This is a genomic window from Mesorhizobium salmacidum (SeqCode) (assembly GCF_037179605.1).
GTDB lineage: Bacteria > Pseudomonadota > Alphaproteobacteria > Rhizobiales > Rhizobiaceae > Mesorhizobium > Mesorhizobium salmacidum.
The window spans coordinates 1-110739 of record NZ_JAPYKS010000003.1; the positions used below are offsets into that span (position 1 = coordinate 1).

Sequence of the window (110739 nt, forward strand, 5' to 3'; positions counted from 1 at the left end):
GCCTCGTTCATATCGTCGATCTTGGCCGAGATGGAGGTCGATACGGTCGCATTTCTGCCGATCCGCAACCCACTTGAGGTCGCGCTGTCGTTGAAGCGGCGAGATGGCTTGCCGATGGCGAAATCACTTCTGCTTTGGCTGAGGCACGTGCTCGAAGCGGAGCACCAGTCACGAGACATGCCACGTCATTTTTTGCGTCACGAAGATTTCCGCACTGACTGCCGGCGGCAATTGAACCATGCGGCTGACGAAACCGGGGTCATCTGGCCGGCTCCTTCTAGCCAGTCCGATATCGAGATTGAAAAGTTCCTGAACGAGGACCTGCATCACGAGAGAGCCTCGATCGAAGAGCTGCGAAACCATCCGGACATCACACCTCTGATCCGGACCGCGTATGAGATTTTGCGTTCCATGGCGGTCGACGGCGAAAGCCGTGAACTGCGCGCTCAACTGGATCTGGTACGTACGATATTCAACGAGAGCTGTGATGTTCTGGCGATAGCGACGGCGGAGGCTGAACATCTCCGTGGAGAGCTTCGAGGGCGGATTTTAGATCATGAGGCGGTCGTTCGTGCTCACCACGAGCTCAGCCTCGAATGTGACGTGATTGTCCGCGATCGGGACGCTTTCCTCGCAGAACGCAACGCGCTTCTCGCGTCCCGCAGCTGGCGTTGGACCGCACCCTTGCGATGGGTACGCGGTCCCTTCGTGCGCCGAACTTGATGACGGCAAGATAGAACGCAGCCCGCGCGATGCGGTGCTCGACACGAACTGTGGTTGGTTTGTCGAGGAACAGTCATACGCCTCCCCAAATTCACCCTCCCCGCAGCACGCGCCAGATATCCGACCAATACGCCGTGACGAGGGAGGCCAGGGCCGCGGCTGCCATGCCGGTTACGCCAAGTGCCCCCAGCCCCATGAGTTTCCAGCGCGTCACCTCGGCCGTGCGGCATGGTCCGGGCCTATTCTCGGGTCTTTTCCGATCCTTCGCAATGGGCGGCGCTGTCGCCGGCGAGCTATGTGAGGGTCGCAAGCATCCGCCGACGTTCATCGCCTATTCTCGCGCCGATGGTCGCGGCGAGCAGTCCACGGCCTTTGCCGAGCGCCTGCGCGCCAGCGGCACTGATGTGACGCTGTTCGACGGTAGCGCCTATACGCACATGTCGATCGACCGCGACTTCGGCGAGGGTGATGATGCGCTGACCGTAGCGGCGCTGGCGTTCCTGAAATCGACGGTCGGCTGAGTGCACCCAGCGTGCCCGCGGAGCATGTTCCACTCGTTCCGCTCGACAGCCTGCGATGCCGCCCGAAGCCGAAACTCAGCAGTCATTGCTGGAGCGTTCGTTGAGTGTCGCACCGGTTTCGGCGTCGACCGAAGCCAGGCTGACTTCGTAACCCCAGAGGCTCCGGATATGGCGCAGGGTGGCGTCGCGGCTGCCATTGTCGAGCAGTACGCCCTCCTTGACCTTGTGCTGCAGCCGCAAATGCCGGTTACCGAGCAGGTCGACGTCCACTACCTGGATATCCGGCCGGCTTGCCCCGATGTCGTAGCTCTGGGCCAGCGCGGCACGTATCTTTTGGTAGCCGCGCTCATTGTGGATCGAGGCGACCTCGTAATGCGAGTCGTCGGCTTGGTCGGCCAGGACAAACATCCGCCATTTCCGTATCAGGGCTGGGCTGAGGTGCTGGCGGACGAAGGATTCATCGCGGTGATTGGCCCATGCGTCCAGCAGCACGTCGCGCCAGTCACCGCGGCCCGCAATGTCGGGAAACCAGTCGCGGTCCTCCGCCGTCGGCTCGATCGAAATGCGCTGGATGTCCTGCATCATGTCGAGGCCGAGCGCGTATGGGTTGATACCGGAGAACCGGGGGTCGTCGAAGGCCGGCTGGAAGATCACATTGGAATGGTTGCGCAGGACCTCGAGCATGGCGCCCTCGCTGATCTGGCCGCGGTCGAACAATGCGTTCATGAGGGTGTAGTGCACGAAGGTGGCGCAGCCTTCATTCATCACCTGCGTTTGCCGCTGCGGATAGAAATACTGCGCAACGACACGCACGATGCGGATGATCTCGCGTTGCCACGGCTCCAGGACAAGGCTGTTCTTTTCGAGGAAATAGAGCAGATTTTCCTCGGGCAGGTTGAGCGATTTCTTCCGCTCCGTCAGGCCCTCATCCTTTTTCTCGGACTTGCTGGTGTCCTGTGAAGGAGGCAGCGTGCGCCATAAATCGTTGTAGGAGCGCTCTTCGTATTCCAGGCGCTCGCGCAGCCCTTCACGCCGCCGCTCGGACGACAGCTTTGGCGGCCTGTGATATCGGAACACGCCTTGCTCCATGAGCGCGTGGGCGCTATCGAGAATGCTTTCCACGGCTGACAATCCGTGCCGCTCCTCGCATCGGGCAATGTAGCCCTTGGCGAACTCCAGGTAGCTCAGGATTCCCCCGGCGTCGGTCCACTGCTGGAAAAGATGATTGTTCTTGAAGAAATGATTGTGTCCGAGCGCCGCATGCGCCGTCACCAGGGCCTGCAGGGCCATGGTGTTTTCCTCCATCAGGTAGACGATGCAGGGATTGGAATTGATGACCAGTTCATAGGCCAGCCCCCGTCCGCCCTTGCGGTAGAGAAAGTCCTGGTACAGGAAATGCTTGCCGAACGACCAATGACGATACATCAGCGGCATGCCGACCGATGAATAAGCGTCGAGCATCTGTTGCGAAGAAATGATTTCCATCTGCACCGGATAGGTGTCCAGCTTGAGCTCCTCGACGGCGATTGCCGCGATCGCCTCGTAAGCCTGCGACAATTTCTGGAAATCCCAGTCGGATCCGGAAAAGAGCAAACCCGGTTTGCTGGCTGTCCTGGCCATGGTTTCCCCTCAGGCACTCTTCCGGAGCGCGGGCTGTTTGGCAAAGAGCTGACGAAAGACAGGATAAATATCGGCGGCCGTGGCTATTCGGCTCATCTGGAAGTTCGGCCAGTTTGACTCAATGGCGCTGTAGGCCCGCCAGAGCGACGTCCCGTTTTCGGTCGCGCCGAAGATGTGGCTCTCGCGTTCGTCGATGATCTCGACATAGGCGAAATACTGGCACAGGCGCATGAGCTTGCGGTTCAGAAGGGCGATGCAGCGCTCGGAATCGGTGGCGAAATTGTCGCCATCCGAGGCCTGGGCGGCGTAGATGTTCCACTCGCTCGCGGGATAGCGCTGCTCGATGACGCGATGCATTTCCTCGAGCGCGGTGGAAACGACGGTGCCGCCGCTTTGCGTGCAGTAGAAGAAGGTTTCCTCATCCACCTCCTGCGCTTCGTGCGTGTGGCGGATGAAGACGATTTCGGTGCGCTCATAACGTCTTTTCAGGAACAGGTGCAGCAGCACGAAGAAGCGCTTGGCAAGGTCCTTCTCGCGCTCGCCCATCGAGCCCGACACATCCATCAGGCAGAACATGACCGCTTTCGCATTCGGCACCGGGCGCGGGTCGAAGCGGTTGAACCGGATGTCGACCGGGTCGACGAAGGCAATCCGCCGGCGTCGGCGTTCCAGCCGCTCGATCTCTTCTTTGAGGGCCGCGACGCGCTCGCGCGTCTGAGCATTGGGCCCTGCGGCCTCCAGCGAGGCGAGATCCTGCATGATCGCGTCTACCGCCGCTTGCTTGGGGCGCCTGAGCGCAATGCGGCGGCCGTGGCTGTTGCGCATCGTGCGGCCGACATTGATGTTGGTCGGCGAACCGGTGGCCGCGAAACCCGCCCGGCGCGGCTTGAAGGCAAGGATCTCCTTGAGATTGAGCTTCACCAGGTCGGGCAGTTCGAGATCCTCGAAGAAAAGATCGAGCACCTCCTCGCGCGACAGGACGAAACGAAAGTCGTCCTCGGATGCGGTGTTTCCCGGTGACGAACCGCCCTTGCCTCCGCCCTGGCCAGGTTTGGGGATCAGATCCCCCTGGGCGAATTGCCTGTTGCCCGGCAGGATGTGCCGGCGCCGGCCGGTGTCCCTGGCGTCGTTGAATGTCGGCTCGCCGGTGCCTCTCTCGGGCATCGGCACGACATGCTCCGCGTCCACGTCGGCGATCCGCCCAGCGCGGATCTGGTCGCGAATGCTGCGCTTGAGTTCCTCGCGGGCACGCCTGAGGAAGCGCTGGCGATTGCCAAGGCTTTTGTCCTTCGGATTCAGGCGGCGGTCGATAAAGATCGGCATGCAACCATTCGGGCTGCTCTCAGCCCGCCTTGTTCACCCGCATGTACCAATCGACCAGCCGGCGGACCTGCCGTTCCGTATAACCGCGCTCCACCATCCGCTGGACGAATTCACTGTGCCGTTTTTCGGTGACGCTATCCTGCTTGGAGCCGAAGCTGATCACCGGCAGGAGGTCCTCGACCTGGCCGAACATGCGCTTTTCGATCACCTCGCGCAGCTTTTCGTAGCTCGTCCATGACGGGTTGCGGCCGTGGTTGCGCGCCCGGGCACGCAGCGTGAACTTCACCACCTCGTTGCGGAAATCCTTCGGATTGGCGATGCCTGCCGGCTTTTCGACCTGCGACAATTCGCTGTCCAGCACCTCGCGGTTGAGGATCTGGCCGGTATCGGGGTCCTTGTAGTCCTGGTCCTCGATCCAGGCATCGGCATAGGCGATGTAGCGGTCGAACAGGTTCTGGCCATACTCGCTATAGGACTCCAGATAGGCCTTCTGGATTTCGTGGCCGATGAACTCGGCGTAACGGGCGGCCAGTTCCGACTTGATGAATTCGAGATAGGCCGCTTCCATCTCCTTCGGAAACTGCTCCCGCTTGATCGCCTCTTCCAGTATGTACATCAAATGCACCGGATCGGCGGCCACTTCCGCAGTGTCATAGTTGAACGTCTGCGACAGGATCTTGAAGGCAAAGCGCGTGCTGACGCCGGTCATGCCTTCGTCGACGCCGGCGGCGTCGCGATATTCCTGGACTGACTTCGCCTTCGGGTCGACTTCCTTCAGGTTCTCACCGTCATAGGCGCGCATTTTGGTGTGCAGCGGCGAATTGTCGTGCTCGGCAAGGCGCGTCGAGACGCTGAACCGGCTGAGGATGTCCAACACCTCGGGCGCGCAGGGGCTGGCGGCCAATTCACTCTCGCGCAGCAGTTTTTCGTAGATTTGCCTTTCTTCGGTGATGCGCAGGCAATACGGCACCTTGACCACGAGAATGCGATCGAGAAATGCCTCGTTGTTCTTGTTGTTCTTGAACTGTTGCCACTCGGATTCGTTGGAATGGGCAACGATGATGCCCTGGTAGGGAAAGGCACCGAAATTCTCGGTGCCATTGTAACTGCCTTCCTGGGTCGCCGTCAGCAATGGATGCAGCACCTTGATCGGCGCCTTGAACATCTCGACGAATTCGAGCAGACCCTGCGTCGTCCGGTTCAGTCCACCGCTGTAGGAATAGGCGTCGGGGTCGGACTGGCTGAAATTTTCCAATTGCCTGATGTCGACCTTGCCAACCAGGGCTGAGACATCCTGATTGTTCTCGTCGCCAGGCTCTGTCTTGGCAATGCCGATCTGGCGCAGCCGCGACGGCATCAGTCTGACGACGCTGAATTTGGAAATGTCGCCGGACAATTCGTCGAGGCGCTTGGCCGCCCATGGCGAGATAAGCCCGTTCAGGCGGCGCCGGGCTATTCCGTATTTGTCCTCCAGGAGATCGCCCATGCGATCTGGATGGAACAGGCCAAGCGGCGATTCGAAAACCGGACTGATCTGGTTGCCGACCTTCAGCGTGTAGATCGGGCGCTCCTCCATCAATTTCTTCAACCGTTCGGCCAAGGAGGACTTACCGCCGCCGACCGGGCCCAAGAGGTAAAGGATCTGCTTGCGCTCCTCGAGGCCCTGAGAGGCATAGCGGAAATATCCGGCGATGCGCTCGATCGTATCCTCCATTCCGTAGAAATCGGAAAAGGAGGGATATATCTTGACGGTCCGGTTCGAGAAAATGCGGCCGAGCCGCTCGTCCTTGCTGGTGTCGACCAGATCAGGCTCGCCGATCGCCTCGACCATTCGTTCCGGCGCCGAGGCATACATCGATTTGTCCTCGCGGCAGGCAAGCAGATATTGCTGGAGACTTATCTCCTCCTGGGCGGCGTTTGCATAAATTTCCGAAAAGAGGTGGAAGACGTCGGATGGGTTCTCACGCATGATCGTTGCCTTCAGAGCCATTCTGGCGGGGCCCACACATTCAACTGCGGGAAGGCATTGTTTGTTCCGTCGGCGCGCATGCATCTGGCATCAAAATCCTGGCATCGCTCCGGCCCGAATGGCCGCCTATCCTGATTGAACGCTCGCGGCGTCCGAGGAAACTCTTGCGATCTGGAGATCGACCAAGATTTTCGGCAGGGATGGCGACACGCTGACCGCCCCGGTGCCTGTGGCTGGATCATGCCAAAAGCGGCGGCGGGATATTGCCGTGCGGACATCCGCGGGTGCAACTGCTCTTCGTGAATGGGAGAAATTTTGCATGAATGGCGCCGATGTCCTGTGCGACGTGCTGCTGGCCAATGATGTGAAGGTGTGCTTCGCCAATCCCGGCACATCCGAAATGCATTTTGTCGCCGCGCTCGACCGTAAGCCCGTGATGCGTTGTGTGCTTGGCCTGTTCGAGGGCGTGGTGACCGGTGCGGCCGACGGCTATGCGCGCATGACCGGCCGTCCCGCCGCGACGCTGCTTCACACAGGGCCGGGGCTGGCCAATGGTCTTGCCAACATGCACAACGCCCGGCGCGCCAGGAGCCCGATGATCAACATCGTCGGCGACCACGCCTCATACCATTTGCCACTCGACGCGCCGCTGACCAGCGATATCGAAGGCCTCGCGGCGCCGATGTCCAACTGGGTTCGACGCATCGAAGGGCCCGCCGATGTCCAGCCGGCCACGGAGGCTGCCTTTCGCGCCTCGCTGACGCCGCCTGGTGTCACGACGCTGATCCTGCCGGCTGATGCCGCCTGGGGCGACGCCAACGCGGATTCGCCCGGCAAGGTGGAACTCACACCGCCGCCAGCCGTCGGCATGGAGGCCGTGCGAACGATCGCTGCCGCGATCCGCGCGGCTCCGGGCCGTGTTGGCATGATCGTTCGGGGGCGGGCGGCACGGGCCGATGCTCTTGAAATCGCCGGCCAGATTTCGACGGCCTGCGATGTCAGGCTGTTCAGCGAGGTCCTGATCGCCCGCATGCAGCGCGGGCGCGGGCGTGTCGCGCCGACGCGCATCCCCTATCCGGTCGACGCGGCGACGGCGATGCTCAGGGATATCGATGTCCTTGTGCTGGTCGGCGGAAAGGAGCCGGTCGCCTTCTTTGCCTATCCGGGAAAACCGGGACGGCTTGTCCGTGATGACTGCCAGGTGCTGACGCTCGCCGCCCATGGGCAGGACCTGCATGCGGCGCTGGAAGCGCTTCGCGACGAACTGGGCATCAAGCCGTCACAGCTAACCGTGGTTGCCCGCGCCTTTCCTGACGAGGCAACGCCGAACGGCCGGCTGACGGAAGATGCCATTGCGCTGTCCGTCGCGAGAAAGCTGCCGGCCGAAGCGATCGTCTGCGACGAGGCCGTCACCTCGGCGCGGCGTTTCTTCGCGCTATCGGCCTTTGCGGCGCCGCATGACTACATGATGGGCACGGGCGGATCGATCGGCGGCGGCATTCCGCTGGCGACAGGTGCGGCGATCGCCTGTCCCGGCCGCAAGGTGATCAATCTCGAGGCAGATGGCAGCGGCATGTACACGGTGCAGGGGCTATGGACGCAGGCGCGGGAACATCTCGACGTGGTGACGATCGTCTTTTCCAACCGCACCTATGCGATCCTGCATGGCGAGATGCGTAATGTCGGGGTGAACGCGATCGGCGAGAATGCTAAGCGCATGCTCGATCTCGACCATCCGGCGCTGGACTGGGTTTCGCTGGCCAAAGGCATGGGCGTGGAGGCGGCGCGTGCGGATAGCTGCGAACGTTTCGACGCGCTGCTCGACGCTGCCTTGTCTCGACCGGGGCCGTTTCTGATCGAAGCGGTCATTTGAACGCAGCGTGGGAGGCGCAGGGCTGGCTCGCAGCTTGGCCTACCAGCGCGTCTGTTCACCGGGCGCCGCGGGCTCGATCGCCAGCGCGTGCACGCCCGCGCTCAACTCGTCGGCCAGAAGCTGGTTGACGGCGCGATGACGGTCGATGCGGCTCATGCCCGTAAAACTCCGAGAGACGATGCGGACCCGGAAATGCGTCTCGCCGGCGCCGTCGAATTCTGTGTGGTGACCGGATTCCACGTGATGATGGCCGGCGTGGAGATGGCTTTCGTTGAGGATGACGAGCCGCTCGGGCGAAAATGCCTTGTTGAGCTTGTCTTCCATGGTCGCCTGTATGGACATCGTCTTTTCCCTTCACCACATATGGCTGGCTCGCCGCCATGAAAACCGAAAATCGGTTTCACCAGGCCGCCGGCGTACAACAAAATCGGTCATTCGCCCGCTTTAAGCCGCGATTCAGCGGTTAGGGCGATGATCGCGAAAATGTCAATTCTTGTTTCGCATCTGCGAACGCCCCATAAATGGGTGAGATGAAGCCGTATCCCAAATATTTCGAGAAGATTCGCGTCCGTCCAGACAAGGACGCGGAGGTGAAGGCGCACGCGCCGATCTGCCAGTGGGATGGCTGCAAGGAGGCGGGCACGCATCGCGCGCCTGTCGGGCGCATGAAGGAGGGCGAGTATTTCCGCTTCTGCTTCGACCATGTGCGCGAGTACAACAAGGGCTTCAACTACTTCTCCGGCGTGCCGGACACCGAGGTCGCCCGCTTCCAGAAGGAAGCGATGACCGGCCATCGACCGACCTGGAAGATGGGCGTCAACGGCGCCTCGACACGCTCCTCGCCCGATATGGCGCAGATGCGCTCTGGCCGCGCCGGCTACTACAACCGCATGCGCGACCCGTTCGACCTGTTCAAGGGGCCGAAGGATCCGCGCGAGGCGCGCGAGCGCAAGGCCAAGCCCCTTGAGGCCAAAGCGCTGGAAACGCTTGGCCTTGATACAAAGGCGACTGGCAAGGACATCAAGGCGCGCTATAAGGAACTGGTGAAGCGTCACCATCCGGATGCGAATGGCGGCGACAGAGGTTCGGAAGACCGGTTCCGCGATGTGCTTCAGGCCTATCGCGTGCTCAAACAGGCAGGCCTGTGCTGAGCGACCCTATGGTTTGTGTCGTTTTCCAACTTTCATAAGGTTGGAAAAGGCTCTAAGACCGCCCCCGAACAAAATGGATTGCCGGCGCAACGCGACGTTTCGCCCGTGGAGACGTTGAGAGATATGAACAAGGTCGATCGCGACATCGCCAATCTGCCCGACACGACGGTGTCGGTGAAGGAGAAATTCGGCTTCGAGTCCAAGATGGTGGTGCCGGCCTATTCGGTGACATCAGAGCATGTGCCCGACATCGATCCCGACTATCTGTTCGACAAGGCGACGACCTTGGCGATCCTCGCCGGCTTCGCCTACAACCGCCGCGTCATGGTCTCGGGCTATCACGGCACCGGAAAATCGACCCATATCGAACAGGTCGCCGCCCGCCTCAACTGGCCGTGCGTGCGCGTCAACCTCGACAGCCATGTCAGTCGTATCGATCTTGTCGGCAAGGACGCGATCGTCGTCAAGGACGGCCTGCAGATCACCGAATTCCGCGACGGCATCCTGCCCTGGGCCTACCAGCACAATGTCGCGCTGTGTTTCGATGAGTATGACGCCGGCCGTCCGGATGTGATGTTCGTCATCCAGCGCGTGCTGGAATCGTCCGGCCGCCTGACGCTGCTCGACCAGAGCCGGGTTATCCGCCCGCATCCGGCGTTCCGCCTGTTTTCGACCGCCAACACGGTCGGGCTGGGCGACACGACCGGCCTTTATCACGGCACCCAGCAGATCAATCAGGCGCAGATGGACCGGTGGTCGATCGTCACCACGCTGAATTATCTGCCGCACGACAATGAAGTGAACATCGTGCTCGCCAAGGCCAAGCACTATCGCGACACCAAGGGCAAGGACATCGTCAACAAGATGGTGCGCGTCGCCGACATGACGCGCTCGGCCTTCATCAATGGCGATCTGTCGACGGTGATGAGCCCGCGTACCGTCATCACCTGGGCCGAGAATGCCGAAATATTCGGCGATGTCGGCATGGCGTTCCGGCTGACCTTCCTCAACAAGTGCGACGAGCTGGAACGTTCGGTGGTCGCCGAGTTCTACCAGCGCGCCTTCGGCCAGGATCTGCCAGAGAGCGCGGCCAACGTGGTGCTGGGCTAAGCAGAGCCTCGATGGCGGGTCCAGGCGACAACACGCGCAACAAGTCGAAGACGGGGTCTGAAGCCGACAGCTTCAAGCGCGCCGTCACCGTCTGCATGCGCGCCATCGCCGGCGACAAGGAGATGGAAGTCGGCTTCGCCAAGGACAGGCCGGCGCTGGCGGGCAGCCGCGCGCGGCTGCCCGAACTGCCCAAGAAGGCATCGAAAGCCGACATCGCGATCACCCGCGGACTCGGCGATTCCATGGCGTTGAAGCGCGCTTGCCATGATGTTCGCATCCACAGCAAGCTGGCGCCCGAAGGCAAGGCCGCCCGCGCCATCTACGATGCGGTCGAGCAGGCTCGCGTCGAGGCGATCGGCAGCCGCGCCATGCAGGGCGTCGCCGACAATATCGGCTCGATGCTTGAGGATAAATACACCAAGGCCAACCTCGTCGACGTCAAGGACAAGGCCGACGCGCCCATCGAGGAGGCGCTCGCGCTGATGGTGCGCGAAAAGCTGACCGGCCGGCCGGTGCCGAAGAGCGGCGAGCGGCTGGTCGAACTCTGGCGGCCCTGGGTCGAGGAGAAAGCCAGAGCCGACCTCGACGGCCTGTCGGAAAAGCTCGAGGATCAGCAGGCCTTCGCCCGCGTCGTGCGCGAGATGCTCGCCTCCATGGAAATGGCCGAGGAACTCGGCGACGACCAGGAGACCGAAGACTCCGAGGACAATGACGACAACCAGCCGCAAGGCGAGGAACAGAGCGAGGAGGGCGGCGAAGACGATTCCGGCTCCGAGCAGTCGCAGTCCGAGGATGCCAAGGCGTCGGCAGACGACGAGCAATCGGCGGAGACCGAAGCCTCCGACGCAACGGCCGACGATCTGTCCGACGATGACGATGCCGACGCCGAGACACCCGGCGAGGCACGCCGCAACGACAATCCCTTCACCAATCTGCCGAAGGAAATCGACTACAAGATCTACACGTCAGCTTTCGACGAGACGGTTGGCGCCGAGGAGCTTTGCGAAGAGGAAGAGCTCGACCGGCTGCGCGCCTTCCTCGACAAGCAGCTCGCCAATCTGTCGGGCGTCGTCGGTCGGCTCGCCAACCGGCTGCAGCGCCGCCTGATGGCGCAGCAGAACCGGTCCTGGGATTTCGACCTGGAAGAGGGCTATCTCGACCCGGCGCGGCTGGTGCGCGTGGTCATCGACCCGATGCAGCCGCTGTCGTTCAAGCAGGAGCGCGACACAAAATTCCGCGACACGGTGGTGACGCTGGTGCTCGACAATTCCGGTTCGATGCGCGGCCGGCCGATCACCGTCGCCGCCACCTGCGCCGATATCCTGGCGCGCACGCTGGAGCGCTGCGGCGTCTCGGTCGAGATCCTCGGCTTCACCACGCGGGCATGGAAGGGCGGGCAGGCGCGCGAGAAATGGCTGAAGGACGGCAAGCCGCCGAACCCCGGCCGGCTCAACGATCTGCGCCACATCATCTACAAGTCGGCCGACCATCCTTGGCGGCGGGCGCGGCGCAATCTCGGCCTGATGATGCGCGAAGGCCTGCTCAAGGAAAACATCGACGGCGAGGCGCTGCTGTGGGCGCACAACCGGCTGATCGCCCGGCCCGAACAGCGCAAGATCCTGATGATGATCTCGGACGGCGCGCCGGTCGACGATTCGACGCTGTCGGTCAATCCGGGCAATTATCTCGAACGCCATCTGCGCGCCGTCATCGAGCTGATCGAGACGCGTTCGCCGGTCGAACTGCTGGCCATCGGCATCGGCCATGACGTGACCCGCTATTACAGGCGCGCCGTCACCATCGTCGATGCCGAGGAACTGGCCGGCGCCATGACCGAGCAACTGGCTTCGCTGTTTGCCGAGGAAAGCGCGAAGCATACGCGGCGCGGCGGCACGCGACGCGCCGGATGATCCTTTCGCGGCGCGGGCTTCGGGACACGCTTTTCGCCGCCATCGCCTTGCTTGCCGGCATGGCTTGGGCGCCAGCCGGTTCGGCCGGCTCGGCCGCAGTTGAGCCTGTCGCAATCTCGGCCCGCCCGATCACCGAATTCCATATTGGCGGTACCGACAAGCAGTTTGGCCAACTCGAATTCGTCGGCGGGCTGGAGATGACCTCGCTATCACACGATTTCGGCGCGCTGTCGGCCTTCCGGTTTCTGAAAGCCGGCAGCGATTTCATCGGTGTGGCCGATACCGGTTACTGGTTCTTCGGCTCGGTGGCCCGCGACGCCGATGGGCGACCCGTCGGCATCCAGAATTTTCGCATGCAGCAAATGGTCGACCAGAGCGGCCAGCCGATCGACGAAAAACGGGAAGTCGATGCCGAGGGCCTCGCGGTCAAGGACGGCATCGCCACCGTCGGTTTCGAACGCAACCACCGCGTCGTCCAGTTCAGGATCGACCCGGACAACATGAAGGCGCCGTTCAGGCAGCTGGATTTCCTGGCGCCGGCGCGGGAACTGCGGAAGAACCGCGGCTTCGAGACAGTCACCCATTCAAATGCCAACGGCCAGCATCAGGGCGGCCTTGTCGTGGTCTCGGAAAAGAGCCTCGACAAGGCCGGCAACATCTACGCCGCCATCATCGAAGGGCCGCACAAGGGCGTCTTCACCGTCAAGCGCAACGGCGATTTCGACATCACCGACGGCGCCTTTCTGCCCGATGGCGACCTTTTGCTGCTGGAGCGCAGTTTCACCATGACGGGCGGCCTCAAGATGCGGCTGCGGCGCATTTATGGAGAGAGCGTCGAGAAGGGCGCTGTTGCCGACGGGCCGGTGCTGCTGCAAGCCGACATGGGCTACCAGATCGACAATATGGAAGGGCTAGACGTCTGGACCCGCGATGACGGCGCGCTGATGGTTTCGCTGATCTCCGACGACAACCAGTCGATCCTGCAGCGCAATCTCTACCTGGAATTCATTCTGCACCAGGATTGAGTGGCAGCTCCGCCGCGACGCCTATTGGCGATTTTGTCCATGCGTCGGCCATCCCAGCGTTCTCCCTGACAGGCCACTAAATCTGAATGAGTTTATCGACCATGATCGTGTTTGCGAAAAAACTTTAGTCTGGACTTGACAATTGAGATGGTGCCAACGATACTTAAGTCCATGCTTAACCGTTCAGAGATCGACGGCATCCTTCGCGCTCTTGTCGAGCCCACCCGTCGGCAGATCCTGGAACGGTTGAGCAGTGGACCGGCCACCGTCAGCCAACTGGCGGAGCCGTTCGGCATGACCTTCGCCGCCGTGCTGCAGCATCTCCAGGTACTGGAGGCCTGCGGTCTGATCCGCAGCGAAAAGATCGGGCGGGTGCGCACCTGCCGGATCGAACCGGGCGGGCTCGCTCCGCTCGCCGACTGGATTGCCGAACGCCGCCTACCGGCGGAACGCCATCTCGACCGTCTTGGCCAGATCCTGGCCGAGACGGATCAATCCCCCGAGAAAAATCAGAACCAGAAAAAGGACGAACCGCAATGAACCAGATTGCCCCCGTCAAGGATGAGCATTCCGTCATCCACTCCACCTTCACCATCGAGCGGACCTATCCGCAATCGCCGTCACGTGTCTTCCATGCCTTCGCCGACGAAGCGACGGTGCGGCGCTGGCGCATCGAAGGCGATGGTTTTGCCGTTGCCGAGTTCAGCTTCGACTTTCGCATCGGCGGCGGCGAGGTGTCTCGCTTCAGCTATGGCGGCGGCCCGGAGATCAGGCTCGACGCGCAATTCCAGGACATCGTCGCCGACCGGCGCATCGTGTTTTCCTACAGGATGGCGGTCGGGCCGCAGCCCATGTCGGCATCGCTGACCACCGTGGAGCTGACGCCTTCAGGCGATGGCACAAGGCTGACCTACACCGAGCAGGGCGCTTTCTTCGACGGCATCAATTCCGCCAAGGGACGGGAGGAGGGGACTCGCGGGCTGCTGGAGGCCCTTGCCGCCGAACTTCAGCGGTCAAACTAGCCCCGGCTGCCGACGATCTTGGTCAAGATCATGAGGCTTTGGTGGCTATCCAGATGACATGACGCGCGCCGCGCTTGCCGTTGGCGCGCGTGTTGACTTCCTCGACGGCGAAAGCTGCCTGTTTCAGCCGCCGCGTGAAGCCGGCATCAGGTCCCTGCGACCACACCGCCAGCACGCCGCCCGGCTTGAGGGCGGTACGCGCGGCGGAGAGGCCAGCCACGCTGTAGAGGGCGTCATTGCCTTTGTGGACGATGCCCTCGGGGCCATTGTCGACGTCGAGCAGGATGGCGTCCCAGGCTCCGGCCCCGGACCGTATCAACTGGCCGACATCGGTTTCGCGGATGGTGACGCGGGAATCATCGAGCGACCCGGCGAAAATCTCGGCCATTGGGCCGCGCGCCCAGGCGACGACGGCCGGCACCAGTTCCGCGACAACGATCTCGGCATTGTCGCCCAGGTCGGCGAGAGCAGCGCGCAGCGTGAAACCCATGCCAAGCCCGCCGATCAGGATCTTCGGCTGCCGATGGCCCGCAATCCTTTGGCAGGACAGTTCCGCCAGCGCTTCCTCGGAGCCGTTCAGCCGGCTGTTCATCAGCTCGTTGGTGCCGAGCATGATCGAGAATTCGGAACCGCGCCGTTTCAGCCGCAATTCCTGCTGGCCGTCGGGCGTTTTCGCGGAGTCCAGCTGGATCCAGGGAATCACGGCTTAGGCTGCGGCAAAGGCCGGCTGGCTCCAGCGGGCGGCGAGCAGCCGGTAGGGGATCAGTGCCACGACAGCGATGATCAGTTTCACGCTGAGGTCGCCGAGCGCCCAGGATACCCAGCGCATGGCATCGACATGAAACACGCCCATCAAGGGGGCGCTTTCGAGCGCGAAACTATCGCTTGGACCGACAAAGGCAAAGGCGGCCGAAAAAGCCACACCGAAGAACACGACGGTGTCGAACACCGATCCGACCAGCGTGCCGATGATCGGTGCCCGCCACCAGCTCTGCCGACGCAGCCGGTTGAACACGGTGACATCGAGCAACTGCGCGGTCAGGAAGGCAGCGCCCGAAGCGGCCGCGATGCGCACCAGCCGGTCGGCTGATGTCTCGAACTCGATCAGGCCATGACGGAACAGGAAGGGCGGGACGAGGATCGAGCACACCACCGCCGTCATGAAGCCGACAAAGACGATCCGGCGCGCCACGGCAGGTCCGTAGCGGCGGTTGGCAAGATCGGTGACCAGGAAGGAAAAGGGATAGGTGAAGGCGCCCCAGGTCAAAACGTCGGCGAGCGACAGGCCGCCGATCTGGCCCTGCATGGGGAACTGCACGAGGACATTCGATGCCACGACGACAACCGCCATGGCGGCCACAAAGGGCAGGTATCGCGAAAAGGAAGACATTTTTTTATCCTGGGTAATGGAACCAGCGGAGCGTTTTGCCGAAAACCGGATCACGCTCGCTTCGTAGTCGAGCATCGGATTGTCGAACCTTGCGGATCTATCCGATGCTCAGTGGCCAACAAGAGGTTGGCCAGGGCGGTTGTCCCCCGCCTGAGAGACGAATTAAGCGGCAGCCTGTTCGGCGTTCTTCTTGGCGATCTGCTTCTTCAAGAGACGCGCGCGCTGCGACAGCTCCTTGACGTCGGCCTTGGCCAGGAAGGCATCGAGGCCGCCGCGATGTTCGACCGAACGCAGCGCGTTGGCAGAAATGCGCAGGCGCACATTCTGGTTCAGCGCTTCCGAAATCAGCGTCACATTGACGAGGTTCGGCAGGAAACGACGCTTGGTCTTGTTGTTCGCGTGGCTCACATTGTTGCCGGTCTGGACTGCCTTGGCAGTGAGTTCGCAGGTGCGGGACATGGTTTTAACCTTCAGTTCTCTCGTGGCCTGCCAAACTTTTGTGCCCACGCCGGGTGGCGCGCGGTTCTGGTCAGGCGGCCTTATGGAAAAGTTGGCGTTCCTTAGTTGCATTTCACCGGGGCGTCAAGCTCCGGCTTCCCCACGGAAGCGCCCGGCATTTCATATTAAGGCCGGATTTCACCCTATAAGCGGTCTCACAGGGACATGCCAGACCGGAGTCGCCGCCTCCGGCCGAAAATCAAGGATCCGATCCCGCCATGCCTCGTTCGTCTCACGCGCTTGTTGCCGCGCTTGCCGTCGCCTTGCCGTCCGCCGCGTCCGCTGCCTCGCCGCAGTCGTTCAAGGGCGAGTACACGGTGTCGTTTCTGGGTCTCTCGATCGCGAGGTCGACTTTCTCCAGCCACTATGAGAATGGCGCCTACACGATCGAAGGCAGTGTCTCCGCGGCGGGTCTCGCCAAGCTGTTCGACGACACGCGGGGCACGATCTCGTCCAAGGGTACGATCTCCGGGCAGAAGATGGTGCCGGAGGCATTCCGTGCCGACTACACTTCCGGCAAGAAGGCATCCTCGATCGACATTCGCTTTACCAACGGCAACGTGACCTCGACGCAGGTCATCCCCGCCCCCGGCAAGCGCGACCCCGAGGCCTGGGTGCCGATCGGCGCCGGCGACCTGGCATCGGTGCTCGATCCGATGGCCGCCACCGTCATCCATGCCGACAGCCTCGACCAGGTCTGCGGCCGCAAGGTCAAGTTCTATGATGGCGAGATGCGCGCGGACCTGACACTGACCTACGCCTCGAAAGGAACGATCTCGGTGCCGGGCTACAAGGGCGACACCGTTACCTGCCAGATGGGTTTCGAGCCGGTGGCGGGCTATCGCAAGGGCCGCAAGGCGCTCAACTACCTCAAGAATAAAAGCCGCATGATGGTGACGTTTGCACCGCTTGGCCAAACCGGCGTATATGCGCCGATCCACGCCACGGTCGGAACGCAGATCGGTACCTTGACCATCAGCGCTAGGCGGTTCGAAGCAGTACAATAAGGCACGCCACCGGGGACAGGATGGGGCGCGCCACTGGAGACAAAATGGGGCGCGCAACACTGATCGGCTTTTCGGCGGTCGCCATGTGGGCGTTGCTTGCGTTGCTGACGGATGCGTCCGGCAAGGTGCCGCCATTCCTGTTGTCGGCGATCACTTTCTCGATCGGCACGGGCGTAGGGCTTGTCGCGCGACTGTTCATGCCGGCCAGCGACAGGAGCCAGAAAATCCCGCCCCAGGTCTGGGTGATCGGTATTGCTGGCCTGTTCGGCTACCATTTCTTCTATTTCACCGCGCTGCGCAACGCGCCGGCGGTGGAGGCGAGCCTGATTGCTTATCTCTGGCCACTGCTGATCGTGCTGGGCTCGGCGCTGATGCCGGGCGAAAAACTGGCTTGGAATCATGTCGTCGGCGCGCTGCTCGGCCTTGCCGGCACCGTGCTGATCGTCACCAAGGGCGGCGGCCTGGCCTTCGACGCGCGCTACACCTTCGGCTATGCCATGGCCGCCGTCTGCGCCCTGCTATGGTCGTCCTATTCACTGCTGTCGCGACGTTTCCCGTCGGTGCCGACCAGCATCGTCACCTGGTTCTGCGCGGCAACCGCCGTGCTGTCGCTCGCCTGCCACCTGGCGCTCGAGGAAACAGTGCTGCCTGACGGCGCCGGCCAGTGGTTGGCCGTGTTCGGGCTCGGCCTGATGCCGGTGGGCGCCGCCTTCTATGCCTGGGACATCGGCGTCAAGCGCGGCAACATCCAGGTGCTGGGTGCCGCAAGCTACGCGGCACCGCTTTTGTCGACGCTGGTGCTGATCGCGGCCGGTGTGGCCGAGCCTTCGTTGCGCATTCTGGCCGCCTGCGTGCTCATCACGGGCGGCGCGGCGCTGGCGGCAAAGTCGCTCTTCTTGCGCAAGCCAGCGGCGACCGGGAGCGGAGCCAAGGCATCCGAAAGCGGAGCCGGGGCACCCGAAAGCGGAGCCGGGGCACCCGAAGGCGGAGCCAGGGCATCCGAAGGCGGAGCCAGGGCATGACGATGCCGTTTGCCGGCGGCATCGACGCCAATGCCAATGCAACGCTGATCTTTTCGCTGGTGGCGGCGGTGATCTATGCCTTCACGCTTGGCATGCGGCCGACGCTGGCCCGCTCGGCGGCAAAGACGCTCGCCGTGGCCATGCTCGCCGTACTCGCCGCAATCCAGGGCGGCCCGCTGCTGCTGGTCGCCGCCCTTGCGCTGAGCGCGGCTGGTGACGCCTTCCTGTCGCGCGACGGGGAAAAGGCATTTCTCGGCGGGCTGGCGAGCTTTCTAGTCGCCCATATCATCTATGCCGCGCTGTTCCTGCGTAGCGGTGGCGGATTGGAGTTGCTTGCCGCCGAATCCTGGCTGGGCGCGATTGCACTGGCCATGGCGGTGTTCGCGATTGTCATGCTGGCGGCGCTCTGGCGCCGTGTCGGTCCCGGCCTGCGTATTCCGATCGCCGCCTATATCCTTGCGATTCTGGCCATGGGCATGTCGGCGCTGACGACAAACAGTAGCTGGGTGATCGGCGGCGTGGTGCTGTTCATGGCATCGGACGGGCTGCTCGCCACGGAGAAATTCCTGGTCGCCGCCATATCACCGCAGCGCGCCTTGATGCGCCTCGCCGTCTGGGTACTGTACTACGCCGCCCAGCTCGCGATTACCCTGGGTTTCCTGCTGGGTTAGGGCTGTCAGCCCGGCTCGGCGAGTTCGAAGGCGGCGAAATCGAAACCTGGCGCGACGGTGCAGCCGACCAGCGTCCACTCGCCCAGGCTGCGCGCAGATTGCCACCAGCCTGCCGGCACGACGATTTGCGGCCGTTCGCCCGCCGCGAGGTCGATGCCGAGAACCTGCTCGATAATGGCGCCGCCTTCTTCCCACATCGACAGCGCCAGCGGCGCACCGGCATAAAAATGCCAGACCTCGGCGGCGTCCCTGACCCGATGCCAGGCCGAAAGCTGATGCCGTTCCAGCAGGAAATAGATGGCGGTCGAATGGCCCCGCGCACCGCCGGCTTCGTCGCGAGAAGTTTCCGCGTACCAGCCTCCTTCCGGATGCGGCTTCAGTGCGAGCGTTGCTATGATTTCCGCGGAACTGGTCATCGGCAGAAAGCCAACACGGCGCTCAGAAATTGTCCTTGCGCTTGCGGATCTCGGCGAAGACCTCGGCATCTCCAGCCTTCTCCATGCCCAGATGCTTGCGGATTGCCGGATCGTGCCAGCGCAGGAAGGGATTGGTCGACAGTTCCTCGCCGATCGTCGTCGGCAGCGTCGGCTTGTTGTCGACCCGCAGCGCCTCGATCCGCGCGGCACGCTCCTTCAATGCCGAATTGGTGGGGTCGACGCTCAGCGCGAAACGGGCATTGGCGAGCGTATATTCGTGGCCGCAATAGACTGTCGTCTCGGCGGGAAGGGCCGCGAGCTTCTTCAGCGATTCGTACATCACCGGCGGCTTGCATTCGAACAGCCGCCCGCAACCCAGCGCGAACAGCGTATCCGCGGTGAACGCCACTTTCGATGCCGGCAGATGGTAGGAGACATGGCCGGCGGTATGTCCGGGCGTGGCGACCACCTCGATGCGCTCATCGCCGAGATGAAGGATAGAGCCTTCTTCGACGGTTTCGTCGATGCCGGGAATCTTGGCCTTTTCCGCCTCCGGGCCGACGATGCGCAGCTTGAAGCGCTCCTTGAGCGCCAGATTGGCCTCGACATGGTCGACATGGTGATGCGTGGTCAGGATCATCGTCGGCGTCCAGCAGGTGCGCTTGATCGCGGCGAGGATCGGCGCCTCCTCGGGCGCGTCGATGATTGCGGTCTGGCCGCTTTCGGGATCATGCACCAGCACACCGAAATTGTCGGTGCGGCACATGAACTGTTCGATTTCGACCGGCATCGCATCTCTCCATTTACCGCTGCAGACATAGGGTGCCGCCGCGTGAATGTCATCCCGGATGTCAAAGCGAATGACATCCCGAATGTCATCCTGGGATGTCAAATTGACATCCGCCGTGCCGCCGCTTTGGACCTTTTGTTGAATCCGCCCGACATCACGGCTACATCCCTGACATGCATTCCGACATCGTCGACCTTCGCTCCTTCTATTCGACAACGCTCGGCCGGTTCGCCGAGCGTTCGATCACCATGGCGCTATCGTCGATATGGGCCGCGGTGCCCAATGAGCGGCTGGTCGGTCTCGGCTATACCTTGCCCTGGCTGGAGCGCTTCGGCTCCGACGCCGAGCGGGTCTTCGCCTTCATGCCGGCGACCCAGGGCGCCGTGGTTTGGCCGGCGACGGGGCCGACGGCAACGGCACTGGTCTTCGACGAGGAGCTGCCGCTGGTCGATTCCTGCATCGACCGCATGCTGCTCGTCCATTCGCTCGAACATGTCGAGAACCCGCGCGAGACGCTGAACGAGATCTGGCGGGTGCTGTCGCCGGCGGGGCGCGTCGTCATCGTCGTGCCCAACCGGCGCGGCGTCTGGGCACGCTTCGAACATACGCCGTTCGGCAACGGGCGGCCTTTCTCACGCGGGCAGCTCACCGAACTGCTGCGCGAGGCGAATTTCACGCCCGCCGCGTGGTCCGATGCCTTGTTTTTCCCGCCATCGCGACGGCGCTTCATGATGCGCTTCCACAATGTGCTGGAGCGCGCCGGCCGGCGGCTGTGGCCGATCTTCTCCGGCGTCATTGTCGTGGAAGCGCAGAAGCGACTTTATCAAGGCGTGCCGGTGGCCCAGCGTGCGTCTCGCCGCGTCTTCGTGCCGGTGCTGTCGCCACATGGCGCGACACGGCTCGGCCGGCGGGCCGAGGGAAGCGGTGCGGCATCGTCGGCTCGGCAAGTGACACCGTCGTGATCGCGATGGAAACTTGCATCGCGCGGCATCTTTCCGACCTATCTGTCGTGCTGGGCTCGCAAAGTGGTTGAGGGACTGCCGCCGTCGGCTCTCTTAATCTCATCCGGTTTCAGCTTCGCTACTTAACGCAAGGACCTCGGCTATGGCTGATCAACTGGACAATCAGGCCACCGTTCAGCCGGTCGCCGTGGTCAGCAGCCTGCGCGATCAGGTGGCGGCGATCAAGCGGGCGCTGATAGAATCGCCGGTTCGCAAATGGTTGCTGTGGACGTCGGCCGGCATCATGGCCGTCATCGTCGCGACGTCGATTGGCCAGGTTCTGCTCAATCGCTGGAACCAACCCTTTTACGACGCGCTCGCGCGCCGCGACATGGCCGCCTTCCTGCATCAGCTTCTCGTCTTTGCCATGATCGCCAGTGGGCTGCTGGTGCTCAACATCGGCCAGACCTGGCTCAACCAGATGATCCGGCTGAAGTTGCGCGAGGCGCTGACGCTGGACTTGATCGACCAGTGGATGCGGCCGGCGCGTGCTTTCCGGCTGGCCAATGCCGGCGCCATCGGCGTCAATCCCGATCAGCGCATGCAGCAGGATGCCGCGCATCTGTCGGACCTGTCGACCGATCTTGGTGTCGGCCTGCTGCAGTCCTTCATCCTGCTCGTCTCCTTCGTCGGCGTGCTGTGGGAACTGTCCTCCGGCTTCGTTTTCCATTTTGGAGGAACCTCGCTGGCGATACCGGGCTACATGGTCTGGGCGGCGTTCCTCTATGCCGGCACCGCCTCCTGGCTGAGCTGGCTGGTCGGGCGGCCGCTCATCCGCCTCAACAGCGACCGCTACACGCGCGAAGCGGAGCTGCGCTCCTCGATGGTGCGCGTCAACGAGAATGTCGATGCCATCGCGCTGTACCGTGGCGAGAATGATGCCAAGAGACGGCTCGAACTCGACCTCGGCACGGTGCTGGGTGCCATGCGCCGCATCTACACCGCCCAGATCAACCTGTCTTGGGTAACCGACACCTATGGCTGGATCACCGTCGTGGCGCCGATCCTGGTCGCCTCGCCGGTCTATTTCTCGGGCGATATCAGCTTTGGCGGCCTGATGATGGCGGTCGGCGCCTTCAACCAGGTGCATTCGTCGTTGCGCTGGTTCATCAACAACATCGGCAGCATCGCCGACTGGCGTGCCACGCTGATGCGTGTCGCCGACTTCCGCATCGCGCTCGATGAAACCGATGTGCTGCACGACAAGGAGAAGCGTATCTCCTTCGATCAGAACGCCAATGGCAGCCTGACGTTGGAGAAACTCCAGGTGGCCTCGCCGGAGGGCTGTACGACGCTCTCCGACCAGCATGTCGAAATCCATGCCGGCGAGCGCGTGATGATCACCGGCGAGCCCGGCGCCGGCAAGACGCTGTTCTTCCGCGCCATTGCCGGCCTGTGGCCGTGGGGGAGCGGAAAGATCGGCATGCCGGCGGGAGAAGCCCCCATCTTCGTGCCTCGTGTCCCGTATTTCCCGGCTGGCACGCTGCGCGAGGTTCTTGACCATCCCTATGGTGTTGCTCCGGCAAGCGATGCCGAGATCTCGGCGGTGCTTGGCGAAGTCGGCCTCGGGCGGCTGTCATCCTCGCTCGACCGGTCGGCCCGCTGGGAGCGGGAGTTGGGCGATGACGAACAGCGATCGCTCGCCTTCGCCAGGCTCGCCTTGCGCAAGCCGAAATGGGTGGTTATCGATGAAGCGATGGATGCATTCGACGGCCCGTCGCTAAGGCGCGTGCTGTCGCTGCTGGATAAGCATCTGAAGGACGCCGCGATCATCAATATCGGGCGCGGCCTGCACAACAATCAGTTCTTCCCGCGGTCCCTGACGATCGTGAAGGATACCGGCGCGCCCGCCCTGAAACCCGCCCCCGTCCGGGCAGGTGCGATCGAACCGCCGCCAGTCGCCGTACGGCGCAAGGCATAGAACAGCCGGCATTCGGACCGGCCGGGCGCGCGCCTGCCACAAGCTTTATTTCGCCGTGATCGCGAGCGATGTTGCGATCGAAACATCGCTGTGCTGGCCATGCTTGATACGATGAGCCTGCTTGCCTGCCTGGCTTGCGCCGAGGCCGCTCCGGTTCCTTCGGCGCCGGATACGCTGACCGTCGACGTCGAACTGGTGCTGGCGGTCGATATCTCCCTGTCGATGGACGAGACCGAGTTCGCCCTTCAACGCGCCGGCTACGTCGAGGCGCTGCGGCATGCCGATTTCATCGAGGCGGTCCGTTCCGGCCATACGGGCCGCATTGCGCTCGCCTATTTCGAGTGGGCCGGCACGGTGCGCGACGACGCGGTCATCGGCTGGCAAATCATCGACGGCGCCGAGAGCGCCAACAGCTTTGCCGACAAGCTTGCGGCCCGCCCCTTCCGGAGTTTCCGCGGCACCTCGATTTCAAACGCGCTTGCTTTCGGCACCGAGCTTTTCGACGGCACCAATTTCGCGGGCGAACGCAGCGTCATCGACATATCTGGCGACGGCCCCAACAATATCGGGCCGCCGGTCACCGTGACGCGTGATGCGGCCATTGCCAAGGGCATAGTCGTCAACGGCCTGCCGATCCTGATCAAGCCATCGCCGACCTTCAGCCATCTCGATCAGTATTATGCGCAGTGCGTGACCGGCGGACCTGGTTCCTTCGTGCTGCCGATCCATGCGGCCGCCGAATTCTCGACGGCGATCCGGCGCAAGCTGATTCTGGAAGTCAGCGGCATTCAGGACAAGCCCAAAATCACGCCTGTCGAGATGGACGCCCCGATCGACTGCCTTCTGGGGGAACGGGACAGGCGGTTCCTGTCGGATCCCTATTTCCCGGAACTGGACCGATAGGCCTGGCCGTGGGTCAGGCAGGCCGGGCGCCAAACTCGTTGCGGAACGTGTTGAAGAGATCGCGGCGCCAGCGCCGGCCCTGGACATAACCGTTGACCAGTTCCGGCAAGGAGTAGCCGAGCGCCTTCGACGACCGATTGGCCATATAGCCCTCGAACGCCTCCGGTATCCGGCCCCTGAGAATATCGGCGATGATCTGCCGTGAGATCATGTAGGGCGGAATGTGCGGGTAGGAGCGGGCGATATGCGGGTGCTTGCCCATCAGATTGGCATAGGCTTCGACATAGCCTGTCCTGCGGCCCGAAATCGAATTCTCCGAATTGTATTTCGTCCAGTCGATATCTCCCGACAATTGCGCGCCGAACCGCTGCGCGAGGCGCAGCAGCAACTCCCGGTCCTGCATCCGGGTGATGTCGCTGTCATAGCCGCCAACCGCCAGCAGGGCCTCGCGGCGGGCCGATATCGCCGAGCCGGCGATGAAGATCGTCTGCGCCACAAGCGTGCGCTCCAGTACCATGGAACTCACGAATGCCTCGGGATTGATGCAGTTGGTGGCGCGGCCGCTCTTCAGCGAGACGTATGAGCTCAGCAATACTTCGAGCGACGGATCGTCATCGAACCGGGCCAGCGTGCGCTCAAGCCGGTGCGGCAGGTAGACGTCGTCGGAATCGAGAAATGTCACCACGGGGGTCCGCGCACGTTCGATGCCGGCGTTCCTGGCGGCGTTGGCGCCGCGCCATTTCGCGCCGACATAGATCAGCCGCGGATCGCTGACGCGGGCGAGCGCCGCCTCGGTTCCGTCGGTCGAGCCATCGTCGACGACGATATGCTCGAACCGCGGCATGCTCTGGGAAAGCACGCTTTCGACGGCGCGGAGCACCGTTTCGCGCCGGTTGTGGGTCGGTGTGATGACCGTGATGAGGGGCGCCTGCTCCGTCTTACCGGTCATATCGCGTCAGCCGTCTTCAGCGCAAAAACACACTTCGCGCCAGGTCCTTTGATCTTCAGGATGGTTGAACGGATCGGACTTCCCCCTGGATGGCCCTCATCGGATTCGGCACGACGCTACAAAGAACAACCTGTAGGTCATCCTATTCTGCTGTCGTTCGACCGACAAGGCGTGATGAATTCCGGCTCCTGGAGCCTTAACTGCAACACCATCGCTGTCCATGCTTGCGCAGTGGCGTTGACGATCAATTTTCGCAAGGGCGATCGAATCCACCGCTAAAATCAGCTAGCTGTGCCCGACATAGCCGGGCACGATCTCGATGTCGTCGCTGACCAGGCCTGTAGCGAGACTGAACTGGCCCCAAAACGCCAAACTGTAGAATGCAAGGCCGACAAGAAGGGAAAACGGAATCTGCCAAAGCGGCATCCCGGTGCCCCCTGCATGGCCGATAATCCGTCTTGTGGTGCGCCATAACATGGTGAACCAACGGCTGAAGGACTTGACGATCCGTTGCGTGCGGCCAGGCGATTTGAGCTCCACGAACTTTCGGTCGGCGTCTCTGCCCGTGACCAGGGCGCGCCAGAAAAAAAATCGCCAGCCCCGCGGTGAGTAATGGTAGACGCGGGCGTTGACATTACGAATTGTGCGGCCTTCGCGTTGCAGTTCGCGCATCAGCAATGTGCACGAGACCTTGAAGCCATTGTGTCTTGGAAAAGGATGATCGACGATCCAGTCGCGCCGAAACCCTACATTGTTGGCGTTCATCGCTCGTTTCGAGGCAAACCGCTTGTCCCCGTGAGCCATTGGGAAAAACCAGATCAGTGCAAACGTCCTCGAAAAGAAATCATCGTATGAAAGATAAGTATATCCATTCACGCACATAACTTCGGGATCGCTAAAGGGCTCAAGCAAACCTGATAGCCAGCCTGGTTCGGCCACTACATCGGAATCGGTGAAAATGACGATATCCCCCTCCGTTGCCAACATGCCGTTGTTTTTTAGATCGTAGTATCGGCCCCCGGGAAAAGCGGTAAAGATCAGATCGGCAACTTGTTCCAGCTGTGGCGCTACCGCCCTGACGTCGATACGAAGCGATCCAGCGTCGGCGTCCGTGCCGCCGTGAGAGATAACAACCTTGGGTCTGTGCAAGCCGGCTGAAGAAACCGTGGTGATTTCACGTGCCAAGGCCTTCAGGCCAACGCCGACTTCGTCCCAATCGATGGACTTGGCGTTCTCCATCTCCACCACGAGGGAATATGTTGTGTGTGGTTCAACCATTTCCGCATGGACCATATCGCTGCATCGCACTGGCGATAGTCCCTGCAAGTCGGCCTAAAGGCAACCCTTTCAAGATCACGCGGGGATGTTTCCCAACAATACTGACGATCAGCCACCGCCACCAAATCGGGACCAAAGGGAACCGCGAGTGCGGTCAACAGGGAATCTTGAAGTGTCTGAATATTGCGCCAAGAAACGCTGCCGCCATTCTACATTGACGGTGTCTCGTTGAATTGCGAGGCCGGACGCAAAGCCAAATCCGACGTCAGGGGAAAGCTTGGCGTCAACGAGACCAGCGATTTTCTTGAGACTGGTCTGTGGGTCTTGCAAAAGATCCTCATATGTCAACGACAGGAAAGGCACACCGTTTTTTGTAAACCAGAGGTCCCAAACCAGATTTTCCAGCACAAGTTTATCAAGCGACTGTGCGATCGCCGCGCCGTCGTAACGTGGCGCGTTGTTGGCGGTCTCAGTAGAACGGAATCGGCCGGTCTGACGGGCGCGCGCCCAGGAGATTGCCTGGCCAAGGAGATCGCGGCGCGTCAAACGGACATAGCGCAATTCTGGGAGGGTGGCTGGTAGGTCGATGGTTCTAGCCACTTGTGAAAATTGGCTGGCAAACAGTTTGACTGCGTAAATTCCGGAAGGGGATCGCCCATCCCTCAATGCCCGCAAGACTTGAGCGCGGGGATCGCGAGGATAGTTCGGCAATTCAAGAAGACGGCGGCCGCCGAACCACTCCAACGGGTTGCCAAGCCCGGCGGCTGCCATCAATCCAGCGAGATGATTGCTGCCGCTGCGCGGTGACGTGCAGACCAGAATTCCAGCTTTTATGCCAGACAGGATGTCAGGTGGTATTTCAACCGGAAGAGGCCGTCTGCGAAAGAGATGCATGGCAACCACTACCGCTTCAGCAGGAACACAGCCTGTTGGCCAAAGAAATTCCAGAACCACCATGGCATCGACAGGCCGATCTTCTGGCCGTTGGCGTCGAGCGCGGTCGCCTTTTCCACCGTCGCGCCAAGCTCTTCGCACAGATTGACGAAGTCGCGGATGGTGCAGAAGTGGATGTTGGGCGTGTCGTACCAGGAATAGGGCAGATCCTTGGTCACCGGCATTCGGCCCTTGACGAACAGCGACAGGCGCACCCGCCAATGGCCGAAATTGGGGAAGGAGACGATCGCCCGATTGCCGATCCTGAGCAGTTCGTCGAGCACCAGTTTTGGATTGCGGGTGGCCTGCAGGGTCTGCGACAGGACGACGAAGTCAAAACCCTTGTCGGGATAGAATTCGAGATCCTTGTCAGCATCGCCCTGGATGACCGAGAGGCCGCGCGCCACGCATTCGTTGACGCCGCGCTGCGACAACTCGAGCCCGCGGCCGTCGACCTGCTTGCTTTCCTGCAGCAATTCGAGCAGCGAGCCGTCGCCGGAGCCGACGTCGAGCACGCGCGATTGCGGCGGGATGAGGTTGGCGACGACCTCGAGGTCGACACGCTGGCTGCCGTTGACGCTCATGGTTTCGCCTCCTGAGCGGCGCACCATGGTCCGGAAAGTCCGCAACTCTTCGGGGTCATGGCTTCGCCTTTCTGTTTGGCGCATGACCTTGGTCCGAAAAGTCTGCAACTTTTCGGGGTCATACGCCCAGCCCCCTGGCGCGCGCGGCCGAGCCGATGAAGCCGCTGATGGCGGCAAACAGTTCCGGTTCGTCGAGCAGGAAGGCGTCGTGGCCGCGATCGGTCTCGATCTCGACGAAGGATACCGAGGCGCCGGCGGCGTTGAGCGCATGGACGATGGAGCGGCTCTCTTCGGTCGGAAACAGCCAATCCGACGTGAAGGACACCAGGCAGAAGCGGGTTTTGGTGCCGGCAAAGGCGTCCGCCAGCCGGCCGCCATGGTCGGCGGCGAGGTCGAAATAATCCATCGACCGTGTCATGTAGAGGTAGGAGTTGGCGTCGAAACGGTCGACGAAGGTCATGCCCTGGTGGCGCAGATAGCTCTCGATCTGGAAATCGGCATCGAAGCCGAAGGTCAGCGCTTCGCGGTCCTGCAGGTTACGGCCGAATTTGCGGTGCAGGGCGGCTTCCGACAGATAGGTTATGTGGGCGGCCATGCGCGCCACCGCCAGCCCCTTTTCCGGGCGCTTGCCGTGCTCGAAATATTTGCCGCCATGCCAGTCCGGATCGGCCATCACGGCCTGCCGCCCGACCTCGTGGAAAGCGATGTTCTGTGACGAATGGCGCGCGCCGGTGGCGATCGGCAGTGCCGAAAAAACCCGTTCGGGATAGCTCGACGCCCATTGCAGCACCTGCATGCCCCCCATCGAACCGCCCAGCACGCAGAACAGCTTCTCGATGCCGAAATGGTCGACCAGCATCTGCTGCGCACGCACCATGTCACGGATGGTGATGACCGGAAGGTCGAGTCCATAGGGCTTTCCCGTGACGGGGTTGGTCGAGGCCGGCCCGGTGGAACCAAGACAGCCGCCGATGACGTTGGAGCAGATGACGAAGAAGCGGCTGGTGTCGATGATCTTGCCGGGGCCTATCAGCACTTCCCACCAGCCTGGCTTGCCGGTCACCGGATTGGTGCTGGCGACATGCTGGTCGCCGGTCAGCGCATGGCAGACGAGGATGGCATTGGAACGGGCGTCGTTCAGCGTGCCATAGGTCTGGTAGGCGATCTGGAATGGCGACAGCAGCGTGCCGGCGTCGAGCCTGAGCGGCTTGTCGGGCCCGAAACGCAACACCGGGCTCGACGGTTGGTCGGCCTCGTTGTTGGTCTTTCCTGCACGCAGAACAGCCATCACGTCTCTCTTGCTGCGCCATGCTTTTGCGGAAATCGCTGCCGATCTCCGCGCCGCCGATGCGTTCGTCCGGCCGGTCGCGGACAATAAAAAACCGGCATTGCTTTCGCAAAGCCGGTTACGTCACGCAAACGGCCCTTTAGCGAATTGTTTAACGTGGCTGCAAGCCGACCGGCCAAATCACCACGGAACTGTCCCTGCCCTTCTAGAACTCGCCCGCCTCGCCGTCAATGCCGGCGGCCGGCACCACTGCCGCCCCTCGACATTGCCTGCCATGGCTTGTATTTCCGCAGCGGCTTCCGGATGGAGGCATTCTCGACGGATTTTGCAAAAATGAACCAGACACCTGATCAGGCACGCCCGACCCCGCGCGCGGGCATCATGGACATAGACGCCTACGTGCCCGGCAAGAGCACGGCGCCGGCCGGTGTCGCCAAGGTCTACAAGCTGTCGTCGAACGAGAATCCGCTTGGGCCCTCGCCGAAGGCGATCGAGGCCGCGCGTGAGGTCGCCGGCAAACTCGACGTCTATCCCGACGGCACCGCCAGGCGGTTGCGCGAGGCGATCGCCGAGGTGCATGGCCTCAACGCGCAGAACATCATCTGCTCGAACGGTTCCGACGAGATCCTCGGCCTGCTGGCGCAGACCTATCTCGCGCCCGGCGACGAGGCCATGTTCACCGAACACGCCTTCATGGTCTACAAGATCTATATCCAGTCGGCGGGCGCCACCCCGGTGGTGGTCAAGGAGACCGACGAGCGCGCCGACATCGATGGGATGCTGGCGGCTGTCACACCGCGCACGAAAATCGTGTTCCTGGCCAATCCCAACAACCCGACCGGCACCTATGTGCCGTTCCAGGAGGTGCGCCGGCTGCATGCCGGACTGCCGAAAAACGTGCTTCTGGTGCTCGACGCGGCCTATGCCGAATATGTCCGCCGCAACGACTATGAAGCCGGCATCGAGTTGGTCGGCAGCGCCGAGAACGTGGTGATGACCCGCACCTTCTCCAAGATCGGCCTCGGCGGCGCACGGATCGGCTGGATGTACGGTCCAATGCACATCGTCGATGCCATCAACCGCGTGCGCGGCCCCTTCAACGTCAATGCGACGGCGATCGAAGCCGGCATCGCCGCGATCCGCGACCGCGCCCATGTCGAGCGCAGCGTGGCGCATAACGAGACCTGGCTCACCTGGCTGAGCGAAGAGATGACCGGGCTCGGACTGCGGGTGACGCCGAGCGTCGGCAATTTCCTGCTCATTCATTTTCCCGACGACCAGAAGCATTCGGCGGCGGCTGCTGATGAGTATCTGAGCGCGCGCGGCTATATATTGCGGCGCGTTTCAGGCTACGGCTTTCCCAACGCGCTGCGCATGACCGTCGGCACTGAAGAGGCCAATCGCGGCGTTGTCGCCGCGCTCACGACATTCCTGAAAAGCTAGAAACCATGGCATCTCCGATGTTTGAAAAAATCGCGCTGGTCGGCATTGGCCTGATCGGCTCGTCGCTCGCCCGCGTCATTCGCCGTGAGGATCTGGCTCGTCATGTCGCCATCTCGACCCGCAGCGCGGCAACGCTCACGCGGGCCGAAGAACTGGGCCTCGGCGATTCCTACACCACGGCTGCCAGGGAAGCGGTCCACGACGCCGACCTGATCATCGTCTCGGTGCCAGTCGGTTCGTCCGGCGCGGTGGCGCAGGAAATCGCGCCGGCGCTGAAAAAGGGGGCGATCCTCACCGATGTCGGCTCGACCAAGGCGTCGGTCATTGCACAGATGCAACCGCATGTGCCTGATGGCGTCCATTTCATTCCCGGCCACCCGCTGGCGGGCACCGAAAAATCCGGCCCGGATGCCGGGTTCGCCGACCTGTTCGACAATCGCTGGTGCATCTTCACGCCGGTACCGGGCACCGATCCGGACGCGCTGGAACGGCTGTCGGAATTCTGGCGCCGCTGCGGCGCCAACATCGACACGATGGACCCGCAGCATCACGACATGACGCTCGCCATCGTCTCGCATCTGCCGCACATCATCGCCTACAACATCGTCGGCACCGCCGACGATCTGGAATCGGTGACCAAGACGGAAGTGATCAAATATTCCGCCTCCGGTTTTCGCGATTTCACGCGTCTGGCCGCCTCCGATCCGACCATGTGGCGGGACGTGTGCCTGCACAACAAGGATGCCATCCTGGAAATGCTGGCGCGGTTCTCGGAAGACTTGGCCTTCCTGCAGCGTGCGATCCGCTGGGGGGACGGCGACAAGCTGTTCGACCTGTTCACCCGCACCCGCGCCGTGCGCCGCTCGATCATCGAAGCCGGCCAGGATATCGACGCGCCCGATTTCGGCCGCCAGGCGGTCGAGCACCCGGCAAAGAGCTAAGCTGTTTCAGGCCAGGTCGCTGCCATCATGGCGAGCGTCTCCGCCCGATCCGGCGCGCCCAGCCTGCCGCCAAAGCGCAGGCATTTGAGCGCGGCGGCCGCACTTGCGAAACGCAAGGCCTGTTCGACCGGCATGGCTTCCGCCAGCCCGACGGCAAAGGCGCCATGAAAGACATCGCCGGCGGCCAGCGTGTCGACCGCCTTGATCCTCGGTGCCTCGACATGGCGGGCTGATCCAGCGCTTCGATCGAGCCACCAGGTTCCCGCCGCACCGCCGGTGACCGCGACGAAGGCATCGGTGCGGGAGGCAAGGTCGGTGCAGGCGGTCTCCAGATCCAGCGCGTGGCCACATATGATGCGGACTGCCGGTTCGGAGGCGACGATGTGCGAGGCCAGCGGCAACAACTGCTCCAGCACCGCAAGCGGCGCGGTATCGGCATCGAGGATAGCCGGTCGGCCAGCGGCGCGCGCCGCCTTCAGGGCCAGGGCAGCGGCACCCGGCCAGCGCACGTCGGTCAGCACGGCATCGAATGTCGTGAAGTCGGTGAACGGCAAGGCCTCGGGATCGGCCTGAGCGCGTGTGTCGTAGAAAGGCACGATGATCCGCTCGCCATGCGCATCGACCAGGATGGAGGCCAGTGCCGAGCGCGCACCGCTGACGCGGCGCACATGGCTGCAATCGACGCCCTCGGCCTCTATTCCCGCAATCAGCTGATCGCCGACCGGATCGTCGCCGGCGCTCGCCCATAGCGATACCTCGGCGCCGAGACGATGCGCGGCGCAGGCCGCGCTCGTGGCCATGCCCGAGGCGATCTGGATGCCGTCGGAGGCGATGAACTTTCCCTGATGATGGGGCAATGTATCGACACGCAGGATCGTATCCAGCGTCAGCGCCCCGACACTCAGGAGCTTCACGGGTCTTGCCATGGCGGGACTATTGCACCGGCTTGATCTTGCCCAGCGGGATGAAGCCGAGCGAGGCCTTGCCCTTGACCACTTTCAGCGGCATCGACGGTTCGCTGCCAAGCAGCGCCAGGGCGCCAAAACCCTGCTCGATCACATTCTTCTGCTCGGGTATGGCGCCGGCAAGAATGGATGCCACGGCCTTGGGATCCTTGATCCTGATCATCAGATCGGCGTCGACCAGGCCCTCGGCATCGACCGAAAGCGGCCCGGAAACGGTGACACGCGCCGTTCCCGACGACAGATCGAGGGTGCGGATTTCGATCCTCTGGCCGCGCAGGCTTTTCACCTGCGTGCCGATCACCGCGACGCCGTTCTTCAGTGTCACGTCGCCGCTGGCATCGAGCGCCGGCAGCACGCGCCCGCCGATCGCATCGGGATCGATCTCGAGATCGCCAAAGCTGCCGACATAGTCGAGATCCCCGCCATTCGGCTGCAACTGGCCTGATGCTTTGCCGGCACTGAACAGTTCGACCGGATCGGTGTCGTCGGCCGGGTCGGTTTGGCCCGACAGGCCCTCGGCCTGCAGCGATATGCGCCGCGGCAGCGGGTACCACAGTTTGACGTTGGCCTGCAGATTGTCCCAGTCGATCCAGAGCGGCATCATGCCCGGGACGGAGGTCCGGAGCGGACCGCGCAGACTGGCAACCGGCGACAAGGGTTGGACGACCTGGGCGGTGGCATTGAAACTACCGGCCGAGGCGGCGATGTTCTTGGCATCGTCCTCGTAAGCGAGGTTGTCGCAAGAGACGGCAAAGCTCAGGGGATAGCCACCGACCTGGAGATTGGCGCAGCCGGCCTCGATGCCGCTTTTGTTGAGCGTGGCAACCGCCTTGTCGGCCTCGGACCTCACCCTGTCGGCCATATAGAACCAGCCGGCGCTGTAAACGGCGAACAGCACCAGGATGAACGCGGCAAGCCACCACAGGCGGCGACGGCTACCCGGTTGGCGTTCGTCACTTGACGTCATGCTTTGGCTCTCGTTAACGCATGGATGGTGTGGACGGATTCTCGATTCCGACAACACCAGGGGACAGAGACGAATAGGTAGACGGACACGGGCGGAAAAAACACCGGTTTCCGGTGCGGTGTTGCCATTCTTTTTGCAATCAGGCGCGTTGATATGGGCGATTTTTGGGTGTTCGGCTACGGTTCGCTAATCTGGCGGCCGGGTTTCGCGCATGTCGAGACACGACGCGCCCACCTGCATGGCTATCGCCGCTCGCTCTGCGTCTATTCTTTCGTGCACCGCGGCACGCGTCAGCGGCCTGGACTGGTGCTTGGCCTCGACCATGGCGGCTCCTGCGTCGGCCTTGCATTCCGCGTGCCTGGCGAATTGCGCGACGAGGTCATTGCGTATCTACGCGAACGCGAGCTCGTCACCAGCGTCTATCTCGAACGCACGCTCAAGGTGCGCCTCGACGGCGGCGGCGCGGTTGAAGCCGTGGCCTACATCGTCGACCGCAGGCATGAGCAATATGCCGGGGCGCTGGATGCGGCGGATGCGGCGGCCCTGGTGCGCGGCGCGGTCGGCCGATCCGGCAACAATGAGGATTATGTGCTGAGCACGCTCAAGCATCTGGAAGCGCTCGATATCCGCGACCACTGGCTGGAGGATGTGGCGCGCCGGATAGCGACTTCGTGAAGCGTTGGCTCTGCGGAAAAGGCGGCCAGGCCTTTGATCTCGATGCGGCAGGACCTAGGTTAAGCTCCGAACCCAGCCAGCGGGCGGCATCGCCCGGTCCCAATCATCACGGAGATCCGTCTTGCAGAAACGCCGTCTCGGTCGCACCGACCTTTCCATCGCGCCGCTGGTTCTGGGCGGCAATGTCTTCGGCTGGACCGCTGACGAGAAAACCTCCTTCGACCTGCTCGACCGCTTCGTCGGCGCGGGCCTCAATGCCATCGATACGGCCGACGCGTATTCGCGTTGGGTTCCCGGCAACAAGGGCGGCGAATCGGAAACCATCATCGGCAAATGGATGAAGGATCGTGGCAACCGCGACAAGGTCGTGGTGGTCACCAAGGTCGGCTCGGACATGGGGCAGGGCCACAAGGACCTGTCGGCCGCCTATATCGAAAAGGCCGTCGATGCATCGCTGAAGCGGCTGCGGACAGAATTCATCGACCTTTATCTATCGCACTGGCCGGATCCGACCACGCCCTATGAGGAAACCCTCGGCGCCTATGAGAAACTGCTCGCCAAGGGCAAGATCCGCTATGCCGGCTGTTCTAACCTCGATGCCGGCCAGTTGCGCGCGGCACTTGACGTGGCAAGCCTGCGCGGCTTGCCACGCTATGAGGTGCTGCAGCCGGAGTACAATCTCTACGACCGTTCCTCCTTCGATGGCCCGCTACGCGACCTCTGCGTGGCCGAGGATATCGGCGTCATCACCTATTTCAGTCTGGCCAAGGGTTTTCTCAGCGGCAAGTACCGCACGGAAGCCGATCTCGGCCAGAGCGAGCGCGGGGAGGATGTCGGCAGCTATCTCAATCCACGCGGCATGCGCATTCTGGCGGCGCTCGACGCCGTATCCGCCAGGCATTCGGCCAAGCAGGCGGAAGTGGCGCTTGCCTGGGTTATCGCACGGCCAGGCGTCACCGCGCCGATCGCCAGCGCCACCAGGCCGAGCCAGATGGACAGCCTGATCAAGGCGGTGTCGTTGAAGTTGAGCGCGGACGACATGGCCGAACTCGACAAAGCCAGCGTCTGAGGCGGCCGGCAGCGCGGGGCGCACGAACGTCCAAGACGATCCTCATGCCTTGCCATACCGTCCTTCGCGCGGGGTGCAGGGCGGAGGATCAGATGGCCGGATCGCTTGTTTCGCAGCCGGAGCTTTGGCGCCAATTGCTTGCGCTGTTGCTGGCCGCCACCGTGGTCATGGGTAGCCCGGGGCCGGCGACGATAAGCGTCACCGCCGTTGGCGCCGCCTTCGGCCTGCGCGATTCGCTGCACTACACCGGCGGCATCGTCCTGGGCACGATCGCCGTGCTGCTGGTCGTGGCGACCGGTGTCGCGGCGGTGCTTGGGTCGATGCCGAAGCTGGCGCCGTTGCTGGTTGGCGCGTCCGCGGCCTACATCTTCTATCTCGCCTTCAAGATCGCCACCGCCCCGCCATTGGCCGTACGCGCCGCCGACGCGTCGCGCCCGACATGGCTGGCCGGTTTTCTCCTCGCGGTGGCCAACCCGAAAGCGTATGTGGCGATCGCCGCCGTGTTCGCGGGTGCTTCGTCGAGCGCGGGCGATGCCGAGCTCCGGCTGTGGACGAAACTGACCGTTCTCGCGGTGATGATCGTTGTCATCCACGTCGTGTGGCTTCTTGCCGGTGCGGCGTTCTCGCGCTTCCTGCGCCGGCCTGTCGCCTCGCGGATCATCAATCTGGCTTTTGCCGCGACGCTGCTGCTGACCATGGCGCTGGCGGTGCACGGTTGACGGCTTGGCCGGCGAGCCTTCAGGCCTTCGTGCCCAGCTCCCGAAGCCGCTTGATCGCCGTTGGCGGCAGGGCCGGCGGATTGGGGGCGCGCGATGCCTCGACGAGAAGCTGGTCACAGGCAGCCTCGGTCTCGCCGATCAGCCGCGCCATGAACTCGTCCTTGCCCAGACCAGGCGGTATGGGCGGCAGGAAGCGCGCCTTGACGGTCCCGGGATAGCGCAGGAACTTGCGGCGCGGCCAATAGAGGCCGGCGACATGGGCGACCGGCACCACCGGAACGCCAAGCTGGGTGTAGATTTCAACGATGCCGTATTTGTAGGCCGGCTCGTCGCCCGGCGCCCGGCGCGTGCCCTCGGGATAGATGATCAATTGGCGCGGGTTGCGCGCCATCTCTTCCTTGGTCGCAGCGACCACGGCCTTCAGCGCCTTGGAGCGGCTGCCGCGATCAACCGGGATCATGCGCATCTTCAAGATATACCAGCCGAAGAACGGGATCCAGGTCAGCTCGCGCTTCAGGATGTAAAGCGGGTCCTGGAGGTAAGGAAAGAAGGCGATAGCGTCCCAGAACGATTGGTGCTTGGGCGCCAGGATGAAGGAGCCCTCGGGCAGGTTTTCCTGCCCGGTGATGTCGTTTGTCGTTCCGGCGATCTTGTCATAGAGCCACATCGAGGTGCGCGACCAGAATTTCGGCACGAACCAGGCGCGGTGGCGGGACGACAGAAAATAGTACGGGGTCCAGAGGATCATCTGGACGATCAGATTGACGTAGAAGACAAAATTGAACGCCAGCGATCTGACATAAAGCATGGGGGAGGTCCGGTGAGGAAGTGTGCGTTGGTTACACCAAGCGCGGGGAAAAAGGAAACGGTGCGATACTGCCCGTTCTACCAGGCCGCCTGCGCCAGCCGTTCCCTCAGGCGTGGGGCGGCGAAGTCGAGGAAGGCGCGCAATTTTACCGGCAGCCGGCCCTGGCCTGCATGCACCAGGTTTACCGGCCAAGGCTCGGGTTCGAAATCCGTGAGCACCGGGCGCAGTGTTCCTGATCGTACGGCGGCGACGATCTGGTAGGAAAGCACCCGGGTCAACCCGACCCCGGCGATCGCCGCATCGGTCGCCGCCTCAGCGGTGTTGACCCGAAGCCTTGAGCGGACCGGTACGACAAAATCAGCCTTGTCCACGGTGAAGGTCCAGGTGGCAAGCGAGCCAAGGCCCTCGAAGGTGATGCAGCTGTGCGTATCGAGCTCTCCCGGCGTCCCAGGAATGCCGTGTCCGGCCAGATAGGCCGGGCTTGCGCAGACAACATGACCGATCGAGCCGACCCTGATGGCGACCATCCGCGAATCCGGCAGCCTGCCGATGCGGACGGCGAGGTCGATATGGTCTTCGGCCAACTGGCTTATCCTGTCGCCGAGCGTGAGGCGGATATCCACCAGCGGATAGGCGGCGAGGAACTCGGTGACAACCGGCAACACGTGAAGGCGGCCGAAGACGATCGGCGCGGTGATGATCAGTTCCCCTGTCGGGGCGCTGTATTCGCCGCCGGCGGTGCGTTCGGCGTCGCCGACCTCGTCGAGAATGCGGCGGCAGGCAGCGAGATAGGCATGGCCCGCATCGGTCAGTGTCAGCCGCCGCGTCGAGCGGTTCAACAGGCGTGTCTTCAGGTGGCGCTCCAGATCGGAGACCTTGCGGCTGACCGTTGCCAGCGGAACGTCCGAACGGCGAGCAGCGGCGGAAAGGCTGCCGCCTTCCGCTGCCGCGACAAAAAGGGACATGGCTTCGAGACGATCCATCATTTCTTCCAGAAAATGGAAGGGTTGATTGCAAATATGGCATCTACATCCGTAAGATGGAAGGCTGCATATAGGCGGGGTACCTCAACAAGGCAATCTCCATGCCCCGCATTGCCACGCCTTCGTCCATCGCAAACGCTCCCGCCGCCGCGCTGCCCATGCTGCAGCCGGTGGGAAAACAGCTTGGTGTCATCCCGAACCTGTTTCGGATGGTCGCCAACAGTCCGGCCGCGCTGGAAGGCTATCTCGGCATGATGGGAGCCTTGGCCAAGGGCCGGCTGCCGGCGCCGACGCGCGAGCGCATCGCACTGGCGATCGCCGAGATCAATGGCTGCAACTACTGTCTGCCGCCCACACCTATCTCGGCAAGACACTCGCAAGGCTCGACGCCGCCGAGATGCTGGCCAACCGCCATGGCGGCTCCACGGATATCAAGGCAGCCGCGGCGGTGCGTTTTGCCGCCAGAGTAGCGCAAAGCCGCGGGCATGTCGGCCAGGAGGATCTCGCCGCTGTCAGGCTCGCGGGCTATGACGACGGAGATCATCGAGATCGTCCAGCATGTCGCCCTGAACGTCTGGACCAACTATATCAACGAGGTTGCCCAGACGGAGATCGATTTTCCGGTTGTTTCCGCCCGCGATGCTGCCTGAATCCGGAAAAGGGGCGGCGGTGCCCGCCGGCCTCAACCTTCATGCCGCAGAGGAAATCCCATGTCTGAGAGCCGCCCGCCGCTTCCGCCCTTCACCGCCGAGACGTCAGCACAGAAAGCGCGCATGGCCGAGGATGCCTGGAACTCGCGCGATCCTGCGCGGGTGGCGCTCGCCTATACGGCGGACAGCCGTTGGCGCAACCGGGCCGAGTTCCTGCAAGGCCGCGATGCGATCCAGGCGTTCCTGACGCGCAAATGGGTACGCGAACTCGACTACCGGCTGATCAAGGAGGTCTGGGCCTTCGACGGCAACCGCATCGCCGTGCGCTTCGCCTATGAATGGCACGACGACAGCGGCTCATGGTTCCGCAGCTACGGCAATGAGAACTGGGAATTCGACGAGCACGGGCTGATGCGGCTGCGCATCGCCAGCATCAACGACCTGCCGATCGCCGAGGCCGAGCGCAAATATCGCTGGCCTCTCGGCCGGCGGCCGGACGACCATCCGACGTTATCGGAGCTCGGCCTTTAGAAACGTTTCATGCAAGGAGGTTTCGATGAACGCACACGCTTTTACGAGCGATGTCGCCTTCACGCCGACGGTCAAGGCGATCCAGGCGCGTAAGGGCTCGCGTCAGTCCTACGCCCGCGTCGAGGAGCGCGGCGGCTGGCAGTCGGCGATTACACCGGACCTCGCCGCCTTCATCGAAATGCAGACCAGCGTGTTCCTGTCGACGGCCAATGGCGACGGTCAGCCCTACATCCAGCACCGCGGCGGCCCTGCCGGCTTTCTCAAGGTGCTCGACGAGAAGACGATCGGCTTCGCGGATTTTTCCGGCAATAAGCAGTTCATCACGCAGGGCAATCTGGCCGACAATCCGAGGGCCTTTCTGTTCCTGATCGATTACATGATGCGCCAGCGCATCAAGATCTGGGGCACGGCACGCGTTGTCGAAAACGACGCCGGGTTGACGGCGCGGCTGATGCCGCCGGACTACAAGGCGCGTCCCGAACAGGTCATCCTGTTCACCGTCTCGGCGTGGGATGCCAATTGCCCGCAACATATACCGCAGCGCTTCGAGGCGGCTGATGTGGCGGCGGCGCTTGGCGAGCGCGACCGGCGCATCCAGGACCTTGAGCAAGAGATCGCGCGCCTCAAGGGCGTTTCAGGGGCTGCCGCCAAGCAATGACGGGCTCAGCCGCCGGCGGCGGTCTCGGCCAGCGCGATGCCGTCGGGCGTCGGCTTCACCGGGATAATGCCGCGAGCCAGCGCTAGCAGGTATTTGGTGTATTCGGTGAAAAGCACGCGTACCGCCCGCGGCTTGGTCAGCCAATTGCCATTATCTAGGTTGGAATTGACCACAGGGTAGGGTTCGAGCTTGGCGCCATGCAGCAGCCGGCCCATCTCCAGCAGGCTGCGCGGCATGTGATAATTGTTGGTGACCAGGATCACAGTGCCATAGGCGTGGTTTTCCACCCATTTGGCGCTTTCCTCGGCATTGCCGATCGTGTCGAGCGCGGCGCGGTCGATGTCGACGCAGCAGGAAAACAGCTTCTTGTCGCCGCCGGTCGCCGCCTGGAGTTGGCGACGGCTGGCGGAGGGATGCACGCCACTGATCAGGAGTCGCTCGCCCTTGCCGGATGCCAGCAGCTCCATCGCCGCGTCGAGGCGCGACTGGCCGCCGGTCAGCACAATGATGGCGTCGGCCTTGGCCGGGTTGGCGGGCGTGGTCAGATGGCTGACCTTGCTGGCAAACCAGCCGAAGCCGCTAGCGAACACTGTTGTGAGCACGAGCAGGAAGACAGCGGAGAGACGCAGGGCGGTCCTTAAATGGCTAACCTTGCCATGGCCGCGCCAACGGGCAACCACCACTGGCAGCTGTCCAGCCGTCCCGGTCGAGTCCCGCACGTCCATAGCCATATGGTTAATCCCGAAATGCGGCCTTTGATAGGGAAAAGACGCACTTTGCGTTACGCGAATTCTCCATCCGTGATCGCGCTCTTTCCATCGACGCCAAGACGAGTTCCTTTCATGCGTCGGGTTGGCGAACGTCGATGTCGCTGAGATAGGCGACGACGGTGGCGTGCGAAGTTGCCGCCGTCAGCGCGCCAATCACCAGCACCATCAGGACGACACCTAGGTAGCCCGCGGAGCCGATGGCGAAGTTGCCGAACAAGGCCGTCGCCTGATCGGCCTGCGGCGTTGCCATATTGCGCGACGACCACCAGGAAAAAACGATGAAGACGAGCACCGCCGCGGCTCCGCCAGCGGCCGCGCCTTTCATGCCGGTGACCAGGAAATGCCGGCGGAATTCGCGCGCGATGAAGCGCGCTTCGGCGCCGACGAAATGCAGTACCTCGATGATGTGGCCGTTGCCGTCCATGGCGCCACGGGTTGCGAACACCACGGTCAGCACCGTTGCCGACAGCATCAGGGCCAGAACGGCGACGCCGATGGTCACCGTGGTGCGGGCCATGGCCACCAGCCGGTCGACCCAGGTGCGGTGGTCGTCAAGCGATGCACTCGGCAGCTTCGGCGTGATCGCGGCGCGCATGGCGGCGAAGTCCGGCGGACTGTTCTCGTCGATGGTTACGATGATCAGCCGCGGCACCGGCAGGTCGTCGATGTTGAGGCCCGATCCCAGCCAGGGCTCCAAGAGCCTGGCGGTCGCTTCGCGGTCGATGATCCGGGTCGATTTCACGCCGGGGAATTCGCCGGCGATCTGTGAGGCCTGGCTGAGCGCTGCCTCCATGTCGAGGCCGTCGGCCGGCTTGATCTGGATGGTCGCCTCGCGCGAGATCTGGTTTTCCCAAACCGAGGCCGTGTCGCGCACCAGCGTCACCGCGCCGAAGGTCAGGCAGCACAGGAAGGTCATGATAGCGATGACCAGCACCAGGGCGCGGCCGGCAATGTTCTGCGCGGGCACGATCGGCGCCATCTTGCGCTGGGCGCGCGGTCTTGCCTCGGCCGCCTCGGCATCCTGCTCCTCGAAATGGTCAGCCGGTAGCTCAGTCATAGATATCAAGCCTTCCGCCGGCCAGGATCATGCGGCGCGCGTCGACCTGTTCCATAAGGCCAAGATCGTGGGTCGCGATCACCACGGCGGTGCCGAGGCGATTGAGTTCGATGAACAGCCGCAGCAGCCGCCGCGCCAGCGGCGGATCGACATTGCCGGTCGGCTCGTCGGCCAGCAAGATCTCCGGCTGCTCGATCAGGGCGCGCGCGATCGCGGCGCGCTGCTTCTCGCCGCCTGACAGAACCGGCGGCAGCACATGCATGCGTTCGCCGAGCCCCACCCATTTCAACAGTTCGGTGACATCGGTGCGGTAGCTCGCTTCCTCGCGCCCGCGCACGCGCAGTGGCAAAGCAACATTCTCATAGGTGGTCATGTGGTCGAGCAGGCGAAAATCCTGGAACACCACGCCGATGCGGCGGCGCAGATGCGGCAGTTCGGTGCGTGAGATGCGCGAGCGGTCCTTGCCGAAGATGGTGATCAGTCCACGCGTCGGCTTCAGCGACATGAACAAAAGGCGCAGCAACGTCGTCTTGCCGGCACCCGAAGGCCCGCTCAGGAACTGGAAGGAGCGCTCCGGGATGTGCAGGGAAATGTCGCGGAGGATTTCCGGACCCATGCCATAGCGGAGGCCGACATTTTCGAAGCGAATCAATTTCGGCGACCTGAAATTCCTGCCGGCGGCGAGCCGGCCTGTTCTGCGAAAAGACCATCGGCCGGCATGGTTAACCGGCGGTTAATTCCTGGGTTGTTTCGGCTTGTCACGACAGCTCCGGTGGGGAAGCGTTAACCATTTGTGTTTACGCAAAAGAAACGAAAAGCGAACAGGTGCAATACTGGGCCATGATGGCTGACCAGCGAACCGCGCGCCCGGTTTCCGGCGAAATCATGACCGATCCACCGGCAATTGCCGTGGCGGACCGGATCGTGCGCGGTCCGGCGGCCGATATCATCGATGCCGACTATGAAGTGATGCCGCGCCTTGCTCCTGCGGTGGAAAGCGATTCACCACCGCCGCGTGCGATCGTCACCCCGCCCATCGCGGGCATGGACATGCTGCGCAAGCCGGAAGCGCCAGCGAAACGGCCGCCGGCGTCACGCGGAGGGCCGATCTTCTGGATCGCCGGCGTCGGTGCCGCTCTTGCCGCCTTCTGGGTGTCAGGCGGCCATGCGCTGGTGCGCCAGGCGCCGTTCCTCGCCGGCGCGCAAGCGTCGGCGCTGACCATTTCAGGCGTCACGTCACGTGTCGACGCCTCCGGCCCGAACCCGGTGCTGTTCGTCGATGGGGAGGCCGCGAACGACGGGACGAGCCCCGCGACCCTGCCGCCGCTCGATATCCGGGTGACGGGCAAAGACGGGCGCACAATCCGTTATACGTTGGGGACATCCGGCCGCTTGCTGGCATCCGGCGAAAGATTCGGCTTTGCCAGCCGGCTCGACGTGCCTAAGAACGGCGTAAGAACCGTTTTGGTTACTTTCGCCGAGTAGGCGATCACCGGGGAAGGCCATCTATGCCCATCGTACGCGGCAAGGACATCGAAGTCCTGTTTTCGGCATCGGCGATCGCGCGGCGCAATCTCGAACTCGCCAAGGAGATCGCCGGGCACGACTATCACGATCTGCTGGTGATTTCGGTGCTGAAGGGCTCGTTCATCTTCGCCGCCGACCTGATCCGGGCCATGCACGATGTCGGCCTGTCGCCGGAAGTCGAGTTCATCTTCATCTCCAGCTATGGCGCCGGCACCACCAGCGGCGAGGTGAGGGTGCTGCGCGACATCGACAACGAGGTTGCCGGCCGCGACGTGCTGTTGATCGACGATATTCTGGAATCGGGCAAGACGCTGAGCTTCACCCGCGACCTGATGCTGTCGCGTGGCGCGAAAAGCTGTTCCATCGCCGTGCTGCTCGACAAGCGCATGCGCCGCCAGACCGCGCTCAATGCCGACTATGTCGGCTTCGACTGCCCCGATTATTTCGTCGTCGGCTACGGCATGGATGTCTCGCATGCGTTTCGCGAACTGCCGTTCGTGGGTGTCGTTAAGGGCGACGTTTGAGCGACTTCCAAAAAGAGTTGCCGACCGGTTCCGCTTTCAGGAAAACTCAACTTTTGCCCGCCAAATATGCCGGCCATGGCAAAGCTTCTGATCGTCGAGGACGATGAGTCCGTCCGCACCCTCGCAGCCCGCGCACTCGAACGCGCCGGCCACGCAATCGATATCGCCGCCGACGGCGCGCAAGGTCTGGCGCTGATCAAGGCCGCGCATGGCGGTTACGATCTCGTCGTCTCCGACATCCGCATGCCGGAGATGGATGGCATCGAGATGGCGGTTGCGGCCGCGGCGCTTTTCCCGGCGATGAAGATCATGCTGATGACCGGCTATGCCGACCAGCGCGAGCGCGCCGAGGAATTGAACGGCATTATCCTCGATGTCGTGCAAAAGCCCTTCACGCTGGCCGAGATCCGTTCGCGCGTCGAACGGGCGCTGATCTGCTTCGCCTGATCAGGCCGGATCCCTGGCGACAAGCGCCGGCGCTGGGCTGGTCCGCCGGTCGGTGTTGAGCGCCAGCAGGCCGGCGCCGATGATGAGCGCCGCGCCGATCACGGTCGTCGAGCGTGGTACCTCGGCGAAGAACAGGAAACCCCACAGCGGCGACCACAGGATGCCGGTATATTCGAAGGTGGCGACGCGGTTGGCCGGAGCCAGCCGGTAACCCTGCGAGAGCAGGATCATGCCGGCCGAGGCAACGAAACCGCACGCCGCCATCTTGAGGAAGTCCGGCAGTGTCGGCCAGATCCACGGCCGTACCAGGAATTCGAGGCTCGGGTGGACGGCGTGGGTTATGCCGGCGAGGTGGAACGTGCCGGCGACCACGGCCGCGCCGGTCAGATAGGCGCCGTTCTGGTAGAAGGCCATCACGGTGGAGGATTCGGTGTCGCCGATCTTGCGGGCCATCAATTGCGAAAATCCGTAGAGCACGGCCGAGCCCAGCGACAGCAAGGCCGCCCAGTCGAACAGTCCGGCGCCGGGGCGCAGCATCACCAGGACGCCAAGCATGCCGATCAGCACGGTTGCCAGCGTCTGCCAGGAAACGCGCTCGCCAAGATAGGGGCCGGCCATCGCCATGATGCAGAGCGGCGCCATGAAATAGAGCGCCACGGCGTCGGCCAGCGGCAGGGCGGCGATGGCCAGGTAATAAACGGTGTAGGACGTGAACTGGATGAAGGCGCGCACGGTCAGCATGCCGAAGCGCCGCGACAGGATGGCGCGCAGCCCGACATCGGCATGGACGAGAAGGATCAGGATCGGCAGGGCGATGATCGAGCGGATCGCCATCACCTCGGTCACCGGGTAGCCGCTCGACACGGCTTTGACGAGCGGGTCCTGCAGCGAGAAGACCAGCACGCCCAGGCACAGGCTCAGGATGCCGCGCACCATCCTATTCTGCATCCGCGTCCAGGCTCCCGCGCATACGATCCGGTGACCCTCCAGATCAAAAAGAACCCGCCACCGTTTTCGGGCAGCGGGCACGAGTGAGGACTCTTTGATTGGTCCGCTGCCGATTTCGCGGCCGCATATCCAATGGGTGAGGCGACTATCGCCCGGTGTTTGACATGTTGCAAACGAATTGGAATGATGTCAGCAATCAACTTTGCTTATGACGGATGCGATGCGGCCAACCCTCGACAGCGATCTCCTGCGCACCTTTGTCGCCATCGCCGAGGCCGGCAACTTCACAAGGGCCGCCGAGCAGGCCGGCCGCACGCAGTCGGCCGTATCGATGCAGATGAAGAAGCTCGAAGAGCTGGTCGGCGACAGCCTGTTCGAGCGCGGTTCACGTGGCGTCGCGCTGACGCGGCGTGGCGGCGAACTTATCGTCAATGCCCGGCGCATCGTCGCGCTGCTCGACGAGACGGCGGCGTCGATGGCGGCGGCGCCGCTGGGCGGGCCGGTGCGCATCGGTATTCCGGAGGAATATGGCCATGCCATCCTGTCGCGTGCGCTCGGCGCATTCTCGAAGCGGCATCCAAAGGTTGAAGTCACGGTGCGCTACGCCCATTCGTGGGCGCAGGTTGCGGCGCTCGCCGCCGGTGAGCTCGATCTCGCCGTGGTCTTCGAATGGCAGGACCTTGCCGGTGGCGAGGTGCTGATGCACGACCCAACCGTGTGGGTGACGTCGAACCTGCATCACATGCATGAGGAACAGCCGCTGCCGATCGCGCTCTACAACCGTGCCGGCTGGTGTAAGGATTTCGCCATCAAGTCGCTGGAGCAGCGCGGCCTTGCCTATCGCGTCGCCTATACCAGCGACACCAATGGCGGCCTGAAGCTCGCCGTCACTTCAGGCTTGGCGATCGCGCCGATTTCGCGGAGCAACATTCCGGCGGACTGCCGCGAACTCACTGCAGCCGACGGGTTCGGCGACATCGATGCGTCCAATGTGGTGATGCATCGCAACCCGAATGCGTCAGGCGAGGCGATCGACGGCATGCAGGAGGCGATCCGCGAGGCGTTCGTCAACAGACAGGTCCAACCCGCCGCGTCATAGACGTCGCCAGTTGCTCCCGCCGCCTGCTACTTCAGCTCGAGCAACCGTTCCAGATAGCTACGCTCGATGTCCGGGCTGAGCGCGTTGCCGAGCCGCTTGCGGATCGCTTCCAGGATTTGGCGGGCGCGCTGCACGTCGATCTCGTCGGGCACTTTCACCGAATCGCCGAAATCAGGACCCTGGCTGGCGCGCGGCCGGCCGAGTGGGTCGCGGTCGGCGTCCTGCTGACGACCGCCTTGCTGGCTGCCGCCCTGGTCGCCCTGCATGGCCTGCATCTGCTTCATCATGTCCTTGGCGCCCTTGCGCAGCGCCTCGAGTGCCCGGCCCTGGTGGCCGACCGCCTCGTCGCCCTGGCCCTCGCCAAGCGCCTGCTCGGCGCTGCCCATGGACTTGCCGGCCTCGCCAAATCCTTCATTGGGCTCCATGCCCATGCCTTCGAGGCCCTTCTTCAGCTGCTCGAGATCGCTTTTCAGCTGGCCCTGGCCTTCCTGCAACTGCTTCAGCGCATCGGCGAATTCCTGCGGCGTCATCGGCTTTTGCCTGGCACGCGGATCGCGGTCCTGCCCAACGCCTGGCTTGTCCTGGTCCTCGCCACCGCCCTGGCCAAGCTGCTCGTCGCGGTTCTCGCCACGCTGGCGCTCGCCGCGCTGCATCTGGTCCATGCGGAACGTGTCGTTCATCATCTCCTGCTGGCGCCGCAGGATCTCGCCGAGCTTGTCCATCTGCTGGCGCATCTGGCTGTCCTGCTCACCGCCCTGCTGCTGGCGGCCGGCCTGGAGGTTGTTCATCATGTCCTGCAGCTGCGACAGCAATTGCTGCGCCTTGTCGCGATCGCCCGACTTGGCCAGGTTCTCGATCTGGTCCATCATGCGGTCGATATCGCTCTGCCGCAGTTCCTGGCCGTTCTGCTGCATTTGCGGCGCGTTCGGGTTCTGCTTGGCGCGTTCGGCGAATTCCTGCAGGAACTGGTTCATCGCCTCGCGCAGTTCCTTCATCGCCTTCTCGATCTCGGCGTCGCTGGCGCCGTTCTTGATGGCGTCCTGCAGCGCCTGCTGCGCTTGGCGCAGCCGCTTTTCGGCGGCCGAGAGGTTGCCCTCCTCGATGCCGAGCGCGATCTCCCAGAGATAAGCGACCTCGCTGCGCAGCTGATCGTCGTTGCCGGCCAGTTTCAGCCGGCTCATCGCGCTCATGATGGCGAGGTAGTGGGACATGTTGTCGAACGTGTCTTCGGGCCGCAGCGTGATGGCGTCCATCAGGTCGAGCACGCGCGGCTTGGCATTGGCGTCGAGTGCGAGCAGGCGGCGCTGTTCGATCACGGCGCGCGCCAGCGGGTTGGCGAACGGCCGCTCGGGCATCACCAGCGTCTTTGTCTCGCTGGACGCGGTGTGTCCGGCGTCGTCGGTGGCGACCAGCGTCAGCTTGATGCTGCCGCCGGCCCAGACATGCTCGGTCAGATCCTTCGTGGCGCGGGCGGCATTCGCCTTGCCGCCGCGGCGCGGCAGCGTCAGCGGCATGTCAGGCGGACCATAGAGCGGATGCGCATCTGGCGCCTGCGGATCGGCCAGCGCGAACACCGCCTTGGCCGTCGCCGCGCCGTAGTCGTCGTCGATCTGGTAATTGAGCTCGAAGGCGCCGTTGGCGGCGCGCTTGGGCTCGCCGACGAAGCGGATCTGCGGCGGCTTGTCCGGCAGCACGGCAAAGGCCCAGCGGGCAAGCTGGTCGTCGCCCGACTTCAGCGTCAGCGTGCCGTCGCCGGTCAGCTTGCCGATGAACTGGCGTATCTTCGAGGATGAGGCGGGGGCCGGCACCGCCGGGCTTGCCGCCGGCTTGGCGACGGCTTGCGGGTCGATGGCGCGCGCGTTGCCATCCTTGTCGGCATAGGCAAGCGTTTCCTCGCCCGATCCACCGGTCACACGCAGCGAGACATCGCTGCCTTCCGGAATGGTGAAGGTCGGCGTCGCCTGGTTGGCATCAGCGGTCAAGAAGATCGGCGGCTTGCCGGTATAGGCCGGCGGCGTCACCCAGGCGTCGATGCGCGGCGGCACGGTGTCGAGTGTGCCGTGTGCGCTGAAACCGTCTGCTATCCTGCCGCCGGTCGGCCCGAAGGAGAAGGCGAAGGCGGTGACCAGCAGGAGCGCCGCCACGGCGCGAAGTCCCCAGGGGTCGCGCTCCGGCACGCGCGCGCGCGGCAGGTCGGCGCCGAGACTGCCGAGCTTTCCAGCCATGCGCTTCTGATGCTCGCGCCAGAGCGCCTGCGAGAAACTGCTTTCCTGGCCGCTGGGCCGGTCGCTCTGCACCTGTACCGGACTGTGCAGCAATCTGTTGGCGGCCTCGATGCGGCGATCGACCTCGGTGGCGCCAGGCATGCGGAAAAAGCGCAGCGGATAAAGCGCGGCCAGCCCTGCCAGGCCGAAAACGGCGATAAGGCCGATGCGCGCCACATCCGGCAGCCGAGGGAAAATACCGAACCAGGAGACGCTGAGGAACAGGCTGGCAATAACCATGAGCGGGAGCAGCAGCGGCCAGCCGCGCTCGACGGTCATCGCGACACGCGTCGCCAGCCGGCTCAAGGCAAGGCGTCCGGCCAGGCCGCGATCGTTGCTGAAGATGGGTCGTTGCGTCATCGGCCCTTCCTAGAGCCTGTTCCGCCCGAAAGGACCGGAATGGGACTCTATCTCTTTGAGCATGATCTGTTCCGAAAACCGGACCCACTCTCGGGGATCATGCTGCGAGGCGGGGCGGGATAGCCCAAGCCTCACGACTCGAAGAATACCAGCAAACACGGCAAAGGCGAGGCAGTTTGAGAAAACGTGAAGCCGGCCGAAATGGTTGCAATCAGAAATTAGCGGGGTTCGCGTTGGCGCCACAGACCAGCACGGCGACCCGTTCGCCCGGCGCCGGCGCGTAGCGGCCGGACAGCATCGCGGCGAAGGCGGCGGCACCACCTGGTTCCGAGATGATGCGCACGCGGTTCCAGAGCGCCTTCTGGGCGGCGATGATGTCGTCGTCGCTGACCAGGATGGAGCGTTCGACGAAGGCTTCGGCGATCGGGAACATCATTTCGCCGACGCGCTTCGGCGCCAGCGAATCGGCGGCGATGCCTTCGGCCGGCGCGTCGACCGGATGGCCGGCCTCGAAGGCGCGATGAAGCGTCGGCGCGCCCTCGGGCTCGACGGCGACGATGCGGATGCGGCCGGCGTACCAGGCGGCGACGCCGCCGATCAGGCCACCACCACCGACGGCAACCAGCAGCGTGTCGACCTCAGGCAGATCGTTTTCGATCTCAAGCCCGAGAGTGCCCTGGCCGATCAGCGTTTCCTCCTGGTTGAAGGCGTGGATCCGCAAGGCGCCGGTTTCCTCAGCGAAACGTTCGCTGGCGGCCAGCGCCTCGGCATAACGGGCCGCCCACGACGAGGTCGGCGCCATAGCCGCGAATGCGGTCGAGCTTGGCCTGCGGGCTCACTTCGGGAACGAAGATGGTCGCCTTGTGGCCAAGCCGCATGGCGGCATAGGCGACAGCGGCGCCATGATTGCCGCCCGATGCGGCGACGACGCCGGCCTCGGGAACCGGCCGCTCCAGAAGGTTGGTGAAGGCACCGCGCGCCTTGAACGAGCCGGAATGCTGCAGGCACTCGAGCTTGAGGTCGACCGCCAATGGCGGCCGGTCGAAGTCGGCCATGTCGACGCGCAGCACTGGCGTGTGCCTGATATAGGGGCGGATGCGCGGTTCCATCGCGGCGATGCGTTCGCGTGTGATGGTGTTGTCCTGCGACATCAAGATCTCCTCGGGATTGACAGTAATTAGTAACTTGGCAAAATGGCTAAATGCAAGAGGTTGATGTCTTCAAGGCGATCGCCAACGGACGCAGGCTGCAGATTCTCGACTGGCTCAAGGATCCGCGTGCGCATTTCCGGGCACAGGCGGATGGCGATCTGGTCGAGGACGGCGTCTGCGCGCTGCTGATCGCCGAGAAGCTCGGTATCACGCAGGCGACGCTTTCCGAGCATATGCGTGTACTTACCCAAGCCGGCCTGCTCAGAACCAAGCGCATCAAGCAATGGACCTTCTACCGCCGCGACGAGGACAGGATCGCCGACGCAAGGGCGCTCATCCAGAACCGGCTATAGCGTCGCGGCCAGGCGGCTTTTATGCAAGCCAGTCTGGCACCGAATCCAGCCCGATCAGCTCCTCATAGGTCAGCCGCGGACGCACGACGTGGAAACGGTCGCCGTCGACCAGCACCTCCGGCACCAGCAGGCGGGTGTTGTAGGTGCCGGCCTGGACCGCGCCGTAGGCACCGGCGGTGGAAACGGCAACGAGATCGCCCGCCTTCAGCCGGGGCAGGTCGCGATCGAGCCCGAGATAGTCACCGGTCTCGCAGACCTGGCCGACCACGTCGACCATCATGCGCGGCGTGTCGGCCGGCGGCTGCACGACCGGCTTGATCTCGTGGAAGGCGTCGTAGAGCGTCGGCCGGATCAGGTCGTTCATGGCGGCGTCGACGACGAGGAAGTTCTTGGCGTCGCCTTCCTTCACGAAAATCACTTCCGACACCAGGATGCCGGCATTGCCGACGATCAATCGGCCTGGCTCGAACATCACCTTCAGCCCGAGCTTGGTGACATGCTTGCGGACGATCTGGGCATAGGCGTCGGGCAAGGGGGGCGGGTTGTTGTCGACGCGGTAGGGAATGCCGAGGCCGCCGCCGAGGTCGATATGCTCGATGGCGTGGCCATCGCCTCGCAGCGCGCCGACCAGGTCGACCAGCAGGGCGAAGGCGTCGTCGAAAGGCTGCAGTTCTGTGATCTGGCTGCCGATATGGGTATCGATGCCGGTGATCTTGATGCCGGGAAGCGTTGCCGCGCGGGCATAGACCTGGCGCGCACGCTGCCACGGAATGCCGAACTTGTTCTCGGCCTTGCCGGTTGAGATCTTCTTGTGGGTCCTGGCGTCGACATCGGGATTGATGCGCAGCGAGACCGGCGCCATCTTGCCGAGAGCCGATGCGCGGGCCGACAGGAGTTCGAGTTCCGGCTCGGATTCGACGTTGAAGCAGAGAATGCCGGCTTCGAGCGCAAAGTCCATTTCACGCGCCGTCTTGCCGACACCGGAGAACAGGATCTTGCTGGGCGGGACGCCGGCGGCCAGTGCCCGGCGCAATTCGCCTTCCGAGACCACGTCGGCGCCGGCGCCGAGCTTGGCCAGGGTCCGCAGCACCGCCTGGTTGGAATTGGCCTTCATGGCGTAGCAGACCAGCGTGTCGAGCCCGGCAAAGGCCTTGACGAAGACACGGTAGTGCCTGGTCAGGGTCGCCGTCGAATAACAGTAGAACGGCGTGCCGACTTGCGCGGCGATATCAGGGATTGCCACGTCCTCGGCATGCAGCACGCCGTCGCGGTAGTCGAAATGGTTCACGAGAGTGGTTCCGGAAGTTGGGGCACGATGCGATCGGGTTTGGAAAGACCAATCCCGCCTTCATCGGAGCTAGATCAGCGGGTCGAGGATGAACTTCTTGTCCACGACCGGTTTTTCCGGTTCCGGCGGCACGGGCTGGTGGGCCTTCTCGGCATCCTGGCGTGCCTGGACGGCCGCCTCGTAGGGCGTGTCGAGACCGGCCTTGCGGCCGCAGGCGGTCACGGAGGCAAGCGCCGCAAGCAGCGTCAGCGTTACCAAAATCCTGCTTCCGGTCATCGATCCATCCGTCCGAAACGTTTGCCAGCGCCGCTTTTAGCCGAGTTCTCAGCGCATTGCACCCCGGATATTGCTGATCGCAATATCGGGATATTTGTGGTCGCAATATCCGGCATCACGCCTTGGCGATGCGCTTTTTCCAGGCGCGTATCTGCTTCCGCACTTCCGATGGCGCGGTGCCGCCGAAGCTGGTGCGGCTCTTGACCGAGTTCTGCACCGCCAGCACCGAGAATATGTCCGCCGTGATGCCTGGATTGATCGATTGCAGATCCTCCAGCGAAAGCTTCTCCAGGCTAACCTTCTTGTCTTCGGCCAGCGCCACCGCGCGGCCGGTGACATGATGCGCCTCGCGGAACGGCAAGCCCAAAGTGCGCACCAGCCAGTCGGCGAGGTCGGTGGCGGTGGCGTGACCGGAGCCGGCAGCCTTCGTCATCGCGGCGGCATTGACCGTCATGTCCGAGACCATGCCGGTCATCGCGGCAAGCATCAGGTCGAGCGTCTCGGCGGCATCGAACACCGATTCCTTATCTTCCTGCATGTCCTTGCCATAGGTCAAAGGCATGCCCTTCATCACCGTCAGCAGGCCGACCAGATGGCCGTTGACGCGGCCGGTCTTGCCGCGCACGAGTTCGGCGGCGTCGGGGTTCTTTTTCTGCGGCATGATCGAGGAGCCGGTGGAAAAGCTGTCCGACAGCCTGATGAAGCCGAATTGCGACGTCGACCAGATGATGATCTCCTCCGCGAGCCGCGACAGGTGCGTGGCGCAGATCGCGGCCATGGCGAGGAATTCCAGCGCGAAATCGCGGTCGGAGACGCTGTCCAGCGAATTGCGCATCGGCTCGCGGAAACCGAGCGCCCTGGCGGTCTGATGGCGGTCGATCGGGAAGCTGGTGCCGGCAAGGGCCGCGGCACCGAGCGGGCTCTCGTCCATGCGTTCGATGGCGTCGCGCACGCGCGACAGGTCGCGCGCGAACATCTCGACATAGGCCATGCAGTGATGGCCGAAGGTTACCGGCTGCGCCGCCTGCATATGGGTGAAGCCCGGCATGACGGTCGCCGCATGTTCCTCGGCTCGCGCCAGGAGGGCCATGATCAAGCCTCTCAACGCCTCGGCGACACGAAAGCATTCGTCCTTGACCCAGAGCCGCAGATCGACAGCCACCTGGTCGTTGCGCGAGCGGGCAGTGTGCAGCCGGCCGGCCGCCGACCCGATAAGGTCCGCGAGGCGGGCCTCGACGTTCATGTGGATGTCTTCCAGCCGCGTCGAAAACTCAAAGCTGCCGGCTTCGATCTCTTTCAGGATCGTGTTCAGCCCGTGAGCGATTTTTTCTTGATCGGCCGCCGAAATAATGCCCGTTTGCGCCAGCATCTCGCTATGGGCGATCGAGCCTCTTATGTCCTGCGCATAGAGTTTGCGGTCGAACGAGATCGACGCGTTGATCGCTTCCATGATCGCGGCCGGACCCGAGGCAAATCGTCCGCCCCACATCTGGTTGCTGGTCTTCTTGTCGCTCATGGCTATAAAACCCGTGCTTCGGAGCAGTTTTGAGAAAATGGCAGACGGAAACAGATTTTTCCCGGCCCCGCGCCTGATCCTCGCCGCCCTGGTGGCGGGAGCGCTGGCCGGCGCGGTCGCGGTATATGTCAGCGAGAGCCGGTCTGGCAACAACGCCGCGCACCAAGTATCCGCAAGCGACAGCAAGGACGACGTCGCCTGCGCCGCCAAGAGCGACCGCGCCAAGAAGATCGCGGCCGCGGCCACCGGCGAGGTCGCGGCACTTTTGCCGGCCGATCCGCCGCAGTCGATGAGGAGCCTCGCCTTCAACGGCCCGGACGGCAAGCCGATGACGATCGCCGACCATGCCGGCAAGACGGTGCTGCTCAATCTGTGGGCCACATGGTGCGCGCCATGCCGTGCCGAAATGCCGGCGCTCGACGCGCTGCAAAAGGAGAAAGGCAGCGACGCCTTTCAGGTCGTCGCCGTCAACGTCGATGCCGGCGACGATGTGAAGCCGAAGAAGTTTCTCGCCGATACCGGTGTGCACACGCTCGGCTACTACCGGGATTCGACGATGACGCTGTTCAACGACCTCAAGGCGCGCGGTCTGGCGCTCGGCTTGCCCGTCACCATGCTGATCGATGGCGAAGGCTGCCTGATCGCCCATATGAACGGTCCGGCCGAATGGTCGGGGCCCGACGCCAAGCGGTTGGTCGAGACGGCGCTCGGGTCGTGAGCAATCAGGCCGAGTGAACGCTCGGCTTGAGCAATATGAGGCTGACATCCTGGCGGTCGGTGCGCATCGCAATGCGCTTGCCGTGGCCGGCGGTCAGGTCTCGTCAGTTGCTCCACCCGCGTTTCATCATCCCTTTAGCCGGATAACCATGACGACCTTTACGTCCTCGAGAGCCGCCCTAGCTACCTAAGGCGCCGGTATGACGTTTTCATGCCGGCGCCACCGCCGAGGGGGAGGAAAGACCAGCTGTCCACAGGCCCGGGAGGCCACAACAGAAATGTCACATACCTTCTCTAAAAGAGCGGGCAAGGACTTGCGCAAGACCCTTGTCAACAGTCATTCAAGAGGGAAGAAACCATGACGATCATCAAGCGGGGCCTCGCTGCCCTTGCCGCAGGCGCGCTCAGCACCGCGCTGGCGGTTCCTGCCTTTGCGGAGCCGGTAAAATTCGACTTCTGGTTCGGCCTGTCGGGCGACCTCGCCCGCGTCGTCGACACGCTGTGCAAGAACTTCAACGCCTCGCAGAAGGATTATGAAGTCGTCTGCACCAGCCAGGGCAATTACGATGCCACGCTGCAGAACACCATCGCCGCCTTCCGCGCCGGCAAACAGCCCGCCGTCGTGCAGGTCTACGACGTCGGCACCGCCACGATGATGCTGTCGGGCGCCTACAAGCCCGCCGACAAGCTGATGGAAGAAAACGGCTACAAGATCGACTACGCCGACTATTTCCCAGGCATCGCCCGCTACTACGCGACCTCGAAGGGCGAGATGCTGTCCTTCCCGTTCAATTCCTCGACCGCGCTGATGTACTGGAACAAGGACGCCTTCGCCAAGATCGGCAAGACCGAGGCGCCCAAGACCTGGGAAGACGTCGGCGCCGACCTGCAGGCGATGAAGGACGCCGGCTATGAATGCCCGATGGCGATCAACATCTCGGCCAATGAAAGCTGGCAGCTGATGGAGCAGTTCTCGGCCATCCACAACCAGCCGATCGCCACCAAGAACAACGGCTATGACGGTCTCGACGCGCGTCTGGAAGTCAACAAGACCAAGTTCGTCCAGTACGTCACCGATCTCAAGAAGTGGTATGACGCCGGCCTGATCAAGATCAAGTCCAAGGATCTCGGCCAGGATATGGTCCAGGCCTTCGCCTCGGGCACCTGCCAGGTGATCATGACCTCGGTCGGCGATCACGGCACGGTCGGCAAGACGCAGAAGGAAGGCATGAAGTGGGATGTCGCCGAACTGCCGGCCTATGCCGGTACCGAGCGCAAGAATTCGCTGGTCGGCGGCGCTTCGCTGTGGGTGCTCTCCGGCAAGTCGGACGCTGAGTACAAGGGCGCGGCCGCGTTCCTTAACTTCATCCACGACCCCAAGACCGCTTTGTTCTGGTCGACCAACACCGGCTACATCCCAGTGACCAAGTCGGGCTTCGACTACATGAAGTCCACCGGCTTCTACGACAAGGCGCCCTACAAGGGCCGTGAAGTCGCCATCGCCAGCCTGACCGCGTCGGAGCCGACCGAAATCACCCGTGGTATACGCCTGGGCAACTTCACCCAGATCCGCGCCGAGTTCGGCACGCAGATGCAGGCGATCTTCGCCAACAAGGTCAGCGTGCAGCAGGGCCTCGACACGCTGGTCAAGAATGGCGACGCCATCCTCGACCGCTTCCAGCAGACCTATCCGGGCAAGACCCTGCCCTGATTTCGAAGATTGCCGAGGCCGCCCGCCGAGATTCGACGGGCGGCCGTTTCGTATATAATCTTATCTTGCTTTGGGCTGGCCGTTCCGCGGCCACGGCGAACCGATGGAAAAACGCGTTACCTTCAGCAGTTGGACAATCGGCATCCTTTTCGCGGTGCCGCAGCTCCTCCTGATCTTCACGTTCTTCTACTGGCCTGCCGGCCAGGCCGTATACTGGTCGCTGACGCTGCAACAGCCCTGGGGCGGCGGCAACATCTGGGTCGGGCTCGACAATTTCCGCTCGATCCTGGCGAACGCCGATTACTGGAACTCGATCACCGCCAGCCTTGTCTTTGCCGGCATCAGCACCGGGCTTGCAATGTTCGTCGCGCTTGTGCTCGCCGCGCTCACCGACCGCCAGCTTGCCGGCTCGCGTCTCTATCGCGTGGTGCTGATCTGGCCTTACGGTATCGCCGCACCGGCTCTGGCGATGGCGTTCCGTTTCATCCTGGCGCCGGAGGCTGGCTTCATGGCCGTGATCAACCAAGTCTGGCCCGGCTTCTGGGATCCCGGGCTCGACGGCGCTGATGCCATGGCCTCGATCATCATCGCCTTCTCGTGGAAATATGTCGGCTACAACTTCATCTTCTTCCTCGCCGCGTTCCAGGCCATCCCGCGTTCCCTCATCGAAGCCGCCGCGATGGACGGCTCGGGCGTCATGAGGCGTTTCTGGGACATACAGTTCCCGCTGATCACGCCGACAATCTTCTTCCTGCTGGTCATCAACATCACGGAGAGCTTCCAGGATTCGTTCGGCATCGTCGACATCATGACGTCGGGCGGCCCGGCGAACGCCACCAATCTGATGGTCTACAAGATCTATTCCGATGGCTTCAAAGGCCTCGACTATTCGGGCGCCGCCGCGCAGAGCATCATTTTGATGCTGCTCATCGTGGTGCTGACCATTTTCCAGTTCCGCTTCATCGAGCGGCGCGTGCACTACAGGTGAGACTGAATGGTCGAGCGCACTCCGTTCCTCAACTTCTTCACCCATCTGATCCTGTTTGTCGGCTTTGTGCTTTGCATCGCGCCGTTCGTGGTCGTGGCCGTGGCCGCGTCGCATAATCTTAGGGATGTCAACGACGTGCCGATGTCGCTGCTGCCGGGAAGCGACTTTTGGACAAACATCAAGACGGCCTGGACGACGGCCGGCCTTGGCCCCAAGCTGCTCAACAGTTTCATCATGGCTGCCGGCGTCGCGGCCGGCAAAGTGATCATCTCGGCGCTGACCGCCTTCTCGATCGTCTATTTTCGCTATCCCGGCCGTACCTTCATCTTCTGGCTGATCTTCGTCACGCTGATGCTGCCGCTGGAAGTGCGCATCGTGCCGACCTACGCGGTCGTCGCCAATGTGCTGTCGCCCTACCAGACCATCCTCGACATCACCGGGCTGAGCTGGCTGATCGAGAAGGTCTCGGGTGTGCAGGTTTCGCTCAGCCTAGGGCTGCTCAATTCCTATACCGGACTGATCCTGCCGTTGATCGCCACCGCCACCGGCACCTTCCTCTACCGGCAGTTCTTCCTGACCGTGCCGGACGAGCTGACCGAGGCGGCGCGTATGGACGGTGCCGGCGCGCTGCGTTTCTTCATCGATATCCTGCTGCCCTTGTCGCGCAACAACATGGCGGCACTCGGCACCATCATGTTCCTGTGGGCCTGGAACCAGTATCTGTGGCCGCTGCTCATCACCACCGACCAGTCGCACGCGACGGCCGTCACCGAGCTCAAGCAGCTCATCCCCAATGTCGGCGGTATTCCGGAATGGAACATCGCCATGGCAGGAACGCTTATCGTCATGCTGCCGCCGCTGATCGTCGTGGTGCTCATGCAACGCTGGTTCGTGCGCGGCCTGATCGCCACCGAGAAGTAACAAGGAGACAAAAGATGGCCTCCATCACAATACGCGGCGTCAAGAAGAACTATGCCAAGACGCAGGTCGTGCATGGCGTCGATCTCGACTTCGCCTCTGGCGAATTCGTCGTCATTCTCGGGCCGTCCGGCTGCGGCAAGTCCACGCTGCTCAGGATGATCGCCGGGCTGGAAGAGATTTCCGACGGCACGATCGCCATCGACGGCATGGTGGTCAACAAGCTCGAGCCGCGCGAACGCGGCTGCGCCATGGTGTTCCAGAACTACGCGCTCTATCCGCATATGAGCGTGGCCCAGAACATCGGCTATTCGCTCAAGGTCTCCGGTGTTCCCTCGGCCGAGCGCAACCAGCGCATCCAGGCGGTGGCGCGCACGCTGGAGCTCGAGCAGCTGCTCGATCGCAAGCCGATGGCGCTTTCGGGTGGCCAGAGGCAGCGCGTCGCGATGGGCCGTGCGATGATCCGCGAGCCGAAAGTCTTCCTGTTCGACGAGCCGCTGTCCAATCTCGACGCCAAGCTGCGCGTCCAGATGCGCTCGGAGATCCGCAAGCTGCATCGCCGGCTGAATGCCACCTCCGTCTTCGTCACCCACGATCAGGTCGAGGCGATGACGCTGGCCGACCGGCTGGTGGTGATGAATGGCGGACGGGTCGAACAGGTCGGCACGCCAGGTGAAATCTACACCCGCCCGGCCAGCCGCTTCGTCGCCACCTTCGTCGGCGCGCCGGCCATGAACATCCTTGAAGGCACGATCGAACTCGACGGGCTGTCGCTGCTCGGCGGCAGCCGGCGCCTGGCCATGGCGCGCGCCGGCCTGCCGGTCGGCACGAAGGTCGCGATGGGCATCCGCCCGGAAGCGGTCCGGCTGGTCGCACCGGGAACGGCCGGCGCGCTCGATGCCACTGTCGATCTCGTCGAGGAACTGGGCGCGGGGCGGGTCATCTATGTCGACCTCGACGGCGCGCCGTTCTCGGTGATGACCTCGGAGGCCGTTCACCCCGAGCCCGGCAGCACCGTCGGCTTGAAGATCTCCCCGGACGACATGCATTTCTTCTCGTCGGAGACAGGCACCCGTCTCGATGTCTTCAAGGCTTCCGTGCCCGAACCGGCGCTTTGATTTCCGAAAACACGCGCAGCCAAAGAGACGCACATGAAAATCATCCAGGTCACCGATGTGCATCTTGGCCGGCAAGGTGAGCGCCGCTATGGGGCGGACCTGCATGAGCGGCTCGATCAGTGCATCGCGCACATCAATGCGCACCACGCCGACGCAGCACTTTGCGTCTTCACCGGCGACCTGACGGAGACCGGCGCGCCGCAGAGCTATGCCGATCTGCGCGTTGCCCTAAGCGCGCTATCGATGCCGTACAGGCTGCTGCCGGGCAACCATGACCGGCGGGCCAATCTCATCGCTGCGTTTCCCGAAGTTGCGGTCGACAAAAACGGCTTCGTGCAGTCGGTTCATGATACCGGCAACGAAGTGCTGTTGTTTCTCGACTGCCTGGCGGAAGGACGCATAGAGGGCGAACTGTGCGACAGCCGGCTTGCCTGGCTCGAAGCCCGGCTCGAACAATCAGGCGGCAGGCCCGCCTACGTTTTCCTGCATCATCCGCCGGTCGCGCTCGGCCTGCCGCAGCTCGATCCGCTGGCGCTCGAACGGCCCGAGCGGTTGCTCGGCCTGCTGCGGGATCATGGCAACGCTCGCCATATTTTCTTCGGCCACGTTCACCGCGATATCGCGGGAACCGTCGCCGGCATTCCGTTCTCGGCGCAGCGGGGCCTGCATGCCCGGTTCGAGCTTGCCCTCGACCGATCGAGCGAGATCGTCGAACAGGCGCCGCCGTCCTACGCCGTCATCCTCATCGACAGCGCCAACGAGTGCGTGGTGGTGCACGGTTGCGATTTTCTCGAGCAATGGCCGATCTATTCAGCGGAAACCGGCGAACGCGTCACGGCGTAAACCGGCCACTTCGCGTGGGTTCAGCGCCTTAAGGCCTCAAGCGAAGACGTGCGCCTTGCCCGATACGGTCAGCCGCACGATCTCGCCGACCGCCGGCGCGTCCATGCCGGATTTGCGCAGGATCAGCGGCGTGCCGCCGATCGCGGCGGCGTCCGGCGGATCGGAATTGTTCAGGAGCCGCACCGCGATCGTGCATGTCGAGCCGGCGAATTCCGATTCCGTCACCTCGCCGAAGGGCATGTCTGGTGTGCCCGACATGCCCTCGCGCGAGGTGCGTTTGAGCCCAATCTGCTCCGGCCGCAACATGATGCGGGCGACATCGCGGCTGTCCGGCGTGTCGACCGCGATGCGGCCCAGCGGCGAACTGGCGAAGCCGCCCGAAATGCTCGCGGGCAGGATGATGGCATCGCCGAGGAACTCGGCGATCATCCTGTCCTTCGGCTTGAGATAAAGCTCGCGCGGCGTGCCGACCTGGGAAAATTTCCCGTCGCGCATGACCGCCACCTGGCTGGCGAAGGACAGCGCCTCGGCTTGGTCGTGCGTCACCAATATGGTGGTGATGCCGGCCCCTTCCAGAAGCTCGGCCACCGCCTTGCGCATCGAGGCGCGCAGCCCGGTGTCGAGGGCCGAGAACGGCTCGTCGAGCAGCATCAGCCGCGGCTTCATCGCCATGGCGCGGGCTAGCGCCACGCGTTGCTGCTGGCCGCCGGAGAGCTCGTGCGGACGGCGTTTGAGGATCGCCTTGTCCAGTCCAACGATATAGGCAAGTTCGATAATGCGCTCGGCGCGCTTGTCGTCGTCCCGTGCCATGCCGAAGCCGATATTGTCCGAGATGGTCAGATGCGGGAACAGGGCGCCGTCCTGCGCCACCAGGCCAATGCCGCGGCGATGCGCCGGCACAGCGGCGCCGCCATTGGCCAGCACCTGCCCGTCGAGCACGATGCGGCCCTGATCGGGCGCCTCGAAACCGGCGATCAGCCGCAGCAAGGTTGTCTTGCCGCAGCCGGAAGGTCCTACGATCGCGGTGCGACTGCCGCTGGCGACGTTCAGGTCGACGCCGGCAAGTGCCGCGACCGGGCCGTAACGCTTGTGCAGATTGCCGAGTTCGAGAAAGCTCATCGTCCGGCCATCCGCTTCGACTGGACATAGAGCAGCCAAGTCAAGGGCAGCGACATCGCCACCATGATGAAGGCGTAAGGGGCCGCCGAGGCGTAGTCGATCTCGCCGCTATAGGACCAGAACGCCATGGCCAGCGTGCGGGTGCCGTTCGGCGCCAGCATCTGCGTCGCGGTCAATTCGTTCATGATGCCGAGCGCCACCAGCGCCATGCCGGCCGCGGCACCCGGCGCCGACAGGCGGATTGTCGTCGACCACAGCGCGTTGAGCGGCCGCCGGCCGAGGCTGGAGGCGGCGCGCTCGAGTTCGACCGGGGCCTGGGCGATCGACGCGCGCAGGCTGACCAGGGCACGCGGCAGGAACATCAGGGCATATGCGACCAGGATGGTGAACAGGGTCTGGTAGAGCGGCAGGGCGATGCGCACGGTGATGGTGACCAGCGCCAGCGCGATGACGACACCCGGCAGCGAGCCGACAATGTAATTGCATCCCTCCAGCAGGCGCTGCAACGGACCGGGCGCGCGGATCGAGATCCAGGCCATCGGCATGGCAGCGGCGGTGGCAAGCAATGCGCCGGCAAGCGACAGGAACAGTGTCTGGCCGAGTGCCAGGCCAATCTCATCGAGACGCCAGACATCGGCGCCGCCGGCGATGAGCCAGCGGCCGATGGTGATGAACGGCACGCCAAGCGCCAGCAGGGTGGTGACGACGAGCAGCAGCAAGCTGGGCAGGGCGGCGCGACCGAGGCTCATCCGCTGCTGATATCGCGCGGCACCCGAGCCGACACGGGCATAACGCTCCTCGCCGCGCACCAGCACTTCGAGGCCGAGCAGCACGAAGCAGCAGGTCACCAGCACGCCGGCCAGCATGTTGGCGGCCGGACCGTTGAAGGTCGACTGGAACTGGTCGACGATCGCGGTGGTGAAGGTGTCGAAGCGGATGAAGACGTAGAGGCCATATTCGGCCAGCAGATGCAGGCCGACCAGCAGCGAGCCGCCGCAGATGGCGAGCCTGAGCTGCGGCAACACGACACGCCAGAACACACGCCAGGGTCCGAGACCAAGTGCCGCCGCGGCATCCTCCAGGGCAGGATCGAGGCGGCGCAGCGCCGCCGACACCGGCAGATAGAGGAAAGGAAAATAGGCGATGACGGATACCAGCACGCCGGCCCAGAGGCCGTGCAGCCCCGGCACCATGGTGATCCAGGCATAGGAGTGTACGAAAGCGGGGATGGCGAGCGGCGCCACGCAGAGCCAGGACCAGAGCCGGGCACCAGGCAGGTCGCTGCGTTCGGTCAGCCAGGCCAGCGTCACCGACAAGGTGATGGCGATCGGTACGGCCAGCAGCACCAGCAGGCCGGTGTTGACCAGCAGTTCGCCGACACGTGGCCGGAAGACCAATGCCGCGACAGTGTCCCAACCGGTCTGCACCGCGATCCATATGATGAAGGCAAGCGGCACCAATGCCAGCAGGGAGACTGATATGGCGGCGATGACAAGCCAGGGCGCCACACGCCGCTGCGTTCTTCGGCGCATCTTCGGCGGCAGGCCAGGGCGCGCGAGATCGACCGCGGGCTGCATCAGCTCAGGCGCCATGCCATCGCGGCGTGGCGGCGGCAATCAGGGGACCACGGTCGCGGTCAGGAACGAAGCGTGTCGTCATGGACGAATGCATCTCGGAACAAAACGCTCCCGCGGAAGGTGAATTCCCGCAGGAGCACGGTTTGACGTTCTTATTAGGAAGAACGACGACTAAAGCAAGCCGGCTGCGGTCATCAGGTCGGTGACCTTCTTGGAGTTCAGCGTCGCGGCGTCGACCTTCGGCGCCTGCAGGTCGACCAGTGGCACCAGCTTCGGATTGGACTGCGCACCCTTGCCGACCGCGTATTCGAAGGAGGTTCCGTTCTTCAGCACGTCCTGGCCACCCTTGCCGGTCACCCATTTCAGGAAGGCCTGGGCTTCCTTGGGGTGCTTGCTCGAGGCGAGCACGCCGCCGCCGGAGACCGATACGAAAGCGCCCGGATCCTGGTTCTTGAAATAGTGCAGCGCGACGTTCTTAGAGTTTTCGCCGGTCTTGGCCTGATCGCCGAAATAGTAATAGTGATAGATCACGCCGCCTTCGATCTCGCCGGCATTGACCGCCTTCATCACCGTGCTGTTGCCTTTGTAGGCGGTGAAGTTCGCCTTCATCGCCTTCAGCCAATCGGCCGTGGCGGCCTCGCCCTTGAGCTGCAGCAATGCGCTGACAATAGCCTGGAAATCGGCGCCAGAAGGCGAGGCCGCCCAGCGGCCCTTCCAACTCGGGTCGGCGAGGTCGAGCATCGACTTGGGCAACTGGTCGGCCTTGAGCTTGGTCGTATTGTAGGCAAAGACAGTGCTGCGTGCGGCCACGCCCACCCATTTGCCGCTGGCGGCCTGATAGTCCTGCGGGACCTGTGCGAGCGTGTCGGCGTCGACCGGCGCGAACAGGCCGGCATTCTCGACCAGCACCATGGCCGGCGAATTTTCCGTCAGAAACACGTCGGCGGGCGAGGAGGCGCCTTCGGCGACGATCTGGTTGGAGAAGTCGCTGTCGCCGCCATTGCGCAAGATAACCTTGATGCCGGTTTCCTTGGTGAACCCTTCGGCCCAATCCTTGGCCAGGCTTTCATGCTGGGCGTTATAGACGATGATGCCGGCATCTTCGGCCGTCGCCGGACCGGCGGCCAGGCTGATTGCAAGCGCCGCTACGCTGGCCAGGGCAAGAAGGGGGGATTTCATAAGGTACTCCTCGGGGTTGCCCGCACTGCGGGTGCGTCCGAGTATCAATTCATGAATGGGTTAGTCAAGATTGAAAGGCAATCGGCGCCATCACGGTTTCGCGTGTCGGACGCTGATGGCATCATCCGATATGCGGTGCTGGTGGCTGCTCCTGCGGGATGCAACCATCGACCATCGGATGAATGGTCCAGCGCTGGTCCAGCCCCTGCTGTGCTCGTTTGGTCTCCGGATCGAACGCTTCGTTCAGCATGGCGCACCAGGTTCTGCGCAGATTCTCGCAGCGTGTCCTGAACGCGGTGCTGCCAAGCCCGTCACGCATATCCTGCGCGGTGAGGTCGGTGGCTTCGCCCGGCGGTTTGGGCGGGACCTCCCCCGTGTCGGGAAAATCCGGATTCCACTGAAGATAGTGTCTTGCGTCGACACCGGCCGCCGCATCGAATTTGACCACCGCCATCAGCGGATGAAACTCATGCCAGCCCTTGTGATAGCCGTCATAGACATGTTCGCCGAGGACGGCGACATGATCGCCCATCCTGATGGGGCCGAGCGCCTTGTCGCCGACATTGGCGTCCTCGACATTGCCGGGATTCCAGTTGAACAGTCCCTGCAGGACCGGCTTGACCCCGCCGAAGTAGGACGCCGCTCCGCCGATGGCGCCGCCAATGGCCGCTCCGAGCAATCCTCCCAGGAACGAGCCGATGGCGCAGCCCAGCGCACCCAGGAAGAACGACCCTATGGCGCAGCCGACAGCCGCCCCAACACTGGCGCCGGCAGCCGCCGCGGCCGCCGTGACGACCAGAGCCGCCGTCAGCAGGATGACGATGGCCGGCGCCCACTGGCGCATCTTGATCCAGAAGTCACCCTCGGCCTCGCAGTGCAGGGCCCAGCGGGCATGATCGTCGGCGGGTGCGTAGCCCAGATCCGTCTTCAGGTCATCGCGCGGCAACAGCAGTTCATGACCCTGAAAGCCGTCATTGAGAATGTCGTTCGCCGGATGGGCCGTGATGTTGGCGGCGAATTCCGCGACGACGGTGCCGTCGCCATTGTAACGATTGGCGGCGGCCAAAGCCGCCTCATTGGTTTCGGCGTTGAGAATTTCAGTCGTCGGATGCGGCATCAGGATGACGTCGAAATACTGGTCGTTGTCGAAGGCGCCGAGATCACTGCGGAACGGATTGTAGGAGACGATGCCGACGGCGCATTTCGGATTGTCCTTGTCGAGGCAGACCAGGCGATGGTTGAGCCATTCCCCGGCGGCCTTGTCGATCGTCGCGGTGGCGGACGCCAGAAACGCGATTGCCGCGGCAAGTGCCGCGCCGACCGGCCCCAGCAGCAAGCCGAAGGCGGCTGCCAGCCCGGTGATGACGATGATCTGCAGCGCCTGGGCGGCGAGGAAAGCAAGCCGGTCGGCCTCATTGTAGGGCTTGCCACCTGCCGGATAGAGAAAGCAGCTCGTATAGTGCTTGTAGGCCATCGGAGCGCCTCAGCCTTTCGTGGCGATGAGCGTCACGCCGCCGGTCATGGTGCGCGATCCGCTTTCGCCGATCGTGAAGACATGGACGTTGAAGGCCCTTGAGCCACGGAAGGCGGCGTCCCTCGGTTCGATCTCGACGGTGATCTCGGTTATCTGGCGGGGCTGCAGTGAAAGCGTTCTTGGAACGATCCTGACCGACCAGTCATCGGGAACGGGAAACCGGCCATAGGCCTGTTCCTCCAGCGCCTTGGCCCAGCGCGCCTTGCTCTCCGCGAGCCTCGGCTGCGGGGTGTCCGTGCGTTCGTCTCGACCTTGGCCGCGTGGCGGAGTACATGGTTGCAGCTTCGGCAGGCCGTAGCAGTCCGCCTCGATCTGGAAACGCCGGACGACCGAGGCCTCGTTGCGGACGCTGAAGGAGAACTTTGCCGATGAGCGCATCTCGGCAATGTTGACGTTCTTCTGGCCGAGGTTGTTGCCGGGGTTGGCGTCATCGCCCCAGGAAAGCTGTGCCTGCAGGCAGTAATGGCCGCCGGTGGCGGGCGTGGTCCAACTGAATTCGGCATAGGCAGGGCAATCGATCGTGCCCTTGGCCCCGAGATTGACGGCGAGGTTGGCGATCGGCCGGGAAACGGTCTGTGCGCCGAAGGACAGGTAGGACAGCGCCACCCCGACGCCGACGGCCGGCGCATCATAGGACCCGTTCCAGACACGCACGCGAACGCGATAGGTGCGAGAGGGCTGCAGCGCACCGGTGACTGGCGCGGCGCCGTCGAAAATGTCTATGTCGGGATTGTCCCAGGTGACCGCGAGACCCTGCGCCATAAGATAGTACTGGGCATAGAGAAGAGGATCGGCGCGCTTGTAGATGTCGGGCGGCAGCTGGATACAGCAATCGTTCTGCGCAGGGCCTGGCAGCCGCTGGCGCTTGGCCAACCGGCACAGCAGCATGCGAATCGTCGCAAACAGCACCTTCAGCCCGACGGCAAGACGCTTCCAGAATTCGGCGGCGAACAACAGCAGTGCCGCGGTTCTGACGTGGTTGACCAGAGATCCTGCCATGTCGTGTTTCCCACGCTGAGAGGACGCAACGGTAGTGTTTTCCTGGCGACGTATCCCCGCCGGTTCTCCCGGCTATTTCTTCAGTGATCCCCGTCTTCTGACGAAGTAGATGGCAGCGACAAAGACTATGGCCGCAATGACAAGGCCGCTCTCGAAAGTTCCCGAGCCATTGTCGGGAGAAAATCCAAAAATGCGTTCAATGAAATCCATTTCGGCCTCCCTCCGATCCTTTGACGCTACAGAAGGGTTTACCTTACGTCAATCAAGGCTTGGTCCGCGCCGTTCCTCACGCCTGGGCCGGGAACCAGGGAAACCGTCAGGGAATTTCGCGGGTCCTCCCGCAAACTTTCGTGATTTGCCCGTAGTTTGGCTTGGACATTATTTCGCCGGCCACGTAACAAATCAGTGCCGAGGCGCGAAGATCGGGGAGTGAACTCTTGTGAGCGGCAAGGACGAGGCCGAGCTTTCCCGGCTGATGCGGGCCGCGATCGCGGGAGATGAAAAGGCCTATGCCGACTTTCTCCACCGGATTGCCGCGCTGATCCGCGGCTTTGTCAGGCGCAAGATCGTGCAGGGCGGGGTCGATCCCGAGGATGTCGTGCAGGAAACCTTGCTGGCCATTCATGTCAAACGACATACCTGGCGCCAGGACGCGCCGGTGTTGCCATGGGTCTATGCGATTGCCCGTTTCAAGCTGATCGACGCATTCCGGCGGCGCGGGCGGCGCATCGAAATCGATGTCGACGACATCGCCGAGACTTTCGCCGAGCCGGAAACCGAGACGGTCAGCGAGCGCGACATCAACCGGGCCCTCGACGGGCTGCCGCCGGCTCAGCGGTCCGTGGTTTCGGCCGTGTCCGTGGAGGGCCGTTCCATCGGTGAGACAGCGGCGAAGTTCGGCATCAGCGAGACGGCGGTGCGTGTGTCGCTGCACCGGGGACTTACCGCCATAGCCAAGCGATTCGGACAGGGGCGACTCGGACAGGGGCGGTTCGGACGGGAATGACATGAAGACCGACGATCTCATCAAGGCGCTCGACGCCGATGCTCGCAGCAAGGCGATGCCATTGCGTTCGGCCTGGTGGCTGGCGGCCGGTGCGGCCGTCGTCGCCGCGGCCGCTGTTTTCATGATGACAATCGGGCCGCGCCCCGACTTCATGGTTGCCGCGCATACGATCCGCTTCCTGTCCAAGTTTGTTTTCACCGTCGTGCTCGCCATCAGCGCCTTCGCCCTGATCCGTGCCCTGTCGACGCCGGGTGCGGCGACAGGCCGGGCGATGGCGGCGATGGTCGCCGCGCCCCTGCTGGTCGCGGTGGCCGTGGTGCTGGAACTCTTCATGGTGCCGCAGGCGCTATGGGGCACGCGCATGATCGGATCGAACATGATGATCTGCATGAGCTTCATCCCGCTGATCGGCATCGGCCCGCTGGCCATCTTCCTGTGGATGCTGCGCTATGGTGCGCCGACACGGCCGGTGCTTGCCGGCACCGTCGCGGGGCTGCTTGCCGGCGGGCTGGCGGCGACCTTCTATGCGGCGCACTGCTTCGACGATTCGCCGCTTTTCGTTGCCACCTGGTACACGATCGCCATCGCGGCCCTCGCTTTGCTCGGCGCGCTCGGCGGGCGGTTTTTCGTGCGATGGTAACAGGATACCCGCGCCCACACCCCGTCAATACCGGTCCTTAATCATGCCGGCAATTGTTTGCCGGTTTCCCATGTCGCCGATGCTCCGGTCGCAACCTTTCCTTAAAATCGATCCTTCAGGGTCTTAACGGAAAAAAGCGATTGCCCACGGGGGTGGCATAAATCGTGACATTGCGAAGTATCATCGGGCCGGGACAGTACAAGCATGCAGCTCTGGCGCTGCTTGTGGCCGGCTTTGCCGTGGTGGCCGCCTCGCTTGTGCCGTCAAGGCTGGACCTTGGCGCGGAAGCATTCAGACTTTGCCTTCAAATATCGGTCGCGGTTACGGTCTGCGCGCTTTTCCTGGCCTATCTGTTCATCACGCGCATCTCTGATGACCGGCGGCAGATTGCGGAGAGCGAGCAGCGGTTCCGCCGAGCCATGGAAGATTCGGCCATCGGCATCGCCATCGTCAGCCTCGATGGGCGTATTCTCCAGACCAACCCAGCCTTCGCCGCCATGCTTGGCTATAGCCGAGAGGAAATCGAGGCGCTGACCTTCTCCCAGATCACGCATCCCGACGATTTGCATCTCGGGCGGGAAACCATGGAAAGCATGAGAGCTGGCACGGTCAACGCCTTCCAATTCGAGAAGCGTTACCTCAAAAAGGATGGCGCGCCCATTTGGGCCAATCTTGCCGGCTCCGTCATCCGAGACGAGAAAAGCCGCCGGCCGCTCTATCTCGTTTCGCAGATCGAGGACATCGACGCGCGCAAGCGGGCCGAGGCGCGCATCACGGAGGCGGAAACGCGCTGGAATTTCGCGCTGGCCGGCGCCGGTCAAGGTGTCTGGGATTTCGACATGCGCAAGGGGGGCACCACCTATTCCCCCACCTGGGTCAAGATGCTGGGTTATGGGGATGGCGAGCTTGATGGCGACCCCGATCGTTGGCTGACGATGATCCATCCCGACGACCGCGCCGCGGTCGCGGAGGCTGATCGCGCCCATCTCGATGGCCAGACGGAATTTTTCGAGGCCGAGTTCAGGATGCGCCACAAGGATGGCCGCTGGGTTTGGATTCTCGACCGCGGCAAGGCCATCGAGCGCGATGCGGACGGACAGCTGATCAGAGCGATCGGCAGCTTGACCGACATCACCCGGCGCAAGCAGGCCGAAGAACGGCTCATCGTCTCGGCGGCGATGCTGGCCGACGAGAAGGAGCGGCTGAGAGTGACGCTGCAATCGATCGGCGATGCGGTCATCTGCACCGATGCCGCGAACCGCGTCACCTTCATGAACCCGGTGGCCGAAAAGCTGACCGGCGTTTCCGACGACGAGGCACTCGGCAAGACACTGAGCCATGTCTATTGGGCAGTCGACGAGGAGACCGGCCACAGGATCGGCATGACGCGGCCCGTGACAGGCGAAGAGGCGCGCTCCGACCAGAACAGCCGCGCGGTCCTCATCCGGCGCGACGACACATGCTGCAGCATCCGCCAGGTCGTGTCGCCGATCATCAACGAGCGCAACGAATTCGGCGGGCTGGTGATCGTCTTCCAGGACTTCACCGATGCGCGTGCCCTTCAGCGCCAGCTTGCCCATGCAGCCGCGCACGATGCGCTCACCGGGCTCGCCAACCGCTCGAGCTTCATCCGCGCCATGGAGGAATTGGTCGATCAGGCGCGCAAGGACGGCACGATGGCCGGGGACCGCCATCAGTTCATGTTCATCGACCTTGACCATGTCAAGCTGGTCAACGACACGGGCGGTCACGCTGCGGGAGACGCCCTGCTGAAGCGGGTCGCGGAGGCAGTGCGCGGCGTGCTTGGTTCTGAAGACATCGTCGCGCGCCTAGGTGGCAACGAATTCGCTGTTATCCTGAAGTCCGGTTCTGCCGCTGGCGCGCGGCTCGCGGCGCGTTCCATCATCGATGCGATAGCCGGCCTCAACTTCACCTGGGAGGGCCGGCCGCACGCGATCGGCGCCAGCATCGGGCTGACGGCGATCTGCGCCAATTGCGGCGAAGTCGACGAGATCATCGCGAGGGCCGATACCGCCTGCTATGCGGCCAAGGCGGCCGGGCGCGGATGCGTTTGCGTGGCACCCGACGGCAAAACCGCCGACGACAGGTCAGAACCACCCAAGCCGCTCGCCGCGGCCTCGTGAGCGGATGCGTCAGCGCGTCGGAACGGGGTGCTCGCCGCGATAGTCGTAGAAGCCGCGTCCGGTCTTGCGGCCGAGCCAGCCGGCCTCGACATATTTGACCAGCAGCGGGCAGGGACGGTACTTCGAATCCGACAGGCCGTCATGCAGCACCTGCATGATCGACAGGCAGGTATCGAGGCCGATGAAATCGGCAAGCTGCAGCGGTCCCATCGGATGGTTGGCGCCGAGCCTCATGGCGGTGTCGATGGCATCGACCGAGCCGACGCCCTCATAGAGGGTGTAGATCGCCTCGTTGATCATCGGCAGAAGGATGCGATTGACGATAAAGGCCGGGAAATCCTCCGAGACCGTGATCGTCTTGTCGAGCTGCTTCACATAGGTCTTCGCCGCCTCGAAGGTCTGGTCCTCGGTGGCGATGCCGCGCACCAGTTCGACCAGCTTCATCAGCGGAACAGGGTTCATGAAGTGTATGCCGATGAACCGCTCCGGCCGGTCGGTCTGCGCTGCCAGCCGCGTGATCGAGATCGACGAGGTGTTGGTCGCCAGAATCGCTTCGGGGTTAAGCTGCGGGCAGAGCTGCGCATAGATCTTGCGCTTGACGGTTTCGTCCTCGGTCGCCGCCTCGATCACCAGATCGGCGCCGGCAAGATCGGCCATCGTCGGTGCCGACGCGATGCGTGCCATGGCCTGGTTACGGAGTTTCTCGTCGAGCTTGCCGGACCCCACTTGACGGGCCATGTTGCCGCTGATGGTGGCGATGCCCTTCTCGATACGGTCGGGCGATATATCGTAGATCAGCACCTTGTAACCCGAAAGCGCGGAGACGTGCGCTATGCCGCCGCCCATCTGGCCCGCACCAATGATGCCGATCGTCTCGATCTTGCTCATTACCCGATCCCGTCCGGAGCGTTTCTCGCCAGAATCGCGAACCGCCCCATCTCTTTGTTTTCCCGCAATTCCCGGCGCAAAAAACCTGCGCACTGCCGCTGGAATTGCTCTCAGCCTTTGTGGCCTGCTTATTGTGCGGTGCAAACTAAAAGGGTGGGGCGACTTCGTCTACCCCACCCCTGGCAATTTAATACGGTTGCGCGGAAGCGTCAAAGTGCCTTCTGCAACTCCGGCAGGATGACGAAGAGGTCGCCGACGAGGCCGTAGTCGGCAACCTGGAAGATCGGCGCTTCCTCGTCCTTGTTGATGGCGACGATGACCTTGCTGTCCTTCATGCCGGCGAGGTGCTGGATGGCGCCGGAGATGCCGACCGCGATATAAAGATCGGGGGCGACGACCTTGCCGGTCTGGCCGACCTGCCAGTCGTTCGGCGCATAGCCGGCGTCGACGGCGGCGCGGGAAGCACCGACGGCGGCGCCGAGCTTGTCGGCGACCGGCAGGATGACTTCCTGGAATTTTTCCGAGGAACCGAGCGCACGGCCGCCCGAGATGATGATCTTGGCCGAGGTCAGCTCCGGACGGTCGGTCTCCGACAGCTTGTTCTCGACGAAGGTGGACAGGCCGGGGTTGGCAGCCGCATGAACCGTCTCGACCGAAGCCGAGCCACCCTCGGGTGCCGCCTGGAAGGAGGCGGTGCGCACAGTGATCACCTTCTTGGCGTCGCTCGACTGCACCGTCTGGATTGCGTTGCCGGCATAGATCGGCCGCTTGAACGTATCCGGCGAGACCACTTCGATGATCTCGGAGACCTGGGCGACATCGAGCAGGGCCGCCACGCGCGGCGCGACGTTCTTGCCGGCGGACGTCGCCGGCGCGATGATCGTGTCGTAGGCGCCAGCCAGCGAGACGACCAGCGCCGCCGTCGGCTCGGCCAGGCGCTCGACGAGCTCGTCGGCCTCGGCGAGCAGCACCTTGCTCACGCCCTTCAGCTTGGCGGCGGCATCGGCCGCACTCTTGGCGCCTTTGCCGGCCACCAGCACATGAACGTCCGAGTTGATCTGCAGGGCTGCCGAAAGCGCCTTGGCGGTCTGGTCGGAAAGAGTTGCATTGTCGTGTTCTGCGATGAGGAGAATTGCCATCTTTTTATCCCTTCCCAGCCTTACAGCACGCCGGCTTCGTTCTTGAGCTTGTCGACCAGTTCGGCGACGCTCTTGACCTTGACGCCCGCCTTGCGGCCGCCCGGCTCCTCGGTCTTGATGACCTTGAGGCGCGGCGTGACGTCGGCGCCGTAGTCGGCCGGGCTCTTCTCGTCCAGCGGCTTCTTCTTGGCCTTCATGATGTTGGGCAGCGAGGCATAGCGCGGCTGGTTAAGGCGAAGGTCGGCGGTGACGATCACCGGCATCTTCAACTCCACCGTCTGCAAGCCGCCGTCGACTTCGCGCGTCACCTTGGCATGGTCGCCCTCGAGCACGACCTTGGAAGCGAAGGTGCCCTGCGCCCAGCCAAGCAGGGCGGCCAGCATCTGGCCGGTCTGGTTGGAATCATCGTCGATCGCCTGCTTGCCGAGAATGACAAGGCCTGGCTTCTCCGCCTCGACCACGCCCTTCAGCACCTTGGCGACGCCGAGCGGCTCGGTCTGTTCGTCGGTCTTGACCAGGATGGCGCGGTCGGCGCCCATGGCGAGCGCGGTGCGCAGTGTTTCCTGCGCCTGCTGCGGGCCGATCGACACGACGATGATCTCTTCGGCCTTGCCGGCTTCCTTGATCCGGATCGCTTCCTCGACCGCGATCTCGTCGAACGGGTTCATCGCCATCTTGACGTTAGCGAGTTCCACCGCCGAACCGTCGGCCTTCACGCGAACCTTCACATTCGCGTCCACAACCCGCTTCACGGGCACAAGGATCTTCATTTGCCTGTCACCTCTTCACGCTAGTTGGGCGCGCTATAGCAGCCTGCGCCCTTTCTGAGTTGTCGAAAGCCGACATTTCGGATGGAAATTCTGGTCTTTGCCCGCCTTGCGGCTGCTCCTTAACCGCCTTGGGCTGCGACGGAGACGTTTCCGTAATTGTGGCAATCCTTGTCGTCAATACGCTGGAAGCTGCTCAAATCGGTTCAGTTCGGGCCAGTAGGGTTTCCGCGGCCCCAGCGCGCCGCAGTGACGGACGTTTGGGGGGTGGCTGGTTCGCCAACGGCCGGCGGCTGTTCGGGGGTCGGAGCCACGGCGTCCTCGTCAGCGGGGGCAAACAGCGGCACGCCGCGACTGCGCAGGACCAGCACCAGGACCGCGCCGGCAATGATGCCGCCGATATGGCAGGCCCAGGAGATCTGATCCTCTCCACCGGCCGCGAACATGACGACCTGGAACAGCACCCACAGGATGAGCGGAATGAAGGCTGGAATACGCAAGGGGATGCGGGCAAAGGCAAGCACCCACACCTTCACCCTGGGGTAGAGGATCAGGTAGGCGACGACCACGCCGGCAATGGCGCCCGAGGCGCCGATCAGCGGCACTTGCGAATCCCAGGCGATGAGCCCCTGGAAAGCGGCTCCGGCGATGGCGCAGAGGAGATAGAAGATCAGGTAGCGGATGTGGCCGAGCGCGTCCTCGACATTGTCGCCGAACACCCAGAGGAACAGCATGTTGCCGCCGAGGTGGAAAATGTCGGCATGCAGGAAGGAGTAGGTGAGGTAGCTCAGGCTTTCGGGGATGATAATAAAGCGAGGGTCAAGCTCGGCCGTGTCGTGAACGACGGAGGGGATGAAGCCGAGGCCAAGCACGGCGGCATTGGTGAAGTTCTCGCCGCCGAGCGCCGTGGCGCAATAGATCACGGCGTTGGCGACGATCAGCCCGATCGTCACATATTGCAGCCTGATGTGGCGCAGCCTGTTGGTGTCGTAAAGCGGGATGAACATTTGTCGTTGGCCTCCTCCCGCCTTTCAGTCCGTTCAGCGGTTCTTGCCGGGAACCCATAGCACGTCGGCATTTCCATTGTCATTGACCGCCCGGGCGGCGACAAACAGGAAATCCGAGACGCGGTTGATGTATTTCAGCCCGTCGCGGTTGACGTGTTCGGCCGGGTCCTGAGCCAGGGCGACCATCAGCCGCTCGGCTCGCCTGGCCACGGTGCGGGCAAGATGGAGGGCGGCCGCCGCCGGCGTGCCGCCGTTCAGCACGAAGGATTTCAGCGGCCGGAGGTCTTTGTTGAGGAGGTCGATGTCGCGCTCGACACGGTCGGTCTGGGCGGCAACGATGCGCAGCGGCTCGTAGCCAAGCGGCTTGCCGTCATCAGGCACGGCGAGATCGGCGCCGAGGTCGAAAAGGTCGTTCTGAATGCGGGCAAGCATGGCGTCGATCGCCTGATAGCTCTGTGCGGTATGCACGCGAGCCATGCCGATGCAGGCATTGGCTTCGTCGACCGTACCATACGCATCCACCCTGAGATCGGATTTCAGCCGCCGCTCACCAGTGCCGAGCCCGGTGGTGCCGTCATCGCCGGTGCGGGTGTAGATCTTGTTGAGCTTGACCACATCGCCTCCCGAAGGCCCTCACTTGCGGGTGAAATACACGGCAAGCAAGATCAGCGCCAGCGCCACGGCCTGCAGCAGAACGCGCGCCTGCATCAACTTGTTGGAGGTCACACCGGAGCCGCCGCGCATCATGTTGATGAGGCCCCTGATCAGCACGACCACCACGGCGGCCATGACCAGAATGGCAAGGATATTGAAGGCAGTGGCCATTTTGTGTTTCCAGTTCTTTGCTTGTTCAGGCGCGCTTGGCGAGCAGGCGGTGGAGCATCGAGGCAGGCAGGATGCGTTTGAGCATGGCCCCGATCTTGGCCGATATTGTTACCACATAGTGCGGGCGCGGGCGCCGCGACAGAAGTGCATGGCAAAGCACCTTGTGGACCACTTCCGGCCCGGGCTTCAGTGCCGATTGGCTGCCGCCGGCGCGCATGCGTTCCATCTGCGCGGCATAGTCGGCGCGATGCACGGAATTCTCGTGATCGATATTCCTGAGGAACCAGGCCAGGCCATTGCTGGCGATCTTCGATTTCACCGGCCCCGGCTCGATCAGCGAGACATGGATGCCGCTGCCGGCCAGTTCCTGGCGCTGGCAGAGCATCAAGGCCTCCAAGGCATGTTTGGACGCCGAATAGGCGCCGCGGAAGCGCACAGGCACGAGACCCAGAATCGACGAGCAATGGACGAGGCGGCCGTGGCCCTGGCGGCGCATCACCGGAATCAGACGGCGGGTCAGGTCGTGCCAGCCGAAGAAATTGGCCTCGAACTGCTCCTTGAGCGCCGCAACGGGCAGATCCTCGACGGCGCCTGCCTGCGCGTAGGCGCCGTTGTTGAACAGCGCGTCGAGCCTGCCGCCGGTGCGGTCGAGCACTGCCGCCACCAGGGCGGCGATCGATGCCGGTTCAGTGTAATCGAGATAGAAGGCCTCGATGCCGTCCGCTTCGAGCGCGGCGATGTCTTGCGGCTTGCGCGTCGTCGCGAACACCCGCCAGCCGTCGGCCTTCAACGCACGGGCGCAATAGGCGCCTATGCCGGAAGACGCACCGGTGACGATGATGGTGCGCAACTCTGCCGCTGGAGAATTCGAGGTTTGACGAAGGGTTGCCATTTGCCGCATTCCCTTCCCATATTCGCGGCGTCGAGACAATCGAAGGGAGCGCGCGTTCTTGCTGCGGAATATTGTCGCCCTGCGCCGCGTGCTCTACGACGCGCTCGGCCATTTCAACACCGATGACGGCTGGGCGATGGCCAGCCATCTGGCGATCACCTCGCTGATGGCGCTGTTTCCGTTTCTGATCTTCGCCACGACGCTGGCCAGCTTCCTCGGCGCCCAGGCCTTTGCCGACACGGCCGTGCATCTGGTCTTCGACACATGGCCCGAGCAGATCGCCAAGCCGATCGCGCGCGAGGTGCTGAACGTGCTGACCGTCAGGCGCACCGACCTGTTGACTTATGGCGTGCTGCTTGCCGCCTATTTTGCCTCCAACGGCATCGAGGCGCTGCGCACGTCGCTCAACCGCGCCTATCGGGTCACCGAGACGCGCGGCATCATCTATCGCCGGGTGCAGAGCATCTTCTTCGTGCTGATCGCGACCGCCGGGTTCCTGGCTATCAGCGTGCTCCTGGTGTTCGCGCCCCTGCTGGCGCGGCTGGCGGAAGCCCATTTCGAGTGGATCAAACCCTATACGGGCACGAGCACGCTGTGGCGTTACGTCATTGCCTCAACGGTCATCATCGGCGGACTTTTTGCCGTCCACTACTGGCTTCCGGCCGGCAAGCGCCGTTTCGTATCGCTGATACCCGGCATCATCTTCACACTGGCCGCATGGCTTATCGGCTCGACCATGTTCGCCACCTATCTCGATCACTTCTCGTCCTATGTGACGACCTATGCCGGTCTCGCCTCGATCATGATCGCTGTGGTTTTCCTCTACATCGTCTCGGCGATCTTCATCCTCGGCGGCGAGCTCAACGCCGCGATCAGCCGCTATCTGGAGGCGCGCGCCCGGGTCGGTTGAAGTTTGCCCGATCGGGCGGTCGCCAGCCCAACGCCGAACGTGGTGATCGCCATGCCGGCGATCTGAAGTGCGTTGAGCTGTTCGTTGAACAGGGCCCAGGCGATGATGGCCGTCACCGCCGGCACGAGGTAGAACAGCGACGCCACTTTCGACATCTCGCCGTCGCGGATCATCACCATCAGAAGGAAGATGGCGCCGAGCGACAGCACCAGCAGCAACCAGGCCATGGCGAAGATCAATTCGCCATTGATGACGACGGTTTGCGTTTCGAAGGCAAGCGAAGCCAGGATCATCAGCGAAGCGCCGCCGACATATTGCCACATGGTGGCGGCCACGAGATCACCGCCGGAAGCAAAACGCTTCTGCCAGATGGTGCCGGCACTCATGCCGAGCACGGAGACCAGGGAGGCGATCAGCGTGGCCGCCGTCACGCCGCCGCCGAGCGCCCCGAGTTTTGGCCACAGCACGATGACGATGCCGACAAGGCCGATAACAAGGCCAAGCCAATGGCGCGGCAAGATGGCCTCGCCCAGAAACTTGCCAGCGAGCACCGCGGTGACCAGCGGCTGCAGGCCGACGATCAGGGCCGAAAAACCGGCCGGCATGCCCCTATGAATGGCCCAGAAAACGGCGCCGAGATAGACGCCATGCATCAGCACGCCGGCGCCGGTGGCATGCAGCGCCTCGGTGCGGGTGGCTGGTTTCGAGCCCAGCACAAGCATCAGGACGCCAAGCAGGATGGCGGCCAGCACGAAACGCGCCGCGAGGAAGGTGAACGGCTCCGCCCACGGCATGGCATAACGCGCGCCGATGAAGCCGGTCGCCCAAAGGACGACGAAGGTGGCGGGGATGAACCGCTTGAGGCTTGACATTTTCCGGAAACCGCCGCGCTGGTGAGAATTGACCGTCGAAATGCTCTAGTCCCGTTCAACCCTGCACGCAAAACGAAACGATTGATCCATGCGTGATGGGAATTCAACGGATAGCGCGTCTGGAGAGCATTTCTCCTGACGGTGTACTGATCAAAGCCCGACCAGCTTTCTGACATCGTCCGGCGAAGCGCCGGCTTCGCGCAAGGCGGCGAGACCGGTATCCCTGAGGCTCTTCGACAGTTTTCGCCCGTCCGGCCCGAGGATCAGCCGATGATGGAAATAGACCGGCCGTGGCAACCCCAGAATCTCCTGGAGCAGCCGCTGCACCCCGGTCGCGGAAAACAGGTCCTGTCCGCGTACGACATGGCTGACGCGTTGCAGCGCATCGTCGATGACGACGGCGAGATGGTAGCTGGTCGGGATGTCGCGGCGCGCCACGATCACGTCGCCCCAGTCCTGCGGACGGGCTTCGACCGGGCGCGTCGCGGATAGCGTCTCATCGGTGAATTCGGCCCATGTGAGGTCCTTGCCGGCACGCGCCATGGCGGCGCCGATGTCCAGCCGCCAGGCGAAAGGCGCATTCTCGGCGATGCGCCGTTTGCGTTCCTTCACCGGCAATGCCTTGTCGGCCGAGGGATAGAACGGCACACCGTCGGGGTCGCGCGGCCAGTCGCGTCCGCGCCTTTCGCTGTCGGCGATGAAAGCCCTGATCTCGCCACGGCTCATGAAGGCGGGATAGACCAGTTCCTCGCGGATCAGCCGTTCCAGTACCGCTTCGTAGTCGGCGAAATGCTCGGATTGCCGACGCACCGGCTCTTCCCAGCCCAGGCCCAACCATTTCAGGTCGGCAAACATGCCCGCCTCGAACTCCGGCGTGCAGCGCGTGGTGTCGATGTCTTCGACACGAAGCAGCAGGCGGCCGCCCGTATGCATCGCCAGCTTCTGATTGAGCAGCGCCGAATAGGCGTGGCCCAGATGCAGTTCGCCGTTGGGGCTGGGCGCGAAGCGGAATGTCAGGAGCGTCATGTCTCAGGCGGCAATCGGGTTGTGCTGCGGTTTTGGCCGTTGCTACTTTGCGGCACATTTTCGGACAAGGATATCATGCAGCGCATCGCGACAGTTGACGACGTTGAGCGGGGACTGGACGCGCTTTGCCTCATCGACCCGCGCCTGGAAAAAGTGCGCGGCATGGCCGGCGAGGTGCCGCTCAGGCTTTCGGAGCCCGGCTTCAGGAGCCTGGCCTCGATCATCGTTTCGCAGCAGGTGTCGCGGGCCAGCGCCGATGCCATCTTCGGCCGGCTGACGAAACTGGTCGATCCGCTGACGCCGCAGGCGATCCTTGTCGCCGGCGAGGACATGTTTCGCGAGGCCGGCCTGTCGCGGCCCAAGCAGCGTGGCCTTGTCGCGGTCGCCCAAGCCGTAGCCGACGGGCTCGACCTGCATCACCTTTGTTCGCTCGACGCTGGGGAGGCAATCACCAGGATGACGGCCGTGCCCGGTATCGGTCCCTGGACGGCGGAAGTGTATCTGTTGTTTGCCGCCGGGCACCCCGATATTTTCCCGGCGCGCGATGTCGCCCTGCAGAGCGCTGTCGGCCACGCGCTGGGCATCGACCCACGTCCAGCGGAGAAAACACTGATCGCATTGGCCGAATCATGGAGCCCGTGGCGAGGTGTCGCATCGCGACTTTTCTGGTCCTATTATCGCGAAACCAGGGGCCGGGACGCCGCACCGCCGGCCTGAATTTGCAAAAAAGCATAAAAATCATTCGTTTTTGGCACGTCGCGCGAGCGACAATCCGCTTCACATCCCTGTCATGTCAGGCTTACAGTATCCGCGCCGAACGGTCGGGCTTTTGAAGCAGCGCATGATCCTTTCCGAAAGTCGAATTCGATTTTCGGGATCATGTGCGAACCAAGGAGGTCAACAAGGTGACGGTTGCCGTATCTCCGGATGGGCTTCCAGCGCTGGTGCTGAATGCGGATTACCGTCCGCTCAGCTATTACCCCTTGTCGCTCTGGTCCTGGCAGGATGCCATCAAGGCGGTGTTCCTCGACCGGGTGAACATCGTAGCCGAATACGAGCATGCGGTATCCTCACCGACCTTCTCGATGAAGTTGCCGAGCGTGGTCAGCCTGAAGGCCTATGTGAAACCGTCCAGGCATCCGGCCTTCACCCGCTTCAACGTCTTCTTGCGCGATCGTTTCCAGTGCCAGTATTGCAGCACGCCCGACGACCTGACCTTCGACCATGTCATCCCTCGCCATCGCGGCGGTGCCACGACATGGGAGAACGTCGTCGCCGCCTGTTCGCCCTGCAATTTGAGGAAGGGCGGGATGATGCCGTCGCAGGCAAAGATGTGGCCGCTGCAGAAGCCGTATCAGCCAACCGTGCACGATCTGCACAATAACGGCCGGCTGTTCCCGCCCAACCATCTGCATGAAAGCTGGATGGATTATCTCTACTGGGATGTCGAACTGGAGCCTTGAGTCCGTTCGAGAATTCGGCAGGCTGGCCGCCTGAAGCGTTTTTTGGGTCTGAGCGGCAACCGGGGCAACAAAGGATTTCACGCATCGTCGCCATCGGAGCTTGAGGGGTCGCGCAGCAGCCGGAGCTCCCTCGTGCGCTAAAATCCGGTAGTGCGAAGGCATATCGACCGAGCGCCGCATCGTGTCATGGACGTTCAATCCTGAGCGGTCGGCCGGATAACGATGCTGCCCACCCACAAGCAGACCGGCGCACAAGTCCCACTCCTCCGACCCACAATGGGTCACTCAATCTGCCGAATTCTTGAATGATCTCGCGACGGCGCTGTTGTGTCAGTCACGAGACAGAGCGCCGCGGAAGGCGACGGCGGCGAGGATCAGGCTGGCGATGGCATTCCAGCCGGCCAGGGACAGGCCGAGAATGCGCAAGGCGGCCTTGTCGCAGGAGGGCGGCACGAATTTGTCGAGCGCGTCGAGCACGCCTTTGCCGCCGGTGTCGACCGGTCCGGCGCCCGCCGTGCAATCGGCCGGACCCTGCCACCAGCCCCATTCGACGCCGGAGTGATAGACGCCGAGATAAAGGCCGTAGAGCATCAAGAGGCCGCCGATCGCCAGCAGGCCGCGCGTCAGCCATGCCGGTGCGCGCAGCATCGATGCGATCACCGCCAGCACCATCAAAGGCACGCCGATGTAATATGGGGTGCGCTGTTCCAGACAGAGATGGCAGGGTATGTAGCCGCCGATGTGCTGGAAACCGAGCGCCGAACCAACGGTCGCGGCCATCGCGACCGCGAGAAACAAGGCAGCGCGTGTCCGCTGGCGTCCGGTATCGGCATTCATGGTCGCTGTCATCGGTCTCTCGTCCATCGTGTTCGCCGTCCGCCAGATCTGCTTGCCACGCTCTCGAAACCGTTGCGCGGTTTGAGCGACAAACGTCAGAGAGCGTATTTGATCAGGATATAGAGCAAAATCAGGGCAACCGCGGCGGCGCCGGCGATCAGGCCCAGGCGTTTTTCGATGAATTCGCGGATTGGCTCGCCATAGCGGCGCAAAAGCCACGCCAGGAGCACGAAGCGGCCGCCGCGCGCGATGATGGCCAGCACGATGAACAGCGCCAGATTGACGCCAAGGGCGCCGGACAGGATCGTCACGACCTTGATGGGCGGCAGATGCGCGGCACCCGATGTGACCAGCATCAGGGCGATGAATTCGATGCTCACGCCGGCAGAGGAGCGCAACTGCTCGAACTCGTCATACTTGCCGTAGAACTCGAGGATGGGCCGCGCCACCGCGTCATAGGCGTAGTGGCCGATAAACCAGCCGGCAATGCCGCCCAGCACCGAGGCGACGGTGGCGATCAGGGCATAGCGATAGGCGCGATCCGGCCGCGACAATGCCATCGGCAGATAGAGCACGTCGGCCGGCACCAGGAATACCGAGCTTTCGACGAAAGCGATGAAGGCCAGCCACCATTCGGCCGATTTGCGGGCCGCCAGCGACAGGGTCCAGTCGTACAGTCCGCGAAGCATCGGCTCTCCTAGCGCAAGTGACCCAAAACCGCACGGCCGCCCTGGGACAAGGGCATGGATGGAAACAAGGACGCAAAGCGCGCCACAGCATGTCTCCAGACACGGCGCGCTTTGGTGCGCCACCTGTCTAGAAATATTTTCCGCGCTGCACAATGGCAGCACCGCCGCGAAATCGAAAGGCGAAGATTGGTCGCATCCGATGCGATACCGAGAATTGGCCAGTTGACGAACAGGCCCCCGACCGTATAGTCCGCGCCCATCCAGGCCGCCCGGCCTGAGCCCCTATGGCGGAATTGGTAGACGCGCTCGACTCAAAATCGAGTTCCGCAAGGAGTGCTGGTTCGATCCCGGCTAGGGGCACCATTTGATCGCTTTGAAGTCAACAAATCCAACCCCAAGACCGTGGGCGTGAGCCATTTTGGTCAGACCACATTTTAGCTCGCTGACCTCAGGGCTTCGCGCTAGGCTCTATCTTTAACGTTCATCGTTGGGAGGAAACGCGGTGAACATGACGCGGCATCGGATATTACCCCGCCTGACAAGCGAAGAGCTTGTTTCCATGATGCTATCGGGGTGGGAGGCATTTGCGATAGTCTCCACCCGGGAAGTGATCGCGGAGGTTCGACGCCTGGCGCCGGACTGGCCGTGCAGCGATGACGCCCTGGTGGAGGCCGTGGTCAAATTCGCAACTGGTCGGACCATGGCCGTTTGTTTTGATCATCGCGACCAACACGCCGTTTGAAGTTCAGGAAGCATTCACCGGAGGTTGCGCGCGGAAGGCTTTCAAAGCGGGAGGCGCCCGTGTGCCGGAGTTTTGCCAGCGTCAGCCAGTTCTCGATCAGCAAGACAAAGCTGAGGACACCGCAGGACGGAGAAAGGACGCCGGCCAATGCCGGCGCCTCTCAACAAAATGGACGTTTGAACGAACTACCAGCTTTGGCGGCGATACCAGTCGTCGACCTCCTGGCGAACGCGATCTTTCGCGATGCCGTAGCGTTCCTGAATCTTGCCCTCAAGCTGGTCGCGCCTCCCGGCGATCTGGTCAAGATCGTCGTCGGTGAGGTCGCCCCACTGTTCCTTCACCTTGCCCTTGAATTGCTTCCAGTTTCCTTCGATGCGGTTCCAATCCATGGTTCTCTCCTCGATGGTCTGTCGAAAGCAGGGCGAGCACGGCCCCGTCATGACATCCAAACATCCAGCTCTGCTAAAATGTTCCGGAATAGCTCGCCTATATTCAGCTACGGGTGTCGCATTGAGCGCCTCGGGAGGTGGGCAGCGACGCAAGATCAGCGTTTTTACGAACCCGTCCAGGTCGCACTTGGCAGGTCGGGCAGCAGGCTGTTCAAGTCGAGCGCGTCGCCCAGGCAGCCAATATCCAGAGGCACATGGCGGCCCGAAACGCGTGCCTCGCCGCCTTGGAGGTAGGAAGGACGCGCGGGAGCGCGCGCCGCATTTGTTAACGCCGCGATCGAAGCCGACATCCTTCGGTGACCTGCTTGCCATTTCGGGCTCGCGCCGTAGCTTTAGGTGGAGGTGAGCGCTCCGGAGCCATCCATGTGCAACGACTACGAGCAACATGTCGCTTGGGCCGAATATTGCCGGATGATGGCGTCACTGGCGCTCAAAATCCCGGATCACCAAAGTGAACTCGATTTACCAGGGGTGGACGACATCCACATTAACGATCCGGCACCAATCATGCGCGCTGCCGGCGACGCGATAGAACTGGCTTCGATGACGTTCGGATTTCCACCGGTCGGGCCAAAGGGCGGCCCCGTCTTCAACTTCCGCTCGGAAGGCCGGCAATTCGGGAATAGCAAGCGCTGTCTGGTGCCCGCTTCGGGGTTCTTCGAATTCACGGGCACGAAATACCCCAAGGCAAAGCATCGGTTCACGCTGAACGGCTCGCCATTCATGGCGATTGCAGGCTTGTGGCGCGAAGGGACCGGCAACAAGCCGCCGACATTCACGATGCTGACGACTGACCCGGGACCAGACGTCGCGCCGTACCACAATCGCCAGGTCGTGGTGCTCCAGCCAGAGAAGTGGGCCGCCTGGGTCAATCTGACGGAGCCCGAGGCCGACCTTTTACAATCGCTTCCGGCCGGGTCGCTTTCCGTCGAGACAGTTCGATCCGAACGCTTGTGACGAGCGACGGCCGATCAACGGTCAAACCATCTCATTCATGAGACAGGATGGTTCCTGCGGCTAATTTAGCAAAGTAAACGAAATGAGAACAAAGTGGCAACCCCACTCTTGACGAGAGAGGAATATGTTCCTTTTTCTGCCGTATGCCCGACCAACCCGAACGATGGCACAAAGGCGCGCCATGGACCCTTATGCATGCCCACAATGCGGGGCAGGTCGCGCTCATTCGTTGCCGGAACTGCAACATCAAACGGTTCTTCAAGCCGGCAGAGCTGAGAGAGGTCTACGGCAATGTGCCGATCGAGACGCTGCGCGGCAGGATGACCTGCCAGATGTGCCGCACGAGCGAGAGCATAGATGCGGAATTGCTCCACCTTGTCGGTGAAGAGTCCGTTAGTGTTCGATACCGTCGGCTGGTTGGGATCAAATTCGTGCGCGTGATCTGGCGGGATGAATAGGCGGTAGAAGGGAATTCAGCGATCTATGACTGCTTGGCAAGGGCACCCAAACTTCCTCCCGCGGCCGATCCATGCTCTCGATTGGCGCTACCGCCTTTTCAGCAAACTCTTCATCCGGTTGCGCAGCAGTCGCGCCATGTTGCGGGTCTCGCGGTAGAGGTGCAACTGGGAGGCGGCCTGGCGGGCGAGGCGGTCGGCGTCGCGAGTCAACCCGATCACCAGCGTGCCGACCGGCTTGCGCTCGCTCCATAGCCGGCTCATCACCGGGTGATCGGGCACGGTGCAGGAATCGGTCATCATGATGTTGGGATCTTCGAGATGCTGCTTGGTGACCTCGATCATCAGCAGCGTGCCGGGCGAATAGACGGCCAGCGTCTCGTCATAGGCTGTCTTCCAGGTGTAGGCGACGCCGGCTTCGACGAAGACGATCAGGCAAGCGATGGTGCGGCCGTCGAGCGTCAGCGAATGAATGCGGCACATGTCCTGTTCGGCCAGCCGGTGCACAGCCTCGCGGGCGAAGGCGGCGCGGAATCGGTCGATCGCCATGGCGGTGCGCTCGCGGCCTTTCCAGCCGGACGCTTCCAGCGTCAGGAAGTGCTCGATGGCGTGGCGGATTTCCTCGGGGCCGCGTGCCACGACATGTTCAAGCTTGCCGAGATCGCCCAAGCGCCGCTTCAGGCGGCGAAACTCGCGATAATGGTGCGCGCGCAGCGAAGCCTTCAGATAGTCGTCGCCGTCGAGTTCGCTCTCCAGCACCGGGCGCGAGGTCTGGCCCGTGGTGACCAGCATCAGGCCGCGCGTCTCGGCCACGGTGCCGATCAGGCTCGCCACCGGACCGTCCAGCCTGATGTCGGGCAGGACCAGGACTTTCGGCAACTTCAAATGCGGGCGCGACAGCATCGAGAAAAAATCCTCGACCACGCCGACCGGATCGTCGCGGTCGATCAACGGCGTGCCGAGCGGACCGAACGGGCTCGACCATGTGCGCATGACCGGCACGCCCAGCGGCACCATCGGCCGTTCCACCGAGATCGGCACCAGCAGGCGCAGCCGGTTGCGGTATTCATCACCGTCGCGGATCACTGCAAGGCGCACCTCGCGGTCTTCCAGCCGGGGCATGGCCGGCGCCAGGAAACGTGGGTTGAAGAAGACGTTCGGCTCGATCGTGCGGGCGCAGAGATAATCCAGTTCCTCGACCAGGTCGAAGCCGGCCGATGCCGGGTAGATGGCGAGTTTGCGCTCGGGCCGGTTGTTGGCGAGGATCTCGATATGGGCCGGGTCGGCGTCGCGCGCCAGCCCGGCAAGGCCGGACACCATGGCGCCGGCGGAACCGCCGCTGGTTTCCTCGAGCAAGGGGATGGCGGCCATCAGGCGGCTCCTTTGGCTGGCACGAAGATCGCCATGACGATGCCGAGCTTGTGCCGGACCCTGAAGGACAGCGCGCCGGCCTCGAAGATCATGGCGAAGGCGGTGGCCACGGCCGCGCCCCACAGGCCGAAAAACGGGATCAGCACCACGATGAGCCCGATGTTGAAGGCCAGTGTCACTGCATAGACGGCTGCGCAGACCTTCTGGTTGCCGCTCATGGTGAGCAGGCTTTCGCAAGGACCGACGGCGGCGCGAGCCACGACGCGCTCGTCGGCGGTAAGCAGCACGACGTCGATGCGGTCGAGCAGCGGCCCCAGCGCCAAACGCTGCGGCAAGAACCGCCCGGCAGTCGTGGCCGCAGAAAAGCGCACCCCGATTTCTCTCCGTTTTCCGCCTCTTTTCAGGTTTGGTGTAGCGAAGACACCTTAAGAAAGCGTGGGTGGGGAGCTTCCTTCTACCCGTCACTATACGGGGAGAAGGTGCCGGCAGGCGGATGAGGGGCGGCGCCGGCTTCGGAGATTTACGTCGGGAAGGTTGGAGGAATCCGCCTACAGGCGAGCCGCGGTTGCGAAGTCACCTCCAAGGTGGAGACATCAGACAAAATCGCAAGCCTCGCCGCCGCCCCTCATCGCGGCCCTTCGGCCACCTTCTCCCCGTGAAACGGGGAGAAGGGAAGCGCGTCCTTACGCGAACGCGCCGTGGCAGTGCTTGTATTTCTTGCCGGAGCCGCAGGGGCAGGCTTCGTTGCGGCCGACCTTGCCCCAGCTTGCGGGGTTGTTCGGGTCGCGATCTTCGGGAGCGACGATGGCGGTTGTCTCGGGGCGGACCAACAGCGCGGTCTCGCCGCCATCGAAATCGTTCTCGCCGGTGGTGCCGTCGATATGCGTGCCGAACATGTCGGGCGCTTCCGGCGGCGGGGCTTCGGCGGCCTGGCGGACCAGTTCGACACGCATCAGCTGCGCGGTGACGGCCTGGCGCAGATTGCCCAGCATCGCCTGGAACAGCTCGAACGCCTCGCTCTTGTATTCCTGCAGCGGATCGCGCTGGGCGTAGCCGCGGAAGCCGACCACCGAACGCAGATGGTCGAGATTGACGATGTGCTCGCGCCACAGATGGTCGAGCGTCTGCAGCACCACCGAGCGCTCGACATAGGTCATTACCTCGGGTCCGAAACGGTCGGCACGCTCCTTGGCGGCGTCGGCGGCGGCGGCGGAGATGCGCTCGCGGATGTCGTCCTCGGCGATGCCTTCTTCCTTCACCCAGTCCTCGACCGGCAGGTCAAGATTGAGGAATTCGGCGACCTCGGCCTTCAGGCCCGCGACGTCCCACTGCTCGGCATAAGCGTTTTCGGGTATCGCCTTGGCGACGATCTCATCAATGACGCCTTCGCGCATCTCGCCGATGGTTTCCGAGAGGCCTTCGCCGTCCATCAGCTCGATGCGCTGCTCGAACACCACCTTGCGCTGGTCGTTGGAGACGTCGTCATATTTCAACAGGTTCTTGCGGATGTCGAAGTTGCGCGCCTCGACCTTCTTCTGTGCCTTTTCCAGCGCCTTGTTGATCCACGGGTGGATGATCGCCTCGTCTTCCTTGAGGCCGAGCTTCTGCAGCATGCCGTCCATGCGCTCGGAGCCGAAGATGCGCATCAGGTCGTCCTGCAGCGACAGGAAGAATTTCGAGCGGCCGGGATCGCCCTGGCGGCCCGAACGACCTCTGAGCTGATTGTCGATGCGGCGTGACTCGTGGCGCTCGGTGGCGAGCACGTAAAGGCCGCCGGCGGCCAGCGCCTTTTCCTTCAGGCGCTCGACGTCGGCATAAATCTCCTTCTCACGCGCCTCGCGCTCGGGACCCTCCGGCATGTCGCCCAGCTCGTCGGCGATGCGCATCTCGGCATTGCCGCCAAGCTTGATATCGGTACCGCGGCCGGCCATGTTGGTGGCGATGGTGATGGCGCCGGGCTTGCCGGCCTGGGCGACGATCGCTGCCTCGCGCTCGTGGTGGCGGGCGTTCAGCACCTCGAAATCCGTGAAGCCTTCCTTGCGCAGGCGCTCGGCCAACTGCTCGGACTTTTCGATCGATGTCGTGCCCACCAGCGTCGGCTGGCCCTTGGCGCTGGCTTCGCGGATCTCCCGGACGATCGCCTTGTACTTCTCTTCGACCGTCCGGTAGACCTCGTCGTCCTCGTCCTTGCGGATAACGGGCAGGTTGGTCGGTATCTCGGTGACTTCGAGACCGTAGATGTTGCCGAATTCCTCGGCCTCGGTCAGCGCCGTGCCGGTCATGCCGGAAAGCTTCTTGTAGAGGCGGAAATAGTTCTGGAAGGTGACGGAGGCGAGCGTCTGGTTCTCCGGCTGGATCGCCACATGCTCCTTGGCTTCGAGCGCCTGGTGCAGGCCTTCCGAATAGCGGCGGCCCGGCATCATGCGGCCGGTGAACTCGTCGATGATGACGATCTCGCCGTTGCGCACGATGTAGTCCTTGTCGCGCTGGAACAGCCGGTGCGCCTTCAGCGCGTTGTTGACGTGATGGACGATGGCGACGTTCTCGACGTCGTAGAGCGACTCGCCCTTGAGCAGGTCGGCATCGCGCAGCATGTTCTCCAGCTTCTCGGTGCCTTCCTCGGTGAAGATCGAGGTCTTCTGCTTCTCGTCGATTTCATAATCCTGCGGCTGCAGCTGGATGATGAAGGTGTCGATGGTGTTGTACATTTCCGAACGGTCCTCGAGCGGACCGGAAATGATCAGCGGCGTGCGCGCTTCGTCGACCAGGATGGAATCGACCTCGTCGACGATCGCGTAGTTGTGACCGCGCTGCACCATCTGGGCGCGCTCATACTTCATGTTGTCGCGCAGATAGTCGAAGCCGAGCTCGTTGTTGGTGGCGTAAGTGACGTCGGAGGCGTAGGCGACGCGGCGCTCCTCGTCCGACAGGCCGTGGACGATGACGCCGACCGAAAGGCCGAGGAATTTGTAGACGCGGCCCATCCATTCGGAGTCGCGAGTGGCGAGATAGTCGTTGACAGTGACGACATGGACGCCATTGCCGGCAAGCGCGTTGAGATAGACCGGCAGCGTCGCGACCAGGGTCTTGCCCTCGCCGGTGCGCATCTCGGCGATGCCGCCATTGTGCAGCACCATGCCGCCAACCAGCTGGACGTCGAAGGGGCGCATGCCGAGCACGCGGCGCGCCGCCTCGCGGGCGGTCGCGAAGGCAGGGACCAACAGGTCGTCAAGGCTGGCGCCGTTGGCGATGTCCTGGCGGAACTTTTCCGTGCGACCGGCAAGCTCGGCGTCGGAGAGTGCCCGCATCTCGTTTTCCATGGCGTTGATCGCCTCGACGCGGGGGCGGGTCGATTTGACCCGACGGTCGTTGGAGGAACCGAAAACCTTACGGGCGAGACCGCCGAGACTGACCATCCAATGGTCCTTTCGATAGAATTCTCAATCTTGAGACAGGCGCCGGCCGGCCCCATCACATCCACGTGAACGCACCGCCTGAATGCGGGCAAACACAAAAAGCGCCCGGAAAACGGTTCTGGACGCCAAGTCGATGGACAGATAAGAGGGGGCTCAACTGATGTCAACGCCGCGCTGGCCCTGCCGGTCGCGCCAAATTCCGCCACAATCTGGCTGATCTGGAAGCCGCCCTCCTTACAATCCCTCACCGGAGTCATCCTTATGTCCTTGTTGTTCAGCCGTGCGTCGCTTGCCAGCCTTGGCCTTGCCCTCGGCCTGTCGGCTCTTTGCCTGTCGCCATCGATGGCGCAGGAGGCCGCTCCCGCACCGGCCGCCCCGGCGGATGCGGCCGCACCGGCCGCGGCGCCGGTCGACCCGAATACCGTGATCGCCACCGTCAATGGCCAGCCCCTGACCGAAGCCGATCTGGTGCTTGCCGAGGGCGAACTGTCGCAGCAATTCGCGCAGTTGCCGCCCGAGCAGCGCCGCGCCGCGGCCCTTTCGGCCGCCATCGAAATCCGCGTCATGGCCGCCCAGGCGGTCACCACAGGCCTCGACAAGGATCCCGACTTCCAGCGCCGCATGGCCTTCCTGCAGCAGCGCGCGCTGCATGGCGAAATGGTCGAGAAGGGCGTCGTCGACAAGGTCACCGACGCCGAGGTTCGCGCCCGCTACGACCAGGAAATCGCCAACACGCCGCCGGTCAACGAGGTGCATGCCCGTCACATCCTCGTGAAGACGAAGGAAGAGGCCGAGGCGATCATCAAGCAGCTCGACGGCGGCGCCGACTTCCAGAAGCTCGCCAACGAACACACCAGCGATCCCTCAGGCAAGTCCAATGGCGGCGACCTCGGCTGGTTCGGACCTGGCCAGATGGTGCCGGAGTTCGACAAGGCGGCGTTCGCGCTCGATGTCGGCAAGTACACAGAGCAGCCGGTCCAGTCGCAGTTCGGCTGGCACGTCATCAAGCTCGAGGACAAGCGCGCCAAGCAGCCGCCTGCCTTCGACGACGTCAAGGACCAGGCCAAGCAGGCTGTCATCCGGGACAAGTATTTCGCGCTGGTCAAGTCGCTGCGCGCTGGTGCCAAGGTCGAGATCCCCGACGCCAAGCTGAAGAAGGCCGTCGATACGCTGGAAAGCGCCAAGTAGGCGCGAACAGCCTCGAAAAAGGGCGCGGCAGCCAAAGGCGCCGCGCCCTTTTTTTGGCACGTGCAAGTGCTGCCTACCTGCCGGGTGCTATGCCTTGCATGAGGTAGCGGACCACCTTGCGTATCGTCGCTTCGGGTTCGCCGAGCCGGTTGGTCAGGAGATGCCGCCAGGCGTAGGAAGCCACGAGATCGGCAACCACGGCCGGATCGATGTCGCTGGCGATCTCGCCCCTTGCCTTGGCGCGTTCGATGATCTGGCGGGTGTGGGCCTGGCGTCCGCCAGCATAATCGGCAAGGGCTTCGGCGGCGGTTTCATCCGACTGCGCCTCGGCGATCAGCGACCTGAACACGCTGCCCGACGATGTCTCGCGCCAATGCGAGAACAGGTTCATCAAAAAGCCGACGAGATCCTCCTCCAGTTTTCCGGTATCGGGAACGTCGACGCGCTTCTGGCGCTGATAGACTTCGAGCAGCAGTGCGGCCTTGCTTGGCCACCAGCGGTAGATGGTCGGCTTGCCGGCACGTGCGCGCCGCGCCACCGCTTCGATCGAGAAACCGGCATAACCGGCCTCGACAAGGACTGCCTCGGCGGCGTCCAGAATGGCGTCCGCACTGTCGGGATTGCGCCGCGCACCGATCGATTTGCGCGCCGTATCAGCCGCCTCGGCCATTCCTGTCGTCCTCGTTTCAATTCGCTGGCAATGATAAGCGATCCGGCGATGAAACGAAACGACCCGTTTTGTGACGCAGGGGCGCCGCGGTCATCAAGCGGTGTCTCACATCGCCCGCGATGTCTCCGACACGACGCGCCATCCCTTATCGGTCTTGACCAATTCCAGCGTCACCCGCGCCTTGCCGGCCACAGGTGCCGCGGACTTGTCCTTTGGCCTGTAGTCGTAGTTCATGGCAAAGACGGCCTGGGCGCTGCTCTCGCCATGCGGTGTGACCTCCAGGCTGCCTGGCTCGAGGCCAAGCGGCCAGGAGGCCCATTGCGCGAACCAGTCGCTCTTCACCTTCACAAGCGTCTCGGTATCGTAAGGGGTGCCGAAGATGGTGGCCGATGGTCCGTAAAGCCGTTGGATGGCGGTGCGCATGTCCTTGACATCCGGCGACAGGTCGTCGTCGCGCAAGAATTTCTCGATCGCGCTTTTGTCGTCGCCGACCGAACGCTCGAGCGTAGCCACTTGCGTCGAGGGCGCGGGTGGCGTGGCCGGCGCAGGCGTTTTTTCCGGTCCTTCGCCGGGCACAAATTCGAAGCGTTCGAGCAGCGAGCCCTGCTCCCAGGGGCGCTGGGCATCGCGGGTTTGCGAAACCACGTCGCGGCGCACCGCGATCATCATGTCGTTGATGCTTTGGCCGGGTTCGGCGATGTGGCGCAGCAGGGCCTGAGCGAAGGGCGAGTTGCGCCCGCTGCCGTCCATGGCGACAGCACCCGGCGCGGTCGAAAAGGCGATGAATGAGCCGCACGTCGAATCGAACTGCGCCAGACCCGCCAGCGCCGCCGCGGAGCGGGTGGAGGCGGTGCGGCTCAAGCTGCGGGAAAACGGGTTGTTGCGACAGGCATCGAGGAAGACCAGGCTGACCTTGGTCTGTTGTTCCATGATGTCGAGGACTTCGTCGATCGGCACTGCTTCGAGCTGCAGCTTCACCGGCATGTCGAGCCTGGCGTCTACCGGCACGATATGGTTGCGGCCTTCGACCTGCAGGCCGTGGCCGGCATAATAGAAAAGCCCGACGCCGGCACCTTCGAGCGTATCTGAGAACTCGCCAATGCTGCGTTCAAGCGCGCGCTTGCCGAGATCGTTGCCTTCGATGACCTCGAAGCCGGTGGAACGCAGCTTGTCGGCGATGTCGAGCGCGTCGTTGACGGGATTGGCCAGCGTGCCGGCCTCGGCATAGGTGCCGTTGCCGATGACGAGCGCCACGCGCCGCGCCGCGCCGGCTCGGCGTCGGCGCGTAGCAGCAAAAGTCCCAGAAATGCACCCAAGCGAGGATCGCAAGCCTGCCCATGGGGAGGACCATAGCGCCATGGACCCCGGCGACGCCAACAGATTTGAAATGCAAGCTTAATCCTTAACGTGTTTGCCCTGGCGGGAGCGACGAAAACGGCGCTTGCACCGGCGCGCCGTATCGGGCAAACCGGCCTTCCCCTTGCGATTTTCCCGCCCGAGGTCCCATGTCCACGACGATTTCGCCGCTCGCGCCAAAGAAATACCCCAAAATGCCGGAAATCGAAGGGGTGCGCATCGCCACCGCCGAAGCGGGAATAAAGTACAAGAACCGTACGGATCTCCTGGCCATGGTGTTCGACGCCGGTACCGCGGTCGCCGGCGTGTTCACCAAGTCGAAATGTCCCTCGGCGCCGGTCGATTTCTGCCGGCAGAACCTTGGCACCGGCAAGGCGCGGGTGCTGGTCGTCAATTCGGGCAACGCCAACGCCTTCACCGGCAAGAAAGGCCGCGAATCGACCGCGATGACGGGCGAAGCAGCGGCCAAGGCGGCCGGCTGCACGGCAGCCGAGGTTTTCCTCGCCTCGACCGGTGTCATCGGCGAGCCGCTCGACACGACCAAGTTCAGCCATCTGCTCGCCGGGCTGGTCAATGACGGCAAGCCGGACCTGTGGACCGAGGCGGCAAGGGCCATCATGACCACCGATACCTATCCGAAGGTGGCGACGCAGACGGTCAAGCTCGGCGACGCCGATGTCACCATCAACGGCATTTCGAAGGGCGCCGGTATGATCGCGCCCGACATGGCGACGATGCTGTCCTTCATCGCCACCGACGCGCCGATCGCGGCACCGGTCCTGCAGGACCTGTTGTCGCGCGGCACGGCCAAGACGTTCAACGCGGTGACCGTCGACAGCGACACCTCGACCAGCGACACGCTGCTGTTGTTCGCCACCGGCAAGGCGGCAAAGCGTGGCGCGCCTGAAATCACCGATCCCAGAGATGCCCGCCTTGGCCAGTTCCGCCGGGCGCTCGGCAAGGTGCTGAAGTCGCTGGCGCTGCAGGTGGTGCGCGACGGCGAGGGCGCCCGCAAGCAGGTCGAGGTCACCGTCACCGGGGCCAAGTCGGCCCGCTCGGCCAAGCGCATCGCGCTGTCGATCGCCAATTCGCCGCTGGTGAAGACGGCGGTCGCCGGCGAGGACGCCAATTGGGGCCGCGTTGTCATGGCCGTCGGCAAGGCCGGCGAGCCCGCGGACCGCGACCGGCTGTCGATCTGGTTCGGCGACAACCGGCTGGCGCATGAGGGCGAGCGCGACCCCGGCTATTCGGAAGAAGCGACCTCGGCCTACATGAAACGCGACGACATCCGCATCCGCGCCGATATCGGCATCGGCCGTGGCAAGGCGACGGTTTGGACCTGCGATCTCACCAAGGAATATGTCGCCATCAACGGCGACTACCGGAGCTGATCGCCTTGGGTTCGCGTCATCCTGCAAGCATGCTCGCGACAGTGCGCCGCTACGAGGCGGCCGGCTTTCGCGCCTGGCCCGCGGCCGCCGTCCACTATGACGGCACGTGGGTGGTGCGCCTGACCGCCGGCCATCCGGCCAAGCGGCTGAACTCGGTCAATCCGCTCGATCCCGGCGACATCCAGCACATCGCCGACCGCATCGGTCGGGCGAGCCGCCGTTTCGATGCCTATGGCCGGCCGTTGACGTTCCGCATGTCGCCACTCTCCGGGCCCGATCTTGCCAGCCATCTCGACAAGGAGGGCTGGAGCCGGTTCGACGAATCGCTCGTCATGCGGCTGCCGTTGGCCGACGCGCATCTCGAGGCCGCCATGGACCAGATCCCGCTCAAGGACATTAGCCGCTTCATCGGCGCATTGCTCAAGGTCAGCGGCTCTGACGTATCGCTGCGGCCGGGCCTGTCGGAGATCATCGGCGCTATCCAGCCCGAGGCCGGGCTGTTCGCGCTCGAGGATGGGGCGGAGCCGCTGGCGACGCTGATCTGCGTGCATGACGGCGATCTGGCCGGCCTGTTCGAGGTCGCCACCGACAAGACGGCGCGTAACAAGGGCCACGGCCGCAACCTGATCCTGTCGGCGCTGAAATGGGCGAGGCTGCGCGGCGCGCGGGAAGCCTGGCTGCAGGTCGAGGCGGGTAACGCGCCGGCGCTGGCGCTCTACCGCACGCTCGGCTTCGAGGAAGTCTATCGCTATCATTACCGCCGGCCGCCCGGACATGAATGATGTGATATCCAGCGGCAAGCGCCTGCTCCTGGTCGCCGCTTGCGCGCTGGTCGATGCCGACGGTCGCGTGCTGCTGGCGCAGCGGCCGCAAGGCAAGCAACTTGCCGGCCTCTGGGAGTTTCCCGGCGGCAAGGTCGAAGCCGGAGAGACGCCGGAACAATGCCTCATCCGTGAACTGCATGAGGAGATCGGCATCGAAACCGAGATCCCATGCCTGGCGCCGCTGACCTTCGCCAGCCATTCCTATGACGACTTCCATCTGCTGATGCCGCTGTTTGTCTGCCGCCGCTTCCGCGGCATCGCCCAGCCGAGGGAAGGGCAGGCGCTGAAATGGGTGCGGCCGAAACGGATGCGCGACTATCCGATGCCGCCGGCCGACGCGCCATTGATTCCCTTCCTGATCGATCTCCTCTGAGAGCTGATTGGACCACGGTCCATGTCAGTCAGCGTTAATGGAAGATTTATCTCATCATGAAAAATTGATGGATGGCCGTTCTGGTACGGCCGCCGCCATGCGCTGGGGAGCGATAGAATGAGCCTGGACAGGGATTGGGATACGATCCGGCCCGACCGCGGTTTTCGTGCCGCCGATGCCGGCATGGGCGTCCTGCGGGTCACGTTGCTGTTCGGATCGGCCGCGGTGGCGCTGGCGCTGATCGCGACCCCCTTCCTCGACAGTCAGACGCGCTCGCAATCGGCCCGCGAAGATTTCCCCGGCCTCGACATGACGGCTACGGGTTCGATCAGCCATCGCAGCACCTATACAGTGCGCCGCAGCGTGCTGCAGGCCGAGCCCGGTGGGGTCTGCATTATCCGCTCCGATGGCAAAAGCAGTGGCGACTGCTGACAAGGTTAAGACATTTCCAAAAGGCGGCGATTTCATCGCCTGTTAAGCCTGTGCCGTTAACCTTTCTTAACAGGTCGGCGGTAGGGTTGCGGCAAGAGGGATGAACGTGATGAAAACAGTGCTGCTACGCTTTCTGAAGGACGAAAACGGGGCCACGGCCATCGAATATGGCCTGATCATTGCCGTGCTGTCGCTGACGATCGTCGGCGGCATCAATCAGGTCTTCAACGCGATCACTTGGTTGTTCAGCGACAATTCCAGTAGACTTGCCAACGCCTTCGCCCAGTAGCGCGGTCATTGTTTGATAGAACCGCTGGACCGCTCTAACTCCTGTTTTCACGCAATTCCGCAAGGGAAAGCGCTACGCGTTTTCCCGGGAAAAGCGCTACGCGTTTTCCCGGGGAAAACCGCTACGCAGTTTCCTGGATTGCTCTGGGCCGATGCCCGCGAACGGGTCAGTGTCCTTCAGGCTTCTCTAATATTGTCTTTAGCGAAACCTTGGCGGAACCGGGCTTCAGCGGTTTTTGCTGCGACGCGTCGGGCGCCCAGCCGGACATCCAGACAATCGAGAAGCTTGCCCTGATGCGACCATCGGGATCGGAAAAGCGTTCGGCGTAGATTTCCGCGGCGCGGGCAAACAGCCTTCGTGACCCCGGCCGCCGGCTGCGGTCGGTAAGCGCGGTGGTTTCGCCCATGGCACGCAGATCGGCCATCAGCGCAAACAAGTTGGCATAGCGCACGGTCACCGTCTCGACGTCGGCGACCGGTAATGCGAAACCGGCGCGCTGCAGCAGTGCGCCGGCATCGCGCACATCGGTGAACGGGATGACGCGCGGGCTGGCGCCACCGTAGAGCTCGGTCTCCGCGGCAAGCAGGCTTTCGCGCAGTTCCGCAAGCGTGCCGGCGCCTGCGAAGGCGCCAAGGAAAAGTCCGTCCGGTCGCAGGGCGCGGCGGATCTGGATCAGCATGCCCGGGATGTCGTTCATCGTCTGCAGCGACAAAAGCGACACCACCAGATCGAGACCTTGCGGCTCGAACGGCACGGTCTCCAGCGGCGCAATCAGGCCGGCGGCACCATTCAGGAAAGCCGCATCCGCCTCGACACGGGCGATGTCGGCTACCTTGTCGCTCCGCGCAAGGACGTCGGCCGCAGCCGAGGTCTGGCAAAACAGCACCGCCGCCTTGGCGAACCTGCGCTCGACGGCGCCCAGCCGGTCGGCAAGGTCCTCGGCGGCGCGATGCATGAGGAAGTCGGCACCGTCAACCGGATGGATGAGCGCACGCCGTTTGTGCGTCAACCAAACAGAGGTATCCATTATAGGTTGCAAGGGATGGGTCCTTGTATATCCGCGCCCTGATATGGTTCGTATGGTGGCGACGAGAAACCAACCACGTGGCCGATCCGATGCCCAAGATCAAGTCCGACGAGATCAGGAAGCTGGCCGGGTCGGCAGCCCGGTCGGCTCTTGGCTGGCCGGCGCGTATCCTGTTTCCGCCGGTCTGCGCCGGTTGCCGCCGGCAGGTCTCGCAGCCCGGCGTGCTGTGCGGCGCCTGCTGGCCGAAGCTGCGGCTCTTGGAGCGGCCCTGGTGCCCGGTAATGGGCACGCCGTTCACCCATCACATGGGCGAGGGTTTTCTGTCGGCGGAGGCGATCGCCGATCCGCCGCCCTTTGAGCGGGCGCGGGCAGCGGTCGCTTATTCCGGCGTCGCCCGCCAGATGGTGCAAGGGCTGAAATATCAGGATCGCACCGATCTCGCTCCCTGGATGGCGCGCTGGATGGTCCGCGTGGGCGCCGACCTCATCGCCGACGCGGATGTGGTGGTGCCTGTGCCGCTGCATTGGCGCCGTTTTTTCAGGCGGCGGTTCAACCAATCGGCGGAACTGGCGCGCGCGGTTTGCGAGCTCAGCGGGCTATCTTTCGCGCCTTCCGCCATGCATCGCGTGAAACTCACCCGCCAGCAGGTGGGGCTGGAGCGGCACGAGCGCGAGGAGAACGTGCGCGCCGCCTTTCGCGTGCCCGCCGAGGCCGAGATCGAGATTGCCGGCCGCAGGGTGCTTCTGATCGACGATGTCTACACCACCGGTGCAACCGTCCGTGCCGCCACCAAGGCGCTGAAAAAGGGAGGCGCCGCCGCCGTCGACGTGCTGACCTTTGCCCGCGTGTTACCGGGGGACTTCCGGGCGGACGAGTCCGCGACTATATAAGTCGGCAACGGAAGCGGAATTCGTCATGGTCGATGTCACGATCTATACGCGTATGATGTGCGGCTACTGCACGGCGGCCAAGCGGCTGCTGGAGCGCAAAGGCGTCGCCTATACCGAGCACGACGCGTCCTTCTCGCCGGAACTGCGCCAGGAGATGATGTCGCGGGCTCACGGGCGCACGACCTTTCCGCAGATTTTCATCGGCGACACGCATGTCGGCGGCTGCGACGACCTCCATGAACTGGAGGCGGAAGGCCGGCTGGACAAACTGCTCGCCAACGGCGCGTCGATTTGAGGGGGTGACAATGGGTGTCTTCAAGGCAGCGGCAGTGCAGATGCGTTCAGGCGAGAGCCCCGAGCGCAATGCGGCCGATATGGAGCGGATGGTGCGCGAGGCGGCAGTCCAGGGCGCGACTTATATCCAGACGCCGGAGATGACCGGCGCGCTGATCCGCGACAAGCAGGCGCGCGCCGCCTCCTTCACCTCCGAGGACAAGGACATCATCGTCTCGACGGCGCGCAGGCTGGCGCGCGAACTCGGCGTGTACCTGCATATCGGCTCGACCGCCATCCTGCGCGCCGACGGCAAGCTTGCCAACCGCGCGCTCCTGTTCGGACCCGATGGCGCGACGCTCGCCACCTACGACAAGGTCCACATGTTCGACGTCGATCTCGACAATGGCGAGAGCTGGCGTGAATCGGCCGCCTACGAGCCCGGCACAGAGGCCGTCGTCACCGGGATCGGGGGTGCTAAGCTCGGCTTTGCCGTCTGCTACGATCTGCGTTTTCCGCAACTGTTCCGCGCCGAGGCGATGGCCGGCGCCGACCTGCTTTCCGTGCCGGCCGCCTTCACCCGCCAGACCGGCGAGGCGCACTGGCATGTGCTACTCAGAGCACGCGCCATCGAGAACGGCGCCTTTGTCGTAGCCGCCGCGCAAGGCGGTCTGCACGAGGACGGCCGCGAGACCTATGGGCATTCGCTGATCGTCGATCCGTGGGGCCGCATCATCGCGGAAGCCGCGCATGACGAACCTGACGTGATCGTTGCCGAGATCGACCCGGCGCAGTCGATTGCCGCGCGCAAGAAGATCCCCAATTTGAAAAATGCGCGGGATTTCACCATCAACGCCGGCGAGGCGCCGCGTCTCAGGGGTGCCGCCTCTTGATCCGCTTTTCCCTCATCTGCGAAAACGAGCACGAGTTCGAGGGCTGGTTTCGCAGCAATGGCGATTTCGACACGCAGAAGAAGCGCGGCTTTGTCGATTGCCCCAGCTGCGGCTCGCACAAGGTCGAGAAGGCCCTGATGGCGCCCGCCGTTTCCACGGCCCGCAAGCAGGAAACCATAGCACTTGCCATGGGCGAGGCGCAGAAGCAGGCCATGGCACAACTGAAGGCGATGGCCGAGAAGGTGCGCGAGAATGCCGACTATGTCGGCGACAAGTTCGCCGAGGAAGCGCGCAAGATCCATTTCGGCGAAACCGATGCCCGCGGCATCTATGGCGAGGCGACGCTGGAAGAGGCCAAGGGCCTGGCCGAGGACGGCGTCGATTTCATGCCGATCCCGGTGTTTCCGGACGACCGGAACTAGCTAGCAATTAGCTTACGCTGCCGATCAGTTTTTCCAGCAGACGCGAAAGTGTTTCTCGTTCGGTCTGTGTCAGGCCGGACAGGATCTGGTGCTCATTGGCCACGTGGGCGGCAACAGCTTCGTCGATCAAGGCGAGCCCCTTTTCGGTCAACCGCACGACGATGCCGCGCCGGTCGTTGGGGTGTGGCGCGCGCTGGATCAATCCGGATGTTTCGAGCCGATCCAGCCTGTTGGTCATGGCCCCGGAGGTCACCATCGTCGCTTCATAAAGCGCTGTCGGGGTCAGCGCGTAAGGCGAGCCTGAACGGCGCAGCGTCGCCAGCACATCGAACTCTCCCGCCTGCAGTCCGAAACGGGCAAAGAGCGGCGCAAGGCGCTCGCGCGCGATCAGCGCGGAGACCTCGTTCAAGCGCCCGATCACCGCCATCGGCGACACGTCCAGGTCCGGTCGTTCCCGCTGCCATTGCTCGATGGCTTTCCCTGCACGGTCCATCTATCTCACCATAATGTATCTTGACGCTAAGAATCTTTCCACTATCTTACCCGAAGATGCAATGCCGGCCAAGGGCCGCACGCGACAGGGCTCGATGATGAAGCTTCTCTGGGATTCGGCGCTCGGCCTGCTGGTCGTCACCGGCGGCCTGCTTGGCCTGACGCTGCCTTTCGGCAAGCTCGCCACGGCGGCCGGCGTGCCGGCCATGGTCTGGGCCTTCGTCATCTCGCTCGGCGCCGGCGGTGTGCTTCTCGTCGTATTGCTGCTGCGCGGCCAGCGCATCCGGCTCACCGGGCACAAACTGCGCTATTTCTTCGTCACCGCCGCGGTGTCTTATGCCGTCCCCAATCTCCTGATGTTTTCGGCCATTCCGCATCTGGGCGCCGGCTACACCGGCATCATGTTCACGCTGTCGCCGGTCGTCACGCTGGTGTTTTCAATCCTGCTCGGTGTGCGGCGCCCCAACATGCTGGGCATCATCGGCATCGCCGTCGGCTTCGTCGGCGCGGTCATGGTGGCGGTGACGCGCGGCGAGGCCGGCCAGCCGGCCGAAATCTTCTGGGTCGTCCTGGGCCTGCTCATTCCTGTCAGTCTCGCTGCCGGCAACATCTACCGCACCATCGACTGGCCGGAAGGAACCGGTCCTATCGAACTCGCGGTCGGCAGCCATTTGGCGTCCGCGACGATGCTGCTCGTCGGCATCCTGATCTTGCTTGGCGGCAAGGCCTTCATCCAACTCGGCACCGTGCAGCTCACCGTGGTGGCGCAGATGGCCTCGGCATCGGCGATGTTTGCTTTCTTCTTCCGGCTGCAGGCGGTGGGCGGTCCGGTCTATCTCAGCCAGATTGGCTATGTCGCGGCGGCCGTCGGGCTGTTTGCCGGTACGATCTTCCTTGGCGAACACTATCAGCTGCTGACCTGGATCGGCGCCGTCATCATCACCGCCGGCGTGTTCATCACCACAAAGGCGCAGAGCCAGAAAGCCTGACGGGTTCGGGCTTATTTCGCCGGCGTCGCCGCCGGGCTCGGGCTGTGGGTATCGGCGGCGGCTGAGGATTGGCCGTTCAGACCGATCCCTTTTCCGCCAGCACCATGTAGTTGACGTCCATGTCCTTCGAACGCGACCAGCGGTCGGCAAGCGGATTGTAGGTGACGCCGGTGCGGTCGATGATGGTCAGGCCGGCGCCGCCAAGCGCCTTTTCCAGCTCTTCCGGGCGCACCAGCTTGCCGAACTGATGGGTACCGCGCGGCAGCCAGCGCAACACATATTCGGCACCAATGATGGCCAGGCCGAGCGCCTTCAACGTGCGGTTGATGGTGGCCACGAACATGATGCCGCCGGGCTTGACCATCTCGCCGCATTTGGCGACGAACAGGTCGATGTCGGCGACATGTTCGACCACTTCCATGTTGAGGATGACATCGAATTTCTCGCCGGCCTCGGCGAGATCTTCTGCCGTCGTGGCGCGATAGTCGATGCTCAGACCGCCTTCGGCGGCATGCAGTTTCGCCACTTCTATGTTTGTTTCGGAGGCGTCCGCTCCGACCACCTCGGCGCCGAGCCGCGCCATCGGCTCGCACAAAAGCCCGCCGCCGCAGCCGATGTCGAGGATACGCAGGCCCTCGAACGGCCGCGCCGCGCGCGGGTCGCGGCCGAAGCGCGCCGCGATCTGGTCGCGGATATAGGAAAGCCGGATTGGGTTGAATTTGTGCAGCGGACGAAACTTGCCGTTCGGGTTCCACCATTCGGCGGCAAGGGCGGAAAAGCGTTCCACTTCTCCGGCATCGATCGTCGATCGTCGGGGCTCAGGCATCGGTTGGTCTCCTCGGACGCTAGGAAGTCGGGCGTGAGGCATCGAATGTCAAGGCAACATTTTCCCCTGCTGACATCGCGGCGCTCCATGTCAGGCCATGTCAGCTGCCGAGCATCGCCATGAAACACGATCGGCCTCGCGGACGAATGGGAAGCATCGTTTTGAACCAGAGGAGTGAGCGATGACAGCGACGCCGGTTTCGATCCTTTGGCGGAGGCTAGACCTCGAAGGGCATGACGGATGCCTGCTTTCGCGGACCGATAGCGGTCACAGCCTCGAGGGGCAGGCCATCTTCATCCAGGACGACAAGCCATGCTGCCTTGCCTATCGGGTAGACTGCGATACCGGTTGGCGTACTCAGTCGGCGCGCGTCAGCGGCTTTCTGGGCGGTAACAGGCTGCACCACGCGATCGAACGGGATTCCGACGGCCGGTGGATGCTGAACGGCGAACCGCAACATGATGTGACCGGTCTTATCGACGTCGACCTCGGTTTCACGCCCGCGTCGAATCTGCTTGCGATCCGCCGGTTCGATCTTGGCATCGGCGCAACGACGCCCGCTCCGGCTGCTTACCTGACCTTTCCCAGACTGGAAATGGTGCGTCTCGAACAGACCTATCGGCGTCTTGATGAGACGCGCTACGCCTACGCCGCGCCCTTATTCGGCTATGACGAAATCCTCGGCGTCTCGCCGCACGGCTTCGTTGTCGACTACCCCGGCCTGTGGACAAGAGTGACTGCGTCAGGATGATGCGAGTTCCGGCGCCGCCTATTTCGTGTCCAGCACGTCGCGCAGCTTCGCTGCCAGTTGATCGATGGTGAACGGCTTGGCCAGGAAGTGCACGTCATGGTCGAGCACGCCGTTGTGTATCACGGCGTTCCTTGTGAAGCCGGTGGTGAAGACGACTTTCAGCCCGGGCTGGCGCGCGAGCGCTTCCTCGGCGAGCTTGCGGCCGTTTATCACCGGCATGACGATGTCGGTGAAAAGCAGGGCGATGCCGGGTGTCGCGGCGAGCTTCTGAAGGGCCTCCTGTCCGCCTGCCGCGTGGATGACGGTGTAGCCGAGTTCGCGCATGACGTCCGTCGTGGAAGCCCGCACGCGGGCGTCGTCCTCGACGACGAGGATCGTCTCGGTGACCGTGGCGGCGCCCTTGTCGCGCCCGGCTGGAACCGCCGGCTCCTCAGGTCCGAAAAGTCGGGGCAGATAGATCTTGATCGTCGTGCCTTCGCCGGGCTCCGAGTAGATCTTGACGTGGCCGCCCGACTGTTTGACGAAGCCGAACACCTGGCTCAGCCCAAGCCCCGTGCCCTTGTTGACCGGCTTGGTCGTGAAGAAGGGCTCGAAGGCCCTGGTGATGATCTCGGGCGACATGCCCGCACCGGTGTCGGTAACCGCGATCATCACGTATTGGCCAGGCGCGACGTCAGCGTGCGTCGATGCATAGGCCTCGTCGAGGTGGCTGTTGACGGTCTCGATGGTCAGCTTGCCGTCATTGTCCATGGCATCGCGGGCATTGACGGCCAGATTGAGGATCGCGTTCTCGAGCTGGTTGGGATCGGCGTGGATTTTCCACAGGCCGCCCGCCAGCACGGTTTCGATGCGGATGCCTTCACCCAGGGCACGGCGCAGAAGATCGGACATGCCGGTCAACAGCCGGTTGGTGTCGACAACCTGCGGCGCCAGAGGCTGCAGACGGGAGAAGGCAAGCAGGCGGGAGGTCAGATTGGCCGCACGGCTGGCCGCGTCCGTCGCGGCCTCGACGAGCTTTTCAATGTCATGTTCGCCCCGCTTCAGCTTGCGCTGGGCAAGGTTCATGGCGCTGAGGATGACCGCCAGCATGTTGTTGAAGTCGTGGGCGATCCCACCGGTCAACTGCCCGACGGCTTCCATCTTCTGCATCTGGCGTATCTGGGATTCGGCATTTTCACGCGTCTGGATCTCATTGCCGAGCTCGATGTTCTTGCGCATCAGCTCTTCCTGGGCGACGAGCACCTCGCGGAAGCGGCGGCGGGATTGACGGATAGTGTAGACACCAAGCAGGAAAATCCCCAGCAACGCAGCCAGCGAGCCGATGCGCAACCAGGCCTCGACCCGATCGGTATGCTCGTCGCGCGCGGCCACCGCGGCCGCGCCGATACGCCGGATCGTATCCATGCTGGCGCGGATTTCGTCCATGGCTGACTTGCCCTGGCCGCCGCGGACCAGTTGCAGGGCCTTTGCCGCGTCGCCTCGATCGTAGAGAGCTATGGTCTCGGCCAGTTCGGCCTGCTGTTGCGAAAGCGCTGCCTTGATGTGGCTGATCTGCTGGATGATCTGATCATCGGGAGCGGCCGCGCTCTCGATCCGCGCCAGTTGTCCAGGAATTGCCTCGATGGCCTTCCGATAAGGCTCCAGATAGGATTTTTCACCTGTCAGCAGGTAGCCGCGCTGACCACTCTCGGCGTCTTGCGCCAGTGAAAGCAGCCCGGAAAGCTGCTCCTGGTATTCGATTGTCTCGCGCGCGGCGGCACGATTGGCCCTCTGGCTCTCGACGAGCACGGCACGGGCGCCGACGATCAGCGCCAGCGCGGCGAAGCCGGCGATAATCGGGAGCGATTGCAGTCGCATGGTGCGCCGAAGACGAGCAATCATCTGTTATGCCGAACCAAGAGGAATTCCCGCGGGCAGCATTTGGTAAGCGGCACCGGCCTGGAAGGCAATATGTCGTGTTGTTACGCAATCCGCCGTCAGCCTTGCGAAACCTTGCTCATTTGGTTAAGGAGGCCGCGCATTGAGCGGCCGGCGCCAGCCGGGCGCTTTTCTTCCGTTTTCGGCCTCGGGCCGGCTCCAGTCAAAGGCATTTCGCTTCCATGGCGCGTATCGTGATGAAATTCGGCGGAACCTCCGTCGCCGACATCGCCCGCATCCGCAATGTGGCGCGTCACGTCAAACGCGAAGTCGATGCCGGCCACGAGGTGGCGGTGGTGGTTTCGGCGATGGCCGGCAAGACCAATGAACTGGTCGGTTGGACGCGCGAAGCCTCGCCGATGCACGACGCACGCGAATATGACGCGGTCGTCGCTTCCGGCGAACAGGTCACGGCCGGCCTGCTTGCCATCACCTTGCAGAACATGGGCGTGCATGCGCGCTCCTGGCAAGGCTGGCAGATCCCGATCAAGACCGACAACGCGCATGGCGCGGCGCGCATTCTCGACATCGACGGAGCCTTCCTTGTCAAGCGCTTCGGCGAGGGGCAGGTGGCTGTCATCGCCGGTTTCCAGGGCATCGGGCCGGACAACCGCATCGCAACGCTTGGCCGCGGCGGCTCCGACACCAGCGCCGTGGCGATCGCCGCCGCGGTCAAGGCCGACCGCTGCGACATCTACACCGACGTCGACGGGGTCTACACCACCGATCCGCGCATCGAGCCCAAGGCGCGGCGGCTGGCCAAGATATCGTTCGAGGAAATGCTTGAAATGGCCTCGCTCGGCGCCAAGGTTCTGCAGGTGCGTTCGGTCGAGCTTGCCATGGTGCACAGGGTGCGTACCTTCGTGCGATCGTCCTTCGACGATCCCGATGCGCCCGGAATGGGGGATTTGCTCAATCCTCCGGGAACGCTCATTTGCGACGAGGAAGAGATCGTGGAACAGCAGGTCGTCACCGGAATTGCCTACGCCAAGGACGAAGCGCAGATTTCGCTGCGCCGTGTCGGCGACCGGCCAGGCGTCGCCGCCGGCATCTTCGGTCCCCTGGCCGAAGCCAACATCAATGTCGACATGATCGTCCAGAACATCTCCGAGGACGGCAAGCTGACCGACATGACCTTCACCGTGCCGTCGGGCGATGTCGACAAGGCGCTGGCCGTGCTCGACCGGCTGAAAGCCGAGATCGGCTATGATGTCGTGCAGTCGGAAGCCGGCATGTCGAAGGTTTCGGTCATCGGCATCGGCATGAGGAGCCATGCAGGTGTTGCCGCCACCGCCTTCAAGGCTCTGGCCGACAAGGCGATCAACATCCGCGCCATCACCACCTCCGAGATCAAGATTTCGATACTGATCGACGGTCCGTATACGGAACTTGCGGTTCGCACTTTGCATTCCGTCTACGGTCTGGATAAGCAGTAGCAAGACTGAATCAGTTGTTGCGTGCATGCCGGCCGCGGCGGAAACTGCGCCGGCAAGTGTTTCATTGGAGAAGAAGCCGCGATGCGTGACCAGGCCAGCGGCCCGCGCGTTTTGCTGAAACGGCTCCGCGAGCTCATGCAGGAGCCGCTGGAGCCGCAGGAGCGGCTTGACCGGATCGTGCGCGACATCGCCTCCAACATGGTTGCCGAAGTCTGCTCGCTCTATGTGCTGCGCGCCGATTCGGTGCTCGAACTCTACGCCACCGAAGGTCTGAACCCGAACGCCGTCCACCTGGCGCAGTTGCGGCTGGGGCAAGGCCTGGTCGGCACGATCGCGGCGAGTGCCAGGCCGCTCAACCTGTCCAACGCGCAGGAACACCCGGCCTTCGCCTACCTGCCGGAGACTGGGGAGGAGATCTACAATTCCTTCCTCGGCGTCCCGGTGCTGCGGGCAGGGCGCACGCTGGGCGTCCTGGTTGTGCAGAACAAGACCATGCGCCACTACCGCGACGACGAGGTCGAGGCGCTGGAAACCACGGCCATGGTCATCGCCGAGATGATCGCCACCGGCGATCTGGCGCGGCTGACCCGGCCTGGTCTCGAACTCGACCTGCGCCGGCCTGTCAGCTTCACCGGCCTGTCCTTCAACGACGGCGTCGGGCTTGGCCATGTCGTGCTGCATGAGCCGCGCATCGTCGTCACCAATTTGTTCAATGAGGACAGCGAGGAAGAGGTCCGGCGGCTCGAAGCCTCGCTCGGTTCGCTCAGGCTCTCGATCGACGACATGCTGGAGCGCCGCGATGTCGCGTTCGAGGGCGAGCATCGCCAGGTGCTGGAAGCCTACCGCATGTTCGCCAACGACCGCGGCTGGGTCCGGCGGCTGGAAGAGGCGGTCCGCAACGGCCTGACAGCGGAAGCGGCGGTGGAAAAAGTTCAGAGCGACATGCGCGCCCGCATGCTGCACATGACCGATCCTTATCTGCGTGAGCGGATGAGCGATTTCGACGATCTCGCCAACCGGCTGTTGCGCCAGCTGATGGGACGTGGGCCCGAGGATGTCGCGGCCTCGCTGCCGAAGGACGCCATCATCGTCGCCCGCTCGATGGGCGCGGCTGAACTGCTCGACTATCCCCGCGACAAGCTGCGTGGCCTCGTGCTCGAGGATGGCGCGGCGACCAGCCACGTCGTCATCGTCGCGCGGGCCATGGGCATTCCCGTCGCCGGCCAGATGAAGGGCGCCGTTTCCATGGCGGAAAACGGCGATGCCATCATCGTCGACGGCGAGGAAGGCGCGATCCATCTGCGGCCGCAATCCGATCTCGAAGCCGCCTATGCCGAAAAAGTGCGGTTCCGGGCGCGCCGGCAGGAGGTCTACCGCGAGCTGCGCAAGAAGCCATCGACGACCAGGGACGGTGTCCAGGTCGACCTGCTGATGAATGCCGGGCTAGCCGTCGACCTGCCGCAGTTAGCGGAGGCGGGCGCTGCCGGCATTGGCTTGTTTCGCACGGAACTGCAGTTCATGGTCGCCTCGACCTTTCCACGCGCCGAAGCCCAGGAAAAGCTCTATCGCGACGTGCTCGAGGCCGCACGCGGCAAGCCGGTCACCTTCCGCACCATCGACATTGGTGGCGACAAGGTGCTGCCCTACTTCAAGGGTGCGATCCAGGAAGAGAATCCGGCACTCGGCTGGCGGGCAATCCGCCTGACGCTCGACCGGCCGGGCTTGCTGCGCACACAGATACGCGCCTTGCTCAAGGCCAGCGGCGGGCGTGAGCTCAAGCTGATGCTGCCGATGGTGACCGAGCTTGGCGAAATCGCCCAGGCGCGCGAAATCATCGACCGCGAGGTGCGGCACCTCTCACGCTTCGCCCACCACCTGCCGACCAGTCTCAAACTGGGCGCCATGCTGGAAGTGCCGTCGCTTCTGTTCCAGCTCGACGAACTGATGAAGGCGGTCGACTTCGTCTCGGTCGGGTCGAACGATCTTTTCCAGTTCGTCATGGCGGTCGACCGCGGCAACACGCAACTGGCCAACCGCTTCGATACGTTGTCGGCGCCGTTCCTGCGCGTGCTCAAGCAGATCGCCGACGCCGGCGCCCGCAATCATACGCCCGTCACCCTGTGCGGTGAACTCGCCGGCAAGCCGATCTCGGCGATGGCGCTGATCGGGCTTGGTTTCCGCTCGATCTCGATGTCGCCAGCTTCGATCGGTCCGGTCAAGGCGATGCTGACGGAGCTGCCGCTGGAGAAGCTGGAGGCTTTCTTCGACGACAATCTGATGGCGCCGGCGCAAGGGCTGCCGATGCGGGCGCTGCTGCAGGCCTTCGCCGACGACCGCTCGATCCCGTTGTAGCACCCTCATCATGGTCAATTTGCCCCGCGATCGTATGGATCAAGTCGTCAAGCGTTTCGAGATGCTCGAAGCGCAGATGTCGGCCGGACCGGCGCCGGATGCCTATGTGAAGATGGCATCCGAATATGCCGAGTTGCAGGAGATGGTGGCCAAGGTCAGGGAATTGCGCTCGGCCGAGCATGAGCAGGCCGATCTCGAAGCGATGCTCGCCGACAAGGGCACCGACGTCGAGATGCGGGCGCTCGCCGAAGCCGATCTGCCCGGCGTCGAGGAGCGCATCGAGGCGCTGCAGAAGGACATCCAGATCCTGCTCCTGCCCAGGGATGCCGCCGACGACAAGAACGCCATCCTCGAAATTCGCGCCGGCACCGGTGGCGATGAGGCAGCACTCTTCGCCGGCGACCTGTTTCGCATGTATGAGCGCTACGCCGCCGAACGCGGCTGGCGGTTCGAAACGGTATCGGCGAGCGACGGCGATGCCGGCGGCTTCAAGGAAATCATCGCCACGATCTCAGGCAAGGGTGTGTTCGCCCATCTGAAATTCGAGTCCGGGGTGCATCGCGTCCAGCGTGTGCCGGCAACCGAGGCCAGCGGGCGCATCCACACGTCCGCCGCCACCGTCGCCGTGCTGCCGGAAGCGGAAGAGGTCGACATCGACATCAGGGCCGAGGACATCCGCATCGACACCATGCGCGCCTCCGGCTCCGGCGGCCAGCACGTCAACACCACCGATTCCGCGGTCCGCATCACCCATTTGCCGACCGGCATCATGGTGGTTCAGGCGGAGAAGTCGCAGCACCAGAACCGGGCCAAGGCCATGCAGATCCTGCGTGCCCGGCTCTACGACATGGAGCGCAGCAAGGCGGACGAGGAGCGTTCCGAATCGCGCAAGTCGCAGGTCGGTTCGGGCGACCGCTCGGAGCGCATCCGCACCTACAATTTTCCGCAAGGCCGCGTCACCGACCATCGCATCAACCTGACGCTCTACAAGCTCGACCGGGTGATGATGGGTGAACTCGACGAAATCGTCGACGCGCTGATCGCCGATCACCAGTCGAAGCTGCTGGCCGATATCGGCCTCGATGGCTGACCATCTGCCCGAGGCGCTGGGACCACTGCTGCGGGAAGCGCGGACACGGCTTGCCGCAGCCGGTATCGATGATCCCTCGCTCGATGCGCGGCTGATCGTCGAGCACTATTCCGGCACGACGCGCACCCAGGCCAGTGCCGACCCCGGGCGCAAGATCGACGGCGACGCCATCGCCGCGATCGACGGCGCCCTGAGACGGCGAGCCGATGGCGAACCGGTGCATCGCATCCTCGGCTATCGCGAATTCTACGGTTTGCGCCTGTCGCTGTCGCCGGAGACGCTGGAGCCGCGGCCGGACACCGAAACGCTGGTCGAGGCGGTGCTGCCTTTCGTCAAGGCAATGGTCGCGCGGAAGGGGGCATGCCGCATCCTCGATCTCGGCACCGGGACCGGCGCGATCGCCCTGGCGCTGCTGAGCGTCGTGCCGACCGCGACCGCCACCGGTGTCGACATTTCCGCCGGCGCGCTGGCAATGGCAGCCCGCAATGCCGGGCAATTCGGGCTCGGCGGCCGGTTCACGACGGTTCAGTCGGACTGGTTCGAAAAAGTTTCCGGCCGGTACCATGTAATTGCCGCAAACCCTCCCTATATACCAACTCAAGAGATTGGAAATCTGCAGGACGAAGTCCGCGATTTCGACCCGCGTATTGCCTTGGATGGCGGCGTGGATGGGCTGAACCCCTACAGGATCATCGCCGCCGAGGCGGCAAGGTTTCTGGAAGCCGAAGGCAGGATTGCGGTCGAGATCGGCCACACACAAAGCAACGACGTCAACGATATATTTCGCGCGGCCGGTTACACGGCCGGCGAGGTGTTTGGCGATCTCGGCGGAAACGACAGGGTTCTTGTTTTTCAACGGGCAACGTCTTGACGCAGTGCAAAAAAAGCGCTTGGCAATACCGGGGAATGCGGCTAGGGTCGCCTTACCGGATGAGACGAAGCAGGCAGTGCTCTTAGCGATTCGGTTTCCTTGGAAATAGCTGCCTTCTTGCGCAAACGACGCCCAAGCTTCGTGCGGGAATCGTCCGGCAAGTGATGTAACCGGAACAGGATGACACGTGGCGCCAACGCAATCGATGCGGGCGAACGCCGGTGAAGAAACGAAACGGTTGGCTGCATGAGCGCCTCCGTTCGTGAAGAGTTTTTCGAAAATTTCAAGATGAAGAGAGTCGAATGAGGCCACAACAGCAGAACAGGCGCATGCGCGGTCGCAACAACAATGGCGGCGGCGGTGGGAACAACAATAACAATAGCAATAACAACAACCGCAAGGGTCCGAATCCGCTAACGCGCAATTACGAGAGCAACGGCCCGGACGTGAAAATCCGTGGATCGGCTCAGCAGATCGCCGAAAAATACGCCACCCTTGCCCGTGACGCGCACAGCTCCGGCGACCGGGTGATGGCGGAGAACTATCTCCAGCACGCCGAACACTACAACCGCATCATCGCCGCCGCGCAGGCGCAGATGCCGATCCAGAACGTCCAGCAGTCGCGCGACGAGTTCGACGAGGACGGCGATGAGGATCGCGACGAGTTTGACAATACCGTCAACAGCGGGGCCGTCAACAGCGGGGCAGGCAATAGCGGGGCAGGCAATAGCAGCGGCAATGCCGGTTCCGATGCGCAAATTCCGGTGGTCAACCATGGCGCCGGCCCTCAGCCAGTGATCGAGGGCATGCCAGCGGAAGTTACGCTGAACCGGGAAAGCGGTCGTGACAACCGCGACAGTGGCGGGCGCAACAATAGCGGCCGCGACAACAATGGCGGGCGTCATCGCGATCGCCGCCCTAACGGCGGCTACGGCCAGAGCGGCCAGCGCGATTATGCTTCTTCAGCCGAACAAGGCGGCCAGCAGCAGCGCAACGAGGCCTCGGGGCAGACAGAAGTTCAGGCAGAGCCCGCTTCGCCGTCCGAGACTGTCGCGGCAGCCGAGCCGGTTCCACGGTTCGAGAATTTTTCACCGGCAGGTCTGGCCGCCCAGGCCGAACTCAATGAGGCGGCCGCCGAGAGCGGTGCTGCCCGCCGCCCACGGCGTCCGCGCCGTCCGCGCACCAATGCCGATCAAGTCGAGGGCGGCAGCGAAAATGGGGCTGCGGGCGAGACAGCGGCGGCTCCGGTCGACAGCGGCAGTGCCGAACCCGTGGTTTCCGACATCGACAATTGAGCGAACGGCATTTCAAGGCATTGGACGGCGGAGAGAAATCTCCGCCGTTTTCGTTTGGGCTGACGTGGAATATTATGCACCTGCCATGTCGCGACGTCTTGAGGGGCCAGGGTCCGTGCACCATATCTGGCCTGAACAGGATCCGGCTCGAATGGGCGGGTCCGTCACCGCAATCTGATCCGGTGCCGCAAAGCGGGCCGGTGATGGAAGGAGACAAATATGAACCTCGAGAAATACTCCGAGCGCGTGCGCGGCTTTATCCAGTCCGCGCAGACGATGGCGCTCTCCCGGAACCACCAGCAATTCACTCCCGAACACATTCTGAAAGTCCTCGTCGACGATGACGAGGGCCTGGCCGCGTCGCTGATCGAGCGTGCCGGCGGCAATGTCCGCGACGTCAAGCTCGGCGTCGAGACGGCGCTCGAGGCGATGCCCAAGGTGGAGGGTGGCAATGGCCAGCTCTATCTGGCGCAGCCGCTGGCCAAGGTGTTCTCGACCGCCGAGGACCTGGCCAAGAAGGCCGGTGACAGCTTTGTCACCGTCGAGCGGCTGCTGCAGGCGCTTGCCATGGAAAAATCGGCAAAGACGGCCGAAATCCTGGCCAAGG

112 protein-coding genes, 1 tRNA gene, 4 pseudogenes and 1 riboswitch (1 of these 118 only partly in view) are annotated in these 110739 nt (G+C 63.4%); of the genes and pseudogenes, 61 read left to right on the top strand and 56 right to left on the bottom strand.

Annotation, left to right across the window (positions count from 1 at the left end):
* A pseudogene (locus O7A60_RS04525) lies at positions 1–723 on the top strand (sulfotransferase family protein); the annotation flags it as partial.
* Positions 724–814: 91 nt separating this feature from the next.
* On the opposite strand, the gene O7A60_RS04530 reads toward O7A60_RS04525, so the two are convergent.
* Positions 815–919 (bottom strand): hypothetical protein, encoded by a 105-nt coding sequence (locus O7A60_RS04530; RefSeq protein ID WP_337105209.1) that lies wholly within the window; start codon positions 917–919, stop codon positions 815–817.
* Between O7A60_RS04530 and O7A60_RS04535 the strand changes: the two genes are divergently transcribed.
* Positions 918–1244 (top strand): alpha/beta hydrolase family protein, encoded by a 327-nt coding sequence (locus O7A60_RS04535; RefSeq protein ID WP_415926798.1) that lies wholly within the window; start codon positions 918–920, stop codon positions 1242–1244. The genes O7A60_RS04530 and O7A60_RS04535 overlap by 2 nt on opposite strands.
* Positions 1245–1319: 75 nt before the next feature.
* On the opposite strand, the gene O7A60_RS04540 is transcribed toward O7A60_RS04535, so the two are convergent.
* From O7A60_RS04540 to O7A60_RS04550, 3 genes are read right to left on the bottom strand one after another with little or no spacing between them, the layout of a single operon-like run.
* Complete coding sequence (locus tag O7A60_RS04540; protein WP_027143527.1) at positions 1320–2864, bottom strand: SpoVR family protein; 1545 nt, start codon at positions 2862–2864, stop codon at positions 1320–1322.
* Between the two features lie 9 nt (positions 2865–2873).
* Complete coding sequence (locus O7A60_RS04545; protein ID WP_027143526.1) at positions 2874–4187, bottom strand: YeaH/YhbH family protein; 1314 nt, start codon at positions 4185–4187, stop codon at positions 2874–2876.
* A 19-nt stretch (positions 4188–4206) separates the two neighbouring features.
* Positions 4207–6156: a PrkA family serine protein kinase gene (locus tag O7A60_RS04550; protein WP_140503346.1), complete on the bottom strand. Its 1950-nt coding sequence runs from the start codon at positions 6154–6156 to the stop codon at positions 4207–4209.
* Positions 6157–6475: 319 nt separating this feature from the next.
* Between O7A60_RS04550 and O7A60_RS04555 the strand changes: the two genes are divergently transcribed.
* Positions 6476–8029, top strand: coding sequence for an acetolactate synthase large subunit (locus tag O7A60_RS04555; protein WP_337105210.1), 1554 nt, complete (start codon positions 6476–6478; stop codon positions 8027–8029).
* A gap of 39 nt (positions 8030–8068) precedes the next feature.
* Here O7A60_RS04555 and O7A60_RS04560 read toward each other — a convergent pair whose 3' ends face one another.
* The gene (locus O7A60_RS04560) at positions 8069–8371 is read right to left on the bottom strand and encodes a BolA family protein (RefSeq protein ID WP_337105211.1); all 303 of its coding nucleotides are present in this window, start codon (positions 8369–8371) and stop codon (positions 8069–8071) included.
* 179 nt (positions 8372–8550) lie between these two features.
* On the opposite strand from O7A60_RS04560, the gene O7A60_RS04565 reads away from it, so the two are divergent.
* From O7A60_RS04565 to O7A60_RS04590, 6 genes are all read left to right on the top strand, one after another.
* Positions 8551–9180: a J domain-containing protein gene (locus O7A60_RS04565; RefSeq protein WP_032922426.1), complete on the top strand. Its 630-nt coding sequence runs from the start codon at positions 8551–8553 to the stop codon at positions 9178–9180.
* Between the two features lie 123 nt (positions 9181–9303).
* Complete coding sequence (gene cobS, locus O7A60_RS04570) at positions 9304–10290, top strand: cobaltochelatase subunit CobS (RefSeq protein ID WP_127276014.1); 987 nt, start codon at positions 9304–9306, stop codon at positions 10288–10290.
* Positions 10291–10301: 11 nt separating this feature from the next.
* A complete protein-coding gene (cobT, locus tag O7A60_RS04575; RefSeq protein ID WP_337105212.1) occupies positions 10302–12200 on the top strand; it encodes a cobaltochelatase subunit CobT in 1899 nt (632 codons plus the stop codon).
* Positions 12197–13225 (top strand): esterase-like activity of phytase family protein, encoded by a 1029-nt coding sequence (locus O7A60_RS04580; RefSeq protein WP_337105213.1) that lies wholly within the window; start codon positions 12197–12199, stop codon positions 13223–13225. The genes cobT and O7A60_RS04580 overlap by 4 nt, the downstream gene beginning before the upstream one ends.
* 171 nt (positions 13226–13396) lie before the next feature.
* The gene (locus O7A60_RS04585) at positions 13397–13765 is read left to right on the top strand and encodes an ArsR/SmtB family transcription factor (RefSeq protein ID WP_337105550.1); all 369 of its coding nucleotides are present in this window, start codon (positions 13397–13399) and stop codon (positions 13763–13765) included.
* The gene (locus tag O7A60_RS04590; RefSeq protein ID WP_337105214.1) at positions 13762–14247 is read left to right on the top strand and encodes an SRPBCC family protein; all 486 of its coding nucleotides are present in this window, start codon (positions 13762–13764) and stop codon (positions 14245–14247) included. The genes O7A60_RS04585 and O7A60_RS04590 overlap by 4 nt, the downstream gene beginning before the upstream one ends.
* Positions 14248–14275: 28 nt before the next feature.
* Here the strand turns inward: O7A60_RS04590 and O7A60_RS04595 are convergent, their stop codons facing one another.
* The 3 genes from O7A60_RS04595 to rpmB all read right to left on the bottom strand — a co-directional run bounded on the left by O7A60_RS04595 (position 14276) and on the right by rpmB (position 16096).
* The gene (locus O7A60_RS04595) at positions 14276–14950 is read right to left on the bottom strand and encodes a spermidine synthase (protein ID WP_337105215.1); all 675 of its coding nucleotides are present in this window, start codon (positions 14948–14950) and stop codon (positions 14276–14278) included.
* Positions 14951–14953: 3 nt separating this feature from the next.
* Complete coding sequence (locus tag O7A60_RS04600) at positions 14954–15637, bottom strand: queuosine precursor transporter (protein ID WP_337105216.1); 684 nt, start codon at positions 15635–15637, stop codon at positions 14954–14956.
* Positions 15638–15799: 162 nt separating this feature from the next.
* Positions 15800–16096 carry a 50S ribosomal protein L28 gene (gene rpmB, locus O7A60_RS04605; protein WP_337105217.1) on the bottom strand — a complete coding sequence of 99 codons (297 nt, stop codon included), beginning with the start codon at positions 16094–16096 and terminating at the stop codon, positions 15800–15802.
* A gap of 257 nt (positions 16097–16353) precedes the next feature.
* Between rpmB and O7A60_RS04610 the strand changes: the two genes are divergently transcribed.
* Genes O7A60_RS04610 through O7A60_RS04620 form a run of 3 tightly spaced genes read left to right on the top strand, consistent with a single transcriptional unit; the run spans position 16354 to position 18835 of the window.
* On the top strand, positions 16354–17142 hold the full coding sequence (locus O7A60_RS04610; protein ID WP_337105218.1) for a DUF3108 domain-containing protein: 789 nt from the start codon (positions 16354–16356) through the stop codon (positions 17140–17142).
* A gap of 44 nt (positions 17143–17186) precedes the next feature.
* Positions 17187–18164 carry an aromatic amino acid exporter YddG gene (gene yddG / locus O7A60_RS04615; RefSeq protein ID WP_337105219.1) on the top strand — a complete coding sequence of 326 codons (978 nt, stop codon included), beginning with the start codon at positions 17187–17189 and terminating at the stop codon, positions 18162–18164.
* Entirely contained in the window at positions 18161–18835 is a 675-nt protein-coding gene (locus O7A60_RS04620; RefSeq protein WP_337105220.1) for a lysoplasmalogenase family protein, read from the top strand. The genes yddG and O7A60_RS04620 overlap by 4 nt, the downstream gene beginning before the upstream one ends.
* 5 nt (positions 18836–18840) lie before the next feature.
* Here the strand turns inward: O7A60_RS04620 and O7A60_RS04625 are convergent, their stop codons facing one another.
* Positions 18841–19251 (bottom strand): cupin domain-containing protein, encoded by a 411-nt coding sequence (locus O7A60_RS04625; RefSeq protein ID WP_337105221.1) that lies wholly within the window; start codon positions 19249–19251, stop codon positions 18841–18843.
* Positions 19252–19273: 22 nt separating this feature from the next.
* On the bottom strand, positions 19274–20041 hold the full coding sequence (gloB, locus tag O7A60_RS04630; protein ID WP_337105222.1) for a hydroxyacylglutathione hydrolase: 768 nt from the start codon (positions 20039–20041) through the stop codon (positions 19274–19276).
* Between the two features lie 173 nt (positions 20042–20214).
* Here gloB and O7A60_RS04635 point away from each other — a divergent pair, with 173 nt between their 5' ends.
* The 3 genes from O7A60_RS04635 (at position 20215) to O7A60_RS04645 (ending at position 23866) form a co-directional block, all read left to right on the top strand.
* Positions 20215–21003 carry a class I SAM-dependent methyltransferase gene (locus O7A60_RS04635; RefSeq protein ID WP_337105223.1) on the top strand — a complete coding sequence of 263 codons (789 nt, stop codon included), beginning with the start codon at positions 20215–20217 and terminating at the stop codon, positions 21001–21003.
* A gap of 142 nt (positions 21004–21145) precedes the next feature.
* On the top strand, positions 21146–22963 hold the full coding sequence (locus O7A60_RS04640; protein WP_337105224.1) for an ABC transporter ATP-binding protein/permease: 1818 nt from the start codon (positions 21146–21148) through the stop codon (positions 22961–22963).
* 99 nt (positions 22964–23062) lie between these two features.
* The gene (locus O7A60_RS04645; RefSeq protein WP_337105551.1) at positions 23063–23866 is read left to right on the top strand and encodes a DUF1194 domain-containing protein; all 804 of its coding nucleotides are present in this window, start codon (positions 23063–23065) and stop codon (positions 23864–23866) included.
* A gap of 13 nt (positions 23867–23879) precedes the next feature.
* On the opposite strand, the gene O7A60_RS04650 is transcribed toward O7A60_RS04645, so the two are convergent.
* The 5 genes from O7A60_RS04650 to metX form a co-directional block, all read right to left on the bottom strand.
* Positions 23880–24815: a glycosyltransferase family 2 protein gene (locus O7A60_RS04650; RefSeq protein WP_140503323.1), complete on the bottom strand. Its 936-nt coding sequence runs from the start codon at positions 24813–24815 to the stop codon at positions 23880–23882.
* Positions 24816–25100: 285 nt separating this feature from the next.
* On the bottom strand, positions 25101–26108 hold the full coding sequence (locus O7A60_RS04655; protein ID WP_337105225.1) for a glycosyltransferase family 2 protein: 1008 nt from the start codon (positions 26106–26108) through the stop codon (positions 25101–25103).
* 93 nt (positions 26109–26201) lie between these two features.
* Complete coding sequence (locus O7A60_RS04660; protein ID WP_337105226.1) at positions 26202–27050, bottom strand: Stf0 family sulfotransferase; 849 nt, start codon at positions 27048–27050, stop codon at positions 26202–26204.
* Positions 26996–27610: a methionine biosynthesis protein MetW gene (gene metW / locus O7A60_RS04665; protein WP_140503320.1), complete on the bottom strand. Its 615-nt coding sequence runs from the start codon at positions 27608–27610 to the stop codon at positions 26996–26998. Before metW ends, O7A60_RS04660 begins: the two co-directional genes overlap by 55 nt.
* Positions 27611–27728: 118 nt before the next feature.
* Entirely contained in the window at positions 27729–28898 is a 1170-nt protein-coding gene (gene metX / locus O7A60_RS04670; protein ID WP_337105227.1) for a homoserine O-acetyltransferase MetX, read from the bottom strand.
* Between the two features lie 119 nt (positions 28899–29017).
* A riboswitch (SAM riboswitch) is annotated at positions 29018–29095 on the bottom strand.
* Positions 29096–29231: 136 nt separating this feature from the next.
* On the opposite strand from metX, the gene hisC reads away from it, so the two are divergent.
* Positions 29232–30341 carry a histidinol-phosphate transaminase gene (gene hisC, locus O7A60_RS04675; RefSeq protein WP_337105228.1) on the top strand — a complete coding sequence of 370 codons (1110 nt, stop codon included), beginning with the start codon at positions 29232–29234 and terminating at the stop codon, positions 30339–30341.
* 5 nt (positions 30342–30346) lie between these two features.
* Complete coding sequence (locus O7A60_RS04680) at positions 30347–31282, top strand: prephenate/arogenate dehydrogenase family protein (RefSeq protein WP_337105229.1); 936 nt, start codon at positions 30347–30349, stop codon at positions 31280–31282.
* Here the strand turns inward: O7A60_RS04680 and O7A60_RS04685 are convergent.
* Positions 31279–32208 (bottom strand): sugar kinase, encoded by a 930-nt coding sequence (locus O7A60_RS04685; RefSeq protein ID WP_337105230.1) that lies wholly within the window; start codon positions 32206–32208, stop codon positions 31279–31281. The genes O7A60_RS04680 and O7A60_RS04685 overlap by 4 nt on opposite strands.
* Positions 32209–32215: 7 nt before the next feature.
* Complete coding sequence (locus tag O7A60_RS04690; protein WP_337105231.1) at positions 32216–33214, bottom strand: DUF2125 domain-containing protein; 999 nt, start codon at positions 33212–33214, stop codon at positions 32216–32218.
* A gap of 153 nt (positions 33215–33367) precedes the next feature.
* On the opposite strand from O7A60_RS04690, the gene O7A60_RS04695 reads away from it, so the two are divergent.
* The 3 genes from O7A60_RS04695 to O7A60_RS04705 all read left to right on the top strand — a co-directional run bounded on the left by O7A60_RS04695 (position 33368) and on the right by O7A60_RS04705 (position 35677).
* On the top strand, positions 33368–33889 hold the full coding sequence (locus O7A60_RS04695; RefSeq protein WP_027143497.1) for a gamma-glutamylcyclotransferase: 522 nt from the start codon (positions 33368–33370) through the stop codon (positions 33887–33889).
* 121 nt (positions 33890–34010) lie between these two features.
* The gene (locus O7A60_RS04700; RefSeq protein ID WP_337105232.1) at positions 34011–34958 is read left to right on the top strand and encodes an aldo/keto reductase; all 948 of its coding nucleotides are present in this window, start codon (positions 34011–34013) and stop codon (positions 34956–34958) included.
* Between the two features lie 92 nt (positions 34959–35050).
* Positions 35051–35677 (top strand): LysE family translocator, encoded by a 627-nt coding sequence (locus tag O7A60_RS04705; protein WP_337105233.1) that lies wholly within the window; start codon positions 35051–35053, stop codon positions 35675–35677.
* 19 nt (positions 35678–35696) lie between these two features.
* Here the strand turns inward: O7A60_RS04705 and O7A60_RS04710 are convergent, their stop codons facing one another.
* Positions 35697–36485: a lysophospholipid acyltransferase family protein gene (locus O7A60_RS04710; protein WP_337105234.1), complete on the bottom strand. Its 789-nt coding sequence runs from the start codon at positions 36483–36485 to the stop codon at positions 35697–35699.
* 77 nt (positions 36486–36562) lie between these two features.
* On the bottom strand, positions 36563–37468 hold the full coding sequence (locus tag O7A60_RS04715; protein WP_337105235.1) for a LysR family transcriptional regulator: 906 nt from the start codon (positions 37466–37468) through the stop codon (positions 36563–36565).
* A 101-nt stretch (positions 37469–37569) separates the two neighbouring features.
* On the opposite strand from O7A60_RS04715, the pseudogene O7A60_RS04720 reads away from it, so the two are divergent.
* The 3 genes and pseudogenes from O7A60_RS04720 (at position 37570) to O7A60_RS04730 (ending at position 39307) form a co-directional block, all read left to right on the top strand.
* Positions 37570–38118, top strand: a pseudogene (locus O7A60_RS04720) (carboxymuconolactone decarboxylase family protein).
* 60 nt (positions 38119–38178) lie between these two features.
* Complete coding sequence (locus O7A60_RS04725) at positions 38179–38649, top strand: nuclear transport factor 2 family protein (protein WP_337105236.1); 471 nt, start codon at positions 38179–38181, stop codon at positions 38647–38649.
* A gap of 25 nt (positions 38650–38674) precedes the next feature.
* Positions 38675–39307: a pyridoxamine 5'-phosphate oxidase family protein gene (locus O7A60_RS04730; RefSeq protein ID WP_337105237.1), complete on the top strand. Its 633-nt coding sequence runs from the start codon at positions 38675–38677 to the stop codon at positions 39305–39307.
* A gap of 5 nt (positions 39308–39312) precedes the next feature.
* Here O7A60_RS04730 and O7A60_RS04735 read toward each other — a convergent pair whose 3' ends face one another.
* The 3 genes from O7A60_RS04735 to ftsE form a co-directional block, all read right to left on the bottom strand.
* Positions 39313–40038 carry a YdcF family protein gene (locus O7A60_RS04735; RefSeq protein WP_337105238.1) on the bottom strand — a complete coding sequence of 242 codons (726 nt, stop codon included), beginning with the start codon at positions 40036–40038 and terminating at the stop codon, positions 39313–39315.
* A gap of 109 nt (positions 40039–40147) precedes the next feature.
* On the bottom strand, positions 40148–41134 hold the full coding sequence (locus tag O7A60_RS04740) for a cell division protein FtsX (RefSeq protein WP_337105239.1): 987 nt from the start codon (positions 41132–41134) through the stop codon (positions 40148–40150).
* Positions 41127–41786, bottom strand: a complete 660-nt coding sequence (gene ftsE / locus O7A60_RS04745; RefSeq protein WP_010911739.1) for a cell division ATP-binding protein FtsE — start codon at positions 41784–41786, stop codon at positions 41127–41129. The genes O7A60_RS04740 and ftsE overlap by 8 nt, the downstream gene beginning before the upstream one ends.
* Before the next feature lie 188 nt (positions 41787–41974).
* On the opposite strand from ftsE, the gene O7A60_RS04750 reads away from it, so the two are divergent.
* The 3 genes from O7A60_RS04750 (at position 41975) to O7A60_RS04760 (ending at position 43632) form a co-directional block, all read left to right on the top strand.
* Complete coding sequence (locus tag O7A60_RS04750; protein WP_337105245.1) at positions 41975–42619, top strand: hypothetical protein; 645 nt, start codon at positions 41975–41977, stop codon at positions 42617–42619.
* A gap of 23 nt (positions 42620–42642) precedes the next feature.
* Complete coding sequence (gene hpt, locus O7A60_RS04755; RefSeq protein ID WP_027143486.1) at positions 42643–43185, top strand: hypoxanthine phosphoribosyltransferase; 543 nt, start codon at positions 42643–42645, stop codon at positions 43183–43185.
* Between the two features lie 75 nt (positions 43186–43260).
* On the top strand, positions 43261–43632 hold the full coding sequence (locus O7A60_RS04760) for a response regulator (protein ID WP_181174151.1): 372 nt from the start codon (positions 43261–43263) through the stop codon (positions 43630–43632).
* On the opposite strand, the gene O7A60_RS04765 is transcribed toward O7A60_RS04760, so the two are convergent.
* Complete coding sequence (locus tag O7A60_RS04765) at positions 43633–44580, bottom strand: DMT family transporter (RefSeq protein ID WP_337105249.1); 948 nt, start codon at positions 44578–44580, stop codon at positions 43633–43635.
* Between the two features lie 220 nt (positions 44581–44800).
* Between O7A60_RS04765 and O7A60_RS04770 the strand changes: the two genes are divergently transcribed.
* Positions 44801–45679 carry a LysR family transcriptional regulator gene (locus O7A60_RS04770; protein WP_337105250.1) on the top strand — a complete coding sequence of 293 codons (879 nt, stop codon included), beginning with the start codon at positions 44801–44803 and terminating at the stop codon, positions 45677–45679.
* Positions 45680–45705: 26 nt separating this feature from the next.
* On the opposite strand, the gene O7A60_RS04775 is transcribed toward O7A60_RS04770, so the two are convergent.
* Complete coding sequence (locus tag O7A60_RS04775; RefSeq protein ID WP_337105251.1) at positions 45706–48303, bottom strand: TIGR02302 family protein; 2598 nt, start codon at positions 48301–48303, stop codon at positions 45706–45708.
* A gap of 211 nt (positions 48304–48514) precedes the next feature.
* Positions 48515–49454, bottom strand: a pseudogene (locus tag O7A60_RS04780) (threonine/serine dehydratase).
* A 50-nt stretch (positions 49455–49504) separates the two neighbouring features.
* Here O7A60_RS04780 and O7A60_RS04785 point away from each other — a divergent pair.
* Complete coding sequence (locus O7A60_RS04785; protein ID WP_337105252.1) at positions 49505–49807, top strand: ArsR/SmtB family transcription factor; 303 nt, start codon at positions 49505–49507, stop codon at positions 49805–49807.
* Positions 49808–49826: 19 nt separating this feature from the next.
* On the opposite strand, the gene lysA is transcribed toward O7A60_RS04785, so the two are convergent.
* The 3 genes from lysA to argH form a co-directional block, all read right to left on the bottom strand.
* On the bottom strand, positions 49827–51095 hold the full coding sequence (gene lysA / locus O7A60_RS04790; protein WP_337105254.1) for a diaminopimelate decarboxylase: 1269 nt from the start codon (positions 51093–51095) through the stop codon (positions 49827–49829).
* Positions 51096–51164: 69 nt separating this feature from the next.
* A complete protein-coding gene (locus O7A60_RS04795; protein ID WP_337105255.1) occupies positions 51165–51371 on the bottom strand; it encodes a hypothetical protein in 207 nt (68 codons plus the stop codon).
* Positions 51372–51486: 115 nt separating this feature from the next.
* Complete coding sequence (gene argH / locus O7A60_RS04800; protein WP_337105256.1) at positions 51487–52887, bottom strand: argininosuccinate lyase; 1401 nt, start codon at positions 52885–52887, stop codon at positions 51487–51489.
* Between the two features lie 37 nt (positions 52888–52924).
* Between argH and tlpA the strand changes: the two genes are divergently transcribed.
* From tlpA to O7A60_RS04830, 6 genes are all read left to right on the top strand, one after another.
* Entirely contained in the window at positions 52925–53605 is a 681-nt protein-coding gene (tlpA, locus tag O7A60_RS04805; protein WP_337105257.1) for a thiol:disulfide interchange protein TlpA, read from the top strand.
* Between the two features lie 357 nt (positions 53606–53962).
* The gene (locus tag O7A60_RS04810; RefSeq protein ID WP_337105259.1) at positions 53963–55315 is read left to right on the top strand and encodes an extracellular solute-binding protein; all 1353 of its coding nucleotides are present in this window, start codon (positions 53963–53965) and stop codon (positions 55313–55315) included.
* A gap of 103 nt (positions 55316–55418) precedes the next feature.
* On the top strand, positions 55419–56303 hold the full coding sequence (locus O7A60_RS04815) for a carbohydrate ABC transporter permease (protein ID WP_337105261.1): 885 nt from the start codon (positions 55419–55421) through the stop codon (positions 56301–56303).
* Positions 56304–56309: 6 nt separating this feature from the next.
* The gene (locus O7A60_RS04820) at positions 56310–57224 is read left to right on the top strand and encodes an ABC transporter permease subunit (RefSeq protein ID WP_337105262.1); all 915 of its coding nucleotides are present in this window, start codon (positions 56310–56312) and stop codon (positions 57222–57224) included.
* Positions 57225–57238: 14 nt separating this feature from the next.
* Positions 57239–58339 carry a sn-glycerol-3-phosphate import ATP-binding protein UgpC gene (locus O7A60_RS04825; RefSeq protein WP_337105263.1) on the top strand — a complete coding sequence of 367 codons (1101 nt, stop codon included), beginning with the start codon at positions 57239–57241 and terminating at the stop codon, positions 58337–58339.
* Positions 58340–58372: 33 nt separating this feature from the next.
* Complete coding sequence (locus tag O7A60_RS04830) at positions 58373–59182, top strand: phosphodiesterase (RefSeq protein ID WP_337105264.1); 810 nt, start codon at positions 58373–58375, stop codon at positions 59180–59182.
* 36 nt (positions 59183–59218) lie between these two features.
* On the opposite strand, the gene O7A60_RS04835 is transcribed toward O7A60_RS04830, so the two are convergent.
* The 6 genes from O7A60_RS04835 to O7A60_RS04860 form a co-directional block, all read right to left on the bottom strand.
* A complete protein-coding gene (locus O7A60_RS04835; protein ID WP_140503263.1) occupies positions 59219–60301 on the bottom strand; it encodes an ABC transporter ATP-binding protein in 1083 nt (360 codons plus the stop codon).
* Positions 60298–61878 (bottom strand): ABC transporter permease, encoded by a 1581-nt coding sequence (locus tag O7A60_RS04840; RefSeq protein WP_337105552.1) that lies wholly within the window; start codon positions 61876–61878, stop codon positions 60298–60300. The genes O7A60_RS04835 and O7A60_RS04840 overlap by 4 nt, the downstream gene beginning before the upstream one ends.
* A gap of 171 nt (positions 61879–62049) precedes the next feature.
* A complete protein-coding gene (locus O7A60_RS04845; RefSeq protein WP_337105266.1) occupies positions 62050–63057 on the bottom strand; it encodes an iron ABC transporter substrate-binding protein in 1008 nt (335 codons plus the stop codon).
* A 121-nt stretch (positions 63058–63178) separates the two neighbouring features.
* The gene (locus tag O7A60_RS04850; protein ID WP_337105268.1) at positions 63179–64531 is read right to left on the bottom strand and encodes a hypothetical protein; all 1353 of its coding nucleotides are present in this window, start codon (positions 64529–64531) and stop codon (positions 63179–63181) included.
* Between the two features lie 9 nt (positions 64532–64540).
* Positions 64541–65590: a hypothetical protein gene (locus tag O7A60_RS04855; RefSeq protein WP_337105269.1), complete on the bottom strand. Its 1050-nt coding sequence runs from the start codon at positions 65588–65590 to the stop codon at positions 64541–64543.
* Positions 65591–65662: 72 nt separating this feature from the next.
* Entirely contained in the window at positions 65663–65800 is a 138-nt protein-coding gene (locus tag O7A60_RS04860) for a hypothetical protein (RefSeq protein WP_337105271.1), read from the bottom strand.
* A 229-nt stretch (positions 65801–66029) separates the two neighbouring features.
* Here O7A60_RS04860 and O7A60_RS04865 point away from each other — a divergent pair, with 229 nt between their 5' ends.
* From O7A60_RS04865 to O7A60_RS04875, 3 genes are all read left to right on the top strand, one after another.
* The gene (locus O7A60_RS04865; RefSeq protein ID WP_027143466.1) at positions 66030–66596 is read left to right on the top strand and encodes a sigma-70 family RNA polymerase sigma factor; all 567 of its coding nucleotides are present in this window, start codon (positions 66030–66032) and stop codon (positions 66594–66596) included.
* Position 66597: 1 nt separating this feature from the next.
* Complete coding sequence (locus tag O7A60_RS04870) at positions 66598–67236, top strand: NrsF family protein (RefSeq protein ID WP_337105272.1); 639 nt, start codon at positions 66598–66600, stop codon at positions 67234–67236.
* 164 nt (positions 67237–67400) lie between these two features.
* Positions 67401–69380: a PAS domain S-box protein gene (locus O7A60_RS04875; protein ID WP_337105273.1), complete on the top strand. Its 1980-nt coding sequence runs from the start codon at positions 67401–67403 to the stop codon at positions 69378–69380.
* 9 nt (positions 69381–69389) lie between these two features.
* On the opposite strand, the gene O7A60_RS04880 is transcribed toward O7A60_RS04875, so the two are convergent.
* From O7A60_RS04880 to O7A60_RS04910, 7 genes are all read right to left on the bottom strand, one after another.
* Positions 69390–70268 carry a 3-hydroxybutyryl-CoA dehydrogenase gene (locus tag O7A60_RS04880; protein ID WP_015315562.1) on the bottom strand — a complete coding sequence of 293 codons (879 nt, stop codon included), beginning with the start codon at positions 70266–70268 and terminating at the stop codon, positions 69390–69392.
* Between the two features lie 209 nt (positions 70269–70477).
* Positions 70478–71407 carry an electron transfer flavoprotein subunit alpha/FixB family protein gene (locus O7A60_RS04885; RefSeq protein WP_337105277.1) on the bottom strand — a complete coding sequence of 310 codons (930 nt, stop codon included), beginning with the start codon at positions 71405–71407 and terminating at the stop codon, positions 70478–70480.
* Between the two features lie 20 nt (positions 71408–71427).
* Positions 71428–72177, bottom strand: a complete 750-nt coding sequence (locus O7A60_RS04890) for an electron transfer flavoprotein subunit beta/FixA family protein (protein ID WP_027143462.1) — start codon at positions 72175–72177, stop codon at positions 71428–71430.
* Between the two features lie 203 nt (positions 72178–72380).
* Complete coding sequence (locus O7A60_RS04895) at positions 72381–73181, bottom strand: rhomboid family intramembrane serine protease (RefSeq protein ID WP_337105279.1); 801 nt, start codon at positions 73179–73181, stop codon at positions 72381–72383.
* Between the two features lie 33 nt (positions 73182–73214).
* Complete coding sequence (locus O7A60_RS04900; protein WP_337105281.1) at positions 73215–73796, bottom strand: cob(I)yrinic acid a,c-diamide adenosyltransferase; 582 nt, start codon at positions 73794–73796, stop codon at positions 73215–73217.
* 18 nt (positions 73797–73814) lie between these two features.
* A complete protein-coding gene (locus O7A60_RS04905; RefSeq protein WP_015315567.1) occupies positions 73815–74006 on the bottom strand; it encodes a twin transmembrane helix small protein in 192 nt (63 codons plus the stop codon).
* A 25-nt stretch (positions 74007–74031) separates the two neighbouring features.
* Complete coding sequence (locus O7A60_RS04910; protein WP_337105283.1) at positions 74032–74898, bottom strand: SDR family oxidoreductase; 867 nt, start codon at positions 74896–74898, stop codon at positions 74032–74034.
* Positions 74899–74956: 58 nt separating this feature from the next.
* Between O7A60_RS04910 and O7A60_RS04915 the strand changes: the two genes are divergently transcribed.
* Positions 74957–75808, top strand: coding sequence for a YihY/virulence factor BrkB family protein (locus O7A60_RS04915; RefSeq protein WP_027143458.1), 852 nt, complete (start codon positions 74957–74959; stop codon positions 75806–75808).
* On the opposite strand, the gene O7A60_RS04920 is transcribed toward O7A60_RS04915, so the two are convergent.
* Together O7A60_RS04920 and gluQRS are read right to left on the bottom strand one after the other, a co-directional pair.
* The gene (locus O7A60_RS04920) at positions 75778–76680 is read right to left on the bottom strand and encodes a DMT family transporter (RefSeq protein ID WP_337105286.1); all 903 of its coding nucleotides are present in this window, start codon (positions 76678–76680) and stop codon (positions 75778–75780) included. The genes O7A60_RS04915 and O7A60_RS04920 overlap by 31 nt on opposite strands.
* Positions 76681–76830: 150 nt before the next feature.
* A complete protein-coding gene (gene gluQRS, locus O7A60_RS04925) occupies positions 76831–77706 on the bottom strand; it encodes a tRNA glutamyl-Q(34) synthetase GluQRS (RefSeq protein WP_337105288.1) in 876 nt (291 codons plus the stop codon).
* Between the two features lie 75 nt (positions 77707–77781).
* On the opposite strand from gluQRS, the gene O7A60_RS04930 reads away from it, so the two are divergent.
* Positions 77782–78423 (top strand): DNA-3-methyladenine glycosylase family protein, encoded by a 642-nt coding sequence (locus O7A60_RS04930; RefSeq protein WP_337105289.1) that lies wholly within the window; start codon positions 77782–77784, stop codon positions 78421–78423.
* A gap of 188 nt (positions 78424–78611) precedes the next feature.
* Positions 78612–79169, top strand: coding sequence for an HNH endonuclease (locus O7A60_RS04935; RefSeq protein WP_027143453.1), 558 nt, complete (start codon positions 78612–78614; stop codon positions 79167–79169).
* 330 nt (positions 79170–79499) lie between these two features.
* Here O7A60_RS04935 and O7A60_RS04940 read toward each other — a convergent pair whose 3' ends face one another.
* Together O7A60_RS04940 and O7A60_RS04945 are read right to left on the bottom strand one after the other, a co-directional pair.
* Positions 79500–80018 carry a disulfide bond formation protein B gene (locus O7A60_RS04940; protein WP_027143452.1) on the bottom strand — a complete coding sequence of 173 codons (519 nt, stop codon included), beginning with the start codon at positions 80016–80018 and terminating at the stop codon, positions 79500–79502.
* A gap of 83 nt (positions 80019–80101) precedes the next feature.
* A complete protein-coding gene (locus tag O7A60_RS04945) occupies positions 80102–80695 on the bottom strand; it encodes a YqaA family protein (RefSeq protein WP_337105291.1) in 594 nt (197 codons plus the stop codon).
* Between the two features lie 278 nt (positions 80696–80973).
* Between O7A60_RS04945 and O7A60_RS04950 the strand changes: the two genes are divergently transcribed.
* Positions 80974–81058: transfer RNA gene (locus tag O7A60_RS04950), tRNA-Leu, on the top strand.
* Between the two features lie 314 nt (positions 81059–81372).
* On the opposite strand, the gene O7A60_RS04955 is transcribed toward O7A60_RS04950, so the two are convergent.
* The gene (locus O7A60_RS04955) at positions 81373–81585 is read right to left on the bottom strand and encodes a hypothetical protein (protein ID WP_337105293.1); all 213 of its coding nucleotides are present in this window, start codon (positions 81583–81585) and stop codon (positions 81373–81375) included.
* A gap of 37 nt (positions 81586–81622) precedes the next feature.
* Positions 81623–81826 carry a CsbD family protein gene (locus tag O7A60_RS04960; protein ID WP_027143449.1) on the bottom strand — a complete coding sequence of 68 codons (204 nt, stop codon included), beginning with the start codon at positions 81824–81826 and terminating at the stop codon, positions 81623–81625.
* 423 nt (positions 81827–82249) lie between these two features.
* Between O7A60_RS04960 and O7A60_RS04965 the strand changes: the two genes are divergently transcribed.
* Together O7A60_RS04965 and O7A60_RS04970 are read left to right on the top strand one after the other, a co-directional pair.
* Positions 82250–82843: an SOS response-associated peptidase gene (locus tag O7A60_RS04965; RefSeq protein ID WP_337105295.1), complete on the top strand. Its 594-nt coding sequence runs from the start codon at positions 82250–82252 to the stop codon at positions 82841–82843.
* A gap of 191 nt (positions 82844–83034) precedes the next feature.
* Entirely contained in the window at positions 83035–83301 is a 267-nt protein-coding gene (locus O7A60_RS04970) for a hypothetical protein (RefSeq protein WP_337105296.1), read from the top strand.
* Between the two features lie 87 nt (positions 83302–83388).
* On the opposite strand, the gene O7A60_RS04975 is transcribed toward O7A60_RS04970, so the two are convergent.
* The 3 genes and pseudogenes from O7A60_RS04975 to secA all read right to left on the bottom strand — a co-directional run bounded on the left by O7A60_RS04975 (position 83389) and on the right by secA (position 88085).
* Positions 83389–84669, bottom strand: coding sequence for a GNAT family N-acetyltransferase (locus tag O7A60_RS04975; protein WP_337105298.1), 1281 nt, complete (start codon positions 84667–84669; stop codon positions 83389–83391).
* Positions 84669–84932 (bottom strand): annotated as a pseudogene (locus O7A60_RS04980) (lipopolysaccharide biosynthesis protein); the annotation flags it as partial. The gene O7A60_RS04975 and the pseudogene O7A60_RS04980, both read right to left, overlap by 1 nt.
* A gap of 420 nt (positions 84933–85352) precedes the next feature.
* On the bottom strand, positions 85353–88085 hold the full coding sequence (gene secA / locus O7A60_RS04985; RefSeq protein ID WP_337105299.1) for a preprotein translocase subunit SecA: 2733 nt from the start codon (positions 88083–88085) through the stop codon (positions 85353–85355).
* 261 nt (positions 88086–88346) lie between these two features.
* On the opposite strand from secA, the gene O7A60_RS04990 reads away from it, so the two are divergent.
* Positions 88347–89273, top strand: a complete 927-nt coding sequence (locus tag O7A60_RS04990; RefSeq protein WP_337105300.1) for a peptidylprolyl isomerase — start codon at positions 88347–88349, stop codon at positions 89271–89273.
* Positions 89274–89346: 73 nt separating this feature from the next.
* Here the strand turns inward: O7A60_RS04990 and O7A60_RS04995 are convergent, their stop codons facing one another.
* Together O7A60_RS04995 and O7A60_RS05000 are read right to left on the bottom strand one after the other, a co-directional pair.
* The gene (locus O7A60_RS04995; protein WP_337105301.1) at positions 89347–89943 is read right to left on the bottom strand and encodes a TetR/AcrR family transcriptional regulator; all 597 of its coding nucleotides are present in this window, start codon (positions 89941–89943) and stop codon (positions 89347–89349) included.
* A gap of 105 nt (positions 89944–90048) precedes the next feature.
* On the bottom strand, positions 90049–91197 hold the full coding sequence (locus tag O7A60_RS05000) for a caspase family protein (RefSeq protein WP_337105302.1): 1149 nt from the start codon (positions 91195–91197) through the stop codon (positions 90049–90051).
* Positions 91198–91448: 251 nt separating this feature from the next.
* On the opposite strand from O7A60_RS05000, the gene argJ reads away from it, so the two are divergent.
* The 5 genes from argJ to O7A60_RS05025 all read left to right on the top strand — a co-directional run bounded on the left by argJ (position 91449) and on the right by O7A60_RS05025 (position 94608).
* A complete protein-coding gene (gene argJ / locus O7A60_RS05005; RefSeq protein WP_337105303.1) occupies positions 91449–92690 on the top strand; it encodes a bifunctional glutamate N-acetyltransferase/amino-acid acetyltransferase ArgJ in 1242 nt (413 codons plus the stop codon).
* Positions 92691–92719: 29 nt separating this feature from the next.
* Positions 92720–93472 carry a GNAT family N-acetyltransferase gene (locus tag O7A60_RS05010; protein WP_337105553.1) on the top strand — a complete coding sequence of 251 codons (753 nt, stop codon included), beginning with the start codon at positions 92720–92722 and terminating at the stop codon, positions 93470–93472.
* Complete coding sequence (locus tag O7A60_RS05015) at positions 93465–93887, top strand: (deoxy)nucleoside triphosphate pyrophosphohydrolase (protein WP_337105305.1); 423 nt, start codon at positions 93465–93467, stop codon at positions 93885–93887. The genes O7A60_RS05010 and O7A60_RS05015 overlap by 8 nt, the downstream gene beginning before the upstream one ends.
* A 117-nt stretch (positions 93888–94004) precedes the next feature.
* Positions 94005–94319 carry a hypothetical protein gene (locus O7A60_RS05020; RefSeq protein WP_337105306.1) on the top strand — a complete coding sequence of 105 codons (315 nt, stop codon included), beginning with the start codon at positions 94005–94007 and terminating at the stop codon, positions 94317–94319.
* Positions 94320–94428: 109 nt separating this feature from the next.
* Entirely contained in the window at positions 94429–94608 is a 180-nt protein-coding gene (locus O7A60_RS05025; RefSeq protein ID WP_337105307.1) for a Flp family type IVb pilin, read from the top strand.
* A gap of 166 nt (positions 94609–94774) precedes the next feature.
* On the opposite strand, the gene O7A60_RS05030 is transcribed toward O7A60_RS05025, so the two are convergent.
* Positions 94775–95647 carry a methyltransferase domain-containing protein gene (locus O7A60_RS05030; protein ID WP_337105308.1) on the bottom strand — a complete coding sequence of 291 codons (873 nt, stop codon included), beginning with the start codon at positions 95645–95647 and terminating at the stop codon, positions 94775–94777.
* A gap of 65 nt (positions 95648–95712) precedes the next feature.
* Here O7A60_RS05030 and O7A60_RS05035 point away from each other — a divergent pair, with 65 nt between their 5' ends.
* The 4 genes from O7A60_RS05035 to O7A60_RS05050 are packed head-to-tail and all read left to right on the top strand — an operon-like array spanning position 95713 to position 98113.
* Complete coding sequence (locus O7A60_RS05035) at positions 95713–96525, top strand: ComF family protein (protein ID WP_140769597.1); 813 nt, start codon at positions 95713–95715, stop codon at positions 96523–96525.
* Positions 96526–96550: 25 nt separating this feature from the next.
* A complete protein-coding gene (gene grxC, locus O7A60_RS05040) occupies positions 96551–96820 on the top strand; it encodes a glutaredoxin 3 (protein WP_027143431.1) in 270 nt (89 codons plus the stop codon).
* Positions 96821–96830: 10 nt separating this feature from the next.
* Positions 96831–97691, top strand: coding sequence for a carbon-nitrogen hydrolase family protein (locus O7A60_RS05045; protein ID WP_337105311.1), 861 nt, complete (start codon positions 96831–96833; stop codon positions 97689–97691).
* Positions 97688–98113 (top strand): DUF1178 family protein, encoded by a 426-nt coding sequence (locus tag O7A60_RS05050; protein ID WP_337105313.1) that lies wholly within the window; start codon positions 97688–97690, stop codon positions 98111–98113. The genes O7A60_RS05045 and O7A60_RS05050 overlap by 4 nt, the downstream gene beginning before the upstream one ends.
* Before the next feature lie 7 nt (positions 98114–98120).
* Here O7A60_RS05050 and O7A60_RS05055 read toward each other — a convergent pair whose 3' ends face one another.
* A complete protein-coding gene (locus O7A60_RS05055) occupies positions 98121–98606 on the bottom strand; it encodes a MarR family winged helix-turn-helix transcriptional regulator (RefSeq protein WP_337105314.1) in 486 nt (161 codons plus the stop codon).
* A 97-nt stretch (positions 98607–98703) separates the two neighbouring features.
* Between O7A60_RS05055 and O7A60_RS05060 the strand changes: the two genes are divergently transcribed.
* Complete coding sequence (locus O7A60_RS05060; RefSeq protein ID WP_337105554.1) at positions 98704–99594, top strand: DMT family transporter; 891 nt, start codon at positions 98704–98706, stop codon at positions 99592–99594.
* Between the two features lie 76 nt (positions 99595–99670).
* Here O7A60_RS05060 and ubiG read toward each other — a convergent pair whose 3' ends face one another.
* Entirely contained in the window at positions 99671–100420 is a 750-nt protein-coding gene (gene ubiG, locus O7A60_RS05065; protein WP_337105315.1) for a bifunctional 2-polyprenyl-6-hydroxyphenol methylase/3-demethylubiquinol 3-O-methyltransferase UbiG, read from the bottom strand.
* A gap of 181 nt (positions 100421–100601) precedes the next feature.
* Between ubiG and O7A60_RS05070 the strand changes: the two genes are divergently transcribed.
* Entirely contained in the window at positions 100602–101171 is a 570-nt protein-coding gene (locus O7A60_RS05070; RefSeq protein WP_337105316.1) for a putative glycolipid-binding domain-containing protein, read from the top strand.
* A gap of 18 nt (positions 101172–101189) precedes the next feature.
* Here O7A60_RS05070 and O7A60_RS05075 read toward each other — a convergent pair whose 3' ends face one another.
* The gene (locus O7A60_RS05075) at positions 101190–103028 is read right to left on the bottom strand and encodes a CHASE3 domain-containing protein (RefSeq protein ID WP_337105555.1); all 1839 of its coding nucleotides are present in this window, start codon (positions 103026–103028) and stop codon (positions 101190–101192) included.
* Between the two features lie 242 nt (positions 103029–103270).
* Here O7A60_RS05075 and O7A60_RS05080 point away from each other — a divergent pair, with 242 nt between their 5' ends.
* From O7A60_RS05080 to clpB, 6 genes are all read left to right on the top strand, one after another.
* Complete coding sequence (locus O7A60_RS05080; RefSeq protein WP_015315600.1) at positions 103271–104524, top strand: aspartate kinase; 1254 nt, start codon at positions 103271–103273, stop codon at positions 104522–104524.
* Positions 104525–104605: 81 nt separating this feature from the next.
* A complete protein-coding gene (gene ptsP, locus O7A60_RS05085) occupies positions 104606–106876 on the top strand; it encodes a phosphoenolpyruvate--protein phosphotransferase (RefSeq protein WP_337105317.1) in 2271 nt (756 codons plus the stop codon).
* A gap of 10 nt (positions 106877–106886) precedes the next feature.
* Positions 106887–107966, top strand: coding sequence for a peptide chain release factor 1 (prfA, locus tag O7A60_RS05090; protein ID WP_027143423.1), 1080 nt, complete (start codon positions 106887–106889; stop codon positions 107964–107966).
* Positions 107959–108837, top strand: a complete 879-nt coding sequence (gene prmC / locus O7A60_RS05095) for a peptide chain release factor N(5)-glutamine methyltransferase (RefSeq protein ID WP_337105318.1) — start codon at positions 107959–107961, stop codon at positions 108835–108837. Before prfA ends, prmC begins: the two co-directional genes overlap by 8 nt.
* Before the next feature lie 302 nt (positions 108838–109139).
* Complete coding sequence (locus O7A60_RS05100; RefSeq protein ID WP_337105319.1) at positions 109140–110132, top strand: DUF4167 domain-containing protein; 993 nt, start codon at positions 109140–109142, stop codon at positions 110130–110132.
* A 219-nt stretch (positions 110133–110351) separates the two neighbouring features.
* Positions 110352–110739, top strand: the 5' end (the start) of a protein-coding gene (clpB, locus tag O7A60_RS05105; protein WP_337105320.1) for an ATP-dependent chaperone ClpB. Its footprint extends 2219 nt past the window's final position; 388 of the gene's 2607 nt are visible here — the first part of the coding sequence; it begins with the start codon at positions 110352–110354; the stop codon falls past the right edge of the window.

Coding starts and splice junctions, on each gene's coding strand:
- O7A60_RS04535 (WP_415926798.1), top strand. CDS start 918: ATGAGTTTCCAGCGCGTCACCTCGGCCGTGCGGCATGGTCCGGGCCTA.
- O7A60_RS04530 (WP_337105209.1), bottom strand. CDS start 919: ATGGGGCTGGGGGCACTTGGCGTAACCGGCATGGCAGCCGCGGCCCTG.
- O7A60_RS04540 (WP_027143527.1), bottom strand. CDS start 2,864: ATGGCCAGGACAGCCAGCAAACCGGGTTTGCTCTTTTCCGGATCCGAC.
- O7A60_RS04545 (WP_027143526.1), bottom strand. CDS start 4,187: ATGCCGATCTTTATCGACCGCCGCCTGAATCCGAAGGACAAAAGCCTT.
- O7A60_RS04550 (WP_140503346.1), bottom strand. CDS start 6,156: ATGCGTGAGAACCCATCCGACGTCTTCCACCTCTTTTCGGAAATTTAT.
- O7A60_RS04555 (WP_337105210.1), top strand. CDS start 6,476: ATGAATGGCGCCGATGTCCTGTGCGACGTGCTGCTGGCCAATGATGTG.
- O7A60_RS04560 (WP_337105211.1), bottom strand. CDS start 8,371: ATGTCCATACAGGCGACCATGGAAGACAAGCTCAACAAGGCATTTTCG.
- O7A60_RS04565 (WP_032922426.1), top strand. CDS start 8,551: ATGGGTGAGATGAAGCCGTATCCCAAATATTTCGAGAAGATTCGCGTC.
- cobS (WP_127276014.1), top strand. CDS start 9,304: ATGAACAAGGTCGATCGCGACATCGCCAATCTGCCCGACACGACGGTG.
- cobT (WP_337105212.1), top strand. CDS start 10,302: ATGGCGGGTCCAGGCGACAACACGCGCAACAAGTCGAAGACGGGGTCT.
- O7A60_RS04580 (WP_337105213.1), top strand. CDS start 12,197: ATGATCCTTTCGCGGCGCGGGCTTCGGGACACGCTTTTCGCCGCCATC.
- O7A60_RS04585 (WP_337105550.1), top strand. CDS start 13,397: ATGCTTAACCGTTCAGAGATCGACGGCATCCTTCGCGCTCTTGTCGAG.
- O7A60_RS04590 (WP_337105214.1), top strand. CDS start 13,762: ATGAACCAGATTGCCCCCGTCAAGGATGAGCATTCCGTCATCCACTCC.
- O7A60_RS04600 (WP_337105216.1), bottom strand. CDS start 15,637: ATGTCTTCCTTTTCGCGATACCTGCCCTTTGTGGCCGCCATGGCGGTT.
- rpmB (WP_337105217.1), bottom strand. CDS start 16,096: ATGTCCCGCACCTGCGAACTCACTGCCAAGGCAGTCCAGACCGGCAAC.
- O7A60_RS04610 (WP_337105218.1), top strand. CDS start 16,354: ATGCCTCGTTCGTCTCACGCGCTTGTTGCCGCGCTTGCCGTCGCCTTG.
- yddG (WP_337105219.1), top strand. CDS start 17,187: ATGGGGCGCGCAACACTGATCGGCTTTTCGGCGGTCGCCATGTGGGCG.
- O7A60_RS04620 (WP_337105220.1), top strand. CDS start 18,161: ATGACGATGCCGTTTGCCGGCGGCATCGACGCCAATGCCAATGCAACG.
- O7A60_RS04625 (WP_337105221.1), bottom strand. CDS start 19,251: ATGACCAGTTCCGCGGAAATCATAGCAACGCTCGCACTGAAGCCGCAT.
- gloB (WP_337105222.1), bottom strand. CDS start 20,041: ATGCCGGTCGAAATCGAACAGTTCATGTGCCGCACCGACAATTTCGGT.
- O7A60_RS04635 (WP_337105223.1), top strand. CDS start 20,215: ATGCATTCCGACATCGTCGACCTTCGCTCCTTCTATTCGACAACGCTC.
- O7A60_RS04640 (WP_337105224.1), top strand. CDS start 21,146: ATGGCTGATCAACTGGACAATCAGGCCACCGTTCAGCCGGTCGCCGTG.
- O7A60_RS04645 (WP_337105551.1), top strand. CDS start 23,063: ATGCTTGATACGATGAGCCTGCTTGCCTGCCTGGCTTGCGCCGAGGCC.
- O7A60_RS04650 (WP_140503323.1), bottom strand. CDS start 24,815: ATGACCGGTAAGACGGAGCAGGCGCCCCTCATCACGGTCATCACACCG.
- O7A60_RS04655 (WP_337105225.1), bottom strand. CDS start 26,108: ATGGTCCATGCGGAAATGGTTGAACCACACACAACATATTCCCTCGTG.
- O7A60_RS04660 (WP_337105226.1), bottom strand. CDS start 27,050: ATGGTGGTTCTGGAATTTCTTTGGCCAACAGGCTGTGTTCCTGCTGAA.
- metW (WP_140503320.1), bottom strand. CDS start 27,610: ATGAGCGTCAACGGCAGCCAGCGTGTCGACCTCGAGGTCGTCGCCAAC.
- metX (WP_337105227.1), bottom strand. CDS start 28,898: ATGGCTGTTCTGCGTGCAGGAAAGACCAACAACGAGGCCGACCAACCG.
- hisC (WP_337105228.1), top strand. CDS start 29,232: ATGAACCAGACACCTGATCAGGCACGCCCGACCCCGCGCGCGGGCATC.
- O7A60_RS04680 (WP_337105229.1), top strand. CDS start 30,347: ATGGCATCTCCGATGTTTGAAAAAATCGCGCTGGTCGGCATTGGCCTG.
- O7A60_RS04685 (WP_337105230.1), bottom strand. CDS start 32,208: ATGGCAAGACCCGTGAAGCTCCTGAGTGTCGGGGCGCTGACGCTGGAT.
- O7A60_RS04690 (WP_337105231.1), bottom strand. CDS start 33,214: ATGACGTCAAGTGACGAACGCCAACCGGGTAGCCGTCGCCGCCTGTGG.
- O7A60_RS04695 (WP_027143497.1), top strand. CDS start 33,368: ATGGGCGATTTTTGGGTGTTCGGCTACGGTTCGCTAATCTGGCGGCCG.
- O7A60_RS04705 (WP_337105233.1), top strand. CDS start 35,051: ATGGCCGGATCGCTTGTTTCGCAGCCGGAGCTTTGGCGCCAATTGCTT.
- O7A60_RS04710 (WP_337105234.1), bottom strand. CDS start 36,485: ATGCTTTATGTCAGATCGCTGGCGTTCAATTTTGTCTTCTACGTCAAT.
- O7A60_RS04715 (WP_337105235.1), bottom strand. CDS start 37,468: ATGGATCGTCTCGAAGCCATGTCCCTTTTTGTCGCGGCAGCGGAAGGC.
- O7A60_RS04725 (WP_337105236.1), top strand. CDS start 38,179: ATGTCTGAGAGCCGCCCGCCGCTTCCGCCCTTCACCGCCGAGACGTCA.
- O7A60_RS04730 (WP_337105237.1), top strand. CDS start 38,675: ATGAACGCACACGCTTTTACGAGCGATGTCGCCTTCACGCCGACGGTC.
- O7A60_RS04735 (WP_337105238.1), bottom strand. CDS start 40,038: ATGGCTATGGACGTGCGGGACTCGACCGGGACGGCTGGACAGCTGCCA.
- O7A60_RS04740 (WP_337105239.1), bottom strand. CDS start 41,134: ATGACTGAGCTACCGGCTGACCATTTCGAGGAGCAGGATGCCGAGGCG.
- O7A60_RS04750 (WP_337105245.1), top strand. CDS start 41,975: ATGATGGCTGACCAGCGAACCGCGCGCCCGGTTTCCGGCGAAATCATG.
- hpt (WP_027143486.1), top strand. CDS start 42,643: ATGCCCATCGTACGCGGCAAGGACATCGAAGTCCTGTTTTCGGCATCG.
- O7A60_RS04760 (WP_181174151.1), top strand. CDS start 43,261: ATGGCAAAGCTTCTGATCGTCGAGGACGATGAGTCCGTCCGCACCCTC.
- O7A60_RS04765 (WP_337105249.1), bottom strand. CDS start 44,580: ATGCAGAATAGGATGGTGCGCGGCATCCTGAGCCTGTGCCTGGGCGTG.
- O7A60_RS04770 (WP_337105250.1), top strand. CDS start 44,801: ATGCGGCCAACCCTCGACAGCGATCTCCTGCGCACCTTTGTCGCCATC.
- O7A60_RS04775 (WP_337105251.1), bottom strand. CDS start 48,303: ATGACGCAACGACCCATCTTCAGCAACGATCGCGGCCTGGCCGGACGC.
- O7A60_RS04785 (WP_337105252.1), top strand. CDS start 49,505: ATGCAAGAGGTTGATGTCTTCAAGGCGATCGCCAACGGACGCAGGCTG.
- O7A60_RS04795 (WP_337105255.1), bottom strand. CDS start 51,371: ATGACCGGAAGCAGGATTTTGGTAACGCTGACGCTGCTTGCGGCGCTT.
- argH (WP_337105256.1), bottom strand. CDS start 52,887: ATGAGCGACAAGAAGACCAGCAACCAGATGTGGGGCGGACGATTTGCC.
- tlpA (WP_337105257.1), top strand. CDS start 52,925: ATGGCAGACGGAAACAGATTTTTCCCGGCCCCGCGCCTGATCCTCGCC.
- O7A60_RS04810 (WP_337105259.1), top strand. CDS start 53,963: ATGACGATCATCAAGCGGGGCCTCGCTGCCCTTGCCGCAGGCGCGCTC.
- O7A60_RS04815 (WP_337105261.1), top strand. CDS start 55,419: ATGGAAAAACGCGTTACCTTCAGCAGTTGGACAATCGGCATCCTTTTC.
- O7A60_RS04820 (WP_337105262.1), top strand. CDS start 56,310: ATGGTCGAGCGCACTCCGTTCCTCAACTTCTTCACCCATCTGATCCTG.
- O7A60_RS04825 (WP_337105263.1), top strand. CDS start 57,239: ATGGCCTCCATCACAATACGCGGCGTCAAGAAGAACTATGCCAAGACG.
- O7A60_RS04830 (WP_337105264.1), top strand. CDS start 58,373: ATGAAAATCATCCAGGTCACCGATGTGCATCTTGGCCGGCAAGGTGAG.
- O7A60_RS04835 (WP_140503263.1), bottom strand. CDS start 60,301: ATGAGCTTTCTCGAACTCGGCAATCTGCACAAGCGTTACGGCCCGGTC.
- O7A60_RS04840 (WP_337105552.1), bottom strand. CDS start 61,878: ATGCAGCCCGCGGTCGATCTCGCGCGCCCTGGCCTGCCGCCGAAGATG.
- O7A60_RS04845 (WP_337105266.1), bottom strand. CDS start 63,057: ATGAAATCCCCCCTTCTTGCCCTGGCCAGCGTAGCGGCGCTTGCAATC.
- O7A60_RS04850 (WP_337105268.1), bottom strand. CDS start 64,531: ATGGCCTACAAGCACTATACGAGCTGCTTTCTCTATCCGGCAGGTGGC.
- O7A60_RS04855 (WP_337105269.1), bottom strand. CDS start 65,590: ATGGCAGGATCTCTGGTCAACCACGTCAGAACCGCGGCACTGCTGTTG.
- O7A60_RS04860 (WP_337105271.1), bottom strand. CDS start 65,800: ATGGATTTCATTGAACGCATTTTTGGATTTTCTCCCGACAATGGCTCG.
- O7A60_RS04870 (WP_337105272.1), top strand. CDS start 66,598: ATGAAGACCGACGATCTCATCAAGGCGCTCGACGCCGATGCTCGCAGC.
- O7A60_RS04880 (WP_015315562.1), bottom strand. CDS start 70,268: ATGAGCAAGATCGAGACGATCGGCATCATTGGTGCGGGCCAGATGGGC.
- O7A60_RS04885 (WP_337105277.1), bottom strand. CDS start 71,407: ATGGCAATTCTCCTCATCGCAGAACACGACAATGCAACTCTTTCCGAC.
- O7A60_RS04890 (WP_027143462.1), bottom strand. CDS start 72,177: ATGAAGATCCTTGTGCCCGTGAAGCGGGTTGTGGACGCGAATGTGAAG.
- O7A60_RS04895 (WP_337105279.1), bottom strand. CDS start 73,181: ATGTTCATCCCGCTTTACGACACCAACAGGCTGCGCCACATCAGGCTG.
- O7A60_RS04905 (WP_015315567.1), bottom strand. CDS start 74,006: ATGGCCACTGCCTTCAATATCCTTGCCATTCTGGTCATGGCCGCCGTG.
- O7A60_RS04910 (WP_337105283.1), bottom strand. CDS start 74,898: ATGGCAACCCTTCGTCAAACCTCGAATTCTCCAGCGGCAGAGTTGCGC.
- O7A60_RS04920 (WP_337105286.1), bottom strand. CDS start 76,680: ATGTCAAGCCTCAAGCGGTTCATCCCCGCCACCTTCGTCGTCCTTTGG.
- gluQRS (WP_337105288.1), bottom strand. CDS start 77,706: ATGACGCTCCTGACATTCCGCTTCGCGCCCAGCCCCAACGGCGAACTG.
- O7A60_RS04930 (WP_337105289.1), top strand. CDS start 77,782: ATGCAGCGCATCGCGACAGTTGACGACGTTGAGCGGGGACTGGACGCG.
- O7A60_RS04940 (WP_027143452.1), bottom strand. CDS start 80,018: ATGACAGCGACCATGAATGCCGATACCGGACGCCAGCGGACACGCGCT.
- O7A60_RS04945 (WP_337105291.1), bottom strand. CDS start 80,695: ATGCTTCGCGGACTGTACGACTGGACCCTGTCGCTGGCGGCCCGCAAA.
- O7A60_RS04960 (WP_027143449.1), bottom strand. CDS start 81,826: ATGGATTGGAACCGCATCGAAGGAAACTGGAAGCAATTCAAGGGCAAG.
- O7A60_RS04965 (WP_337105295.1), top strand. CDS start 82,250: ATGTGCAACGACTACGAGCAACATGTCGCTTGGGCCGAATATTGCCGG.
- O7A60_RS04970 (WP_337105296.1), top strand. CDS start 83,035: ATGCATGCCCACAATGCGGGGCAGGTCGCGCTCATTCGTTGCCGGAAC.
- O7A60_RS04975 (WP_337105298.1), bottom strand. CDS start 84,669: ATGGCCGCCATCCCCTTGCTCGAGGAAACCAGCGGCGGTTCCGCCGGC.
- secA (WP_337105299.1), bottom strand. CDS start 88,085: ATGGTCAGTCTCGGCGGTCTCGCCCGTAAGGTTTTCGGTTCCTCCAAC.
- O7A60_RS04990 (WP_337105300.1), top strand. CDS start 88,347: ATGTCCTTGTTGTTCAGCCGTGCGTCGCTTGCCAGCCTTGGCCTTGCC.
- O7A60_RS04995 (WP_337105301.1), bottom strand. CDS start 89,943: ATGGCCGAGGCGGCTGATACGGCGCGCAAATCGATCGGTGCGCGGCGC.
- argJ (WP_337105303.1), top strand. CDS start 91,449: ATGTCCACGACGATTTCGCCGCTCGCGCCAAAGAAATACCCCAAAATG.
- O7A60_RS05010 (WP_337105553.1), top strand. CDS start 92,720: ATGCTCGCGACAGTGCGCCGCTACGAGGCGGCCGGCTTTCGCGCCTGG.
- O7A60_RS05015 (WP_337105305.1), top strand. CDS start 93,465: ATGAATGATGTGATATCCAGCGGCAAGCGCCTGCTCCTGGTCGCCGCT.
- O7A60_RS05020 (WP_337105306.1), top strand. CDS start 94,005: ATGAGCCTGGACAGGGATTGGGATACGATCCGGCCCGACCGCGGTTTT.
- O7A60_RS05025 (WP_337105307.1), top strand. CDS start 94,429: ATGAAAACAGTGCTGCTACGCTTTCTGAAGGACGAAAACGGGGCCACG.
- grxC (WP_027143431.1), top strand. CDS start 96,551: ATGGTCGATGTCACGATCTATACGCGTATGATGTGCGGCTACTGCACG.
- O7A60_RS05045 (WP_337105311.1), top strand. CDS start 96,831: ATGGGTGTCTTCAAGGCAGCGGCAGTGCAGATGCGTTCAGGCGAGAGC.
- O7A60_RS05055 (WP_337105314.1), bottom strand. CDS start 98,606: ATGGACCGTGCAGGGAAAGCCATCGAGCAATGGCAGCGGGAACGACCG.
- O7A60_RS05060 (WP_337105554.1), top strand. CDS start 98,704: ATGAAGCTTCTCTGGGATTCGGCGCTCGGCCTGCTGGTCGTCACCGGC.
- ubiG (WP_337105315.1), bottom strand. CDS start 100,420: ATGCCTGAGCCCCGACGATCGACGATCGATGCCGGAGAAGTGGAACGC.
- O7A60_RS05070 (WP_337105316.1), top strand. CDS start 100,602: ATGACAGCGACGCCGGTTTCGATCCTTTGGCGGAGGCTAGACCTCGAA.
- O7A60_RS05075 (WP_337105555.1), bottom strand. CDS start 103,028: ATGCGACTGCAATCGCTCCCGATTATCGCCGGCTTCGCCGCGCTGGCG.
- O7A60_RS05080 (WP_015315600.1), top strand. CDS start 103,271: ATGGCGCGTATCGTGATGAAATTCGGCGGAACCTCCGTCGCCGACATC.
- ptsP (WP_337105317.1), top strand. CDS start 104,606: ATGCGTGACCAGGCCAGCGGCCCGCGCGTTTTGCTGAAACGGCTCCGC.
- prfA (WP_027143423.1), top strand. CDS start 106,887: ATGGTCAATTTGCCCCGCGATCGTATGGATCAAGTCGTCAAGCGTTTC.
- prmC (WP_337105318.1), top strand. CDS start 107,959: ATGGCTGACCATCTGCCCGAGGCGCTGGGACCACTGCTGCGGGAAGCG.
- O7A60_RS05100 (WP_337105319.1), top strand. CDS start 109,140: ATGAGGCCACAACAGCAGAACAGGCGCATGCGCGGTCGCAACAACAAT.